The sequence below is a fragment of the Streptomyces sp. CB02058 genome (genome assembly GCF_001905505.1).
Classification (GTDB): domain Bacteria; phylum Actinomycetota; class Actinomycetes; order Streptomycetales; family Streptomycetaceae; genus Streptomyces.
On sequence record NZ_LIPG01000008.1, the window covers coordinates 57,672 to 171,204 of the forward strand.

Consider the following 113,533-nt stretch of genomic DNA (forward strand, 5'->3'; position numbering starts at 1 on the left):
CGTGGTGGGGCTCGCGCCAGACCGTGGACTCCCAGGCCAGCATCAGCAGCCGGTCCCTGCCGAGGATCTGCTCGTCGGGGGTCAGGAGCTGTCCGTCGAGCTCCGTGCCCGACATGTCGTGGTAGGTGTACAGGAGGTCGAGCTTCCGGCCTATCTTCTTCTCGAACGCGTACACCGCGTCCTTCAGCGAGCCGTTCTCCGCGTATGGCACATAGGCGCCCCACCAGGCTCCGCACGGTGGGACCAGGGTCTTCGTCGGGGCGCACGTACCGCCGGGAACCGGGCCGGTGGCGGCGTCGGCGGGGAGCTCGCCTGCGGAGGGCACCCGCCCGTCCGCCTCCTCGGACGACGGGGTGCCGAACCAGGCGAGCAGGCCCGTCAGCAGGGCGGCGACGACCACCAGGGCGAGCACCCGAGCCGTACGCGTGCGCGGGGTGCGGTGGCGGGTCACCGGCGCCTCACGGGTGTCGGCCCGGTCCGCTCGACGGCACCCCGGGTGGCGGCGGGCAGCGGAAGCCCGGGGAGGGCGGCGGCGAGGGTGGTGAGCGCGGCGAGCACCACCAGGAACGACGTTCCCGAGAAGCGCTCCACGAGGAAGAGCGCGGTGGCCGCGAGGACGCCCAGGGAGAGCCCGAGCGGCGCGGCGAGCGCCGCCGCTTCGAGGCGGGCCCCCGGCCTGAGCGGGCCCTGCTGCGGATACAGCAGGGCGAGCCCGGGGCCGAAGCAGACGAAGAGGAGCACGGGTGCCCAGCGCAGGGGCGCTCCTCCCGGCAGCGCGGTCGCGGCGAGCGCCACCCACCCGGAGAGCGCCAGGGCGGCTCTGGTCCGGATCTGCCTGGCGGGGAACGCCGGTTGCCGGTTCTGGGACACGTCGCTGCCTTCCTGTTCCGGGTTCTGCCGTTCGGTCGGGCCTCAGGGGCTGTCGTAGCGGAGCACCACGCCGTGTCCGGTGCGCTCGACGACGCGGAACAGCGGAGAGGCGGTGAGGTCCCTGGTCAGCCGTGCGAAGCCGCCGGGGGGCAGCAGCCCTTCTCCGGCGGTGTAGATGTCCTGGGTGGGCGTGAGGATGACGTAGGCCGTGGTGCCGGCCGGCAGCCTGGACGACAGATAGCCCGCCGGGTCCTCGAGCATCTCGGTGTTCTCGGGCAGCTCCTGCTCGGCGAAGAACCAGTGTTCGAGCTGGTCGTAGCGGTGCAGCGCCTGCGGGAAGGAGCCCGTGGTGGCCAGGATCAGCGATCCTTCCGGGGCGCTGTCGAGGGTCCGGGTGACGAGCGCGGTCTCCGCGGGCGGGGTGTAGTTCATCCGCTCCTTGCCGTAGTAGGACGGCATGAAGCCCGCCGCCAGCGCGATCAGCGCCACCGGGAGCCCGATCGCGCAGGCCCTGCGCACGGCGGGACGCACCCGGTGCGCCCCGAGTCCCCCGGCCGCGGGCACGAGCGCGGCGGCGGCGAAGAACGCGGCGCCGGGCAGCGCGAACAGATAGACCCGGAAGAGCATTTCTCCGCCGTAGTCGTTGACGGCGAACAGGGGTACGGGGGCGAGCGAGGCCAGCAGCAGCGGCAGGGAGCTGTGCACCAGGCGGCGGCGCAGCAGGAGGGCCGTTCCTGCGAGTGCGGCGAGGGCCAGCACCATGAGGATGTTCGCCCGTCCCGCGAGCTCGGGTCCCGCCCCGGTGAGCTCGCCCGCGTATCCCGCGCGGGAGTTCTGGGTGAGCCGGCCGAGCGAGTCGCGCAGGGTGCCCAGGGTCTCCATGAACAGCGGGCGGCCCATGGTGAGGTCCCATGCCAGCATGAGCAGCACGGCCACGGCGAGGAGCCCGGGGTTGCGGTAGCGGCGGGTGAGGCAGAGGGCGAGCAGGGTGACGCAGAGCATCACCGGGGTCAGCTGGTGCACCGCGTTCACGGCGAGGATCAGCGGGGCGAGGACCACCACGCACACCGCACGCTGCCGGGTGCCGGTGGGCGGCGGGACCGCCGCCGCGGCCGGGTCGAGATACGCGCGCGAGCGCAGCCTCCCCGCCGAACCGGGCCGCACGAAGTGCCGTACGGCCACGGTGAGTACGGCGAGATGGAGGAGGAAGGCGAGGCCCTGCGGGGCGAGGTAGTCCTGCCCCACCCAGTTGGCGAGCTGGAAGATCCAGACGGCGGTCCAGACGAGGCGCCAGTCCTCGCTGAAGGTGCGGTAGAGGAGGACCAGGACGGGCATCATCAGCAGGCCGAGGACGATGGGTGCCCAGTTCAGGAAGGCGGCGGCGCTCTCGGCACCGAAGGCGCGGACGAGACCTGCGTTGAGCGTGAAGAAGCCGGGCCACTGGTCGTACGCCGACATGTTGCCGGACAGGCCCTCGCCCGGGCGCAGTTCGCCGTTGGCCAGCAGATGGTTGATCACGGCGTCGTGCTTGGAGGCCCAGGGGTAGCGCTCGGAGTCGTAGAGCACGGCGGGGACGCCCTTGAGGGCCATCAGCAGACCGGCGCAGTGGAGCGCGGGCCACCACGGGGCCGTGCCCGCGCGGCGGAGGCCGACCAGGAAGCCGAAGGTCAGGACGAGCAGGGAGAGGTAGTAGGTGAGGGGCAGCCGGTCCAGGAGGCCGTACTCCCCCATCGAGCGGAAACCGATGTGCGGCAGCGAGAGGGTCCAGAGCCCGGCTGCCAGGAGTAACGGCAGCCAGGACAGCAGCGACTGGAGCCCCGGAGCACCGGGAAGGCCGCGGGCCGCCTTCCCGGGTGCGGCGCCCGGCGGCCGGCCGGGGGGCGGCACCGGCCCGGCGCTCCCTCCGGCGTCCCCCTTGACCGGCACGGGCACATGCTGTGGCACGGTGCGACTCCCCCCACGGATGTGGTCGCGGCCGTCACGCCGCTGTCCCCTTAAGCGAAGTATAGGAATGTGCTTCGGCTTTGTGGCGCTCTCGCCGGTTTCTCCGTGCTGCCGCGACGCACCGGATCAGCCCGCGAACTCCGGACCCCGCACCGCGGCCCGGGCCCTGCGGTACCACCGCCACCCCACGGTCGGAGGGGCGTCGGGGAACGGGGCCACCCGGGCGCCCCGGCCCGCCATCCAGCGCTCGACGTCCCGCACGGTGTGGCTCCGGCGCAGGATCAGCCGTGCGATCCGGAACGGCTCGTCCCCGGCGGAGCTCAGCGCGTGCCGGACGGCCACCGCGCTCTCGTAACCGGCGGCCCGTGCGGCACGGCGCACGCGCGGGCTGTTGTAGCCGTGCGGATAGGCGAGATGGGTCACCTCGTGGCCCAGCACGTCCTCCAACGCCACTCTGGAGTCGGTGAGTTCGGCCCGGAGTGCCGGGCCGGACAAGGTGTCCAGCTGGGCGTGGGTGACGGTGTGGGCGCCCACCTCCATGCCGTACTGCTCCAGCAGCGGGGCCTGCCGGAGGCTCATCATCGGCGCGGGCGGCAGAAGGCTGCCGCCCGCCCGGGTCAGCGCCCCGGTGGTCAGATAGGCGGTGGCGGGCATCGAACGCCCGGCGAGCGCCTCCGCCGTCGCACCCGGCAGATCGGCGAAGCCGTCGTCGAAGGTGAGGACGACGGGGCGCTCCGGCAGCGGCTCGCGTCCCACGAGATGGGCGACGAGGGCGCTGAGCGGGACGGGCGTACGGCCGCCCGCGGCGATCGCGTCCAGCTGGGCGGCGAACGACCGTGGCGTGACGGTGAACTCGGCGATCCAGTCCGGCGGATCGTCCATCACGGCGTGGTAGAGCAGCACCGGAATCCGGGATGCCGCCCCCGGCCCTCCGGGCCTGCCGGGTCCGAAGGGGCTTCCGGACGCGTCCGGTCCGCGCGGGCTCATCTCCCCTCCCCCGGACGTGCCGCGCCGCGGAGGGCCAGCCGGGCGCGTACGTATCCGAGGGGGCCGTACAGCAGTCCGCGCCGCTCAAGACGGGACAGATGCCGGGGCCACGGGTAGGTGTACGCACCGTGCGCACCGGGAACACCCGCGCGCCCGCCCGCGCCGTCGGCCCGTGGCGCCGTCATCGCCCGGGCATGGGCGAGGCCGCGGGGCAGCCGGGCCAGGAGGGGCGGCAGCAGTGCCGGCCTGCGGACCAGGAGCGCGGTGAGGCAGGCGGTGAGCCCGGCGCCGTAGCCGTACGCCTGCCCGCACAGGTCGCCCCAGCGCTCCCGGTGGTGGTGCCAGACGATCGCGTCCGGGGTGTAGAGCAGCGGATGGCCCTCGGCGAGCAGCCGCACGAAGGCGTAGAGGTCGTCGCCGCCCCTCGCGGGGGTTCCGGTGCCGGTGGCCGGGTCGAAGCCGCCGACCGCCCTCAGCGGACCCGCCCGGAAGGCCATGTTGGCTCCGGAGCCGAAGCGTCCGGCGGTGAAGGGGAAGAGCGGCTCGTCGGCAGGCGGGTGCGCGGGGTCGTACCGGCGCGCGGCGAACCCCTTGGCGAAACCGCCGTGGCTCTCCAGCAGGATCTGCGCCGGGGTGCTGAGCCTGGCGGGCAGGATCAGCCCCGTGACACAGGCCAGCCCGGGGTCCTCGCCGAAGGGCAGAGTGAGGGCGCTGAGCCAGTGCGGGTCGGCGATGACGTCGTCGTCGGTGAAGGCGAGGACGTCGGCCCCGGCGACGGCGACCCCCCTGTTGTGCGCGGCGGCCAGCCCCGGCACCGGCTCCCGCACGTAGCGCACGCCCCGCCCCGCGTACGCCGACGAGACGAGATCGCGGGTGGCGGTGGTGGCCGGGGCGTTGTCGACGACCACGACGTCGAAGTCCGGGTGGTCCTGCGCGAGCAGCGAATCGAGGGCGCGGGCGAGCTGCTCGGGGCGCTCGCGGGTCGCCACGACGACCGTGGCGCGGGGGATGTCCCCTCGTCGGGCGTCCGCGCCCCGTGCGTCCCCGGTCGGCCCGTCCCCGGCAGGCTCACCGGGCGGCGCCAGCTCGTCCGCGGCCTGCCTGGCCAGGACGGAGGCCGGGTCCTCGCCCTTGCGGACCCGCCCGACGACCGTGCCGACCGGCCGCCCCCGCAGCCGCACGAGGGCGAAGACCCGCAGGTCGTCGCCGTCCCTCGGGGCGTCCTCCAGGGGCGGGCCGCCGGGTGCGGGGGCGATCCGCACACCCGAGCCGTCCCGCGCGTCGAGCTCCAGCTCGGCCACGGCCAGTCCCACGAGCCGGCCGATGCCGGGTAACCGCGCTGCGCTGTCGGCCTGTTCGTTCCCGTACGGCATCCGGTCCCCCCGGTCGCGACGCTATGGACGTTTCGGTTCGCGCAGCCGGCCGGCCCGTTCGAGGCCGCGCTGCGCCAGGCCCGCGAGCCGGGGCCGTTTCGTCACGAAGCCGTGCGCGCGACGGGACGGCTCGCGGCCGAGCCACTGGAGGGCGGCCCCCGCGCCCGGCCTGACCGACGCGCCCTCGTACACCGTCAGCTCACCGGTCTTCAGGGCGTCCTTGTACTCGGCGGCCCCGCGCCCCATGTCGAGCATCCCGATGCCGTCGTCCGCCGCCGCCCGGGCCATCCGCAGATGGAGGACGAGCCCCGGGGAGTACTTCGCGAACTCCGGGTCGTAGGCCGGGAACCAGCACGAGAGCACCGTCCGCGAACGGAGCCCGAAGTGGGCCGCCACGGGGCGGTCACCGGCGTACAGGACGGAGAGCAGGCCCGAGCAGCCCGGCGCCCTGGTGTGGAAGAGGAACTCCACGAGGTCGCGGATCCACTGCTTGGCGAAGCGGTCGCGGCGGCCGGTCCTGCGGTACTGCGCGGACTTCCACTCCATCAGCGTCCGAAGCGCCGCGGGGTCGCGCTCGTCGAGGACGAACCGGACCCCGCCCTTGTCCCGGCCGAGCCTGCGCTCCTTGGCCAGGGTGGTCCTGAGGAACTTCGGCGACTGCGCGCGCAGCACCTTCTCGTAGCTCTCGTACCCCTCGCCGACATCGATGACGTACGAGGCGTACGAGCGGGCCGCGTCCGGCTCGAAGAGGACCTGCCCCTCCTCCAGGTTGTCGAACTCCCATGCGGAGAGGCCGCAGGCCCGCAGCAGTTCCTTGGCGTCCGGCCGAAGTCCGGGGCGCAGCACCGCGCCCTGGAGGTCGGACACGCCCAGGCCGATCGCCCGGCCCTGCCCCAGCCGTCCCCGCTCGAAGGGGAGGAATCCGCCCGTCCCCCCGGCGCCGTCACCGATCACGGCCACCCTCGCGTGCGGCCGGACACGGCCGACGGCGAGGGTGAATTCCGGTTCCATGAACGGATGGGCGGGTGCTCCGGACTTCGCCCGCAGCTCCCGCCAGGTCTCGATGTCCCCCGCGCCCAGATCTCCGGGCCTGACCACACGTGTGCGCCGACTGCTCATCAGACCCCCCGGTCCTGCCCCCCTGAGCCACGCTGCGCAGAACGGTACCGGGCGCGGTCACTCCGCGGTAGACAGCCGCGACATCTTGTGACCGACCGGTGAAAATCGGGTCCGCCGCCCGCGGTGCGTCACACGACCCGCTCCCCGCTCCGCCACACGGCCCTGACCAGCGGCACTCCCGGCCGGTAGGCGAGATGGACATGGCTGGGGGCGTCGAGGAGCACGAGGTCGGCGCGGGCCCCCGGGACGATGCGGCCGATGTCCGTGCGGCGGAGCGCGGCGGCGCCTCCGGCGGTGGCCGACCAGACCGCCTCGTCGGGGGTCATGCCCATGTCCCGTACGGCGAGGGCGATGCAGAACGGCATGGAGGAGGTGAACGAGGAACCGGGGTTGCAGTCCGTCGACAGGGCGACGGTCGCGCCCGCGCCGAGGATGCGGCGGGCGTCCGGCCATGCGGCGCGGGTGGAGAACTCGGCGCCGGGGAGGAGGGTGGCGACGGTGCTGCCCTGGCCGAGCGCTTCGAGGTCGGCGTCGTCGAGGTGGGTGCAGTGGTCGGCGGAGGCCGCGCCGAGCTCGACGGCAAGCCGGACACCAGGGCCGTGGCCGAGCTGGTTGGCGTGGACGCGGGGGTGCAGGCCCCTGGCCAGGCCCGCGGTGAGAACCGTGCGCGCCTGGTCCTCGTCGAAGGCGCCCCGCTCGCAGAAGACGTCGATCCAGCGGGCGTACGGGGCACAGGCGTCCAGCATCGGCCCGGTGACCAGGTCCACGTAACCGGCGGGGTCGTCGGCGTGTTCGGGGGCCACGATGTGGGCGCCGAGGAACGTGACCTCGTCGGTGTGGCGGGCGGCGATCCGCAGGGAGCGCGCCTCGTCCTCGACGGTGAGGCCGTAGCCGGACTTGGTCTCGGCGGTGGTGGTGCCCTGCCGGAGCGCCTCGGCGAGATAGCGCGCGACGTTGGCCGACAGGTCCTCGTCGGACGCCGCGCGGGTGGCGGACACGGTCGTTCGGATACCGCCCGCGGAATAAGGGCGTCCGGACATACGGGCGTTGAACTCGGCGGTGCGGTCCCCCGCGAACACGAGGTGGGAGTGGGAGTCCACGAAGCCGGGGATCACGGCCCGGCCCTCCGCGTCGACGGCGTTGTCGGTGGCGGGTGCTTTGCTGGATTCACCGGTCCAGACGACGCGGTCGCCCTCGATGACGACGGCCGCGTCCCGGATCAGTCCGAGGGGGGTTCCGTCACCGAGGGAGGGGTCGTTGGTGACCAGGTTCGCGATGTGGGTGATGGCGGTCGTCGGGGTGGTCGTCGTCGTCATCCGGGCTCGGCTTTCGTCGGGTTCGCCGCCCGGCCGGGCTGCCGGGGTCTCGGGCGGGGGGCGTTCTTCGGGGCGTACTGGGGGACTTTCTTCGGGGCGTACTGCCGGGCGGGGCCGGGGGTTTGCCCCCGGCGTGGGGGCGGTCCCGGGTGCGGTCCCTGGCGTCGAGGCCGGTCCGGGGGCAGTCCCCGGCGTGGGGGCCGTTCCGGGGGCGGCCCCCGGCCGGGAGGCCGTTCCAGGGCCGACGCCCGGCCGGGAGGCCGTTCCGGGGCCGGTCCCGAGCCGTCGGGCCGGGCAGCCGTCCGGCCGGGGCACGGGGCGGGTGTTCAGCCGTGCAGGGCGGCGATGGCGGAGGCCAGCGCTCCCGGCACGTCCTCGATCCGGGCGTGCCGTCCGTCCCGGACGATGTGCCGTCCCGCCACCACGGTGTGCCGCACATCCGCCGCGGAGGCCGCGAATACCGCCGCTTCCGCGGCGAGTCTCGGCACCGGCCCCGCCGTCCTGACGGAGTCCAGCGCGACGGTGGTCAGGTCGGCCGGCGCGCCCGGTTCGAGCACGCCCGCGTCGGGGCGGCCGAGCGCGGCGTGCCCCTCGGCGGAGGCGGCCCTCAGCAGCGCGGCGGCGGTCCAGTGCCCCCGCACATGGCTGCGCAGGCGTTCGTTGAGCTCCATCGCCCGGGCCTCCTCGAAGAGGTCGATCACGGCGTGGCTGTCGCTGCCCAGCGAGAGCGGGGAGCCCGCGCCCTGGAGCGCGGTGGCGGGCCCGATGCCGTCGGCGAGGTCGCGTTCGGTGGTGGGGCACATGCAGGTGCCCGTCCGGGAGCTGCCCAGCAGCTCGATGTCCTCGGCGGTGAGGTGGGTGTTGTGGATGCCGGTGGTGTAGGGCCCGAGGACACCGTGGTCGGCGAGGAGCCGGGCCGGGGTGCGGCCGTGGGCGGCGAGGCAGGCGTCGTTCTCCGCCGTCTGCTCGGAGAGATGGACGTGGAGCGGGGCCGCCCGCTCCCGTGCCCACTCCGCGACGGTGGAGAGCTGCCCGGCCGGCACGGCGCGCACGGAGTGGATCGCGGCGCCGATCAGGGCCTGGTCGCCGTCGCCCTTGAGGAGGGAGGCACGCTCGGCCCAGGCGTCGGCGGTGGTGTCGGAGAAGCGGAGCTGGTGCCGGTTCGGCTTCTCGCCGAATCCGGCGGCGAGATAGGCGGTGTCGAGCAGGGTGATACGGATGCCCGCCTCGGCGGCGGCCGCGATCAGCGCCTCGCCCATGGCGTTCGGATCGTCGTAGGGCGTTCCGCCGGGCGCGTGGTGGAGGTAGTGGAACTCACCCACGGCGGTGATGCCCGCGAGCGCCATCTCGGCGTACGTCGCGCGGGCCAGGTCGTAGTAGGTGTCGGGGGTGAGCCGGGCCGCCGTGCGGTACATCGTCTCGCGCCAGGTCCAGAAGGTGCCGGAGCCCACCTGGACGGTGGAGCGCAGGGCCCGGTGGAAGGCGTGCGAGTGGGTGTTGGCCAGCCCCGGGACGGTCAGGCCGCGCAGCGTGGTGGCACCGGGCGGCGGAGCGTCGATGCCCGTACGCACACCGGCGATACGCCCTCCGGCCACGTCCAGCAGGACCCCCGGCTCGACATGGGTGCCGAGCCAGGCGTGGGACATCCAGTACGTCGCGGTGACCGGTGTGCCCGTCGGTTGCGTTGTCAGCTGCACGCGAGACCTTCCAGTACGTCGGCGAGTGCCCCCACCCCGGCCACGCAGTCGTCCTCCGAGGCGTGCTCGGCGGGTGAGTGCGAGATCCCGGTGGGGTTCCGTACGAACAGCATGGCGGTCGGCACGGAAGCGGACAAAATACCCGCGTCGTGTCCCGCCCCCGTGCCGAGCACGGGCACGGTCCGCCCCGCGCCGTCCGGACCGCGCAGCCCCAGCAGCCGGCACATCTCGTCCCGCAGCGCGTGCTGGAACTCCACGACCGGCGTGAACGACTCGCGTACGACGGCGAGATCGATCCCGGCCCGCTCGGCGTGCTCCCGCGCGGCCCGCTCGACACCGGTGACGACGGCGTCGAGGGTGGCCTGGTCGGCGGCGCGCGAGTCGAGCCAGCCCCGCACGAGGGAGGGGATCGCGTTGACGCCGTTCGGCTCCACCGAGATCTTGCCGAAGGTCGCGAGGCCGCCGGCGAGCTCCGCCTCGCGACGGGCGGCGAGCACCGTCTCGGCGTAGGTGAGCATCGGGTCGCGCCGGTCGGCGAGCCGTGTGGTGCCCGCGTGGTTGGCCTCGCCCCGGAAGTCGAACCGCCAGCGGCCGTGCGGCCAGATGGCCGAGGCGACGCCCACCGGGTCACCGCTCAGGTCGAGTGCGCGCCCCTGCTCCACGTGGAGCTCGACGAACGCGCCGATCCGGGCGAGGCGTTCGGGGTCGGGTCCGATGGCGTCGGGGTCGTGGCCGGCCGCCTCCATCGCCTGCGGCAGCGAGACGCCGTCCCCGTCGCGGAGCCGGTGCGCGTCCTCGGTGGTCAGCTGTCCGGCGGCGAGCCGGGACCCGACACAGGCGAGCCCGAAGCGGGCGCCCTCCTCGTCACCGAAGTTGACGATGGCGAAGGGCCTGGTGAACACCGCTCCCCTGCGGCGGAGTTCGTCCAGGGCGGCGAAGGAGGACACCACGCCGAGGGGCCCGTCGAAGGCGCCGCCGTCGGGCACGGAGTCGAGATGGGAGCCGGTGACCACGGCGTCCCCGGCGAGCGGGTCTCCGAGCCAGGCCCACTGGTTGCCGTTGCGGTCGGTCTCGGTGACGAGGCCGCGCGCCTCGGCCTGCGCCCGGAACCACAGGCGGCATTCGGCGTCCGCCCCGGTCCAGGCGTAGCGGCGGTAGCCACCGGAGGCGTCGCTGCGGCCGATGGGCAGCAGCGAGCGCCACATGGCGTGGAAGGTGGCGCTCACGCGGTGCCGTCCTCCCGCATCGGGATGCGCACGCCGCGCTCCTGCGCCACCGACTCCGCGATGTCGTAGCCCGCGTCCACGTGCCGGATCACGCCCATGCCGGGGTCGTTGGTGAGGACGCGGCGGATCTTCTCGCCGGCCAGCTTCGTGCCGTCGGCGACCGAGACCTGGCCCGCGTGGAGGGAGCGGCCCATGCCGACGCCGCCGCCGTGGTGGATGGAGACCCAGGAGGCACCCGAGGCGACGTTCACCATGGCGTTCAGGAGCGGCCAGTCGGCGATCGCGTCGGAGCCGTCGAGCATGGCCTCCGTCTCGCGGTAGGGGGAGGCCACCGAACCGCAGTCCAGGTGGTCACGGCCGATCGCGAGGGGCGCGGCGAGGGTGCCGTTGCCGACCATGTCGTTGAACATGTCGCCCGCCTTGTCGCGCTCGCCCTGGCCGAGCCAGCAGATCCGGGCGGGGAGCCCCTGGAAGCGGACGCGCTCCCCGGCCATCCTGATCCAGCGGTGCAGGGACTCGTTCTCAGGGAAGAGCTCCAGCAGCGCCTTGTCCGTCTTGTGGATGTCCGAGGCCTCCCCGGACAGCGCGGCCCACCGGAAGGGCCCCTTGCCCTCGCAGAACAGCGGCCGGATGTAGGCGGGCACGAACCCGGGGAAGTCGAACGCCCGGGTGTATCCGGCGAGTTGCGCCTCGCCCCGGATCGAGTTGCCGTAGTCGAAGACCTCGGCCCCCGCGTCCATGAAGCCGACCATGGCCTCGACGTGCGCGGCCATCGACTCCCGGGCGCGCCGGGTGAAGTCGGCGGGCTTCTCGGCGGCGTACGACGCCATGTCGTCGAAGTCGACGCCGACGGGCAGGTAGGCGAGCGGGTCGTGCGCGCTGGTCTGGTCGGTGACGATGTCCACCGGCGCCCCCTCGGCGAGCATCCGGGGCAGGAGCTCCGCCGCGTTGCCGAGCAGGCCGATGGAGAGCGGGCGCCGTGCGTCGCGGGCCTCGACGGCCAGCTGGAGCGCGTGCTCCAGGGAGTCGGCCCGTACGTCGAGGAAGCGGTGCTCGATCCGGCGCTCGATGGCGCGCGGGTCGACGTCGACGCAGATCGCGACACCGTCGTTCATCGTGACCGCCAGCGGCTGGGCGCCGCCCATGCCGCCGAGCCCGGCCGTCAGCGTGATGGTCCCGGCGAGCGTCCCGCCGAACCGCTTGGCCGCGACGGCGGCGAACGTCTCGTACGTGCCCTGGAGGATGCCCTGCGTCCCGATGTAGATCCAGGAGCCCGCGGTCATCTGCCCGTACATGGTGAGGCCGAGGGCCTCCAGACGGCGGAACTCCTCCCAGTTGGCCCAGTCGCCCACCAGGTTGGAGTTGGCGATCAGGACGCGCGGTGCCCATTCGTGGGTCTGCATGACGCCCACGGGGCGCCCGGACTGGACGAGCATCGTCTCGTCCTGCTTGAGCGTCCGCAGCGTACGGACCATGGCGTCGAAGGACCGCCAGTCCCGGGCCGCCTTGCCCGTGCCGCCGTAGACGACGAGCTTGTCGGGGTGTTCGGCGACCTCGGGGTCCAGGTTGTTCTGCAGCATGCGGAGGGCGGCTTCCTGCTGCCATCCCAGGGCGCTCAGTTCCGTACCGCGCGGTGCCCGTACGGGGCGGGGTCCTGACATGGGGATGCCTCCTCGCGAATGTGACGCTTCCATTCACATCCTGTCTACCTGAATACTTCTAGTCAACAGGTGCGGCACGCGCCTCCTCCGGGCAGACGTCCTGCCATCACACCCCCCGAGGAGGACCGGTGCCTTCGACGCAGACCACGACCTCGGCGGATGAGCCCGCGCTCAAGCGGGTCATCGGCCCCAAGCTCCTCATCCTGTTCGTCGTCGGAGACATCCTCGGCACCGGCATCTACGCCACGACCGGAAAGGTCGCGGGCAAGGTCGGCGGGGCCCTCTGGCTGCCCTTCCTGATCGGCTTCGTGGTGGCGCTCCTGACCGCGGCGTCCTACGTCGAGCTCGTCGGCAAGTACCCCAGGGCCGCCGGCGCCGCGCTCTACACCCAGAAGGCGTTCAAGGTCCCGTTCCTGACGTTCGTGGTCGCCTTCATGGTCATGTGCTCGGGCCTGTCGTCCGCGAGCGCCGCGGCCCGCGCGTTCAGCGGCGACTACCTCGGCGAGTTCACGGACGTGCTGCCGCCGACACTCGTCGCGATCCTCTTCATCCTCGCCCTCGCGGCGCTCAACCTGCGCGGGGTCTCCGAATCGGTGAAGGCCAACGTCGTCCTGACGATCGTCGAGCTCAGCGGCCTCCTGGTGATCCTCACGATCGGCGCGTACGCGGTCCTCTCGGGCGACGGACAGCCGTCCAGGCTCACCGATCTGGACACGGGCGGGACGGGCTACGCACTGCTCACCGGCATCCTCGGCGCGACCGCGCTCGGCTTCTTCGCCTTCGTCGGCTTCGAGGACTCGGTGAACATGGCCGAGGAGACCCGCGACCCGGCCAGGACCTTCCCGCGTGCCATCTTCGTCGGCGTCGCGGTGACGGGCACGATCTACGTCCTGGTCGCCCTGGTCTCCTCGCTCCTGGTCGACCACCGCACCCTGGAGACGTCCAGCGGGCCGCTGCTCGAAGTGGTGAAGGCGGGCGGCATCGACTTCCCGCCCAGGCTCTTCGCGCTGATCGCCCTGTTCGCGGTCACCAACTCCGCGCTGATCAACATCATGATGGCCTCGCGCCTCTGCTACGGCATGGCCAACGAACGCATCCTGCCCCCCACGATGGGCCGCGTCCTCGCCCGCCGCCGCACCCCCTGGGTGGGCATCGTCTTCGTGACCGCGCTCGCCGTCGGGCTGGTCTCCACCGGCGAGATCGAGGGCCTCGGCGACACCACGTCCTTCCTGCTCCTCTGCGTCTTCGCCGTGGTCAACATCGCCGTGCTCGTGCTGCGCAAGGACCGGGTGGAGCACCGGCACTTCCGTGCGCCGACGGCGCTGCCCGTGCTGGGGGCGGTCACCTCCCTGATCCTGGCGAGCCCGCTCGCCGACCGGGCCGCGGACGTCTACATCCGCGCCGGAATCCTCCTGCTGATCGGAATCGGTCTCTGGGCGGTCAACAAGGCGGTGATGTCGGCCCGGGAGAAGGCCGAGAAGGCCTGAGAACGAGCACGGAACGACCCGTTCGCCGTGGAGGAACGACAGCCGGTAGGACGGATTCCGACCGGCCGCGACGCGTCCACCTGCCGTCCTTTACAGCGGCGAGCGCATGTACCAATGGAAAATGCCAGAACTCCCACCAGGACCGCACACGTTGCGTAGCCTCTCCACTACATCCGTACGCCACGTCGGGAGGGGAATCCGCGGTGCCCGGAATCGACGAGTGCCTCATCGAAGTCATGAGGCTGCCCGGTGCCCGAGGTGCCGCGGTGGTCGACTGGACCAGCGGTCTCGCGCTCGGCACCATCGGTGAGTCGCCCAACGGCGACCACGAGGCGACGGCCGCCGAGACGGCGGAGGTGGCGAGGATGGCCGCCGAACAGCCCGTCTTCGCACAGGCGGAGGGGCATGCGAGCGCGTCCGGCCCGCCCGCCCCCGCCGTCGAGGACGTCATCGTCACCACCGCCCCCGGCTACCACATCCTCCGTTTCGTGGAGACCGCCTTCGACAGCAGCGTCTTCCTCCACCTGTGGCTGGACCGCGCGGAGGGCAATCTGGCCCTCGCCCGCATACGGCTCGGCGAGATAGCGGAGCGGCTGGTCCTGGCATGAGGGCCACCGGCGCCGCCGGAGCGGACCTCTCCGAACGGGCCGCACCGTCTCCGATGCTCCAGCGGCTGGCGGCCGAGCGCGCGACCGGGGCGCTGATGCGGGACCGCGGCACCCTCTACCTCGCCGACGGCCAGGTCGTCCACGCCGAGAGCCCCGCCACCCCCGGCATCGACGTCCTGCTCACCACCGGCGGGGCCCTGCGCTCCGAGGGCTGGTGGGACGCGGTCGCCCAGGCGGGCGCGGGACAGCGGGTCGGCCGCTATCTCGTGGACAGCGGCCGGGTCCCCGGCGGCGCCCTGGAGCTCTGCCATCTGGGCGCGCTGTACGACGCGGCCTTCTTCGCCCTGGCCCCCACGAACACCCCGGCCCGCTTCCGCTACGGGGTCTCCCACTGGATCGGCCCCGTCCGCCCGGTGCCCGTGCACGCCGTGCAGCGCGAGACGCTCCGGCGCCGCGAACTCCTGGACCGCATCTGGCCGGACGCGCTCACCGACAGCGCCCCGCTCGTCCCCACCGCGCGCCCCGTCGACGCCCCCGTCCCCCCGCGCCAGCGACGCGTCCTGGCCCTGGTCGACGGCGAGCGCACGGCCACGGACATCGCCACGGAACTGGGCCGCTCGGCCTTCCACATCCTCGTCGATCTACGCCGGCTCGCCGCCGCCGGACTGGTCGAAGCGGTCCGCCCGGCCACAGCCGGGTCCGTATCGGAGCCCGGCCGCATCCCGCTGCCCGAGGTCACGAACGACCCCGACGTCGCCCTGTTGCGCCGGCTCAGAGACGCATTGGAGGCCCTGTGATACGCGCGCTCAGACAGCGTGCCGGGAGGAGACAGCTGATGGTGCCCGAGGCCGAGGTGCAGGACGTCCTCGACGAGCTCCAGCGGTTACGCGCCCGCGTACCCCTCCTGACCGGCGCGCTGGCCGCCAGCACCGACGGCCTGATCGTCGCCCAGGACACCCCTGGCATAGAGGCCGAGGGCGTCGCCGCCCTGACGGCCGCGGCACTCGGCGTCTCGATCCGGATGACCGACGCCACCGGACGCGGCGGCTTCCGCGAACTCCTGATCCGCGGCGAGAACGGCTACATCGCCACCTACGCCGCGGGCTCCTCCGCCGTCCTGACCCTGCTCGCCGAGGACCGCATCAACGTCGGCCGCCTCCATCTGGAAGGCCGCAGGGCCGGCGCGCGCATCGGCGAAGTGGTCGACGCCGCACAGGAACACACCGACCGGCCGGCACCTCCCTCGCGACCGCAGCAGACCGGGGGCCTGCCCCGCCGCACCACCACACCCGATCTCACGTGACACCCGTACGCCAGAAACGGACCGGCCAACGGGCCGGCCAGGGAAAGGAATCGAGCACTATGGCCAACACCGAAGCGTCACTGAAGGAAGCGATGTCGTCGATCGAGGGCACCCTCGGTGTCGCTCTCGTCGACTACACGAGCGGCATGGCCCTGGGCACCCTCGGCGGCGGCAAGGAGTTCAACCTGGAGGTCGCGGCGGCCGGCAACACGGACGTCGTGCGCGCCAAGCTCCGCACCATGGAGCACCTGGGGATCAAGGACGAGATCGAGGACATCCTGATCACGCTGGGCACCCAGTTCCACCTGATCCGGCTGCTCAAGACCCGTGGAAGCAACGGCCTGTTCCTCTACCTCGTGCTGGACGGCGGCAGGGCCAATCTCGCGATGGCCCGCCACCAGCTGCGGAAGATCGAGGCGTCCCTGGAGGTCTGACCCCCCGTCCTCACCGGCGGCGACGCCGCGCCCCTCCGGGTGCGGCGTCCCCCGCCATGGGCCCGGTCGTCCGGTAGCCCTTCACCCGGCTGCCCGCGGGCCGCCCGCGCTCCACCCAGTCGGTGCGCACCCAGTACAGGACGTCCTCCCGCCGCTCCCGCTGTCCGATCCGTACGGACTTCAGCCAGAGCCCGGCGCCCGCACCGGCCAGCAGGAGCCCCCCGGCCCCCGGCAGCACGGCAGCGCTCGCCACCGCCACGAGGAACGCCCCGGCGAGCGGCCAGCGGTATCCGCGCCGCCAGTTCCGCACGGTCACGTCCCGGTCCTGGAGGAAGTCGCTCCGCCCCGCCCGGGTGGCCCCCCTGGCGAGCTCCGCGTACCTCCCCGTACGCGAGAACGCCACGACGGCCAGGGCCACCAGGAACAGCGCGGCACCGGCCGTCAGCCCGATCCGCCGCCCGGTCAGTCCCGGTACGAACGCCCCGACGGCCGCCGCGAGCAGCCCCGGCCACCACAGCGGCGAGGCCCCGGCCCGTACGATCACGGCCACCCTCGCCAACGACTGCGCTCCGCGCCCCACGTCCGTACCCCTCTCCCGCAGCTCCCTGTGCACCTTCTGGGCGCGGAGATTAACGGGCACAGATGAGCGACGTCTGAGAATCGGCGGAAGCGGGCCCGTCACTCGACGAACAGCCCCCGCGCCGCGGCCCTCGCGTCGAACTCCTCCAGCCGTGCCTGCGCGTCGGGCAGCCCGTCGCACATGGCCTCCAGCAGCACCCGCCCCAGCAGCATCGGCGCGCACGCGGTGTCGAAGGCCAGCCCGGTCCCCACCGCGGCCGGGATCAGCAGATCGCTGTGGGCGGCCACCGGGGCGAACGCGGAGTCGGCCACGGTCACGACGGTCAGTCCCTGCGCCCGCGCGTACGCCAGCGCGTCCACGGCCTCACGCGGATACCGCGGCAGCGCGAAGCACAGCAGCACGCTCGCGCCCGCGCTCCGCGCGGCGTCGATCCGGTCGTGCAGCATGCTGCCGCCCTCGTCGAGCACCCGCACATCGGGGTGCACCTTGGCGGCGAAGTAGCCGAACCCCCTGGCCTGCGAGGACGCGGCCCTCAGCCCGAGCACGAGCAGCGGCCCGGACGCGGCGAGCAGCCGCCCCGCGCGCTCCACCGGGGCCGGGTCGGCGAGCAGCTCGGACAGCTGCCGCAGGTTCTCGATCTCGGCCCGCACCGCCTGCTGGTACTCGTTGAAGGACTCCTCCGTCCCCGTGCCGCTCTCCGCTCCGGCCGGTGCGACCTCCCTCAGGTGCTTGCGCAGGGCCGGATAGCCGTCGAACCCGAGCGCCACGGCGAAGCGGGTGACGGACGGCTGGCTGACCCCTGCCAGCTCGGCCAGCTCCACACTCGACAGGAACGGGGCGTCCGCGGCCCGTCGCACCATGGAGTGCGCGATCCGCCGCTGGGTGGGCGTGAGCCGCTGCCCCTCGAAGAGCCGCTGCAACCGCGCAGCCGGGCTGCTCCCGCTCATGCTGTCCCCTCCAGAAACTCCGCCGCGCCGGTCCGGCACCCGAGAAATCCATTCAGCCAGCAAGCAGTCTGCATGTCCATATACAGACCGGTCGCCTGCACGTCCACGGTCCCGGCCGGGCCGCCGTGCCGGCGGCTCGCATTGCGGGACCGCTCTCCCCTGCCGACCCTTGGAGCATGATCCCAGCCAATACGAGAGGGCCCGGCGGCATCGTCGTCCGCTACGGGGACGACGACGCCGCACATGTGCTGAGCGTCTACGCCGATCTGCGCTGCCCCTACTGCAAACGCATGGAGCTGGACCTCGGGGCCGTGATGGAGCGGGCCGCCGACGAGGGCCGTTTCGCGGTGGACCACCATTTCGGCACGTTCATCGACGACAACGCGGGCGGCAGCGGGTCCCTGGAGGCGCTGGCGGCGCTGGGAGCCGCGGTGGACGTGGGCCAGAAGCCGTTCATGCACTATCTGCGGGCCCTGTACGCCGATCAGCCCAGCGAGGACGTCGACGCCTTCGCCGACCGGGACAACCTGCTGCGGCTGGCCGGCGAGGTCGAGGCGCTGCGCTCCGACTCCTTCCGGCAGAAGGTCATGGAGCGCACCTATCTGCCCTGGGCGGCGCAGGTGTCGGCGGCGTTCGCGACGAGCGGTGTCCGGTCCACCCCGACGGTACTGATCGACAGCACCCCGGTCGCCGTCATCAACAGCCTGGGTTACGCCGTCACGCCCGAGGCGTTCCTCGCCGAGGTCACTCCCCCCTGACGCCGGGCCCCTCCGTCGCCGGGGCCCCGTGACGGCGGCGCACCGCGTCAGAACACGACGCGAGCCGCCAGCAGCGCCGCCCCGGCCTCGGGGTCCCCCTCCAGCTCCAGGCGCCCTCGCGTCGGCCGGCCGGACAGGTGCCGGGCGAAGTCGACCGCGTCCGCGCGGAGGGTGGCGGCCGGGGCGGCGATGCCCAGCAGGTAGTGCCCGCCCGCCGGACCGCGGAGGTCCAGTTCCGCCGAGGGCCCCGTCCAGGAGAGGGCCAGGTCCAGCACCACCTGGCTCACGATCTCCCGGTCGTGCCCGTCGAGGACCGGTTCGGCGCCCGTGGCGTCCCCCAGGTCCACCCGGTGCATCCAGGTGTCGCGGACCAGCAGGACGTTGCCGAGGTAGTCCATCGAGTCGTCGGGCAGTGCCCTCGCCTCCGGGTAGAGCAGGCTGAGGCGGACCTTGCGGCGGGCAGGGGCGGGCATGCGGCGCAGGGCGATGAGTCCCTGCGGTGCGAAGTGCGCGAGGGCGCCGATCAGTTCGGGCCCGGGGACGGCCTTGCGGTCCTCGATCTGGACCTCGTTGTGCCCGTCGAGCGGGCCGAGCCCCGGATGGGTCCGCGCCGCCTGCCGGACACGGCGCACGGCGACCCAGGGACGCGGCAGCTCCTCGAACTGGCCGACGGTGTGGGCGAGCATGTCCCGGACCGTCCAGCCGTCGCAGACCGTGGGGCGCCGCCAGTCCTCGTCGGAGAGCTCGCGGAAGGTGGACAGGGTCGCCCGCAGCTCCGCCTCGTTGACCCTGCGGGCCCGCGTCCCCGTCGTACGGGGGATGGTGCGGGCGGACGACGTCGTGGTGGCCATGGGACGCCTCCCGTCTCCGGCATCAACGCTACGCCGAGGGGGCACGGGGCGCCCTGCCCGAAGGAGGGCGCAAACCGGGGGGCTAACCCCACTGACCCGGGGACGTCGGCTTCGTAACGTACTGGGTATGGAAGCCCGTGACCCTGAGCTCAAGCGAGAGCTCGACGCCACCCTCCAGGCCCGTGCCGAGCTGGGGCCCGAATACGAGGCCGCGCTCATCGACTCGTTCCTGGAGAAGGTCGAGCAGCGGCTCGACGGAACGGTCGACCGGCGGATGCGACGCGGTCTCGCCGAGCAGCAGATGGCCGCCGCACGGGGCGCCGCACGGCAGACGAGGCCGTTCGGGGTCTTCGCCGAGCGCTACGGCTTCGGGATCGTGTCGCTGGTGCTGGCGATCCCGCTGTCCGCCATCGGCGTCGCGAACGCCGGGATCGAGGGGCTCGTCGTGGCCTGGCTGGGAATCTTCGGGGTGAACGCCGTTCACGCCGCCCGCACGTGGCACTGGGCCCGGGCAGGGAAGCGGTATCCGTCCGACTGGGAGGACTGAGGAACCCGGCGGCGCGAGCGACAGGGGCCGCGTGCCCGCGGGCACGAATAATCGCGGGGACCGCCGCACCCCCGGTTGCCCAGGGGGCGGGACGACGGCGGTCCCCGCGAGGGACGCGGTCCCGGGTCAGGGCCGGGTGTCGCGTCCGGGCGACGGTGGAGGTCCGGGAGCCGCTCCGTAGTCCGTGTCGCCGTATGTGGTGCCGGCGGGTTTCCCTGCCGACACCCATTACTCTGCCGGAGCCGTGTTAAGCCGGTGCTGCGCGTACGTGTCGCGCTCGTACCGATTTCGCGAACCCCGGAAACCTGCCCGCTACGGCTTGGGCGCGGAGCCCTTCGCGAGGAAGGCCAGCAGGTCCTGCCTGCTCACGACACCCGTCGGCTTGCCCTCGACGAGGACGATCGCCGCATCGGCACCGTCCGCACCACTGAGCACGGCCATCAGGTCCTCGACGGGCTCACCGGAGCCGACCTGCGGCAGCGGCGCCGACATGTGCTTCTCCAGCGGGTCGGAGAGCGTGGCCCGCTGGGTGAACAGCGCGTCAAGGAGCTGGCGCTCCACGACGGAGCCGATGACCTCGGCGGCCATCACGTCCGGGTGACCCGCGCCGGGCTTCACGATCGGCATCTGGGAGACGCCGTACTCCCGGAGCACGTCGATGGCCTCGCCGACCGTCTCCTCCGGGTGCATGTGGACGAGCGAGGGCAGCGGGCCGTCCTTGAAGTCGAGCACCGCGCCGACCCTGGCCGAGGGGCCGGTGTCCTCCAGGAAGCCGTAGTCGGCCATCCACTCGTCGTTGAAGATCTTGCTCATGTAACCGCGGCCGCTGTCCGGCAGCAGGACGACCACCACGTCATCGGGACCCAGGCGCTCGGCGACCTCCAGGGCCGCGACGACCGCCATGCCGCAGGAGCCGCCGACGAGCAGCCCCTCCTCCTTGGCGAGACGGCGGGTCATCTGGAAGGAGTCCTTGTCGGAGACCGCGACGATCTCGTCCGTGACCGTGCGGTCGTAGGCGCTCGGCCAGAAGTCCTCGCCGACGCCCTCCACGAGATACGGCCGTCCCGAACCGCCGGAGTAGACGGAGCCCTCCGGGTCCGCGCCGACGACCTGCACCCGGTTGTCGCTGATCTCCTTGAGATAGCGGCCCGTGCCGGTGATCGTGCCGCCGGTGCCGACGCCCGCGACGAAGTGGGTGATCCGCCCGTCCGTCTGCTCCCAGAGCTCCGGGCCGGTGGTCTCGTAGTGCGAGCGCGGGTTGTTCGGGTTGGAGTACTGGTCGGGCTTCCAGGCTCCCGGGGTCTCACGGACCAGCCGGTCGGAGACGTTGTAGTAGGAGTCCGGGTGCTCGGGATCGACGGCCGTCGGGCAGACCACGACCTCGGCGCCGTACGCGCGCAGGACGTTGATCTTGTCCGTGGACACCTTGTCGGGGCAGACGAAGACGCACTTGTAGCCCTTCTGCTGGGCGACGATGGCCAGGCCGACTCCCGTGTTGCCACTGGTCGGCTCGACGATCGTGCCGCCGGGCTTCAGCTCGCCGCTCTGCTCGGCAGCCTCGATCATGCGCAGCGCGATGCGGTCCTTCACCGACCCGCCGGGGTTGAAGTACTCGACCTTGGCCAGGACCGTCGCCTGAATGCCTGCCGACACATTGCGCAGCCTCACCAGCGGGGTGTTGCCGACAAGACTGATCATCGAATCGTGGAATTGCACCGTGTACTCCGGGATCTCCGAGATGGTCCGCCAAGAGTATGCGTACGGGCACGAGATTGGACGAAGCGATTGAGCTACGCCCTTGGCGGGGCAGGTAGTGCTGTGTACGGCTGTACGGCACGGAGGAGGTGGACCGGACTGTGTCGAGAGCGAGGGTGGCACGGCGGATCGCGGCGGGTGCGGCTTACGGGGGCGGCAGCGTAGGGCTGATCGGAGCGGCGACCGTCGGCCTGGTGCTGGCCGAGGTGCAGTTGGCGAAACGGCAGGTGGGCGGCGGAAAGGCGCCGGTCCCGCCGAGCGCCGACGGGCGTTACGGGGTGGCCTTCGCCGGCCCCTCCGATCCGCTGCGCTTCGTGATGCTGGGCGACTCGACGGCGGCGGGCCAGGGGGTGCGCAGGGCCGGCCAGACCCCGGGCGCCCTGCTGGCGTCCGGGCTGGCGGCGGTGGCCGAGCGGCCGGTGGATCTGCGGAACGTGGCGCTGCCGGGCGCCCGGTCGGACGACCTGGACCGCCAGGTGTCGCTGGTGCTGGCCGACCCTTCGGGGGTGCCGGACGTCTGCGCGATCATGATCGGTGCGAACGACGTGACCCACCGGATGCCCGCCACGCAGTCGGTGCGCTGTCTGAGCACGGCCGTGCGACGGCTGCGCACGGCCGGCGCGGAAGTGGTGGTGGGGACCTGCCCCGACCTGGGCACGATCGAGCCGGTCTACCAGCCGTTGCGCTGGCTGGCCCGGCGGGTGAGCCGGCAGCTGGCGGCGGCGCAGACGATCGGCGCGGTGGAGCAGGGCGGTCGGACGGTCTCGCTGGGTGACCTGCTCGGCCCGGAGTTCGAGGCGAATCCCCGCGAGCTCTTCGGCCCGGACAACTACCACCCCTCGGCCGAGGGGTACGCGACCGCCTCGATGGCGATGCTGCCGACGCTCTGCGCCGCACTCGGACTGTGGCCGGAATCCGACCATCTGGACAGCTCGCGGCGCGAGGGCATGCTGCCGGTGGCCAAGGCGGCGTCCAGGGCCGCGCGCGAGGCGGGCACCGAGGTCACGGGGGCCAGGGCTCCCTGGGCCCTGCTCAAGCACCGCAGGCGCCGGCGCCTCCCGGCCCACACGGAGCCGGTGCCGCACGAGAACAAGGACAAGGACACGGGTGCCGGCACGAGCACGGGGCCGGACCCGGGCGCGGGCCCGGTCAAGGAGAGCGGCACGGAACCGGGCACCGCCCCGGGCAGGAACGGCCGGCCGATGCCGGGCCGCGGCTCGGGAGCGACCTGGCGCCGGGCCTGAGCACCGCCCGGCCGGGAACATTGCGGGCGACTGAGCGGTTGCTTAGAAAAGAGGTCCGCATCACATCGTCTGTTGGGTGACCTCAGCTATACGTCCGGGTAACTTCCAAGGCAGCCCAGCCTTCCTGCCTTCCAGCCCTCATGGAGCCGCGTGATGCCCGAAGCCGTGATCGTCTCTGCTGCCCGTTCGCCGATCGGCCGGGCCTTCAAGGGGTCCCTCAAGGACCTGCGCGCGGACGACCTGACCGCGACCATCATTCAGACCGCGCTGGCCAAGGTCCCCGAGCTGGACCCGAAGGACATCGACGACCTGATGCTCGGCTGCGGCCTCCCCGGCGGCGAGCAGGGCAACAACCTGGGCCGCATCATCGCCGTGCAGATGGGGATGGACCACCTCCCCGGATGTACGGTCACCCGCTACTGCTCCTCCTCGCTGCAGACCAGCCGTATGGCGCTGCACGCCATCAAGGCGGGCGAGGGGGACGTCTTCATCTCCGCCGGCGTCGAGATGGTGTCCCGCTTCGCGAAGGGCAACTCCGACAGCCTGCCGGACACCCGCAACCCGTTCTTCGCCGAGGCCGAGGCCCGCACCGCGGCCCGCGCCGAGCAGACCGGCACCAGCTGGAGCGACCCGCGCGAGGAGGGCCTGGTCCCCGACGCGTACATCGCGATGGGCCAGACCGCCGAGAACCTGGCCCGGATCAAGGGCGTCACCCGCCAGGACATGGACGAGTTCGGCGTCCGGTCGCAGAACCTCGCCGAGGAAGCCATCAAGAACGGCTTCTGGGAGCGCGAGATCACCCCCGTGACGACGCCGGACGGCACGGTCGTCTCGAAGGACGACGGCCCGCGCGCGGGCGTCACCCTGGAGGGCGTGCAGGGCCTGAAGCCGGTGTTCCGCCCCGACGGACTCGTCACCGCGGCCAACTGCTGCCCGCTCAACGACGGCGCCGCCGCCCTCGTGATCATGTCCGACACCAAGGCCCGCGAGCTGGGCCTGACCCCGCTGGCCCGCATCGTCTCCACGGGCGTCTCCGGCCTCTCCCCCGAGATCATGGGCTACGGCCCGGTCGAGGCCAGCAAGCAGGCGCTCACGCGCGCCGGGCTGACCATCGGCGACATCGACCTCGCCGAGATCAACGAGGCCTTCGCCGCCCAGGTCATCCCCTCCTACCGGGACCTCGGCCTGCCGCTGGACAAGGTCAACGTCAACGGCGGCGCGATCGCCGTCGGCCACCCCTTCGGCATGACCGGCGCGCGCATCACCGGCACGCTGATCAACAGCCTGCAGTTCCACGACAAGCAGTTCGGTCTGGAGACCATGTGCGTGGGCGGCGGACAGGGCATGGCCATGGTGATCGAGCGCCTGAGCTGAGCCCTCGTACAGCCGTCGCGGACCCTAGGGCGGTTTCCGGCCAGGTTCCGCACTCCCGCGCCGGGGACCGCTTGAACCCGGCCGAGCCGCGATCGTGACCGAATCTCCCCCAGGATGTGATCTGCGTCCCGGGGGAGAGTCGTTTCTGCAGGTCACACCCGTCACAGGGATAAACACAGAGCCCAAAGACCTGTCCAATTCGTGACGTAATGCACTGACAGGACGCACCAGTACAGGACAAGCTGATGTAGGAAGTCGGGGGTGTCGATTGAAACCGGGAGTATGTCAGTGAGCGCCATGCCGTTTGCCCTGTTGCTGACCACCGCCGCTGCCACGGCTGTCGGCGCCGCCGCTCTGCACGCTGCTCACGGGCTGCGCAAGCAGGTCAGCGCCCTGCGCACGGAGCTGGCGGAGGGCCGGACCCTCCGCGCGACCGTCCCCGAACAGCAGGACCGCAGCTCCACCACGCCCGTCGAGGAGATACGCGCGGCGGTCGCCGAAGCACTCGCCGAGGAGCGGGAGCGGGAGCTCGCCGAGGCTCGCGCCTTCTGGGCCGCCCAGGAAGCCCGCGACGCCGCCGACGCCCCGTCCCTGCTGGGCGGGCTCGGCGATGACGCCCCGTTCTTCATGCCCCGCCAGAGCGATTTCGCGGGCCTGGAGGCGATGGACCTCGAAGCGGGCGACGCCCTCGACGAACTGGTCGAGCTGGCCGAACTCACCGACCTGCCCGAGGTCGCCGAGTACGCGGAGTTCGCCGAGGACTCCCCGGAGCTGGCCGCGGCCCGTCGCCGCCACCCCTCGCACCCGGACTTCGTCCCCGTGCAGACACCGGTCGTCACCGACCATGAGCGTACCGTGAACCGCCTGGAGCGGCTCGCCGACACCGGTACGGAGCTCACGGACGTGCGGCCCGGCCCGCTCGGGACGCTCGACGTGTACGTCTTCGCCGACGGCACGACGCTCTGTATGACCCCCGGCCACCGGGAGACCGCCGAGCGTCTCGCCGAGTCGCTGCGCTCCGGCCAGCAGCCGGTACTGCTGGGCGGTTCCGGCGTCTCCGGTGCCTACGCGCTGACCTTCTCGTGCGGCGACGAGAACGTCTACATCCTCGCCGACCGCGTCATCGCCTCGTTCTAGCGCGGCCCGGGTGCGAACGCACGCGCCGCCGCCTCCTCGACACACCGCACGGCCTCGTCCAGCTCCTGGGACGAGGCCGTTTCCAGTGCCACGGCCAGATCCCGGCCCGCGACGGCCAGCTGGTCACCGACCGCGAACATCCCCGCGTCCGGCATCACCCGCGGCTCCCGTCCGGGCGACTCGGCGCGCTGGGCACGGGCGGACAGCTCCCTGGCCGCGGCCAGGGCCTCCGCGGCCGTGCCGCGCTGGAGCCGGCTCTGCGGGGCGCTGCGCACCCGGTCGGCGAATCGGTCCACGGCGGTGATCAGAGGGGTCGTATCGAGCACGCCGTGACCCTACGCGCCCCCGCAGGACGGTTGCCAACGCGCCCCGGGGTCACCCTTCCCGCAACGACGGAACGGCCCGCAGGCGAACCTGCGGGCCGTTCCGTCGTCGTCCACCTACAGGGGTCAGTCGTCCCCGTTGAGGATGGAGAGCAGACGCAGCATCTCCAGGTAGATCCACACGAGGGTCATGGTGAGGCCGAAGGCCGCCAGCCATGCCTCCTCGCGCGGGGCGCCGTAGTTGATGCCGTCCTCGACCTGCTTGAAGTCCAGGGCGAGGAAGCACGCGCCCAGGATGATGCCGATCACGCCGAAGAGGATGCCGAGGCCGCCGCTGCGGAAGCCCAGGCCGTCACCGCCACCGAAGACGCTGAACAGCAGGTTGACCATCATCAGGAGCACGAAGCCCATGGCCGCGGCCATCACGAAGCCGTAGAAACGGCGGGTGACGCGGATCCAGCGCATCTTGTACGCGATGAGGACACCGGCGAAGACACACATGGTGCCCATGACCGCCTGCATCACCGTGCCGGGGCTGATGTAGGTGCTGACCGTGCTGGAGATCACTCCGAGGAAGACACCCTCGAAGGCCGCGTAGGCCAGGATCAGCGCGGGCGAGGCCTTGCGCTTGAAGGACTGGATGATCGCGAAGACGAACGCCACCAGGGCCGCGCCGATGGCGATGCCGTAGGACTTGCCGAGATTGGCCTCGTCGACCGGCAGCAGGGCCCAGGACAGCGCGGCGGTGAGCACCACGGTGCCCAGCGTCATCGCCGTACGCGTGACGACGTCGTCGATCGTCATCGCGCCGGAGCGCGCCGGCGCCTGCGGGGCGCCGTACTGGGTGTCCTGCTGGGCGTAGGGGTTCGTGGCGTACGGGTTGGCGGCGGCGCCCTGGGCGTACGGGTTGGCACCCGCTGCCGGGGCCCCGGCCTGCGGCGCCGCGTTGAAGCCCGCGTAGCCGTTGTCGCGGCTGAACCCCCGTCGCGAGAAGACCGGGTTGCTGCTCCTCATTTCACTCCTCCATGGCCACCGTGCGTGGCCTTGCCACAAGAGTAATGGGTAGGCAAAACAATGACCCTAGTGCCAGAGGAGGATCTTTGAGGAGTTGACGACTGAAGTACTCAGCGGCCCCCTCGGCCCGCGCCGCACCGGCGGCCCACGGCGCCGCACGGACCGGCACCCGCGCCCCTCGGGCCGCCCTCGGCTCCGGCCGGACCGGTGACTGCGTTCGGGTGCGGCCTTCTCACGCTCTGCGACGTACGCCGCGCACGGCAGCGGGGAGGCGGTGCTCCCGCCGTGCGCCCAGTGCCCGGACCGCGGGCTGCGAAGTCAGCCTTTCGTGCAGCTCAACCCGTGCAGAGTTGAGTGCCCGGAGCCGGACTCGAACCGGCACGCCCCCGAGGAGGCAGCGAGGTTTAAGCTCGCCGTGTCTGCATTCCACCACCCGGGCGTGGGCGCGCGGCTCCGCGTTGGCACAAGACCCTATCCGGGGGCGTCCCTCGAACAGCGGAACACCCGCTCGATGTTGTCTTATTTTATTGACCGTTTGAGTGTCCGTCAGACACTTCGCACCGCATCAGCACACGCCCGGACCTTCCGAGCAGGACGAACCCCGGCAAACGGGAATGACGGAAACTCGCCGCACTCGCACGGCCCATACGCCAGGGGCCCGCGCCACCGTTCGCCAGGGTTCCGCCACCTCAGGTGCGGGCGGTGTCGTTGACGCACCTCAGCACCGGGCGCGTCCCCAGTGCCTCCGGGTCCTTCAGCACCGCGCCCGTGACATGGAACACGGCGCTCTCGCCGGGCAGCAGGGTGACGAGCATGTCGTCCACCTCGGCCGCCGGGTCGAGCCGGTCGGGGAAGAGGGCGAGGTCCCTCAGGAGGGTCCGTGCCGTCACGGTCACCCGGTATCCGATACCCGACTCGTCACCCTGGGTCACGGAGACGTCGTACCGGGCGGGTGGCAGCGCGAGGCGGGTGTCCTCCTCGTAGAACTCGACCGCACGCAGCTCGCCCAGCTCCGCCACGAGCACCTCACGGGTGCTGTCTCCGGGCTCGGCGACCGCGGCCGGCAGGGGGACGCGGGAGACGTCGCGGGGCGCCGTGCTCACCGTCACCTCCTCCTGGGCCAGGACCGTGCCGTCCAGCGAGCGCCGGGTCAGCCGCAGCACGCCCTCCCAGAGGCGGGGGGAGTCGTTGACCAGGTGCAGGGCTCCGTCCCGTACGGCCATCAGGCGGTCGGCGTACACCGCGCGCAGGGCGTACCAGAGGGGCTTGCGGCGGCCGTCCCCGTCCACCGCGGCCCAGGACACGACCGGCCAGCAGTCGTTGAGCTGCCACACGATCGAGCCCATGCAGTACGGGGTGTGCGAGCGGAAGTGGCGGATGCCGAAGGCCACCGCGCGGGCCTGGTTCAGCTGGGTGAGCCAGTGCCAGTCGTCGAAGGAGGTGGGCTGCGGAAGATGGTCGCCCAGGCCGCGCAGCAGCTTGGCGTCGCCGTCCTCCGCCTTCTGGTGGTGGGCGATCAGCGGGGCGCCCAGGCCGAGCGGACCGCTGACGGCCCGGCGCAGGGTGGCGTACGCGGGCGGGCCCTGGAAGCCGAACTCGGCCACGAAGCGGTGGGCGGTGTCGGCGTAGTGGGTGTAGTCGACGCGGTTCCAGACATCCCAGAGGTGCACCGTGCCCCGGGCGGGGTCCTGCGGGGGCAGCTCCGGGGAGCCCGAGTAGGGCGAGCCCGGCCAGTAGGGACGGGTGGGATCGGTCTCGGCGCACAGGGCGGGCAGCAGCTCGTGGTAGTACGCGTGCCCCCAGGTGCGGCCCTCCAGCTTCTCCTGCCAGCCCCAGTCGGCGTGGCCCTCCAGGTTCTCGTTGTTCCCGCACCACAGCACCAGTGAGGGGTGCGGGGCGAGCCGGACGAGGTTCTCGCGCGCCTCGGCGGCCACCTCGTCGTACAGCGGCTGCTCCTCCGGATAGGCCGAGCAGGCGAACGGGAAGTCCTGCCAGACCAGCAGCCCCTTCTCGTCGGCCAGCTCGTAGAAGTCGTCGCTCTCGTAGAGGCCGCCGCCCCAGACGCGGATGAGGTTCACACCCGCCGCGACCGCCTGGTCGAAACGGTCGGAGATCCGCTGCCGGGTGACCCGCGCGGGGAAGCAGTCGTCGGGGATCCAGTTCACCCCGCGCACGAAGACGGGCTCGTCGTTCACCGAGACGCGGAACGCCTCGTGCTCCAGGGCGACGCCCCGGAAACCCGTCCTGCCGCTCCACGCCTCGTCGCCGAGGCGGACGGTGACGTCGTACAGCGGCTGCTCGCCGTGGCTGTGCGGCCACCAGCGCTCCGCGACGGGGACGGAGAGCGTGACCTCTCCGCGGGACCCTCCGGCCGGGACACTGAACACGGCCCGTTCGCCGGCCACCTCCACCGTCGCCTCCAGAGGGCCGTCGCCGGACCGTTCGACGTCGAGGGTGAGGGCCAGGCGCGGCACCCCGTCCCCGTCGAGGTCGGCGAGGACCTTCACCTCGGCGATCCTCGGGCCGCTCCAGGACTCCAGGGCGACGGGCCGCCAGATGCCCGAGGTGACCAGGGTCGGGCCCCAGTCCCAGCCGAAGTTGCATGCCATCTTGCGGATGAAGGCGTACGGCTCGGAGTAGGCGCCCGGCCGGTCGCCGAGCTTGTCGCGCAGTGCCTCGGCGTAGGCGTACGGCGCGGTGAAGCGTACGGCGAGGGTGTTGGAGCCCTCGCGCAGCAGCTCCCTGACGGGGAAGCGGTAGGCGCGGTGCTGGTTGGCGGTGCTGCCCACCTCGGTGCCGTTGAGCAGGACCGTGGCGACGGTGTCGAGGCCGTCGAAGCAGAGAGCGGCGGACTCGTGCCCGTCGTCGGACCAGTCGAAGGCGGTGCTGTACGTCCAGTCGGTGCGGCCGATCCAGCCGAGCCGGTTCTCGTTGTCGTCCAGATACGGGTCGTCGATCAGCCCGGCGGCCAGCAGGTCCGTGTGCACGCAGCCGGGGACGGCCGCGGCGACGCCGCCCGTGGGGAGCCCCACCGGTACGGGGCCGTCGGCGGTGAGCGTCCAGCCCTCGTGCAGGGGCAGGTGGCGAGAGGTCACGCGGAGGTCCTTCCGCAGTCGGGGAGTTGGGCGCAGGCGACGAAGTGGTCCGGTTCCGTCTCGTGCAGATCGGAGTCCTGTGCGCCTCCCTCGTGGTAGGCGCAGGACTCGACGGGTTCGGCGGACGTCCAGGGCTGGTTCAGCCGGGGCACCGCGGCCAGGAGCGTGCGGGTGTAGGGGTGGAGCGGGTTGCCGAAGACCTTCTGCGTATCGCCGCGTTCGACGACCCGGCCGTTCCTGAGCACCACCGTCCTCTCGGCGAGATAGGTGCCGAGGGAGAGGTCGTGGGTGATGTAGAGGACGCCGAGACCCCGCTCCTTGAGGCCCGCGAGAAGGTTGAGCACGTCGATGCGGGTGGAGGCGTCGAGCATGCTGGTGATCTCGTCGGCGACCAGGAAACGCAGGTCGAGCAGGAGCGCCCTGGCGATCAGCAGGCGCTGGAGCTGGCCGCCGCTGAGCTGGTGCGGATAGCGGCCGAGCACCTGCCCGGGGTCCAGGCGTACGTCCCGTACGGCCTTCTCCACGCGGTCGGCCCACTCCTTGTCGGAGACGCCCGGGTGGTAGGCGCGGCGGACGAGGGCGAAGACTCGGTCGGCCTTGAAGACGGGGTTGTAGCAGCTGAAGGGGTCCTGGAAGACGCCCTGGACACGGCGGTAGAAGTCCTTGCCGGGACGGACCTGTTCGCCGTCGAGGGTGAGGCTGCCGGAGCTGACCTGGGTGAGGCCGAGCACCATGCGGCCGATGGTGGACTTGCCGCTGCCGCTCTCTCCGATGAGGGAGACCAGCTCGCCCGGTGCGGCGGAGAAGGACACCCGGTCGACGGCGGTGGTGGAGCCGCCGCCGAAGGCACCGGCCCGGAAGGTCTTGGTGACACGGTCGAGGGTCAGCATCAGGCCGCCTTCCAGCATGCGACGGTGTGGCGCGGGGCTACCTCGACGACCGGGGGCTCCTCGGCACACCCGCTGTCGGCGAGCGGGCAGCGGGCGCGGAAGCGGCAGCCGGCGGGAGGGTTCAGCAGGGAGGGCGGGGAGCCCTCGATGCCGCTGAGCGGCTTGTCCTTGAAGCGGGCGCCGACCTGGGGCAGCGAGCCGATCAGCATCTTGGTGTACGGGTGGCGGGGCGCGGTGGTCAGCGTCTTCGTGGGCGCCTTCTCGGCGAGCTTGCCCGCGTACATCACCATGATCGAGTCGGCGATGTGCGAGGTCAGCCCGAGGTCGTGGGTCACGAAGATCATGCTGGTGACCAGGCCCTTGTCGCGGAGCCCGGTGAGCGCGCCCACGACGGCCTGCTGGTTGGAGACGTCCAGCGCCGACGTGACCTCGTCGGCGATGAGCACGGACGGGTCGAGCAGCGTGGAGATCACCATGACGGCGCGCTGCTTCATGCCCCCGGACAGCTCGATGGGATAGCGCTCCAGGACCTCGGGTTCGAGGCCGACCAGCGCGAGCCTGCGGTGCAGTTCGTCCGTGTCCACGGTGACACCGCGCGAGGCGAGGAGCTCGCGGATCATGCGGCCGATGCGCCGGGTCGGGTTGAGCGCGCTCATCGAGTACTGGGGGACGAGCGAGATCTTGTGGAAGCGGTAGGCGTTCATGGCCCGGTCGTCGGACAGCGGCAGTTCGTCGCCGTCCAGGGTCACGGTGCCGCCCACGTGCCGCATCCGCCCGTCGAGACGGATGAGGGACTTGCCCAGGGTGGTCTTGCCGCAGCCGGACTCGCCGGCCAGGCCCAGGATCTCGCCGTCCGCCAGGTCGAAGCCGACGCCGTCCAGGGCCCGGACCTCGCCACGCAGCGTGCGGTAGTGGACCCGCAGATCGTTGACGGTCAGGGTCATGTGCTCAGGACTCCCTCAGCTTCGGGTTGAAGACCTCGTCGAGGCCCACGTTGGCGACGTAGAGCGCGCCGACGATCGCGGTGATCCCGGCGCCCGGCGGAATGAACCACCACCACATGCCGAGTTGGAGCGCGCTCCACTGCTGGGCGCTCTGGAGCATCAGGCCGAGCGAGACGCCCTCGGTCGGGCCGAGCCCGATGAAGTCCAGCGAGGAGGCGATGAGGATGGACCCGCCGAAGAGGAGGATGAACATCATGAAGAGGTACGAGCTCATGTTGGGCGCGATCTCGCGGAAGACGATCCGCCAGGTGCCGCTCCCGCTGAGCCGGGCCAGATCCACGAACTCCCGGGTGCGCAGCGAGAACGTCTGCGCGCGGATGGCCCGCGCCGCCCAGGGCCACGAGGTCAGTCCGATGAACAGGCCCTGCACGGCCACGCTGCGCACGCCCATGTAGGCGTTGATGATCAGCAGGACGGCGAGGGCGGGGATCACGAGGACGACGTTGGTGAGCATGTTGAGGATCTCGTCGGTGACTCCGCCCCGGTAGCCGGCGAGGAAGCCGACCACCATGGCGATCACGGCGGCGATGGCCCCGCCGACGACGCCCACCAGGAAGGTGGCGCGCAGCCCGTGCACGAACTGGGCGTACACGTCCTGGCCGAAGGTGGTGGTGCCCATCCAGTACGTGCCGTCGGGCGCGGCGGCCTGCGGGCCCACGTACTCGTTGGGGTTGCCGCTGTCGAGCAGCATCGGGCCGATGACGCCGACGGCGAGCAGGACGGCGACGAGGGTCACGCCGATGATCAACTTGGGGTTGCGCACCGCGTAGTGCAGCGACTCGCGGCCGGGCTTGGCGACGGGCGCGTCGGCGGACGGGGCCTCGGGTGCCGGGTCGGGCAGTGTGCTCATGACGTGCCTCCTGCCATGCCCGTACGGGTGCGGGGGTCGACGATGACGTACACGATGTCGATGAGGAAGTTGGCGATCAGTACGCCGATGACGATGAAGAGGAACGCGCCCTGGAGCAGGAAGAAGTCCTGGTTCTGGATCGCGGCCAGGATCAGTGAGCCGAGCCCCGGGTAGGCGAAGACGATCTCGGTGACGAGCGCTCCGGCGACGAGCACCCCGAGCTGGAGCGCCAGCCCGGTGACCTGGGGCAGTACGGCGTTGCGGAACGCGTAGCGGCGGATCAGCCGCTGGGGTGCGCCGAGGGCCGACAGATAGGCGGAGTAGTCCGACTCCAGCTCGTAGATGATCATGTTGCGCATGCCGATGGCCCAGCCGCCGAGCGCGACCAGGAAGAGGGAGAGGAACGGCAGCACCCAGTGGTGCAGCGCGTCCACCGCGAAGTCGGCGCTCCAGCCGGGCTGGATGTCCAGGCTGTAGCCCCCGGATATGGGGAACCAGCCGGCCTTGGCGCCCAGCGCCCAGGCGAGGATGACGGCGATCCACATGTACGGCATGGCGGTGAGCAGATACCCGGCCGGCAGCACGGTGTTGTCCAGGACCTTGCGGCGGGCGGACAGCGCACCGATCCAGTTGCCCACGAACCAGCTGAGCAGGACGGCCGGGATCATCAGCCCGAGCGTGTACGGGAGCGCGTCGAGCAGGACGTCGCCGACGGGCGTGGGGAAGACGAAGATCGAGATGCCGAAGTCGCCCTGGAGGAGTGCCCCCCAGAAGTGGAGGTACTGCTGCCACAGCGGCTCGTCGAAGCCGAACAGGTTGTTGTAGTACGTGCGCATCGCCTCGGCGGCCTCCGGCTGCGAGACCCGGGCGCGGGCGACCATGGCGGAGACCGGGTCTCCGGGCATGAAGCGCGGGATCATCCAGTTGACGGTGACGGCGACGACGAAGGTCAGTGCGTAGATGAGAAGTTTGCGGGCGAAGTAGCGGCGCAAGGGTGCTCCCCTGGTGGAGAGCCCCGCCGTGCGCACACGGTCAGGTGTGGGCGCACGGCGGGGCGGTCATGGACGGCGGCTTCCGCGCTACTTGGCGGGCTTCAGCTGGGTGAGCGTCTCGAAGCCGCCCATCTCCAGCCAGTTGCGCCACAGGGCGGGTGCCGTCTTGGGAGCACCGTCGGCGTCCGACGGCCAGTTCGTCCAGGTACCGGTGGTGGACTGCGACCAGAGGCCGTTGTACCAGAGCGGGATGATGGGCATCTCGGTCAGCTGGATGTCCTGGATCTTCGACACGGCGGCCTTCATGCCCGCGGCGTCGTCGGTCTTCACCCCGCCGAGCTCCTGCACCAGCTTCCAGGCTTCTTCGTTCTCGTACCGGCCGAAGTTGACCGTGTTCTGCTGCTTCTGGACGGGCATCTGGAACATGTAGTCGTAGTACGTCCAGGGGGTGTTCGACAGCTGGCGCTCGTTGTTGATGACGAGGTCGAAGTCGCCCTTGCCGCGCTGCTCGTTCAGGGCGTTCTGGTCGGGGAACTCGGTGCTGAGCTTGATGCCCGCCTCCTTGGCCCCGGCGGCGATGACCTTGGCGGCCTCCATCCAGTCCGTCCAGCCGGAGGGCACGGCCAGCTTCAGGCTGAGGGCGGAGCCGTCCTTGTTCTCGACGAAGCCGTCGCCGTCCTTGTCCTTGTAACCGGCGTCCGCGAGCTCCTTCTTCGCCGCGGCGGCGTCGTGCGTGAAGCCCTTCTCCGCGATGAGGGCCTTGTCCTCGTACTGCTCCCACTGCGGCAGCAGCCCGGTCGGGGAGGCCGGCTTGACGAGGTCGCCGTACACACCCTTCACGATCTTGGAGGTGTCGACGGAAGCGGCCAGCGCCCTGCGGAAGGCGGCGTCGTCCATCGGCTTCTTGGTGGTGTTGGGCACCAGCCAGGCGGTGTTGGCCGAGAGCATGTAGGGGGCCTCGTCGTAGTACGAGACGACCTTCTTGCTCTTGACCAGCGAGGAGGCTCCGGGCAGGAAGTTGTTGCTGAGGTCCAGCTGGCCCTGACCCAGCTGACCGATGACCACTTCGTTGCTCGGGTTGGAGACGTCGACGATGTAGCGGGGGGCGGGCGTCATGCTGAGCGCCTTGGTGCCCCACCAGTCGTCGCGCCGCTCCCAGACGACCCGGTCCTGGGACTTGCTCTTGAGCTTGTACGCCCCGGTGCCGACCGGCTTGTCGTTGACGCCGTTGAGGACGTCCTCGTCGGAGCGGGTGCTCCAGATGTGCTCGGGGACGACCGGCTGGCCGTAGAGGGTGTAGTCCCACTCCTGGTAGCGGGCCTCCTTGAAGGTGAAGCGGACCGTGCTGTCGTCCACCGCCTTCGCGTCGGACAGCCAGCTCCACAGCGAGTGGAAGGAGGCGGCCTCGATCTTGCCCAGGCCGTAGGAGTACGCCACGTCCTTCGCGGTCAGCGGCTTGCCGTCGGCCCAGGTGATGCCGGAGCGCAGCTTCACCTCGTACGTCTTGTCGTCGGTCCAGCTGCCCGACTCCGCGAGCCAGGGCGTCAGCTTGCCCTCGTTGGGGTCGAAGTGGAACAGCGTCTCGTAGACCAGGCCCTTGGTGCCGGTCGCGTGGTCCCAGTTGCGCAGCGGGTTGTAGTTGGCCGGAGGCCCCCACTGGGTGCCGGTGGTGTAGAGCGTCTCATTGCGCGGAAGCGAGCCGCCCTTGCCGACCGGGCCGCCGGAGCCGCCCGTCCCCGAACCGCCTCCCGTGCACGCGGTCGCGGCGAGTGTGAACACGGCGAGTGCGGTGGTGACCCGCAGCCGGGTACGCGTACCCATAGCCCCTCCTTTTCCCCCGCCGTCCCTGCCGAGCGGAGTTACTGAACCGGGTAAGTGCCGTGAAGGTATGGGGGCCCAGTAGCGGTGTCAATAGAGCGGGAGCGCTCCCATTCGAGTTTTTTCAGGGGTGTTGGAAGAGGTCTGGACCGCGCCGGGGAAGACAGAGGTCAGGGCCCTGCGGCTAAGATGCGCCCTGAACACGAACCGGTTAAGCGAGGTCGCATGTCCAAGCACCGCCCCACGATCGCCGACATCGCGCGCCGCGCCGGGGTGTCGAAGGTGGCGGTGTCGTACGCCCTCAACGACCGCCCCGGGGTCTCCCCCGCGACGCGCGCCTCCATCAAGGCCATCGCGCAGGAGATCGGCTGGCGCCCCAACAGCGCGGCCCGGGCCCTCACCCGTGCGCGGGCCGACACCGTGGGGCTCGCGCTGTCCCGGCCCGCCAGGATGCTCGGGGTCGAGCCGTTCTTCATGGAGCTGATCAGCGGCATCGAGACCGAGCTGTCGGCGCGCGGCTGCGCCCTGCTCCTCCAGGTCGTCACCGACCCCGCGCAGGAGCTGGAGATGTACCGCCGCTGGTGGGGCGAGGGCCGGGTGGACGGGGTCTTCGTCGTCGATGTCCGCTCCCCCGATCCGCGCATCGAGGGCATCACCGAGCTGGGCATGCCCGCCGTCGTGATCGGCGACCCGTCCGCGGCGGGGCCGCTCACACCCGTCTGGTCGGACGAGCGGGCGGCGCTGCGGGACACCCTGACGTATCTGGCCGCGCTCGGTCATCGCTCGATCGCCCGGGTCGCCGGGCTGCCCGAGCTGACGCACACCCAGCTGCGCGACCGCGCCCAGCGCGAGCTCAGCGCCGAACTCGGCCTCGACGAGCCGGTGGTGGTGCACACCGACTACTCCGGCGAGGAGGGCGCGCACGCCACACGGCGGCTGATCAGCTCGGCCGCGCGCCCCACCGCCGTGCTCTACGACAACGACATCATGGCCGTCGCCGGCCTCTCCGTCGCCCAGGAGATGGGACTCGACGTGCCGGGCGACCTCTCGCTGGTCGCCTGGGACGACTCCCAGCTCTCCCGCGTCGTACGGCCCCCGCTGACGGCTCTGAGCAGGGACATCCCCGCGTACGGCACCCACGCGGCCCGTACCCTCCTGGCGATGGTGGCCGACGGCACCGCCCCCGGGTTCGAGGACGCGGCGGCCCGGCTGGTGCCCCGGGGGTCCACCGCGCCCCCGCGCTGAGGTCCAGGACCGCGGGGCCTGGGCCGGCGGATCTCGGGGTCGCTCTCCTACCTCAGGACTACGCCGCCGCGCCGCGGGTGCGACTCAAGAGGGCCCCGGGAACGGGCACGGGGGCTGACGACCCGGCGCGATACGGCGGCGACGATGGTGGGGTCCCCGCGAAGCAGTCGTCCGAACCAGGAGTACCCCCGTGACCACCACCACCGTTCACCGCACCACCGCGGTCGCCGCCCGCGCCACGGAGCTGTCGAAGGTCTACGGCCAGGGGGAGACCCAGGTGGTCGCCCTGGACCGGGTGACCGTGGACTTCCCGCAGGGCGAGTTCACCGCGATCATGGGCCCCTCGGGCTCCGGCAAGTCCACGCTGATGCACTGCGTGGCCGGTCTCGACAGCTTCAGCAGCGGCTCCGTGCGCATCGGTGAGACGGAGCTCGGGACCCTGAAGGACAAGCAGCTCACCCAGCTGCGCCGGGACAAGATCGGCTTCATCTTCCAGGCCTTCAACCTGCTCCCCACGCTGACCGCGCTGGAGAACATCACCCTGCCGATGGACATCGCGGGCCGTAAGCCCGATGCCGCCTGGCTGGAGAAGGTCATCGGCATGGTGGGCCTCTCGGAGCGGCTGAAGCACCGGCCCACCGAGCTCTCCGGCGGCCAGCAGCAGCGCGTGGCGGTCGCCCGCGCCCTGGCCTCCCAGCCCGAGATCATCTTCGGCGACGAGCCGACCGGGAACCTCGACTCCCGCTCCGGCGCCGAGGTCCTCGGCTTCCTGCGCAACTCGGTGCGCGAGCTCGGCCAGACCGTGGTGATGGTGACCCACGACCCGGTGGCCGCGTCCTACGCGGACCGGGTGATCTTCCTGGCGGACGGGGCCGTCGTCGACGAGATGACGCAGCCCACCGCGGACAAGGTGCTGGACCGGATGAAGGCGTTCGACGCGAAGGGCCGCACCAGCTGACCCGGCGGCTTCCGCCCCTGCCCTCCGTACCCCGAACTCCCCCCAGGAATTGACGACATGTTCCGTACCGCCGTGCGCAATGTGCTTGCGCACAAGGCCAGGCTGCTGATGACCGTGCTCGCCGTGATGCTCGGCGTCGCCTTCGTCTCGGGCACCCTGGTCTTCACCGACACCCTCGGCAACGCCTTCCGCAACCAGTCCGCGAAGAACTACGACAAGGTCGCCGTCGCCGTCACGACCTGGGCCGAGCGCGGCGACGAGGAGACCGCCGCCGTCGACGAGGAGACGCTCGGGAAGATCCGGGACCTCGACGGCGTGGCGGAGGCCACCGGGCGGGTCTCCGGCTTCGCGGGCGTCGCCGACCCGGACGGCAAGCTCATCGGCAACGGCTGGTCCAACACCGGCTCCAACTTCGCCCCCGGCGCCGGCGGCAAGGACGCGCAGTACACGTTCACCGAGGGCACCGGGCCGGTGAAGGACGGCGAGATCGCGCTCGACAAGGAGACCGCGAGCAAGGGCGAGTACCGCGTGGGGGCCCCGGTCCGGGTCGCCACGAACGGCCCGGTGAAGGAGTACACCCTCTCCGGCGTCTTCACCACCGAGGACGGTGCCGTGAACGCGGGCGGCAGCCTCGTCCTCTTCGACACCGACGTGGCCCAGCGGCTCTACCTGCGGCCCGGCGAGTTCAAGGACGTCAGCGTCGTCGCGGAGCCCGGCGCGTCGGACACCGCGCTGCTGGCCGCGGTGAAGCCCCTCCTCCCCAAGGACGCCGAGGCCAAGACGGGCGCGGCCCTCGCGGACGAGGAGGCCGAGATGACCGAGTCCGGCCTCAAGAGCCTGAACACGATGCTGCTCGCCTTCGCAGCCATCGCGCTCTTCGTCGGTGTGTTCCTGATCGCCAACACGTTCACCATGCTCATCGCCCAGCGCACCAAGGAACTCGCCCTGATGCGCGCCGTCGGCGCCTCCCGCCGGCAGGTCAAGCGGGCCATCCTGCTGGAGGCCGGTGTCGTCGGCGTGGTCGCGTCGGTGGCCGGCTTCGCGCTCGGCGTCGGCCTCGCCACCGGACTGCGCTCCGCCATGGGCATGTTCGGCGGGAAGATCCCGGCCGGACCGCTGGTCGTCTCCCCCGTCTCGGTCGCCTCGGCGTTCGCCGTCGGTGTGCTGATCACCGTGTTCGCCGCCTGGCTGCCCGCCCGCCGCGCCGCCAAGATCCCGCCGGTGGCGGCGATGAGCAGCGTGCACGCCGTGGCCACCACCAAGTCCCTCGTCGTACGGAACTCGATCGGCGGGGTCCTCACCCTGCTCGGGTCCGCCGCGATCATCGGCGGTGCCGCCCAGGGCGACGAGAACGGCCGCTGGCTCATCGGCGGAGGGGCGTTCCTGGCCCTGATCGGTGTCATCGTGCTCATCCCGCTGCTCTCGCGGCCGGTGATCGCCCTCTTCCGCCCGCTGCTGCGCACGGCGTTCGGGGTCTCCGGCAAGCTGGCGGCGCAGAACGCGGTCCGTAATCCGCGGCGTACCGGAGCCACCGCCTCCGCCCTGGCGATCGGTCTCACCCTGGTCACCGGCATCTCGGTGCTCGGAGTCACGCTGGGCCAGGCCATCGACAAGATGACGACGGACAACATCCGGGCCGACTACATGGTCTCGATGGCCAGCGGGGAGCCGCTCGACGAGACGGCCCTCACCGCCCTGCGCAAGGCCGACGGCGTCGCCGCGGCCTCCCCCCAGCGGTCGGTCTGGCTGACCGTCGGCAAGGAGGAGGGCGTCTCGGCCTCCGGAGTCACCCCGGGTGACGTCGAGAAGGTCTTCGCCCTGAAGACGGTCTCCGGTTCGCTCTCCTCCCTGAAGGACGGCGAGATCGCCGTCGACCGCAAGACCGCGAAGTCGCACGGCTGGAAGACCGGCGACAGCGTCCCCGTGACGTACCAGGACGAGAAGAAGGAGACCCTGAAGGTCGGCGCGCTCTACGAGGGCAACGAGTTCCTCTCCCCCGTCCTGATCTCCGAGGACCTCGTCGACCCGCACGAGACCCTGTCGGACATCCGTGAGGTCTGGCTGACCATGGACGGCGGCCAGAGCGAAGCCAACGAGCAGGCCGTCGTGGACGCGCTCGGCGACAACCCCGCGATGAGCGTCATGGACCGCCAGGGCATCCGGGACATGTTCGGCGGGTTCATCAACACGGCGCTGAACATCATGTACGGGCTGCTGGCGATGGCCCTGGTCATCGCGGTCCTCGGCGTCGTCAACACGCTCGCCATGTCGGTCTACGAACGCCAGCAGGAGATCGGCATGCTGCGCGCCATCGGCCTGGACCGGCGCAGGGTCAAGCGCATGATCCGGCTGGAGGCCGTCGTCATCTCGCTCTTCGGGGCAGTGATCGGTGTGGGCCTCGGCACGTTCCTCGGCTGGGCCATCGGGAAGAGCCTGTCCTCCTCGATCCCGGGCTACGCCCTGGTCATCCCGTGGGACCGGCTCGCCGTCTTCCTCGTCCTCGCGGGCCTGGTGGGCGTCCTGGCCTCCCTCTGGCCGGCCCGCAGCGGCGCGAAGCTGAACATGCTGACCGCGATCAAGACGGAGTAGCCCCTCCGGCTCCGTACGGGAAGGGCCGGTACCCGCGGGTACCGGCCCTTCCGTGTGTGCGGAGCAGCCGTCAGCCCCCGGCCGACGCCGTCCAGTCACGGGCCCGCAGCGGCATGTCCGCGGCGCCGCCCTCCCGTGGACGCACCACGAGGATCTGGTTGACGCCGATCTTGTTGTGCTCGAAGGAGAGCGCGGAGGCCGCCATGTAGAGCCGCCACACCCTGGCGCGTCCGGGCGAGGTGGCCCGTACGGCCTCCTTCCAGTTGTTCTCCAGGTTGGTCACCCACTGGCGGAGGGTCAGCGCGTAGTGCTCACGGATCGCCTCGACGTCACGGGCCTCGAAGCCGGCCTCCTCCAGGGTGGCGACGGTGCGGCCGACCGGGGCCAGTTCGCCGTCGGGGAAGACGTAGGCGTCGATGAAGTCGTCGATGCGGTAGGCGGTCTCGTCCTTCTCGGGGCGGCGGGCGATCTGGTGGTTGAGCAGACGGCCGCCGGGCTTGAGGAGTGCGTAGAGGTCGTCGGCGTACTCACGGAAGCGGACCGAGCCGACGTGCTCGGCCATGCCGATCGACGAGACGGCGTCGTACGGGCCGTCCCTGACGTCCCGGTAGTCCTGGACCCGGATCTCGATCCGGTCGGTGAGGCCCTCCTCGGCGATGCGCTTACGGGCGAAGGCGGCCTGTTCGGTGGAGAGGGTCACACCGGTGACCCGGGCGCCGTACTCGCGGGCCGCGTGGATGGCCATGGAGCCCCAGCCGCAGCCGACGTCCAGGAGCCGGTCGCCCTCCTTCAGGGCGAGCTTGCGGCAGACGAGGTCGAGCTTGTCCCGCTGGGCCTCTTCGAGGGTCCGGCCGTCCTGCCAGTAGGCGCACGAGTAGACCATGGACGGGCCGAGGACCATGGCGTAGAAGTCGTTGCCCACGTCGTAGTGGTGGCTGATGGCCGCCTTGTCGCGGCGCTTGGTGTGCAGCGCGCCGGTGCGGCGTCTGACCTCCTCCGCGGGCGGGGCCGGCGGCGGCCAGGGCCCGGCCAGCTGGACGAGGCCGCGGGCGAAGGCCCGGACCTTCGGGTCGCGGACGGGATGGACGGTGTCCTTGGCGTCGGCGCCGCGTTCCCAGAGCAGCGAGGCCAGGGAGTCCAGGACGGCGTACAGATCACCGTCCACGTCGATCTCGCCGGCCACCCAGGCGCGGGCCAGGCCCAGTTCGCCCGGCTTCCAGAGCAGGCGCCGCAGGGCGCGGCGGTGGCGCAGGACGAGGACGGGGGCACCCGGCGGCCCGGATTCGCTGCCGTCCCACGCCCTGATCCGGACGGGCAGGGGCTCCCCCAGCAACTCTTCGGCAAGAGCGGTCAGCCGCGATGCGGCGTCGGCCATGGTGCACACCTCCGTGGTGGTGTTTCCGAACGTGCCTAAATTCGCATATACGCACCCGAACCGGGCCGCGACACCTCGGGGCCGCGGCGAGGTACACCAGCCTCAACGCAACCCGGCCGCGATGCCATCCCCCGGCCGGGCAACGGAAGGGCAAAATACCTGCACCACCCATCTAGTTGACGGCGCGCAGGCACGCCGAAGGGGCCGTCCGCACCACGGATGGCGGACGGCCCCTTCGATGACGTACGAGCGCTAGGAGGCCTTGGCCTTCTCGCCCTCGGTCTTGCTCTTGTCGCCGTCGGCCTTGGCCGCGACGGGCGCGGGGCTCGGCTTGGCGGCCTCGTAGAACTCCTCGCGCGGAGTCTCCATGGCGCCGAGCGAGACGACCTCGCGCTTCAGGAACATCGCCAGGGTCCAGTCGGCGAAGATCCGGATCTTACGGTTCCAGGTCGGCATGGCCATGCCGTGGTAGCCGCGGTGCATGTACCAGGCGAGACGGCCCTTGACCTTGATCTTCACCTTGCCCATGACGATCATCGCGACGCCCTTGTGCAGGCCGAGTCCGGCGACCGCACCCTTGTTGGCGTGGCTGTACTCCTTCTGCGGGAAGCCCCGCATGCCGGAGATGACGTTGTCACCGAGGACCTTGGCCTGACGCAGCGCGTGCTGGGCGTTCGGCGGGCACCAGGCGTTCGGGTTGCCCGCGCGGCGGCCGACCATGTCCGGGACCTGGGCGTTGTCGCCCGCGGCCCAGATGTAGTCGGTGCCCTGCACCTGGAGCTTCTCGGAGGTGTCCACGTGGCCTCGGGGGCCGAGCGGGAGACCGAAGCGGGCCAGGGCCGGGTTCGGCTTCACGCCGGCCGTCCACACGATCGTGCTGGAGTCGACCTCGAGGCCGTTCTTCAGCACCACGTGACCGTCGACGCAGGAGTCCATGGACGTCGAGAGGTAGACCTCGACACCACGGCTCTCCAGGTGCTCCTTGCCGTACGCGCCCAGCTTCGGGCCGACCTCGGGAAGGATCTTGTCGGCGGCGTCGACCAGGATGAAGCGCATGTCCTCGCGCTTCACGCTGGTGTAGTACTTGGCCGCGTCGCGGGCCATGTCCTCGACCTCGCCGATGGTCTCCGCGCCGGCGAAGCCGCCGCCCACGAAGACGAACGTCAGCGCCTTGCGGCGGACGTCCTCATCGGTCGTCGAGTCGGCCTTGTCCAGCTGCTCGAGGACGTGGTTGCGCAGGCCGATGGACTCCTCGATGCCCTTCATGCCGATGCCCTGTTCGGCGAGGCCGGGGATCGGGAAGGTGCGGGAGACCGCGCCCATCGCGATGACCAGGTAGTCGAAGGGCAGCTCGTAGGCCTCGCCGACGAGCGGCGCGACCGTGGCGACCTTGCGGTCCTGATCGATGGTCGTGACACGGCCGGTGAGAACCTCGGCCTTGGGCAGCACGCGTCGCAGCGGGACGACGACATGCCGAGGCGAGATGCTGCCGGCAGCAGCTTCGGGGAGGAAGGGCTGGTACGTCATGTACGAGCGAGGGTCGACGACCGTGACGGTCGCCTCCCCGTACCGCATCTTCTTCAGAATGCGACGAGCTGCGTACAGGCCTACGTACCCACCGCCTACAACGAGGATCCTGGGACGCTCCGTGGTGCTCATGCCATCGAGTATCCACCCCTCCCGGGGGGCATGCTCGTGAGCCCCTTCACAAGGTATGCGCGACCCTCTGCTACACTTCGCCGCCCACGTGACCCAGGTCATGGCTTCCACGGGGAACCACGAGGTCCTGGCGAACGTTGTTCACCGCTTGTGAGCTGGCCCTTGGGGCGGCGGACGGGATGAACCAGCCGCCCGGGACACACCCCGGCCACACCACCGAAACGTCCCCGCACCACCGCGACACGGCCTCGGACAGGACCCTCGCGGCCCCCCGGAGGCAGAACTTCCCCCAGAGGGACCGAATTCCTTGTGAAGAAGTTCACGAACTTCGTGGCGGCGCTCCGCGAAAGGCCCCTCCGGACGGGTCCGGAGGGGCCTTCTCGAGCTCAAAGGTGCAGGCGGGAATGCGTATGAGCAGCTTCTCACCGCGCCCGCGGGAGCACTGTGATCACGCGGCGGACCAGGCGATCCCGTCCAGGATGTCGTGTTCGCTGACGACGACCTCGGCGGCCCCGCTGCGCTCCATCACCGCGAGCAGGACGAGCGCGCCCGAGGCGATCACATCGACCCGGCCGGGATGCATCGCGGGGATCGCGGCGCGCTCCTCGTGCGTCGAGGCGAGCAGCCGCGCGGTGATCTCCCGGACCCGCTCCACGGAGACCCTGGAGTGGTGGATCGCCGCGGAGTCGTACTCCTCCAGCCCGAGCTCGATCGCAGCGATCGTCGTGACCGTCCCCGCCAGTCCCACCAGCGTCGCCGCGGAGGCGAGCGGCACGGTCTCGGCGGCGAGATCCAGGGCGGCGTCGATGTCCGCGCGGATCGCCGCGATCCGGTCGGGCGTCGGCGGGTCCACCACGGCGCCGTCCTGGACGAGATGACGCTCGGTCATGCGCACGCAGCCGATGTCCACCGACCGGGCGGCCTGCACCTGGTCGTCGCCCACGACGAACTCCGTGGAGCCGCCGCCGATGTCCACGACGAGATAGGGCTTCTCCAGGTGGTCGCTGCCCGCCAGCTCCTTGGTGGCGCCGTCGAAGGACAGCTGCGCCTCCTGGTCACCGGTGACGACCTCGGGCTCGACGCCCAGGATGTCCAGCACGCCCTGGACGAACACGGCGCTGTTCTCCGCGTCCCGGGAGGCGGAGGTGGCGACGAAACGGATCCGCTCGGCGCCGAGGTCCTTGATCACGGCCGCGTAGTCGCGGCACGCGTCGAAGGTGCGCTCCAGCGCCTCCGGGGCCAGCCGGCCGGTCCGGTCGACACCCTGGCCGAGCCGGACGATCCGCATCCGGCGGTCCAGCTCGGTGAACCGCCCGGTGACGGGGTCCGCGTCCGCGACGAGCAGGCGGATGGAGTTGGTACCGCAGTCGATGGCGGCAACGCGGGTCATGGGGCTCCTGTGGTTGTACGGGGACCGCGCGGGGTCAGGACGCGTCGGCTTCGCCGCACGGCGTGACGCAGGGGCCCTTGGCCCACCACTCCGGCAGCATCGCGATGGCCTCGTCGCCCAGCGGGTTCACTCCGGGGCCGGCGGCCAGGGAATGGCCGACCAGGACGTGCAGGCACTTCACCCGGTCCGGCATGCCGCCGGCGCTCGGGAAGCCCTCCAGGACCTCGATGGCGTCGCGGCGCGCGATGTAGTCCTCGTGCGCGGCCCGGTAGGCGGCGGCCAGCTCCGGGTCGGTGGCGAGGCGCTCGGTCATCTCCTTCATGACCCCGTTGGCCTCCAGCGTGCCGATCGCGGACGCGGCGCGCGGGCACGTCAGGTAGTACGTCGTCGGGAACGGCGTGCCGTCCTCCAGACGGGGCTGCGTCTCGACCACGTCCGGGTTGCCGCAGGGGCAGCGGTGCGCGATGGCGCGCAGACCGCGCGGCGGGCGGCCGAGCTGGAGCTCGAACGCGGCGATGTCCGCGGCGGTGGGCGTGGTGGATTCGGTCTGCGGAGGGGGCGTGTCCATGCCTGCCTTGAATGTCATCGGTCGGACTGTATGAATCGGTGCGGGAAGGGGGCACGGTACCGCGACGGGGTCACTCCCGGTCCGCGGTGTCGACGCCGTCCCAGAGGTTCGAGTGCCAGGGCCGCCCCGTCTCCCCCGGCTCACCGCGGCGCACCTCGGCCGCGTCCGGGTCGACCACCGTATAACCGGTCTCGCCGGGCAGCACGTAGTGCAGGTGCTCGCGCGCGAGACGGCGGATGTAGGCGTCGTCCTTGAGCCGCGCCTTCTCGTCCCGCAGCTCCTCGGTCCGCGCCCGCGCGTCCTGCGAGAGCCTCTCCTGCTCGGCGATCTGGTCGCGCTGGGAGATGTACTGCCGCATGGGATAGGCGAGCGCCACCACCAGGGAGCAGACGATGAGCGCCAGGAAGGCCGCCCGCCCGGTGAGCCGGGAGCGGCGGGCCTGACGGCGGTTCTGGGACCGGTAGACGCGGGCCGCCGTCTGCTCGCCGAGCAGCCGCAGCCTGGTCGCGGTGGAGAACCGGTCGCGGTCCTTCCCGGCCATGTCTCACGCTCCCCGTTACGCACGTCCGTCCCCGCACACGGTACGGGACCGAGTGCGGGGACGGACGGAGGCTGGTGCCCGGACTCGGGCCGTCAGCCCTCGAAGCGGAACCGCGGGAACGCCGAACGCCCGGCGTAGACCGCGGCGTCGTCGAGGATCTCCTCGATGCGCAGCAGCTGGTTGTACTTGGCGACGCGGTCCGAGCGGGCCGGGGCGCCGGTCTTGATCTGGCCGCAGTTCACGGCGACGGCGAGGTCGGCGATGGTGACGTCCTCGGTCTCACCGGAACGGTGCGACATCATGCACTTGAAGCCGTTGCGCTGGGCCAGCTCGACGGCGTCCAGGGTCTCGGTCAGCGAACCGATCTGGTTGACCTTGACGAGCAGGGCGTTGGCCGAGCCCTCCTCGATGCCGCGGGCGAGGCGCTCGGGGTTGGTGACGAACAGGTCGTCACCGACGATCTGCACCTTGGAGCCGAGCTTGTCGGTGATGACCTTCCAGCCGGCCCAGTCGTCCTCGTACAGCGGGTCCTCGATGGAGACCAGCGGGTACGCGGAGACGAGCTCCTCGTAGTACTCGGTCATCTCGGCGGCCGAGCGGGACTTGCCCTCGAACTCGTAGACGCCGTCCTTGTAGAACTCGGACGCGGCGACGTCGAGCGCGAGCGCGATGTCGCGGCCGGGGACGTAACCGGCCTCCTTGATGGCCTCGAGGATGAGGTCGAGGGCGGCGCGGTTGGACTCGAGGTTGGGGGCGAAGCCCCCCTCGTCACCGAGGCCGGTGGACAGGCCCTTGGTCTTCAGGACCTTCTTCAGCGTGTGGTAGATCTCCGCACCCCAGCGCAGGGCCTCGGAGAAGGACTCGGCGCCGATCGGCGCGATCATGAACTCCTGGATGTCCACGTTGGAGTCGGCGTGCGAGCCGCCGTTCAGGATGTTCATCATCGGAACGGGCAGCAGGTGCGCGTTCGGGCCGCCGAGGTAGCGGAACAGCGGGAGGTCGGACGCCTCGGACGCGGCGTGCGCCACGGCCAGCGAGACGCCGAGGATGGCGTTGGCGCCGAGGGAGCCCTTGTTCTCGGTGGCGTCCAGGTCGAACATCGCCTGGTCGATGAGGCGCTGCTCGGTGGCGTCGTAGCCGACGAGCTCCGGGCCGATCTGCTCGATCACGGCGAGGACGGCCTTCTCGACGCCCTTGCCCTGGTAACGGTTGGGGTCACCGTCGCGAAGCTCAATGGCCTCGAACGCGCCGGTGGAGGCGCCGGACGGAACAGCAGCACGTCCCGTGCTGCCGTCGTCGAGGCCAACCTCGACCTCGACCGTGGGGTTGCCCCGGGAGTCGAGGATTTCCCTGGCTACGACGACGTCGATGGACGGCACGAGGCATCTCCTTCTGGGATCTGACACTGGTTGGGCAGGGTCACTGTGGCCTTGCGGCACGAGCCTAACCGGCTCGGCCCGCTCCGTCGGCCGTCCGCCCGTCCCCTGGGACGAAAAAGGACCCAAGGGCCCGCATTACGGGCAAAGCTCCAGAATTTTACTGGCAAGTAACTACAACAGTTGAACGGTCGCGCCCGCCGGCAGCCCTCGACGGCTCCATTCCGCGGAGCGCCGAAGCGCCTCCGGTTCCGGACACGGCCCCGGCCCGGCGCGCGGGGGGTGGGCGCACCGGGCCGGGCCGCCGGGGCAGGAGGAAGACCCCGGGCTGCTTCCGACTACTTCAGGTGGAGCTGCTGACCCGGGAAGATCAGGTCGGCGTCGTCGACGATGTCGTCGTTGAGCTTGAAGAGCTTCTCCCAGCCGCCCTTGACCTTCTTGGCGTCGGCGATCTTGCTGAGGGTGTCGCCGGCCTTGACCTTGTACTCGCCGTCGCCCTTCTGGACCTTCTCGCCGGTCGGGGTCGTGACGGTCTTCCCGGCCTTCGGCTCCGCGCGCTTCTCGCTGCGGTTGGCGGGCTGCTCGGCCGTGCGCTCGGGCTCGGTCTTCGTCTCGGCCGCCTTGGCACCGGAGCCGGTGTCGACACCCGGGTCCACGCCGTCGTTCGTCAGGCCGCCGGCACCGGCACAGGCCCAGGCGCCCGGGCCCTGGAGGTCGAGGAGCTTCTCGGCGGTGGCTATCTGCTGGCCCTTGGTGGCCAGGTCGGCGCGCGCGGCGTACTGCGTACCGCCGGCGGCGGCCCAGCTGGACTGCGAGAACTGGAGCCCGCCGTAGTAGCCGTTGCCGGTGTTGATGGACCAGTTGCCACCGGACTCGCACTGCGCGACGGCGTCCCAGGTGGCGACGGAGGCGGCAGAGGCGTTGGTCGCGCCCATCAGCGGCACGGCGACGGCGGCGCCGGCGACACCCGCCAGGGTGGCGACACGGACGGCCTTGGACGGGCGGCGGTGCTTGCCCTTGCTGGAAAGCAGCATGGTTCTCCTCACCGACGCCTACGAGGTGAGCTGTCGGGTTCGGGCCTGTGAGTTGCCCGGTCACCCGCACTCGCGGACGACTTCACCCCGAGCCGTGTCCGCGCCCGTCTTCCGACGGCCGGGTCCGGCGCTTACCTGGGTCCCCCGCTCCTGCCTACGGCGCTTTACGCGTCGGTTCCCTTCGTCCGACGGCAGGATTCGGCGTGACGGTCGAAGGTGCCCGCGGTGCGAGCGGCTCCGACCGTAGACACACGCAACCCCCACATTCAAAGATGGACATAACGGTCAATCAACATGAACCGGAATGGCGCGGTGAGCCGTTTGCGCAGGTCGGAGCCAATATGGACGGACCGGACAGGCGGAGCGCGGCAATTGAAGCAAAGAGACCCATGTCTCACTTACGCATAAGTGGACATAGGCCTCTGAACTACCCCTGATTTCGGGGTGTTTTCCCGCTTTGGATCAGTTGTGGATCAACCGCCGGATCAGTTGCCGGCCGCGGCCTCCGCCCGGGCGTCGGCAGCGTCCGCCGCGACGTCGAGGACGAGGTTCTGGCCGGGGAGGATCAGGTCCGGGTCGGAGCCCAGCTCGCTCTTGTTGGCCTCGTAGAGCGCGGGCCAGCCACCGGGGAGCTCCTGCGCGTCGGCGATCGCCCAGAGGTTGTCGCCCGCGCGGACGGTGTAGGTGCCGTCAGCGCCCTGGCGCGCGTCGGAGTCGCCCCGCGAGGCGTGGCGGCCGGACTCGCGTCCGCTCCCCACCTCCGAGCCGGTGCTCGCGCTCGCCTCGGGGGCGGGCGTGCCGCGGTGCTTTCCGCCCTTGGCGGCGTCACCCTTCGACGCGCCGGACACCTCCGACGCCTCGGACGACGGGGTGGCGGACGGCGACGCCTCGGCACTCGCGGAGGTGTCGGCTTCGTCACTCTTGTCCGTCTTGGCGCCGGACTTGCCGTTGGACTTGTCCGACTTCTCCGCACCGTCGGCCTCGTCGGAGGCCTCGGCGGAGGGAGTGTCGGACGCGGTCGCGGTGTCCGAGGGCTCGGCGGAGGGCTCGCCGCCCGGGTCGACACCCGGCAGTGTCCCGTCCAGGGCGAGCCCGGAGATCACGGCGCAGCTCGGCCACGCCTGCGGCCCCTTGTCGTCCAGCACCTTCTCGGCGACGGCTATCTGCTGCGAGCGGCTGGCGAGGTCCGCCCTGGGGGCGTAGTCCTTGCCGCCGTAGGCCGACCACGTCTCCTGCGAGAACTGCAGTCCGCCGTAGTAGCCATTGCCGAGGTCGGCACTCCACATGCCGCCGCTCTCGCACTCCGCGACCCGGTCCCAGGTCGTGGCGTCTGCGGCCTGTGCGCCGCCCGCGCCGAGGAGCGGGATGGCGATGGCCGATCCCGTGACGCCTGCGGCGACGACGATGGCGGGTGCCTGGCGAGGGCGACGGTGTCTGCCGGTCGCGGAGCCCATGGGATTGCCTTCCGTGTGACTGACATGTGACGGGTGAGTCGAACGGTGAACCTAGCCCTACTCGAACGTGTGTCACAAGTCGATGCAGCGGAGATCACGTGAAAGTCACAGAGTTGACAGGCTGTCACTTTTTTCGGCCGGGCGCCCCGGTTCGAACTCGACGGGAAGCGTGCGCAGTCCACGCATGATGAGCCCGCCCCGCCAGCGCAAATCGGCAGGTTCCGCAGCGAGCCGCAGGTCGGGGAGGCGTCGCAGCAGCGTCGCCAGAGCCACCTGACCCTCCAGACGGGCCAGCGGAGCACCCAGGCAGTAGTGGATGCCGTGCCCGTATCCGAGGTGCTGATTGTCACTCCGAGCGAGATCCAGGGTGTCCGCATCCTGGAATCTGGCCGGATCCCGATCCGCGGCGGCCAGAACCACGAGCACGGGGTCCCCCGCCGCGATCTCCTGGCCCCCCAGCGTCACGGGCTCGGTGGCGTACCGCCAGGTCGCGAGCTCCACCGGCCCGTCGTAGCGCAGCAGCTCCTCGATGCCCGTGGCGAGCAGCTCCGTCTCCCCCGCTTCGAGGGAGCGCTCCAGGCGCTCGCGCTGGTCCGGGTTGCGCAGCAGCGCGTACGTGCCGTTGCCGATGAGGTTCACGGTGGTCTCGAAGCCGGCGAAAAGGAGGATGAAGGCCATCGCCGCGGCCTCGTTCTCGCTGAGGTGCTCTCCGTGGTCGCTCGCCCGGATCAGCCCGGAGATCAGGTCGTCGCCGGGATTCTCCCTCTTGCGGTGGATGAGTTCGGCGAGATATCCGCGCATCTTCTTGACCGATCTGGCCACCCCGCCGCGCGGACCGCCGCCGTGGCGGATCATCATGCCCGCCCAGTCGCGGAAGTCGTCCTGGTCCTCGCGCGGCACCCCGAGCAGGTCGCAGATCGCGTAGATGGGCAGCGGGAAGGCGAAGTCATGGATGAGGTCCGCCTTCCCCTCCTCGATGAACGAGTCGATGAGGTGGTCCGTCAGCTCCTGCACGCGCGGCGCGAACTCCGCGACCCGGCGCGGGGTGAACGCCTTGGACACGAGCCGGCGCAGCCGGGTGTGGTCCGGGGGGTCGATGTTCAGCAGATGCGTCATCAGCTCCGCCTTGCGCTCCCCCGGGATGCCCGTCTTCCCCTTGGCGTTCGCCGACCCCGCGTGGTGCGCCGGGTTCTTGGAGAGCCGGGTGTCGGCGAGTGCCTGCCTGGCGTCCGCGTACCGGGTCACCAGCCAGGCCTCGACCCCGCTGGGCAGCGCCGTGCGGTGCACGGGGCTGTGCTCGCGGAGCCAGGCGTAGGCGGGATACGGATCGGAGGCGAACTCCCAGGTGAAGAGTTCGGGTGCTGCGTCGGGCGCGGAGGCCGTCCCGGGGCTGTCGTTCACCCCTCGACGCTATCCGGAGCGGTCCCGCCGCCGTCCGGGGCGTCCCCGGCACCCTCCCGGGCGGTGCCGAGCCCTTCCGCCGCCCGGATCGCGTCCCGGTAGGCGCGGGCGGCGGCCCGCAGGGCGGCCTCCGGGTCCGTGCCGTCCTGCTCGGCGCGCACGGCCAGGGCGAGCAGCCGGTAGCCGACGCCGTCCCCCTCGGGGAGCGCGGCGTCGATCCCCGCCGTACGGGCCCTGCTGCCGAGCTTGGCCGCGAGCGCCAGACCGGGCTGCCCGAGCGGCACCCCGTCGGTGACCGAGGCGCGCTGCTTCTCGATCGCCTTCGTACGCAGCCAGTGCGCGTGGACGTCCTCCGGTGTCTCGGCGGTCTCGTCGCCGAACACATGGGGGTGACGGTGGATCAGCTTGTCGACGATCGTGGCCGCGACGTCGTCGACGCCGAACGGCTCCTCGGGGTCCTCCTGCGCGATACGGGCGTGGAAGACGACCTGGAGGAGCACGTCGCCGAGCTCCTCGCGCAGCTCCTCGCGGTCACCGTCCTCGATGGCCTCGACGAGTTCGTACGCCTCCTCGATGGCGTACTTCGCGAGGCCCTCGTGCGTCTTCTGCGAGGTCCACGGGCATTCCAGCCGGATCCGGTCCATGACCTGGACCAGATCCAGGAGGCGTGCGCCGGGCAGGTCGTACGAACCGGGCAGCAGCTCCAGGTCCGGCATCCGCACCCGGCCGGAACCGCCGAGCCTGGCCAGTCCGTCGGTGAGCGGCTGATTGCCCTCGCCGCCCACCAGCACCACCACGGTCCGGCCGCCCGCGCAGTCGTCCACCAGCTCGTCCGCGGAGGGCACGGCCTGCTCGACGGCGACGCCCGCCTCCCGCAGATACGGCAGCTGCGGGTGCTCGGCCTCCGCGCACACCACCCGGTCGGCGGCGTGCAGCGTCTGCCAGGCGGGCCAGGACAGGAGTCCCGGCGCGACACGGTGGCTGGCGGTGAGCAGGACGATACGGCCGGGATCTTCAGCGTTCACACCCCGAACCTACCCCCGGCCCCTCGGGGTCAGGCGCCTGCCTCGGGCTCCTGCGCCTGGAAGGTGGTGACCTGCTTGATCCAGGGGGACTCGTAGGTGCTGAGCTGGACCTTCGCGTCGTCCCAGCTGCCGTAGCGCGGATTGACGTCGATGTGCAGCGACTTCGACGCCTCGGTGAGCGCCTTCCCGACGGCCTGCTGGCCGGCCGGGGTCTGCAGGTCGGCGCCGAGCGCCTGCGCCAGCTTCGGGAGCTGGACCTCCTTGCGCAGGTCCGCCTCGATCTGGCCGGGGGCGACCCAGCGCTGCTCCAGCATCACCGTCCGCAGCCCCTGGGCGCCACCGGACTGCTGGGCCGCCGCCGCCTCGATCTGCTGGATCTCCTTGCGGCTGACGCTGACCCCGGCGTCCTCGGCGGCCCGGTCCAGGACCCGGCCGAAGATCAGGCTGTGCAGCTTGGCGCGGTTCAGCTGTCCTGACTTCTTCACCAGTTCGTCGGACTGCGCCGAGGCCTGCTGGGCGGTGCGCACGTCCGCCGCCTGCGCCTGGACCGTGGCCACGTCGATCCGGTCGCCGCCGACCACGGCCGCGGCACCGGGATGGGCCTCGCTGCCGCAGGCCGTCAGGAGCGGGGCCGCGAGGAGTGCGGCGGCGGAAAGGGCGAGCGCGGTGCGACGACGGCGGTGCAAAGGAGCCTCCCGGGGAGAGTTTGTGCATCAGTGCACAAAGCCTTGCGGTGATCGATGTTAGGCAGTGGACGTGATTCGGGCCACTGCTTCGACCAACGATTTCCGGACCCGTGGGTGTGGGGTCGGAACCGAAAACCCCTCGGCTCGCCCTTTTCGGCCGGCCCGCGGCTCACACCGAGCCGCGGACGTCCTGATGGTGGGCCAGCTGCCTGCGCAGCTCCGTGGGGAGCGGGTGATGGGGGCCGTACGCCCGCTCCGTGTCGTACAGGAGCGCCTGCAACTGGGCGCGGCCCGCCGCGTGGTCGCCTGCCCCGAGCAGCAGATGGCCGATCCGGTGGCGGATGTCGAAGGCCCTGCCGGGGCCCCCGGAGTGGGCGTAGCCGTTCTCGTAGTAGGGGAGGACCGCGCGGTACTCGGCGAGCGCCGCGGCGGCCTCGCCGAGCTGCTCCAGGCACTGCGCGGCGTCGTAACGGAACTGCAGGGTCTGGGAGTCGGCCGGGCCGGCCTCCGCCGCGCGGTCGTCGGCGAGGCGGCGGAGCTCGGGGAGGGCGCGGCGGTACTGGCCGTCGTCCATGAGCGTGGCGGCGTACTGCTTGCGCAGGATACGGACGACGGGCGAGTGCTCGCCGTGCTCCGCCGCGGCGGCCGGAAGGATGCCCCCGAGGATGTCGACGGCCTGGGTGATGCGGCCCTCACCGAGCAGCCGCTTCACGTCGTCGACGGCCTGCGCCACGTTCGGACGGGCGGGCGGCTCGTGCGGCGCCGCGGGCATCTGCTGGGCGGGGACGACCGGCACGGGCGCCGGGGTGGCGGCGCGGTCGGGCCAGGGCGCGTGCGGGCGGAGGAAGGGGCGGGTCGGGTCGAGCGGCCCGGACGGGGAGCCCCCGGAGGGCAGCAGGGGCCGCAGGGACTCGTAGACCTCCTGGGCGGAGGCGGGCCGGTGCTGGGGGTCCTTGGAGAGCAGCCGCAGGACGAGCACTTCGAGCGCCTCGGGGACCTCGGGCCTGAGGTGGCGGACCGGCAGGGGCGGCTCGTAGAGATGGCGGTGCAGGACGCCCAGGGCCGTGGAACCGGCGAACGGCACGTCACCGCTGAGGAGTTCGTGCATGAGCACCCCCAGGGCGTACAGGTCGGTGTACGGGCCGACGGCGCCGCCCATCGCCTGCTCGGGCGCCATGTAGGCCGGGGAGCCGATCGGTGAACCCGTGTGCGTGAGACGGGTGGTGTCGGTGTCCATGACGGAGGCGATGCCCAGGTCGAGCACGGTGACCGTGCCGTCGGGCTTGACCATCGCGTTGCGCGGCTTGAGGTCGCGGTGGACGATCGGCACCGCGTGCACGGCGGAGAGCACCGCGCAGAGCTGGGCGGCGATGGCGACGGCCCAGGGCCACGGGTAGGGGTCGTGCTCGGCGAGATGGTCGGCGAGGTCCGCGCCCTCGACGTACTGCATGACGAGATAGAGGTCCTCGCCGTCGCTCCCCGCGTCGTGCACCGTGACCAGACCGGGGTGGTCGACCTGTGCGGTGACCCGGCACTCCCGGACGAACCTGCGGCGCAGATCGTCGGCGGCCTCGCTGCCGGAGGGGCCCGCGACCCGGTCCGGGCGCAGGAGCTTCACCGCGACCCTGCGGTCCAGGCGCTGGTCGTACGCCGTCCAGACCTGGCCCATGCCGCCCTGGCCGAGAATGGTCGCCAGCTCGTAACGCCCGGCGATGACACGCCCGTTCACCGGCCGTCGCCCTCCTTGCGGAGGTAGTCGCTCAGCTCGTCGAGCTCGGCGCGCACCTGGTCCAGGCGCTGGGGCGCCTGGGGCCTGGGGGTGTCGGCCGGGGGCGTGGGGGCGGGCTGCTGCTGCCCGGGCGCCGGAACGGTCTGCTGGCCGGGCGCGGGCGGGTAACCGTAGGACGGGGCGGCCGACGTGGGCTGGACGGGCACGGTCTGCTGCCCGTATCCCGGCACGGGCGCGCCCGGGTGCGGGGCGCCGTATCCGTACGGCACCACCTGCGGGACGCCGTACGGGCCGAAGTGGCGGATCTCCGTGTACAGGTAATAGGTGATCGTGCCGGCGAAGAGCACCAGCATCCAGGTGAGAGTGATGAGCGCCTGCGCGTCGGACATCACCTCCTCCTCGTCCGGCAACGACCCGAGGTAGGCGATGAGTCCGACGTTCAGCGCGATCACCAGGCCGAACAGCCACCAGTCGCGCTTCCTGCGGGTGACGATCGCCAGGCGCAGCATCGCCGCCCAGGAGAGGAGCCCGCAGCTCAGCAGGGTGAGCGCGACGAAGACCACGCGCAGCGTGACCAGCGTGGCCGAGGACGGACGACGCTTCGGCTGCTGCTCCGGCGGATAGCCGTAGCCGTGCATGTGCTGCTCCCGGAGGGCGTGTGTCGGACGTGTGCAGTGAGCGTATACACCGACACGGACAACCGGTCCCGGGTTGTGCACAACCGTTGTGGTTCACATCACGGTTGTGCACCCCGGTGGCGTCGACGGTCGCCCCGCCCGTCACCTCACTCCGGGGCGACCGTGCCCTCCGTGAGCCCGTCGTACATCCCCTGGACCAGCTGTCCGCCCAGTCTCCCGGCCGTGCGCAGTGCGTCCTCGAAGGCGGCGAGGGCGCTGAACCGCTCTCCGTACCGCTGCTGTTCGTCCAGCGGCAGGCGCGGCACCTGGAGGCGTCTGGCGTCGAGCCGGGCAGCGGTGGAGGCGTAGCTGCTGGCCTGCCGGTTGTTGGCGGTGGCGCGCAGGAAGCCGGCGAGGAACCAGGGGTCGAGCGCGGCCGGATCGGGGCGCAGCAGCTGGAGGTTGCGGCCGAGCGCGGCTCCGGCGGTGGCCTGGTCGACGACCCTGGCCATAGAGCCGCCGCCCAGCACGGGCACGACGACGTCACCCTCCTCCAGGAGGAGCGGCTCGGCGTCGGGCGAGGCCGTGTGCGCGGGGCCGGCCGCCGCTCCGCTCGGTGCCGTACCGGTCGCCGCCGCACCGCTCGGTGCCGTACCGGCGAGGACGTCGTGCTCGGTGAGGACCCGCGCGGTGCCGCCGGATGCGCCGGTGCCTGTACGCAGGTGGAGCGCTCCGGCGCGCGCCAGTTCACCGACGGTGGTGAAGGGCCGCCGGGCCGGCTCCCCGGGCACGGCGGGCGGCGGGGTGAGCCGGGAGGTCAGCTTGAGGGTGTCGTCCAGGCGCTGCCGTACGCGGACCAGTTCGGCCGCGCCGCCGCCGGCGGCCCGGGGCGGGAGATGGCGGGCGGGGGCCAGGTCCACGTCGTCGTCGAGGAGTTCGATGACGGGGACCGCCCGGCTGGTCCCGGGGTGTTCCTCGACGGGCTCCCGGCGCCCGGGGGCGTCGAAGGGGGTCCAGGCGTCGAGCACGGCGGCGCGCACGGCGGGCCAGTCCAGCCGGTCGCGGCCCGTGGGAGCCCCCGCGGGCTCGGACTCCGCCGTGTCGACGACGAGGAGTTCGGGGGCGGGGGGCTGCTCGGAGCCCGGCTTGCGGAGCACCCAGATGTGCAGCGGAATGCCGTACGGGGGCGCGGCGCCCGCCGGGAGCGCGATGACGGCGCGCAGCGCGCCCCGGCGGAGCAGATCGGCTCGGATGCGGCGGCCCGACCGGCGGGACGCGGCGGCCGGGGGCATCAGCACGACGGCGGTGCCGCCCTCGCGGAGATGGGCCAGGGCGTGCTGCACCCAGGCCAGTTCGGATTCGGTGCGGGCGGGGAAGCCGTACTCCCAGCGCGGGTCGTAGGCCAGCTCGTCGTGGCCCCAGTTGCGCTCGTTGAACGGGGGGTGGCAGAGCACCGCGTCCACGGTGAGCCGGGGGAAGGCGTCGGCGCGCAGGGTGTCGCCGGTCCGCACCGCGAGCGCCTCCCCGCTCCCGCCCGCGTGCAAGGCGAGCCGGAGCGCGGTGAGCGCCGCCAGGTCGGGGTCGGTCTCCTGGGCGTACAGCGCGGTGGGACGGCCGACGGCGCGCAGCAGGGCGCCGGTTCCGGCGGCGGGGTCGAGGACCGTGCGCGAGGGGTGCTTGCCGCTCTGCCGGGCGCTCCTCGGCGGCTCCGCGAGGTCGGCCATCAGTTCGGCGAGGCCGGGGGGCGTGAGTGTGTACTGCCGCGGATTGGCGTCGAGCTGGCGGCCGAAGAGGAAGTCGAAGGCCTGCCGGGCCCCGCTCTCCGCGGCGAGTTCGGCGACGGCGCGCAGCAGCGGGACGGACGGCAGGAGCTCCCGCTCGGTGGGCGTGGGCACCGCCCGGCCCTCCCCGAAGCGGTCGGCGAGCACCTGGTCCAGCGCGCCGGGCAGCACTCCCGCCATCCGGGCGTCGGAGACGGCGGTGATCTCCAGCCAGGCGGTGGGCCTGTCCCTGACCAGCAGCAGGGCGCATCCCGCGTGGACGAGCGCGGTGACGGCGCCGCCGGGGTGACCCGTCAGCTGCTGCCACACCCGCTCCCGCAGCGGGACCTCGGCGAGCTTGCCCTGGTCGCGCAGCCACCGCTCGACCTCGGGGAGCGCGAAGGAGGGGCTGGCCTCCGTGCCGCCGACCGGTTTCGGGAAGTCGGCGTGCCGGCGGCGCCAGTTGCTGACGGCGGCACGGCCGACGCCCGCGAGCCGGGCGATCCCGGCGGCGGTCACCTCTGTCGAGTTCTCCGGCACTGGCCTGTCTCCCGTTCCGCGCGCATGGGTGTCGCCTGCTGTGTGGGTGAGCATACCGATCTCACCCCACCCATCGGTTCACAGCACGTTCAACTCGACATCCCCGTGAACAGTGTTGACTTGGTTCACAGCAACTGGTCTCATTGACTCATCGCACACCAGAAGGTGATGCGGATCCGCTCACACTTCCCGTTCTTCCTCGAAGGGCACACCCATGTCCCAGTACACGCAGCCGCAGCCCCAGCAGCCGTACGCCCCGGCGCAGACGCCCGGCACCCGACCCGCCCGCAACGGCCTCGGCATCGCCGCGCTCGTCCTCGGCATCATCGGCACCGTCTCGGGGCTGGTCCCCTTCTTCTTCTGGCTCGCGGGCATCCTGGGCCTCATCGCCCTGATCCTGGGACTCTCGGCACGGGGGCGCGTGAAGCGCGGTGAGGCCACCAACAAGGGCGTGGCCACGTTCGGCGCGGTCCTCGGCCTCGTGGCGCTGGTCCTGTCGGTGGTCGGAGCCGTCCTCACGTTCAAGGCCGTGGACGACGTGGTGAACGACATCAACAAGTCGGCCACCTCCAGTGCGGCAGCGAAGCCGGCGGACGCCGGGGACGACACGGCGAAGGACGAGGCCAAGGGCGAGAGCCTCGCCGAAGGGGACACGGCTGTCTACGACGACGACCTGGAGGTCACCGTCAACGCCCCCGCCGCGTACACCGCCGACGAGTTCGCCATCGGCCACACCAAGGGCAACAGCGCCTACAAGGTGACGGTCGTCATCGAGAACAAGGGCAAGGAGAAGTTCGACGCGACGCTCACGACCGTGGACGCCCGCGCCGGGGAGGACGGCGTGAACGCCGAGCAGATCTTCGACGCCAAGGTCGGCGAAGGCTTCAGCGGCACGGTGCTGCCGGGCAAGAAGGTCACGGCGACGTACGCCTTCGACGCCCCGGCCGACGCGAAGAACCTGACCGTCGAGGTCTCCCCCGGCTTCGAGTGGGACGCCCAGCAGTGGGACCTGAAGCTCTGAGCACCGGCCCGCGCCCCGACGAAGGCCCACCCCGTGAGACGCCCCTCCAGCAGTCACCGGAGGGGCGTCCTGGGGCGTTCGGGCCCCACACACCGCCTCAGGGCCTCAGGGTGCCCCTCTGAGAGCCCACATCCCTCAGGTCCGGTGCCGCACCCAGACGTTCGGCTCGACGTACACCGCGTACCCGTGGGCGGGCGAACAGTGCACCGGCACCAGCGCGCCCGGGACCTCCACCGGCCCCTCCGCGTCGAACGGCAGCCCGGTCCAGGCACGCCACCGCTCCAGCGACCCGCTCACCGTCATCGACACCGGGGCCACCGCCTCGATCACCCCGCCCGCCCGCACATGGACCCGCAGCCAGGGGTCGGCGGGCAGGCCGTCCTCGGGGCGGGTCCGCCGGGCGTACTCCTCCATCGGCACCGCGGCCTCGGCGTGCTTGGCGCTGGGCCGGACCGGGGCGACGAGTTCCCTGAAGCCGAGGCGCCGGGTGTTCTCCCGCATCGCGGCAACCATCCGCCCGGAGATGCCCTGCCCGAGACTCCCGGTCGCGACCGTGATCTCGATCGCGCTGACGGTGTCCGGTGCGCGCCCGTGCCTCAGGTCGGAGAAGGCCCACAACAGCACCTGGTCCCAGCCGCCTTCGGGCAGCTTCCCGTCACGCCCCGGCGCTTCGAGTGCGAACGGCACGCTGTAGCCCCGGGCCACCACGTCCCCCTCGCGGCCGGTGGCGACGAGCACGAACTCGGGGAACTCGGCCGCGATGCGCGGGAAGTTCGCCCAGCCGACCAGGTCCTCCAGGACGAACTCGGGCCAGGTGTCGGGCATCTCCTCCAGCGCACCTGCGAGTTCGGGCCGTTCGGCGAGCGTGGTGATCTTGACATCCATGCGGCCACGGTAGAGAGGCCCCGAGCCGCCGCCAACCGGTTAAGGCAGGAGGCACTCTCGGGTGCGGGCGCCCGGCCACCGCCCCGGCCGCCCGCTCACACGTAGCTGCCGACGATGAGCACACCCGTGGGCACGAGGGTCAGCAGCACCCCGGACGGCCAGTACACGCGCGGGTTCAGAGCGGCCCTGCGCCCCACCGGCTCGTTGACCATCCACCAGATGATCCCGAAGGCGGCCCACACCGGGACGATGATGACCAGCCAGAGCATCATGCCGTCGTTCTCCGTCGGCTCACGGCTGGTCCAGCCGACGTCCGCGAGCGGGCCGTTCGTCAGGAAGTACCACGCCAGCCACACGGGAATCACGCCCGGAACGCCGAGCAGAAGATTCGCCCCCACGGCCGTCAGCCGCCATTTCCACATGCCCGAAGTATCCACACCCCGCCGCTCCCACCGCCCCTCCGGCGGCGCACGGCCGACGCGCCCTCCCGGCCTCCCCGGCCCTGCGCCTACGCTGATGCCTCGTGACCCGTCTCCGCGCAACACCCTCGTCCCGGCGCCCCGCAGGGCGCCCCGCCCGGCTCCTCCCCTCCGGCCCGGCCGCCGGCTGCGCCGTGGTGGCGCTCGGGGTGCTGCTGACGGGCTGCACCGGTACCGAATTCCCCGAGGGCGGCGGTCTTCCGGGCGGCGGGGTCTCCTCGGCCGCGCCGGACGGCCACGGGACGAGCCCCCTGGACGATCCCGACGGCACGAAGCCGGGCCTGGCGGCGGTCTCCTCGGAGAAGGACGAGGCGGCGGGCCGCGATCTGATCTCCGGGCTGTCGACGAAGGGCCGCGGGCCGAAGACGGGTTACGAGCGGGACAAGTTCGGCTACGCGTGGATGGACACGGCGGACGGCATCCCGCTGGCCAGGAACGGCTGCGACACCCGCAACGACCTCCTGAAGCGCGACGGCCAGGACCTCGAGTTCCGTTCCGGATCCGACTGCGTCGTCGTCTCGATGACCCTGCACGACCCGTACACCGGCAAGGACATCGACTGGAAGAAGGCCGAGGCCTCGGCCGTACAGATAGACCATGTGGTGCCGCTGTCGTACGCCTGGCAGATGGGCGCCGCCCGCTGGTCCGAGAGCAAACGCAAGCAGCTCGCGAACGACCCGCTCAACCTCATCCCGGTCGACGGGCCCGCCAACGGCTCCAAGAGCGACTCCGGCCCGGCCTCCTGGCTGCCGCCGGACAAGAAGATCCGCTGCTCGTACGCGGTGCGGTTCGCGCAGGTCTCCCTGAAGTACGAGATGTCCGTGACCTCGGCGGACAAGGAGATGATGCTGGAGCAGTGCGGCGGCTGACCCGGCACCCCTCGCACCCCCGGGCCGTCACCCCGGGCCCGCCACCCGGGGTCCCTCACCCGACGCCACCTTGACCAGGCGTCCGTAACCCGGGGCCCTTCACCCGACGCCCGCGTGGCCAGGCGCCCGCCCCCCAAGACCCGTGACCCGGCACGCGCCCGCGCACCCGCACCCGCGCCCGCGCACCCGCACCCGCACCCGCACCCGCACCCGCACCCGCACCCGCACCCAGGGTCAGCCCGCCGCGCCCCGGGCTCACACCTTGCCGATGCCCAGCGTCGTCTCGGACGGCAGCAGTCCCGAGCCGATCACCTCCACCCAGATCGGCCCCAGCAGCTCCACGAGCCGGTCCCGCTCCCCGGAGCCGAGCGCCGCCCAGGGGCCCGACGCGCTCTCGTCCGTGCGCCGTTCGACCTCCGCGCGCAGTGCCCGTCCGGCGGTCGTGGCCGTCCCGTCCGCCTCCAGCAGTCCCCGCGCGGCCAGCCTGCCGCGCGCCGCGTCCCACTCCTGCGCACTCCACCCCCGGCTCGCGAACACCTCCGGGCGGGCGGCGCCGATCGCGGCGAAGGAGACCAGCGACTCCACCGGGTCCAGGCCCGCCGCCACGAGTGCCGCGACATGGCCGTCCCCGCGGTGCTCCCGCAGGACCGTCGCGGCCTGCCAGAGCACCAGATGCGGGGCCTCGGGCCATGGCAGTGCCGCGTTGGCCGCGGCGAGCGGGCGGCCCCGCACATCGGCGGCGAGCGCCGCACGCCGGGCGAGGCCGGCGGCCTCGGCGAACTCCGGGCCGTGGACCCGGTCGCCGAACAGCGCGCCGTACGCCCGGCCGACGGCACGCGTCCGGGCCGCGAGCACCGCGTCCGGGGTGGCCACGGACCAGCCGGCCGGGACGTAGGACGCGGTCATCGCCGGACTGAAGCTGTGGAAGGTTTCCGTCACCCGGTCCGCCCCGACCGCGCCCAGCGGCGCCGCGCGCCAGGCGAAGTAGCCCGGCCAGCGCTCGTGGGTGGCGTACCCCAGCGCGGCAGCCTCGTCGACGGCCTCCGGCGCGTAGTAGAGGACGGCGTGCAGCGGCTCCAGCAGATGCCACATCCTGCGTACGAGCCCCAGTTCGTCGGACATGTCGGCCTCCCGCTCGGCACTTCATCTTGGCAGTGACTAGATCCCCAGGGTGGACCTCTCCCCGGTAACTTGTCAATGACTAGATTCCGCGTACCGTACGTCCCATGAGCAGTGAACGCACCTACCACCACGGCGACCTGCGGCGCGCCGTCCTCGGCGCCGCACTCGACGTCATCCGGGCCGACGGTCCCGACGCCCTGTCCCTGCGCGATCTGGCCCGCCGGGCGGGTGTCTCGCACGCCGCACCGGCCCACCACTTCAAGGACCGCACCGGCCTGCTCACCGCCGTGGCCGCCGAGGGCTACACCCTCTTCGCCGACGCCCTGACGGACGCGCCGGACCTACGGGAGCGGGGCGTGGCCTACGTGCGCTTCGCGACCGGGCACCCCGCGCACTTCCAGGTGATGTTCCGCCCCGAGCTCCACCGCGCCGACGACCCGGACCTGCTCGCCGCGAAGGAACGCGCCACCGAGGCCCTGCGCGCCGGGATCAGCGGCCTCTCCGACGCCGACCGCGGTGACGACGCCCGGCTCGCGGGCATCGCCGCCTGGTCCCTCGCCCACGGCTTCGCCACCCTCCTGCTCAGCGGCAACCTGGAAGGACCCGTCGACGGCCGGGACCCCGCCGAGGTGTTCCGCGTCCTCGCCGGGCTCCTCTTCGACAGCCCTACGAACCGAGAATCGTCGTGAGGAACTCCCCGGTCCACGACAGGAGTTCGCGGCCCACCACCGGCTTCCCGCCGATCCGGCCCGCCGTCGGCCTCGGCACCAGGATCTGACGCGTGGCCGGCTTGAAGATCGTCTTCGGGTGCAGCCGCTTCAGCCGCAGCTCCTGCGACTCGCGCAGCTCCACCGGCGCGAAGCGGACGTTCGGTCCCTGGAGCACGATCTCGCCCACCCCGCAGGCCCTCGCCAGCATCCGCAGACCGGCCACCAGCAGGAGGTTCTCCACCGGCTCCGGCAGCTTGCCGTAGCGGTCGGTGAGCTCCTCGCGCACCGCCCTGATGTCCTCCTCCGAGTTCGCGGAGGCGATCGCGCGGTACGCCTGGAGGCGCAGCCGCTCCCCCGGGGCGTAGTCGTGCGGGACGTGCGCGTCGACCGGGAGCTCGATCTTGACCTCCAGCGGCGGCTCCTCCTCGGCCCCGCCGTCCACCGCCGCCCGGTAGTCCGCCACCGCCTCGCCGACCATCCGGATGTACAGGTCGAAGCCGACCCCCGCGATGTGGCCGGACTGCTCACCGCCGAGCAGATTTCCGGCGCCGCGGATCTCCAGGTCCTTCATCGCCACGTACATGCCCGCACCCATCTCGGTGTGCTGGGCGATCGTCGCGAGGCGCTCGTGCGCGGTCTCGGTGAGCGGCTTCTCCGGCGGATACAGGAAGTAGGAGTAGCCCCGGTCACGGCCGCGGCCGACACGGCCGCGCAGCTGGTGCAGCTGCGAGAGGCCGAAGTTGTCGCCGCGCTCCACGATCAGCGTGTTGGCGTTGGAGATGTCGATGCCGGACTCGACGATCGTCGTCGAGACCAGCACGTCGAACCGCTTCTCCCAGAAGTCGACGACGACCTGCTCCAGCTGGCTCTCGCCCATCTGCCCGTGCGCCGTGGCGATCCGCGCCTCGGGCACGATCTCGCGCAGCCGCGCGGCGGCCCGGTCGATGGACTCCACCCGGTTGTGGATGTAGAACACCTGCCCCTCACGCAGGAGTTCACGACGCACGGCCGCGCCGATCTGCTTCTCCTCGTACGGGCCGACGAAGGTCAGGACCGGGTGGCGCTCCTCCGGGGGCGTCGTGATCGTCGACATCTCGCGGATGCCGGTCACGGCCATCTCGAGCGTACGGGGGATGGGGGTCGCCGACATCGTGAGCACGTCCACGTTGGCCCGGAGCTTCTTCAGCTGCTCCTTGTGCTCGACACCGAAGCGCTGCTCCTCGTCGACGATGACCAGGCCCAGGTCCTTGAACTTCGTCTCCGACGAGAACAGCCGGTGCGTGCCGATGACCAGGTCGACCGAGCCGTCCTTGAGCCCCTCCAGCGTCGCCTTCGACTCGGTGTCCGACTGGAAGCGGCTCAGTGCCCGTACGTTGACGGGGAACTGGGCGTACCGCTCGGTGAACGTGCCGAAGTGCTGCTGGACCAGCAGCGTCGTGGGCACCAGGACCGCGACCTGCTTGCCGTCCTGGACCGCCTTGAAGGCCGCCCGCACCGCGATCTCCGTCTTGCCGTAACCGACGTCGCCGCAGATCAGCCGGTCCATCGGGACGGACTTCTCCATGTCCTCCTTGACCTCGGCGATCGTGGACAGCTGGTCGGGCGTCTCCGCGTACGGGAAGGCGTCCTCCAGCTCGCGCTGCCACGGGGTGTCCGGGCCGAAGGCGTGGCCGGGGGCCGCCATCCGCGCCGAGTACAGCTTGATCAGGTCGGCGGCGATCTCCTTGACCGCCTTCTTCGCCCGCTGCTTCGTCTTCGTCCAGTCGGCGCCGCCGAGCCGGTGCAGGGTCGGTGCCTCCCCGCCGACGTACTTGGTGACCTGCTCCAGCTGGTCGGTGGGGATGTACAGGCGGTCGCCCGGCTGGCCGCGCTTGGCGGGGGCGTACTCGACGAGGAGGTACTCGCGGGTCGCGCCCTGCACCGTGCGCTGCACCATCTCGATGTAGCGGCCGACACCGTGCTGCTCGTGCACGATGTAGTCGTCCGCCTGGAGGGTCAGCGGGTCGATCGACTTGCGGCGGCGGGCCGGCATCCGGCCCAGGTCCTTGCTGGCCGTGCGCTGCCCGGTCAGGTCCGTCTCGGTCAGCACCGCCAGCTTCAGGGCCGCGTCGACGAAGCCGTGGTCGATCGCCCCGCACGAGACATGGACGAGCGACGGCGCGAGATCGGCCAGGTCCGGGTCGAGGCGGGCCGCGATGCCCTCGCCGCCGAGCACCTCCACGGTGCGCGACGCGGGCCCCTGCCCCTCGGTGACGTACACCGTGCGCCAGCCCTCGGCCAGCCATCCCTTGGTGTCCGCGAGCGCCCGGGCGGTGTCGCCCCTGTACGCCTCCGGGGCCCGCATCCCGAGCTTCAGGGTGTCGTCGTCCAGCTCGTCGTCCGCGGCGAACGGCGAGACCGACCACCACAGCATGCCCAGCTCACGGGCCCGGTCCCGGACATCGGCGATGCCCCACAGGGAGGCCGCGCCGACATCGATCGGGGCCTGGCCGCCGCCCGCCGTGGCCGCCCAGGACGCCTGGAGGAACTCCTGGCTGGTCGCGACGAGGTCCGCGGCCCTGGTGCGCACCCGCTCGGGGTCGCAGACCACCGCCATCGAGCCCTGCGGCAGGACGTCGAGCAGCAGCTCCATCTCGTCGACGAGGACCGGGGCGAGCGACTCCATGCCCTCGACCGCGATGCCCTCTGCGATCTTCCCGAGCAGTTCGCCCAGCTCGGGGTGTTCCTCCGCGAGGGCCGCCGCCCTCGACCGCACGTCCTCGGTGAGCAGCAGCTCACGGCAGGGCGGGGCCCACAGTCCGTGCTCGGCGACCTCCAGGGAGCGCTGGTCGGCGATCTTGAAGTAACGGATCTCCTCGACGTCGTCGCCCCAGAACTCCACCCGCAGGGGGTGCTCCTCGGTCGGCGGGAAGACGTCCAGGATGCCGCCGCGCACGGCGAACTCGCCCCGCTTCTCGACCAGTTCCACACGGGCGTACGCCGCCGCCGCGAGGGCGTCCACGACCTCGCCCAGATCCGCGCTCTGCCCGCTGCTCAGCGCCACGGGCTCCAGGTCGCCGAGCCCCTTGACCTGCGGCTGGAGCACGGAGCGCACGGGCGCGACGACCACCCGGACCGGACCGGTCTCCGGGTCGTCCTCCCGGGGGTGCGCGAGCCTGCGCAGCACCGCGAGACGGCGTCCCACGGTGTCCGAGCGGGGCGAGAGCCGCTCGTGGGGCAGCGTCTCCCAGGAGGGGAACTCCGCCACGGTGTCCGGGGGCAGCAGGGTCCGCAGCGCGGCCGCCAGGTCCTCGGCCTCACGGCCGGTCGCGGTGACGGCGAGCACCGTACGCCCGGCGTCCCGGGCCAGCGCCGCCACGGCGAAGGGACGCGCGGCGGGCGGGCCCACCAGGTCGACATGGGGCCGGTGGCCGTCGGAGGCGGCCTTCACCGCTTCGGAGAGCGCCGGGTCGGTGACGACGACGTCCAGCAGACCGTGCAGGCTCATGAAGGTTCCGTCCGGTGTGGCGAGTGAGCAACGCGAAGGGCCCGACACGTGGCACGGGCCGGGGGCTCCCAGCGTACGACGCCGGTGTGTCACTCGCGCGAGGGAACGCCGTTGTCCGTACGGGGGCGGCGGGGCTAGCCTTAGTCCGGTAGCTAGTCCACTTCTGGCCCGAGCGAGGCGTCATGGAAGCAGCCCGGCAGTACAACGTGCACGAGGCCAAGACCCACTTCTCCCGGATACTGCAACAGGTCGAGACCGGCGAGGAGGTCGTGATCAGCCGGGCGGGCGAGCCCATCGCGAAGGTCGTGCCTCTGCGGTCCAAGGTCAACCGGACCGATTACGGGGCGCTCCGGGGGCAGATCCACATCCCGGACGACTTCGACGAACTCCCGGACGACGTCGCCGAAGCCTTCGGGATGCGCGGATGAGGCTCCTGCTCGACACACACGTCGTCCTGTGGTGGCTGGACGCCTCGCCGGAACTCCCCGAGGAGATCCGGGAGCTGCTGCGCACCGAGTCCGACGTCCGTGTCAGCGCCGCGACACCGTGGGAGATCGCGATCAAGCAGGGCCTGGGAAAACTGCAGGGAACCCAGGATCTCGCCGAACGGGCCAGGGACATGCAGTTCAGGCCCTTGCCGGTCACGGCCGAGCACGGCGTCAAGGCCGGCCGCCTCCCCCCGCTCCACCACGACCCGTTCGACCGCATCCTCGTCGCCCAGGCCCAGACGGAGGGGCTGACGATCGTCACCCGCGACAAGTGGATCCCCCAGTACGACGTGCCGGTCATGCACGCCTGACCACCCCCGCACACGACGCGATCCGGCCCCGGGGCGTTTGGAGGAACGCCCCGGGGCCGGATCAGTCATCCTACGGCCGGGCCGTCACCCGTCGGTGGCGATCGCGTTCAGGACGTTCATCCGGCCGGCCCGGAAGGCCGGGACCAGTGCGGCGAACAGTCCGACGAAGGCCGAGGCGACGAACACGGTGACGATCGTCGGCCAGGGGATCTCCAGGACCTCGAGCCCTTCCAGGGCCAGCAGCTTCTGGGCCGAGGTGCCCCAGCCCATGCCCAGGCCGAGTCCGAGCAGCGCGCCGAAGAGGGCGATGACGACGGACTCCAGCCGGATCATGCGCCGCAGCTGGCGGCGGGAGAGGCCGATCGCCCGCATCAGGCCGATCTCGCGGGTCCGCTCGACCACCGACAGGGCCAGGGTGTTCACCACTCCGAGCACCGCGACGATGATCGCCAGGGCGAGCAGGCCGTACACGATGTTCAGCAGCTGGCCGATCTGGTCCTTCAGGTCCTCCTTGAAGTCGGCCTGGTTCTGGACCTTGTACTGCGGGTAGGCCGCGAGCGAGCTCTTGAGGGCGGCGTACGCCTCCTTCTCCTTGCCGTCCTCCGCCGACGCGAACATGATCATGTTCTTGGGCATGCTGTCGGCGTCGACGTACCGCTCGGCGGTGGTGACGTTGGTGTAGTTCGCGCCCCGGTCGACGTTCGTGTCGTCCGAGGTGATCGCGGCGACCTTCAGCTTCGCGGTGTCGCCGGCCTTGAAGGCGACGGTGATGTCGTCGCCGACCTCGATCCCGTGCAGGGCGGCGTAGTCCGATCCGACCGACATGGAGTCGGCGCCGTACGCCTTCGCCAGGTCACCGGCGGTGGTCTTGCGCCGCAGGTCCCGCGGGTACGTCGGGTCGGCGGCGGTGACCTGCTCGTCGGCGGTCGAGCCGTCGGGGTTGGTGAACGTCGCGGAGAGCACCCGGTAGTCCGTGACGTGCTCGATGCCGGGGACCTTCTCGATGGCCTGTGCGGCCTGCGGCACGATGAGCTGGCCGGTGTTCGACTGGACGATGAAGTCCGTGCCGACCGACTTGTCGAGCTCGTCGGTGGCCGAGGCGACCATGGACGAGCCTACGACCGACAGGCACGCCACCAGGGCGAGGCCGATCATGAGGGCCGCGGCGGTGGCTCCTGTACGCCGGGGGTTGCGCAGCGCGTTGCGCTCCGCCAGCCGCCCGACCGGGCCGAAGAGCCGCAGGACGACGGCGCCGAGCACCCGCACGACGACACCGGCGAGCAGCGGGCCGATCACGATGAAGCCGATGAGGCTGAGGACCACGCCCAGGCCGAGGTAGAGCGAACCCTCGCTCGCCTCGTCCGCCCGGGTCGCCGTCCACAGGCCCGCGGCACCGGCACCGGTGAGGACCAGGCCGAGCGCGGCCCGTACCCAGCCGGACCTGGCGTCCGCCGGGGTGCCGGCGTCGCGCAGGGCGGCCATCGGGGAGACCTTCCCGGCGCGGCGGGCCGGGACGTACGCGGCGAGGACGGTGACGACGATGCCGAGCGCCAGCCCGATCGCCGGTGTCGTCCAGGCGATGGTGAGGTCCCTGGTGGACAGCTCCATGCCCACGGCGCCCATGAGCTTCATCAGCCCGACGGCGAGCCCGATGCCCGCGCCGACGCCGAGGACCGATCCGACGACGCCCAGGAGCACCGCTTCGACCAGCACGGACCGGTTGACCTGCTTGCGGCTGGAGCCGATGGCCCGCATCAGGCCGATCTCGCGGGTGCGCTGGGCGACCAGCATCGAGAAGGTGTTGACGATCAGGAAGATGCCGACGAGGAAGGCGATCCCGGCGAAACCGAGCATCGCGTACTTCATGACGTCCAGGAAGGAGCCCATGGAGTCCTTGCCGTCCGCCGCGGCCTCCTCCTGGGTGCGCAGCTTGTACGAGGCCGTGTCGCCGAGGGCGGTGGCGACGTTCTTCTTCAGCAGGGTGTCGCTGACGCCGGGTTCGGCGGTGACGGAGATGTGGGTGAAGACACCGGGGGCGCCCAGCAGCTTCTGCTGTGCGGTGGCGGTGTCGAGGTAGACGACGGCCGCACCGGGGTTGGTCACGGTGAAGGAGGCGATACCGCTGATCCTCGACCTGATGTCACCGGTGACGGCGATCGTGCGCACCTCGTCGCCGATCTTCAGGTGGTGCTTCTCGGCGGTGTCGGCGTCGATCATCGCCTCGGTGGGGCCGCGCGGGGCGTGGCCGGAGGTGATCTCCATGGAACGCAGGTCGTTCCCGGTCCAGTTGCCCGCGATGGTCGGGGCGCCGGTGTCCGAGCCGAGGTTCTTGTCGCGGCTGTCGACGAGGGTCACGGACATGCTGGTGACCGCGCCCTCGGCCTTCTTCACACCCTCGGCGCCGGCGACCTCGGCCACGACGGACTCGGGGAGCGCCTCGGGCTTGCCGTTCTCCGGGAGGTCGTCGACGGAGGTCGCCTTCTTCGGGCTGACCGTGACATCGGCGGACGTCACCGCGAAGAGCTTGTCGAAGGTGGTGTTCATGGTGTCGGTGAAGACGAGCGTGCCGCAGACGAACGCCACCGACAGCAGGACCGCGATGGCGGAGAGCGCCATCCGCCCCTTGTGCGCGAGGAAGTTGCGCATCGAGGTCTTCCATACGGTCATGACGTCCGCCCGCGCGCGTCGAAGTCCTTCATCCGGTCCAGGACCTGCTCGGCCGTCGGGTTCTGCATCTCGTCGACGAGGGAGCCGTCCGCGAGGTAGAGCACCCGGTCCGCGTAGGAGGCGGCCACCGGGTCGTGGGTGACCATGACGATCGTCTGGCCGAGCTCGTCGACCGACCTGCGCAGGAAGGACAGCACCTCGGCCCCGGCCCGCGAGTCCAGGTTCCCGGTGGGCTCGTCACCGAAGATGATCTCCGGGCGGGCGGCGAGGGCACGGGCCACCGCCACACGCTGCTGCTGGCCGCCGGAGAGCTGGGTGGGCCGGTGCTTCAGCCGCTCGGCGAGGCCGACGGTCTCCACGACCTGCCGCAGCCAGGCGGCGTCGGGCTTGCGGCCCGCGATGTCCATCGGCAGCGTGATGTTCTCGATCGCGTTGAGCGTCGGGAGCAGGTTGAACGCCTGGAAGATGAAGCCGATGCGGTCGCGGCGCAGCTGGGTGAGCTTCTTGTCCTTCAGACCGGTGATCTCGGTGTCGGCGAGGTGGATCTGCCCCGAGGTCACGGTGTCCAGACCGGCGAGGCAGTGCATCAGCGTCGACTTGCCCGACCCGGACGGACCCATGATCGCCGTGAACTGCCCACGGGCGATGTCCACATCGACGTGGTCGAGCGCGACGACCCGGGTCTCCCCCGCCCCGTACGCCTTGACGACCTGCCGCGCCCGCGCTGCGACGGCCGTACGCCCTCCAGTGTCCCCGTGCCTGGGAATGGTTACAGCCGTTGTCACGGTAATTCTCCTATGTCGGTCGATGCGTGGACGTCTCTGCGTACGTTCCGAGTCTGGTGCGCGAGGGGGGTCCGGCGCGCTGGTGCCCAGCGCAGTCTTCACAGGGGGTTTTCCCCACCCCGCCCCCTGCGGCCGGCCACATCCCCCCGGTACAGGAACACGCTAGGGAACGGGGCCCCCGTCTCTCGTCCTCCGGCGGGAGGAACCGCCCCCGGCCCCAAGTACGGAGCTCCCCCTAAGGGTTCGGGACCGCCGGCCAGGACCTGGGTAGGGGGTCGTCCGCCCCTCGGCCACCGTCTCCCGTACGGCCGCCTGCGGTGAGACAGTGTCCTCCGGGAAATAGATGCATAGGGAAGGAACCCCTGTGGGCGGCACGGAAGGCGTCGGCGGTACGGAGAGCCAGGAAGCGGTGCCCGGGACACCACCCACCGGCACGGCACCGGACGCGGTGCGCGCCCGCCGCCGGGTCGCGGCGGCCCTGATGCTCGGCATGGGCCTCGCCGCCCTGGACGGCACGATCGTCGCGACCGCCGTCCCCCAGATCGTCGGCGACCTGGGCGGCTTCGCCGTCTTCTCCTGGCTCTTCTCCGGCTATCTGCTCGCCGTCACCGTCACCCTGCCGGTGTACGGGAAGCTCTCCGACACCTTCGGCCGCAAACCCGTCCTGGTCGCGGGCATCATCCTCTTCCTGGTCGGCTCCGTCCTGTGCGCCGCCGCCTGGAACATGGCCGCGCTCATCGCCTTCCGGGTCGTCCAGGGTCTCGGCGGCGGCGCCCTCCAGGGCACCGTGCAGACCATCGCGGCCGACCTGTACCCCCTCAAGGAGCGCCCGAAGATCCAGGCCAAGCTCTCCACGGTCTGGGCCACTTCGGCGGTGGCGGGGCCCGCGGTCGGCGGGCTGCTCGCCGCGTACGCCGACTGGCGCTGGATCTTCCTGATCAACCTGCCCGTCGGCGCGGTCGCCCTCTGGCTGGTGGTCCGCCACCTCCACGAACCGGCCCGGCCGCGCCCCGCCACCCGTCCCCGGGTCGACTGGGCGGGCGCCCTCGCGGTGTTCGCGACGGGCGCGCTGCTGCTGACCGCGCTCGTCCAGGGAGGCGTCGCCTGGCCGTGGCTCTCCGCGCCCTCGCTCGGGCTGCTGGGGGCGAGCGCCGCGGCGGCCGCCCTGACCGTCGTCATCGAGCGACGGGCCGCCGACCCCGTCATCCCCGGCTGGGTCTGGCGGCGCCGCACCATCGCCTCGGTGAACCTGGCCCTGGGCGCGATGGGGCTGCTCATGGTCGCGCCGACGGTCTTCCTGCCGACGTACGCCCAGTCCGTCCTGGGGCTGGGCCCGATCGCCGCCGGGTTCGTCCTGTCGGTGATGACGCTGAGCTGGCCCGTGGCCGCGGCCCTCTCCGACCGGGTCTACAACCGGATCGGCTTCCGCCGCACCGCGATCACCGGCATGTCCGGGGCCCTGCTCGTCCTGCTCTGCTTCCCGCTGCTGCCCTATCCGGGCGCCGCCTGGCAGCCCGCCCTGCTCATGCTGCTGCTCGGCGCGACCCTCGGCCTCTTCCAGCTTCCGCTGATCATCGGCGTCCAGTCCACGGTCGGCTGGACCGAGCGCGGCACCACCACCGCCTCCGTCCTCTTCTGCCGCCAGGTCGGACAGAGCCTGGGCGCCGCCCTCTTCGGCGCCGTGGCCAACGGCGTGCTCGCCGGCCGGCTCACCGCCGCCGCCGTCCCGGGACTGCCGGGCGACCTGGACGCCGTCTCACACGCCCTGGAGGCCCCGGCGTCCCTGTCCGCCGCCGCGACGGACCATCTGCGCCGGGCCGTCGACACCGCGGTCGACCATGTCTTCGCGGGCGCCGCGGGCGCCGCCGTACTCGCCCTGCTGGTCCTCGTCCTCCTCGCCCCGCGCCGCTTCCCGGTCCTGGACGAACACGGAGACACCTCCCGTACGCCGAAGGACTGAGGGCCGGCCCCGGGACAACTGGCGCGTTACCCACGGTAGTTCACCCATAACGCTCCCCCTCCGCCATACCCGCGAGTAACGTACGCGCTCCCGACAGCGCACCCGCGCCACCGCCTTGCAGCCCGCCCCGGGCCCGAGCCATGCAAGGAGCACCGCCATGCCGCACGACTCGCACCCCCACCCGGTGCGGCCCCACCGGCCCCCGCCACCCTCGTATCCCGGCGACTACCTCATGCCCTGGCAGAGCTCACCACCACCGCCACCGCCCGGCGAGCCCGCCACCGGCCCGCGCCCGGCCCCCGCGCCCGGACGCCACGGCGACCTGCGACGGCTGCGCGCCGCCTACCGCCTGCTGCGCCGCGTCTCCACACTCACCGCGCTCGGCTACTTCACCCTCTTCCTCGTGCTGTCCGGCTACGCCCCCGGCCTGATGACCCGCCCCGTCGGGGACAGCGGACTCACCACCGGCCTCGCCCTCGGCCTGGGCCAGCTCCCCGTCGCGCTCGCCGCCGTCGCCGTCTACGAATGGACCGCCCGCCGCACCGTCGACCCGCTCTGCGCCGGGCTCCGCGACCGGGCCGCACCCACCGGCCCACCGGCCGGCGACCGCAGAAGGGGCACGGACCGGTGAACGGCTTCGAGGAGTCCGCCCGGACGCTCTCGCTGACCGCGTTCATCGCCGTCGCCAGCATCACCCTGCTGCTCTGCGTCATGACCGGACCCGACCGCGACGACCTCGACGGCTTCTGCGCCGGCTACCGCTCGCTCTCACCCCTGCCCGGCGGCCTCGCCATCGCCGGCGACTACCTCTCCGCCGCCACCGTCCTCGGCACCACCGGAGTCATCGCCCTCACCGGCCACGACGGCCTCGTGCTCGCCCTCAGCACCGCGCTCTCACTGGTCCTGCTGATGTTCCTGCTCGCCGAACCCCTGCACCACGCGGGCCGGTTCACCATGGGCGACATGCTCACCCGGCGCACCCCCGGCCGCGCCGCCCGCATCGCGTCCTGCGCCGTCACCCTCGCCGCACTGCTGCCGCTGATGGTCGTCCAGCTCTCCGGCAGCGGCGACCTGCTCGCCTTCATGCTCGGCTTCGACGGCTCCGGCTTCCGCACCGGATCCATCATCACCCTCGGCATCCTCATGATCGGCTACGCGGCCATCGGCGGCATGCGGGGCACCGCCGTCATCCAGATCATCAAGACCCTCGCACTCCTCGGCGCGGGACTCCTCGTCTCCGCACTCGTCCTCGACCGCTTCGACTGGGACACCGCCGCACTCCTGCGCGCCGCCACCGCCGGCAGCGGCGCCGGCAGCGCCTACCTGCACTCCGGGCTCCAGTTCGGCGGCAGCGACCTCGACATGATCAGCTCCGAACTGACCGTCGTGCTCGGCGCCGCCTGCCTCCCCCACATCACCATGCGGATGACCGGCGCGAGCGACGCCCGCGCCGTCCGCCGTTCCCTCTCCTGGGCGGTCGGCGTCGTCGTCGGACTCTGCCTGCTCCTCGCCGTCATCGGCTTCGGCGCCGCGGCCCTCGTCGGACACGACCGCATCACCGCCGCCGGAGCCCAGGGCAACAGCGCGATCCTCCAGGTCACCGGAGCCGTCGCGGGCGGAGGCAAGGCCGGGGCACTCGTCGTCACCACCATGACCACGGCGATCTTCCTGACCCTGCTCGCCTCCGTCGCGGGAATGATCCTGGCCTGCGCCAACTCCCTCGCCCACGACCTCCTCGCCCACGGCCTGCGCCCCGGCAGACCCATGAACGACCGGCGCGCCACGGCCACCGCACGCGGCGCGGCGATCGGCGTGGGAGCCCTCGCCATCGCCCTCGCCGTGCCGGCCAGACACTGGAACGTCCAGGCCCTGGTGACCCTCTCGTTCTGCATCGGGGCGTCCGCCATCGCCCCGGCGCTCGTCTACAGCATGTTCTGGCGCCGCTTCACCCGCACCGGCCTGCTCTGCACCCTCATCGGCGGCACCGCCTGCGTACTCGTCCTGATCACCGGCACCAACCTGGTCTCCGGCTCCCCCGGCTCCGTCTTCCCCGACCGCGACTTCAACTGGTTCCCGCTCACCACGACCGGCCTGGTCTCCATCCCCTTCGGCTTCCTGGCCGGCTGGCTCGGCACCGTACGCGGCCGGAACACCGACCCCGCGGAACAACGCCGGCAGTACGAGGCCGCGGAACCCTGGATCCTCGCGGGAGCCCCGCCCGCCGGACGACGGTGAACCCCGCGCCTACTCCACCGGCCCCGCCACCGCACGCCCCGTCAGAGCCGCCAGCGAACTGCGTACGTGCGCCATGTGCGCCTGCACCTCCTCGCGGCCCTCCTCGTGCTCCCGCAGCACCCGCTCGGTCTCCCGCACGATCCGCTCCTCCGCCACCCGGGCCGCCGACACCAGCTCCGCCGCCCGCGCCTCCGCGTCCTCCTGGCCGTGCCTGGCCGCCTCCTCCGTGTCCGCGAGCTCCCGCCGCGCCCGCGCGAGCAGCGCCTCACCACGGGCCGTCAGCTCCGCCTCGCGCTCCGCCGCGGCGGCCTCCGCCGCGGCGAACCCGGCGTCCGCCGCCTTGCCCCGGTCGCCGTGCTCCTGCTCCTGGTGCGCCAGCACGCTCGCCGTACGCCGACGCGTCCCGTCCATCTCCGCTTCCGCGGCCCCCCGCACCTCGGCCGCCTCCCGGCGCGCGTCCTCCACCAGACCGGCGGCCGAACTCCGCGCCCCGTCCAGCACCTCGTCCGCAGCGGCGTCCGCCGCCGCCCGCGCCACGCCCGCCTGCTCACGCGCCGCCTCACGGACCTCCCGGCCCGCCGAGTCCGCGGCGTCCCGCAGCGCCTGCCCCTCCTCCTGCGCGGCGCCCAGCACCGCCTCCGCCTCGGCCTCCGCCAGCGCCAGGATCTGCCGCGCCCGCTCCCCCAGGGACTGATACGTCTGCGGAGCGAGGGACGCGACCACCTCGCCCAGCCGCGCCGACTCCTCGGCCAGCTCATCGGCCAGCGCCGTCAGCCGGGACAGCCGCTCCAGGGCCCCGTCCCGCTCGGCGGACAGCGAGGCCACCATGCGGTCCACCTGCTCAGGACGGTAACCACGCCCCCGTACACCCACGAAACCGTGCCCGGACACCGGTCCACCACTCATCCCTGAAGCCCTCTTTCCCGCTCTCCGACTCCCCGACCATGACGCAATACGTCAAGGATGCGGTAATTGGCCCGGAAGTCGGAATCGATCAGCCGCTTTCAGGACGTAAGCGTTCCGGATCACAGAACCGCACACAAAAGGCGCCTGCCCCCAAAAGGAGCAGACGCCTCTCGCACACAACCGGTCGGATCAGAGCAGCCCGTCCCACATCTGCTCCAGCAGAACCGACCACCAGCTCTCCGGCGACGCCAGCGCGGCAGGATCGACGGCCACCAGCTGAGCCTGGAAATCAACCGTCCAACGGCCCGCCTGCTCCGGATTCAGCCCGTACCGCAGCCGCCACATCCGGCCGAGCAACGCCATCGACCGCACGAACTCGGGCAGACCCGTGTTCACGAACTGCGGCGGCACCGGCGCACCACCCGGACCCGCCTCCACCGGGACGGCCACGATGTTCGCCGTCCCGTACTGCACACAGATCGCCCGGCCGAAGTCCGAACCCATCACCAGATACGAACCCGCGTCCGACGCCGGCTGAACCTGCCGCTGCGCGGCGAGCTCCGCCAGCGTCGGCACCACCGGGTGACCCGGCTGCGCCCAGAAGAACGGCCCGAAATCGGCGGGCAGACCCGCCCACACCAGCGTCTGCGCCACGACCTCGGGCACACCCTGACGGGACACCGCCCGCTGGTCGAACCGCAGCACACCAGGACCGAACGCCCCGTGCAGCTCCTCCGCCAGCGCCTCCGGCGGAACAGGCATGGCAGGCGGCATCTGCGGCAGCGGCGCCCGCACCGGAGCGGGCCGCGCGGGACCGTCGGCCACCTGGTGCAGCTCACCCTGGTGCGTCAGCAGATGCTGCATGCCCTGCTGCCGGCTCGCGTGATCCGTCCCGTACGGCGCCACACTCGTGATCCGGACCTGCGGCCAGGTCTCCCGGATCATCCGCGCGCAGTACCCACCGGGCAGCTCGCACGACTCCAGCTCCGTGTGCAGCTCGATCACCTGCTGCGGCGGCACACCCATCGCCCGCAGCTCGTGCAGCATCTGCCACTCCGGATGCGGAGTACCCGGCGCCGAACGCCGGATCAGCTGCTGCTCGCTGCCGTCGGCCGCACGGAAGCGCAGCACGGCCTGATAGCCCGGCCCGACCGTCGGCTGACCGGACGGCTGCTGCGGATAGCCGTACGCACCGGGCGGCGGCGGAGTGTGCGAACCCGGCATGCCGGGAGGCGGCGTCGCGCCGGGGCCGACCTGACCGGGACCCGCCAGCATCGTCGCGGCATGGTGCACCCCGCCCCCCGGAGGCGGCGTCGCACCCGGAGGAGGCCCGGGCGGACCGGGAGGACCGGGAGGACCCGGCGGCGTGGAACCGGGCGGAGGCGGCATAGCACCGGGAGCGCCGGGGGCACCCGGAGGACCGGGCGGGCCGGGAGGACCCGGAGGACGCGGCGCGTTCGGGCCGCCGATGCTCGCGTCGGCGAACATCGTCGCGGCCTGGTGCATCCCGCCACCCGGAGGCGGCGTCGAACCCTGCGGGGGTCCCGGCGGACCGGGAGAACCTGGAGGACCGGGAGGCTGAGGAGCACCCGGAGGAGCGGGAGGCTGAGGCGCACCCGGAGCCCCGGGAGGACCCAGCTGCGAGACGAGCTGCGTCGGGACGTACCCACCCACCGGCGCACCGGGCGCGCCCGGACCCGAAGGCGGCGGAGTCGCCCCCGGCCGCACCCCCGGCGTACCCGGCGCACCGGGCGGCGGCGGAGTCGTCGACACCGGCCCCCGCGCACCCCTGGGCGGCACGACGGCCTTGCTCGTCGCCGCATCCGAGATGTCACCAGGACCGGCAGAAGGAGCGGAAGGAGCAGGCGCGGAAGGCGCGGCCGCCCCGGGCGGCGGCGCCTGCGGGTCCAGCCCCGGAACCAGCGCCGTCGGCGGCAGCTGGCTGCCACCCGACATCAGCGCGGTGGGTGCCTCCGCGGACACCACCGGCGGCGGAGTCCCGTCGTCGTCCGAACCCGAGAGCGGAGGCGCGAACACCGTCGCGGGCAGCGCCACGCCACCCTCGTCGCCCTCCGCGTTCGTGTCCGTACCCGCCCAGGGAGTCCCCGACGCGGGCACACCGTCCGACGCCGTCGGCTCATGATCCGGCTGCCCACCGGCCGCCGGCCACGCACTCACACCCGCGTCGGAGCGAGCCGGCGCGGGAACAGAAGGAGAAGAAGGAGGAGAAGACGCCGGATCGTCGGAGGACGGCGCGTCCGCCCCCGCACGACGATCCGGAATACCCAGCTTGTCCGCCGCCTCCTGCAGCCACTCCGGCGGACTCAGCAGGAACGACGTCTGATTCAGATCGATACGCTGCGGCGGCTCCGGAGCAGGCTCCGCCACCGCGGACACCCCGTACTCCTCCTCGTACCGCCGTATCACCTCGCCCACAGGCAGCCCCGGCCACAAGGTGGCCTCACCGCTGTCACGAGCGATCACCAGCCGCTGACGGCCACCGTCCGAAACCGGACCCTCGGCCCGGTCCTCGGCCCACACCACGAAACCCAGCTCGAACTCACGGACCCGGACCTCACGGTGCTGATACGCGGGCACGTCACCGTTGACCCACTCATCCGCCCGCTCCTGCGCCTGCGCGAACGTCACCACCGCGCTCACCCCTCCACCGGGACGGCCCGCGCGAAGCCACCGTCCACCATCAGGTTCGCCACCGTCTCCAGCTCCGGCGGATTGCCCGCGAGACGCTGAAGGAAAGCATCGAAGTCCTCACCGCACGGCAGCAGCAACCGGTCCACCCGCTCCTGCACACCCCAGCCGTCCTGGTCCCGCGCGTCGTCGAAGGCGCAGAACCACACCGACCCCACACCACCGCCCCGCACCTTCACAGCCAGGATGCCGCCCTGGACGAAACCCACGCCCAGGAAGTCCTTCGTGAAGTGATCCCGCAGACACTTGTTGACGTACACCAGGTCGTTCATCGCGGCTTCCTCGCGCACCGTGAAGAACGGCTGGTCCACCAGCAGCCCCAGCTCCGCGTCCAACGCGGCACCCACCGGAGCCGAACCACCCGCGGCCTTCAGGAACGAACGGTAGGCCCCCGGAAGGCGGTACCCGAGATCCTCCTCGACCCCCAGGATCTGCTGCTCACCCACGGCGACAGCGCCCTTCGGCAGCCGGAAATGAGCAGGCCTCGTCTCCTGCAACGGCCGCGTACCCCGACGGTTCTGATCCACCGGAGTCGTCGCCAGACCACCGTGATGACGCAACAGCGCCTTCACCTCGACCGGAACCAGCTCCATCCGCCGGCCACCCGCCACGTGATGCCACGTCCAGCCGTGCGGAGTCGCCACCGCGGGAATCGTGTCCCACAGCTCATGACCACTCGCCGCGAGCGCCGCGTTCGCCGACACGTAGTCCGTCAGCCGCAGCTCGTCGATCCCGAAACCCGGAGGCGGATCAGCGATCTCCGCGGCGGCACGCGCGTACGGCGAAAGCACCGGATAGCCGTTGCCGTCCACCTGCACACCTCTGGGGTGGCGGGACGCCCGGACAGGATCCGGGAAATGCACGACCTGCCCGGCATAGGCCGCGTTCGGTGGCGCGGCTTGCTGCCCGAGCCGACCTGTCGTCATGGCGGTTGCCCCCTGCTGCGTCTGGTGTTCCGCACAGCCTATGCGGTGGCGCAACCAGGCCCCCCGCCCCCGCACTCCCACTCACCCAACGTCACCGTCGCGTGACGGACGCGCGACAACGGGGCCGCCCGCCCGCGACACGAAGACCCGTTTCACCCACCCAGCTTCCCCACCACCCTGCATATTTGGCAGGCTGTCCCCCGCAACTCGGGGGATTGCAGGGAGGGACACCAGCACCATGCGCACAGCACAAACAGTCACATCCGGAGACCCGCGACTCAGTTGGAGCACCACCGAGCCCCACCGCCCACCCCAGCTCCACCACCGCCGCGACGGCATCCTGCCCGCCGTGGCCGCAGCCCTGTCCGTACGCGGAGAAACCCTCACCTGCACCGCAGGCAAGGGCGACCAGCCCCCGGTCCTCCACCCCCTCGTACAGGACTTCCTCGACACCCTCGGCAGCAACCAGCGCGAACGCTTCACCGGCCGCTGCCCCGAAGCCATACTCCTGTCACGACAGCTCACCGCCGCCGACGACAGCCGCTCCAAACGCGCCCAGCGCAAACCCCTCACCAACGGCGAGGCCCGCCGCGCGCTCAAGCACGCCCGCCTCACCGCCCGCCGCATCCGCGAGGACGGCGACCCCCTCCACGGCAGCTACGCGCCACCCTGCCGCTCCTGCACCGAGATGCTCGCCCACTTCGGCGTGCGCCCCGTCGACCTCACCAACGGTGCGGCGACCACAGCCGAGAAGGGCTGAGCAACAGCACCATGCGTGAACGAACCGACGTACCCGCCCAGCAGGACCGCACCTCCACCACCCGCTTCCCCGTCGCCGTGGACGCCGCGCTCCGCGACGCCGGATGGCAGCCCGGACGCTGGGACATCCGCCAGGCCGAGGAGTGGGCCGACGCACTCCGCTCCCACGCGTCCCCCGCCGGACACCAGCACGCCGTGTTCCCCGCCGCCGTCGAGGCCTGGGCCGAATTCGGCGGACTCCACATCAGCTCCACCGCACCCGGCCGGCAGATCGCCACCGCCACCGTGCACATCGACCCGCTCAGCGGCCTCCACCTCGCACGCACCCTGGGCGACCTCGGACGCGCACTCGAAACAGAGGTCGCACCCCTCGGCGAAGAAGGCGACGGACAAGCCGTCCTCGCCATCGACAGCGAAGGACGCGTCTACTCCATCGACCACACCGGAGACTGGTACCTCGGCTCCGACATCGACCGCGCCCTCGAAACACTGATGACAGGCGTACAACCGGCCAGGCTCACGTCGGGCTGAGCGCACCGGGCCGAGGCAACCCCTTCCGGTGAGGACCGCACAGGCCTCGGGGAAGGCCCCCCACGCCCTCAGACCGCCGTCGCCCCGCCGTCCGGCAGCACCGCCGACACCCGGAAACCCCCCGCGTCCGTCGGCCCCGACACGAACACACCCCCGAGCCCGAGCACCCGCTCCCGCATCCCGACCAGACCGTTACCCCCGCTCGGCAGACCCGCGTCCGCCGCCGCACCGTCCGACGGACCGTTCTCCACCTGCATCGCCACCTCGGACCCCCGATGCGCGAGCCGCACCCACGTCCTCGCCCCCGCCGCATGCTTGTGGACATTCGTCAACGCTTCCTGCACCACCCGGTACGCGGTCTGCTCCACCTCCGGGGCATACGGACGCAGCTCCCCCTCCACCGACAGCTCCACCGTCATCCCCGCATCCCGGGACTGCGCCACCAGCACCTCCACCTCACGCAGACGCGGCCCGTCCTCCACCAGCACCTCCGCGACCTCCGCGGCAGCACGCCCCACCGACGCCAGCGGCACCCGGCCCGACCGCGGGGCCACCAGCGCGTCCCCGCTCCGCAGCACCCCGAGCATCTCCCGCAGCTCCGTCAGCGCCTGCCGGCCCATGTCGCCCACCAGCGCCGCGTTGCGCACCGCCTTCGCCGGATCCTTCGGAGCCACCGCCTGCAACGCCGCCGCGTGCACCACCATCAGACTCACCCGGTGCGCCACCACGTCGTGCATCTCCCGGGCGATCCGCGTCCGCTCCTCCGTACGCGCCCACTCGGCCCGCTCCTCCGCACGGTCCGCCAGCAGCGACAGCTCCCGCTCCAGCGAATCCGCGCGCTCCCGCAGGCTCTCCATCAGCCTGCGCCTGGCCCCGATGTAGAGCCCGAAGAGCACGGAGGGCGCCGTCAGCCCCAGCGACATGAAGAGGGACACCACCGGGACGTACCAGAACCCGGGCCCGAAGTCGGCGTGGGCGTCCACACTCTGCCGGAGCCGCACGTACGACACGATGAACGTGCCGACCAGCGTCATCCCCGTCAGCACGACCGTGATCCGGCGCGGGACGTCGGACGCCGCCAGGGTGTACAGCCCGACGATCCCCATCAGGAAGCCCATCTCGGCCGGCGTCGTCGCGATCGACACCAGCACCACGGCGATCGGCCACCGCCTGCGCAGCACCAGCACCGACCCCGCCGCCAGCCCGAAGAGCACCGCCAGCGGCACCGGCAGCCCGGTGTCCCCGGCGAACTCCACCCCCTCCAGCGCACACTCCAGCGCCGAAAGAAGCGCCAGTCCCACGTCCAGGGCGACACTGCGCCGCCGCTCCCACCACCAGTAGCCGCGGGTGGTCTGCCCCGCCGCTTCCTGGTCTGCCCCCGTTGCGGTCATGGCATCCAGCGTACGGGCGGGCGCATCTCTTTTTCCGGAGACTCCAAGAGCACAGAAAGTGACTGGTCAAGCCGTAAACGTAGGTAATCGCACGATCCGGTGAACCGAGCATCCTTTCGCCCCGGGACGTCCGCATTCCGGACGACGCTGTCCGTCTGACACATGCCAGTGGCAAGTACGCGGACTTCGAGGGGCTGCGGGAGAAGGCGGTCGCGCTGCGGCGAGAGGGCCTCAGCCGCCGCCAGATCCGAGACAGGCTGCACGTCGACAACAACGACATCCTGAACCGCCTCTTGGAGGGCGAGCCCGCCCCGGAGTGGACGAAGCGCCCCAACGCGAAGGACGACCTGCGAGCCAAGGCCCGGGAGCTGCGGCTCCAGGGGATGACCTACGACCAGATCCAAGTCGAGCTGGGGTGCTCCAAGGGGTCCATCTCGCTCTGGGTCCGGGACCTGCCGAAGCCGACCCGGAAACGAACACGAGAAGAAGCGTCTGCCATCGCACGACGCGGCTGGGAAGCCACCCTCCAGCGACGTGAAGCAGAACGCCAGACGACGAAGCGGGACGCAGCGGCCGAGTTCGCGACCATGACCGACCGAGAGCTGTTCGCCATCGGGGTCGCGCTCTACTGGGCAGAGGGCTCCAAATCCAAACCTCACCGACCCCAGGAGAGGGTCACGTTCATCAACAGCGACCCGGACATGATCTCGGCGTACCTCACATGGCTACGCCTCCTGGGCGTACCACCGGAACACCTCCGGTTCCACGTACACATCCACGAGACCGCCGACGTCGCGGCCGCAGAGCACTACTGGGCCGACCTCACAGGCGCCGCGCCGACCGCGTTCGGTAAGACCACGCTCAAGAAGCACTCCCCGAAGACGAACCGGAAGAACACGGGGGAGGGCTACCGGGGTTGCCTCGTGGTCCGAGTTCTGAAAAGTGCGGACCTGTACCGTCGCATCGAGGGCTCGTGGTGCGGCATAGTAGGGGCTGCACTCAAGTCCGAGGAGCGAAAACGGATATAGGTGCCAAACCATCCCGGGTCGTCTAATGGTAGGACAAATAGTTTTGGTCTATTGAATGAGGGTTCGATTCCTTCCCCGGGAGCACCTCATGCGGGCCCCGACCTCACCGGTCGGGGCCCGCGCTCGTTTCGGGCATATACGCCCCCGGTATCCTGCGGATGTCCACCACCCGAAGCCGAAGGGCACATCCGTGAGCGCCATCAGCCCGGCCGCCGTCGTCGTCCTCGCAGCGGGTGAGGGCACCCGCATGAAGTCGAAGACCCCCAAGGTCCTGCACGAGATCTCCGGGCGCTCGCTCGTCGGACATGTCGTCGCCGCCTCCCGTGAGCTCGACCCCCGGCACCTCGTCGTGGTCGTAGGCCACGCCAGCGAGCAGGTCACCGCTCACCTCTCCGCCGGGGAGACCCCCGTACGCACGGCGTACCAGGCCGAGCAGAACGGAACCGGCCACGCCGTCCGCATGGCTCTCGAGGAGCTCGGCGGGACCGTCGAGGGCACCGTGATCGTGGTCTGCGGCGACACCCCCCTGCTCTCCGGCGAGACGCTCTCCGCACTGGCCGCCACCCACGCCGCCGACGCGAACGCCGTCACCGTGCTGAGCGCCGAGGTCCCGGACTCGACCGGCTACGGCCGGATCGTCCGTGACGCGGCCACCGGTGCCGTCACCGAGATCGTCGAGCACAAGGACGCCACCGACGCCCAGCGCGCGATCCGGGAGATCAACTCCGGCGTCTTCGCCTTCGACGGCCGGCTGCTGAGCGAGGCCCTCGGCAAGGTGCGCACGGACAACAGCCAGGGCGAGGAGTACCTCACCGACGTGCTGTCGATCCTGCGTGAGGACGGGCACCGTGTGGGGGCCTCGGTGGCGGGCGACCACCGGGAGATCCTGGGCATCAACAACAGGCTCCAGCTCTCCGAGGCCCGGCGGCTGCTCAACGAGCGGCTGCTGGAGCGGGCGATGCTGGCCGGCGTGACGGTCGTGGACCCGGCGTCGACCCTGATCGACGCGACGGTGACGTACGAGCGTGACGCGATCGTGCACCCCGGTACACAGCTGCTCGGCTCGACCCACCTCGCGGAGGACTCCGAGGTCGGCCCGAACTCTCGCCTGAAGGACACCGTGGTCCACGCGGGCGCCCGGGTGGACAACACGGTCTCCGACGGCGCCGAGGTGGGCCCGGGGGCGACCGTGGGTCCGTTCGCCTATCTGCGGCCCGGGACGCGGCTCGGCGCGAAGGCGAAGGCCGGGACGTACGTCGAGATGAAGAACGCGACGATCGGCGAGGGCACGAAGGTGCCGCACCTGAGCTATGTCGGGGACGCGACGATCGGCGACCACACGAACATCGGCGCCGCGAGCGTCTTCGTGAACTACGACGGGGTGGCCAAGCACCACACCACGATCGGGTCCCACTGCCGGACCGGGTCGGACAATATGTTTGTGGCGCCTGTCACGGTGGGGGACGGCGTTTACACGGCCGCCGGTTCGGTCATCACCAAGGATGTGCCGGCAGGTTCGCTGGCCGTCGCCCGGGGCCAGCAGCGGAATATCGAGGGCTGGGTCGCCCGGAAGCGTCCCGGGAGCGCGGCGGCTCAGGCCGCTCAGGCTGCCGCACGGGAGACCGACGGCGAAAGCTGACCGGAAACAGGTGCGCCAAAGGCGGCGTACCGTGATAGATGCTCACCCATTTCGGCTGGCTCGTCGCACATCGGGACACATGCGTGCGGTGCCAGATACACGTCTGAGGAGACTGTGCTGTGACCGGGATCAAGACGACCGGCGAGAAGAAACTGATGCTCTTCTCCGGCCGCGCCCACCCCGAGCTGGCCGAGGAGGTCGCGCACCAGCTGGGTGTCGGCCTCGTGCCGACGAAGGCCTTCGATTTCGCCAACGGTGAGATCTACGTCCGCTTCCAGGAGTCCGCCCGTGGCGCCGACTGCTTCCTGATCCAGAGCCACACGGCTCCGATCAACAAGTGGATCATGGAGCAGCTGATCATGCTGGACGCGCTGAAGCGTGCGTCGGCGCGGTCGGTGACGGTGATCGTGCCGTTCTACGGTTACGCCCGTCAGGACAAGAAGCACCGTGGCCGTGAGCCGATCTCGGCCCGCCTGGTGGCGGACCTGATGAAGACGGCGGGTGCGGACCGTGTCCTCACGGTCGATCTGCACACGGACCAGATCCAGGGCTTCTTCGACGGTCCGGTGGACCACCTGTTCGCGCTGCCGATCCTGGCGGACTACGTGGGTGCGAAGGTCGACCGGTCGAAGCTGACGGTGGTCTCCCCGGACGCGGGCCGGGTGCGGGTCGCGGACCGCTGGTGCGACCGTCTGGACGCGCCGCTGGCGATCGTGCACAAGCGCCGCGACAAGGACGTGCCGAACCAGGTCAGCGTCCACGAGGTCGTCGGTAACGTCGAGGGCCGGGTGTGTGTCCTGGTCGACGACATGATCGACACGGGTGGCACGATCTGTGCCGCTGCGGACGCGCTGTTCGCGCACGGTGCCGAGGACGTCATAGTGACGGCGACGCACGGGGTGCTCTCCGGCCCCGCCGCGGACCGTCTGAAGAACTCGAAGGTGAGCGAGTTCGTGTTCACGGACACGCTGCCGACGCCGGGCGAGCTGGAGATCGACAAGATCACGGTGCTCTCGATCGCGCCGACGATCGCGCGTGCGGTGCGTGAGGTGTTCGAGGACGGTTCGGTGACGAGCCTCTTCGAGGAGCAGGGCTGATCACCTTCGGGTGACCTCCCTCCGGAGGGCGATCCCCGGACGACCGCCTGCGGGTGATCGACTTTGGGTGCGGCCTCCCCGCCGGGTAGACTCAGTGAGTTGCTCGGCGAGGGAGGCCGTTCTCATGCGTGGTCATGGGAATCGGTGGTCCGTTATCGACGCGCTCTTCGTAGCAGGCCTGTCGTGGGCCGGGTGACCATCGGTTTTTCGTCACCTTACGAGGAGTGCAGCATGGCTGAGATCAAGCTCGACGCAACGGTCCGTACGGAGTTCGGCAAGGGCGCTGCCCGTCGTACCCGTCGTGCCAACCTGGTTCCCGGTGTGGTCTACGGCCACGGTGCCGAGCCGGTTCACATCAACCTGCCGGGTCACGAGCTGCTTCTCGCGCTCCGTACGGCGAACGTCCTGATCGGTCTCGAGATCGACGGCAAGGACGCCCTGGTGATCCCGAAGGCTGTGCAGCGCAACGCCCTCAAGGGCAACATCGAGCACGTCGACCTGCTGACCGTGAAGCGCGGCGAGAAGGTCAACGTCGAGATCGCGGTGCACGCCGAGGGCGACCTGGCGCCGGGTGCCAACCTGCTGGAGTACGTGCAGAACACCCTGCTCGTCGAGGCCGAGGCCACCCACATCCCCGAGTCGGTCACGGTCTCCGTCGCCGGTCTGGACGCGGGTGACTCGATCGTCGCCAAGGACATCGAGCTGCCCAAGGGTGCCGTGCTTGCCGGTGACGAGGACGCCATCGTGCTCCAGGTCGTGGCCGCGCAGGCCGAGGAGGCCCCGGCCGAGGGCGCCGAGACCGAGGCTGCCGAGGCCTGAGCCTCGCCCCACCTGCTTGACTGACGGGGTGGCGGTTCCCTTCCGGGGTTCCGCCGCCCCGTTTCCCTGTTTCGACCTGTGTGTACGCACTGCGAGGAGACCGAGCTCTGATGTCCGACGCCACCGACCCCTGGCTGATCGTGGGCCTCGGCAATCCCGGCCCCGACTACGCGGCGAACCGGCACAATGTCGGGTTCATGGTCGCCGATCTTCTCGCGGAGCGGATCGGGGGCTCGTTCAAGCGGGCCCAGAAGGCTCAGGCGCAGGTGCTGGAGGGGCGGATCGGCCCGCCGGGGCCGTCGAGCCGCCGGGTGGTGCTGGTGAAGCCGATGTCGTACATGAATCTGTCGGGTGGTCCGGTGACGGCGTTGCGGGACTTCTACAAGGTCCCCACGGATCATGTGGTGGCGGTGCATGACGAGCTGGACATCGACTTCGGGATGCTGCGGCTGAAGCTGGGCGGCGGTGACAACGGGCACAACGGGCTGAAGTCGATGACGAAGGCGATGGGTCCGGATTATCACCGGGTGCGTTTCGGGATCGGCCGGCCGCCGGGGCGGATGCAGGTCGCGGATTTCGTGCTGAAGGATTTCTCGGGTGCGGAGCGCAAGGAGCTCGCGTATCTGGTGGACCGGGCGGCGGATGCGGTGGAGTCGTTGCTGGACGAGGGGCTGGAGCGGGCTCAGTCGGCGTACAACTCCTGACATTCCTGTCGGTAGTTGGGTGTTTTTCGGCCACAGGTTGACCGAGGGGAGCGCTCTGCCCAAGGATCGGCGTCCATGAAGCGGAGTTCCTCGCACCGGATGCTGGCTCATGGCCGTACGTTCGCCGCGGGCTGTGTCGTCCTGTTGCTGCTGGTCGCAGGTGTGTGGGCGTCGTGGGACACGGCGCACCACATAGTCCTGGCCAAGGGTCGTGAGCACGGCACGATGGTGGTGACGGAGTGCGGTGAGGACGCGTGCTCGGGGTCGTTCTCGCCCGACGCGGATGCGCAGGACCGGTCCGAGGTGAGGATCGAGCGGTCGGTGGCGGCGCAGAAGGGCGACCGTTTCCCCGTGGTGGTGAAGCCCGGCACGGGTGATGTGGTGAGGACGGGTGTGCCGGGCTTTCTGCATGCCTGGGTGCCGCTGGGCGGGGCGCTGCTGATGGCCGCGCTGATGATCGGCGGAGGGCTGCGGCTGACGCGGACGGCGTGGGGTACGGGAACGGCGGGTGCGGTCCTGTTGATGGCGACGTTCGTCGCTCTCTGACAGGTCCGCACCCGCCGTTCTTCGTCACGGGCCGGCGGTGCCGGTGTTCGTCAGCCGGTGTTGCGCAGGCCTGCGGCGACGCCGTTCACGGTGAGCAGTAGGGCGCGGGCGAGCAGCGGGTCGGGCTCCTCGCCGCGTTCGGCGGCCTGGCGCTGGCGGGCGAGCAGGGAGACCTGGAGGTAGGAGATCGGGTCCAGGTAGGCGTCGCGGATGGCGAAGGTCTGCTGGAGCACCGGGTTGGTGTCGAGGAGTTCCTTGCCGCCGGTGATCTTGAGGACTTCCTGGACGGTGAGCGCGTGCTCGGCCTCGATGACGTCGAAGACGTGCTTGAGCTCGTCGGGGACGAGGGTGTCGACGTAGTGCCTGGCGATGCGCAGGTCGGTCTTGGCCAGGGTCATCTCGACGTTGGAGAGGAAGTTCTGGAAGAAGTGCCACTGTTCGTGCATTTCTTCGAGGACGGTGTCGAGTCCGGCTTCGCGCAGGGCCTTGAGACCTGAGCCGACGCCGAACCAGCCGGGGACGATCTGGCGGGACTGGGTCCAGCCGAAGACCCACGGGATGGCGCGGAGTCCGTCGAGCGAGACGCCCGAGCCGGGGCGGCGGGAGGGCCGCGAGCCGAGGTGGAGGTCGGCGAGCTGGTCCACCGGGGTGGAGGCGAGGAAGTAGGTCGGCAGGTCGGGGTCCTCGACCAGCTTGCGGTAGGCGGCGTGGGCGGCGTCGGAGACGGTGTCCATGGCCGCGTCCCAGCGGGCGAGCGCCTCGTCGGACTGGCGGGGTGCGGTGTGGAGTGCGGAGGCCTGGAGGGTGGCGGCGACGGTCAGTTCCAGGTTCTCGCGGGCGAGGGCGGGGATGAGGTACTTGTCGGAGATGACCTCGCCCTGTTCGGTGACCTTGATCTCGCCCTCGAGGGTGCCCCAGGGCTGGGCGAGGATCGCGTCGTGCGAGGGGCCGCCGCCGCGGCCGACGGTGCCGCCGCGGCCGTGGAAGAGGCGCAGGCGTACGCCGTAGCGGTGGGCGACGTCGCGGAGGCGGCGCTGGGCGCGGTGGATCTCCCACTGGGAGGTGGTGATGCCGCCGAACTTGGAGGAGTCGGAGTAGCCGAGCATGACCTCCTGGACGTCACCGCGCAGGGACACGAGGCGTCGGTACGAGGGGTCGGCGAGCATTTCGTCGAGGATGACGTCGGCCGCGCGGAGTTCGTCGGTGGTTTCGAGGAGGGGGACGATGCCGATCTTGGCCCAGCCGGCGTGGAGGTCGATGAGTCCGGCCTCGCGGGCGAGGACGGCGGCGGCGAAGACGTCGTCGGCGCCCTGGCACATCGAGATGATGTAGGACTCGATGACTTCGGGGCCGAAGCGCTCGAAGGCCTGCTTGATGGTGTGGAAGACGCCGAGGGTCTTCTCGCCGGCGGCGTCGAGCGGGGCCGGGGTGGGGGCGAGGGGGCGGCGGGAGCGGAGTTCCTTGGCGAGGAGCTTCTGCCGGTAGTCGCGGGGCATGTCGGTGTAGCGCCAGGATTCTTCGCCGAGGCGGTCGAAGAGCTGGCCGAGCGCGTGGTGGTGGGCGTCGGCGTGTTCGCGGACGTCCATGGTGGCGAGCTGGAGGCCGAACGCGGTGAGGGTGCGGATGGTGCGGTCCATGCGGCCGTCGGCGAAGAGTCCGCCGCGGTGTTCGCGCAGGGAGGTCTGGATGAGGGCCAGGTCGGCGATGAGTTCGGCGGTGCCGAGGTAGTCGCAGCCGGGGCGGTGCGCGGTGCCGGCGGCGAGGCGCTCGCGGGTGTTGACGAGCTTCTGGCGGACGCAGGTGGCCTTGAGGCGGTAGGGCTCCTCGGCGTTCAGCCGCTTGTAGCGGGGGCTGATCTCGGGGAGGCGTTCCAGGTCGGTCTGGAGCGAGGTGAGGAGCTCGTCGGTGGCTCCGGTGTAGCGGATGGAGTTGGAGAGCAGTCCGCGCAGCTGGTCGACGAGTTCGAGGGCGTCGGTGATGCCGTGCTCGTGCTGGAGGATCAGCACGTCCCAGGTGACGGCGGGCGTCACGTTGGGGTTGCCGTCGCGGTCGCCGCCGATCCAGGTGCCGAAGGTGAGGGGGCGGGTGCCGGCGGGGAGTTCGACGCCGACGCGCTCGAGTTCGGCGGCCAGGTCCTCCAGGACGTCGCCCACGGCGTTGGCGTGGAGTTCGTCGAGGTAGTAGATGGCGTTGCGGGCTTCGTCGGCGGGCTCGGGGCGGACGACGCGGAGTTCGTCGGTCTGCCAGATGAGGTCGATGTTCTCGGCCAGGCGGATGTCCTGGCGTCGGCGGTCGGCCTCGATGACGGGGGTTTCGAGGAGCTCGGCGATGCGGCGGAGCTTGTTGAGCACCGAGCGGCGTGCGGCCTCGGTGGGGTGTGCGGTGAAGACCGGCCGGACGTTGAGGTTCTTGACCGTCTCGCGCAGGTGGTCGGGGTCGGCGTCCTTGAGGCGGTCGGCGGTGCGGGCGAGGAGTCCGCCCTCGGCGGCCCGGCGGTCGCGCATCTCGTGGGCGCGGTGGACCTGCTCGGTGACGTTGGCGAGGTGGAAGTAGGTGGAGAAGGCGCGCACGAGCTGTGCGGCGGTCTCCAGGTCCGTGTCGCCGAGGAGTTCGGCTGCTGCCTCGCCGTCCTCGCGGGTCAGGGCGCGGACGCGCTCGACGAGGTCGAGGAGGTCCTGGCCCTCCTGTCGTACGAGGGTCTCGCCCAGCAGGTCGCCGAGGCGGCGGATGTCGGCCCGCAGTTCGGTGCTGGCGGCGGGGGTCTGGTCGGCACTGCTCACAGTGTGCGGCTCCTTGCAGTGGTTGAGCACGTCTGTCAGGGGGGCCGGGGCGCTCGCGGTGCTGACGGGTCACCCCGGATATGCAGAGTGCGGACCGCGCTGTCCGACCCACCCAGGATAGGTGTCCTCGGGGCGGGCGTGCTCGTTGCCCTTGGGGGTGGTCGGTCGTGGTGTCGCGGGCCGGTTCCCCCAAGGGTTGGAGCGGCGCCGCTCTCGTGTCGCGGGCCTGGTCGCTGCCATACTTACGTTGCCGTAGGTTACGCATGCGTAGCCTACTCATTTCGTCATATTTCCTCACCCCACGGGGGACTCCCGATGCCCACCAGTCCCGATGTGATCGACGACGGCCTGCCGGCGGCGGCAGGCGGTACCTCCGCGCCCTCCGCCACGCTGGGTGGTGACAAGAAGCGTTCGGTCGAGCAGATCGCGCTGCTGCTGTTCATCGTGGTGCCGTTCGCGGCTCTGGTCGCGGCGGTGCCGCTGGCCTGGGGCCGTGGTGTCAGCTGGCTCGATCTGGGTCTGCTGGTCTTCATGTACTACTGGGGCTGCCACGGCGTGACGATCGGTTTCCACCGCTACTTCACCCATGGCTCCTTCAAGGCGAAGCGTCCGCTCCGTATCACCCTGGCCGTCGCGGGTTCGATGGCGGTGGAGGGTCCGCTGGTGCGGTGGGTGGCCGATCACCGCAAGCACCACCGGTTCTCCGACGCGGAGGGCGACCCGCATTCGCCGTGGCGGTTCGGCGAGAACCTGCCGGCGCTGGTGAAGGGCCTGTGGTGGGCCCACATCGGCTGGATGTTCAACGAGGAGCAGACCCCGCAGCAGAAGTACGCCCCGGACCTGGTCAGGGACCCGGCGATCCGTGCGATCTCGCGTCACTTCCTGAGCTTCACGATTCTGTCGCTGGCGATTCCTCCGCTGGTCGGCGGTCTGGTCACGATGTCGTGGTGGGGTGCCTTCACCGCGTTCTTCTGGGGTTCGCTGGTCCGTGTCGCGCTCCTTCACCACGTGACGTGGTCGATCAACTCGATCTGTCACGCGGTCGGCAAGCGGCCCTTCAAGTCGCGTGACCGGTCGGGGAACGTGTGGTGGCTCGCGGTCCTCTCGTGCGGCGAGTCCTGGCACAACCTGCACCACGCGGATCCGACGAGCGCGCGCCACGGGGTGATGCGGGGCCAGATCGATTCCAGTGCCCGGCTGATCCGCTGGTTCGAGAAGCTGGGCTGGGCGCACGACGTGCGGTGGCCCGATGCCTCGCGTATCGCCTCCCGGCGCAAGCCCGCGGCCGCCGACCCGGCATGATTGACGACGTGGCGACCGACGGAAGCACCAGCGGCGAGAAGAGCATGCCTGCCCCCACGCGACGGGCCCGGCGGGTCCGCATGACGGGTAAGGAGCGCCGGGAGCAACTGCTCGACATCGGCCGCACCCTGTTCGCCGACAAGGGGTTCGAGGGCACCTCGGTGGAGGAGATCGCGGCGCGCGCCGGGGTCTCCAAGCCGGTGGTGTACGAGCACTTCGGCGGCAAGGAGGGCCTGTACGCCGTGGTGGTCGACCGTGAGATGCGCCAGCTGCTGGACCTGGTGACGGGGGCGCTCACGGCGGGGCATCCGCGCGAGCTGCTGGAGCAGGCCGCTTTCGCGCTGCTCGACTACATCGAGACGTACACGGACGGTTTCCGGATCCTGGTGCGTGATTCGCCGGTCGCGCAGTCCACGGGCACCTTCGCGTCGCTGATCAGCGACATCGCGACGCAGGTCGAGGACATCCTGGGCCTGGAGTTCAAGGCCCGGGGCTTCGACCCGAAGCTGGCCCCGCTGTACGCCCAGGCACTGGTCGGGATGGTCGCGCTGACCGGCCAGTGGTGGCTGGACGTGCGGAAGCCGAAGAAGGCGGAGGTCGCCGCCCATCTGGTGAATCTGGCGTGGCACGGGCTGGAGAACCTGGAGTCGAAGCCGCGTCTGATAGGGCACCGGAAGAGCTGAGCCCGGCCGCGGTGCGCGCGTGATCACTCGTTGTGATGACGGGGTCGCGAACCGGACCTTACTGTGGTGGGGCAGGACCAGAATCCCGTCCATGGGAGGAACCATGACCGCCGAGCCGATCACCGGGCACAGCAGCCGCTGGCCGGTGCCCCCGCAGGACGGATACACCGTGGACGACCTGTTCACGCTGCCTGATCTCCCGCCGCACACGGAATTGCTCGACGGGAGCCTGGTCTTTGTGAGTCCGCAGCGCATCTTTCACAGCCGCATGATCGACCTGCTGACCTACGGGCTTCGCAGCGGTGCGCCGCGCGAGCTGAAGGTCGTCAGGGAGATGACAGTCGTCCTCGACCGGCGCAACGCGCCCGAGCCGGATCTGTGTGTCGTCCGGGCCGAGGCGGTCACCGGGCCGGAGCTGACGCGTTTCGAGGCGGCGGACGTGCTCCTCGCCGTCGAGGTGGTCTCCCCCGACTCCGAGGCCCGGGACCGTGACGCCAAGCCGCAGAAGTACGCGGCGGCGGGCATCTTGAACTTCTGGCTGGTCGAGATGGCCGGCAGCGACAAGCACCCGGTCGTGCGGGTCTACGAGCTGGACCCGGTGAACAAGACGTACGCCCTGACGGGCATCCACCACGACCGGCTCAAGGCCGGTGTTCCCTTCCCCGTCGATGTCGACATCTCGCCGGAGGCCCTCGACGCGCTCTGAGCGCTCACCCGGCGGTGCGGGCCACCGCGAAGATCCTGCGGAACGGGAACACCGTGCCGTGCGGGCCGGCCGGGTAGGCGGTGCGGAGCCGGTCGCGGTATTCGGCGAGGAAGGCGTCGCGGGCCTGGGGGTCGTCCGCGAGGGCGTCGAGGAGGGGGCGCAGGCCGGTGCCCTTGACCCAGTCGAGGACGGGGTCCTCGCCCTGGAGGAGGTGCAGATAGGTGGTCTCCCAGACGTCGACGGTGCGGCCGGGCGCGGTGAGGTGTTCCAGGTAGACGGCGGGGCTGTGCACGGCGTCACCGTGGCGCAGGAGGCCGCCGAGGCGCCCCTGCCAGCGGGGGGATCCGGCCAGTTCGCGCATGAGGGTGTGGCTGGGGGCGTCGAAGTTGCCGGGCACCTGGAAGGCGAGCGTGCCGCCGGGGGCGAGGGCGTCCAGCCAGCGCGGGAAGCGGCCGGTGTGGCCGGGGACCCACTGGAGCAGGGCGTTGGAGACGATCAGGCCGTACGTCTCCGTGGGCTCCCAGGTGCCGGCGTCGGCCTCGGCGAAGTCGAGGAGGGGTCCGGCATGGGTGCGGGCGCGCTCCAGCATCTGCGGGGAGTTGTCGTAGCCGGTGACGCGGGCCTCCGGCCAGCGGGCGGCGAGGAGGGCGGTGACGTTGCCCGCGCCGCAGCCGAGGTCGGCGATGCGGGGTGCGGGCTCATGGGGCAGAGGGCCGATCCTGGCCAGGAGGTCGTGGAAGGGGCGGGTGCGGTGGTCGGCGTGGCGGAGGTATTGGCGGGGGTCCCAGGTGGGTGCGGTCATGGGATCAGGATCACCAAGAAAATATCTTGATGTCAAGACACTTGAATTCAAGAGACTTCATGTCGAGGGACCATCTACACTGATCGACATGGAGGACGAGGTCGACCGACTGGTCGCTGCATGGCGCCGTGAGCGCCCCGACCTCGACGTGGAACCACTCGAGGTCCTGAGCCGCGTCTCCCGCCTGGCCCGGCACCTGGACCGGGCCCGCAGGATCGCCTTCGCGGAGCACCACCTGGAGCCCTGGGAGTTCGACGTCCTGACGTCCCTGCGGCGCGCGGGTGCCCCGTACCAGCTCTCCCCCGGCCAGCTCCTGACCCAGACGCTGGTCACCTCGGGCACGATGACGAACCGCATCGACCGGCTCACCAAGAAGAATCTGGTGGAGCGGCTGCCCGACCCGAGCGACCGCCGCGGTGTCCTGGTGCGGCTGACCGACCTCGGCCGCGACAAGGCCGACCAGTCGCTGGCCGGACTGCTCGACCAGGAGCGGGCCATCCTGGGCGAGCTCTCCCACCAGCAGCGGTCCGAACTGGCCGGGCTGCTACGCCAGTTGACCGCCCCGTTCGACAACATCCCCGGTTAGCGGCGCCGGGCCCACCCCGGCCCGCCTGGCCAGCGCCACGGCGGCGAGCGTCGAGTGCACGCCCAGCTTGCCCAGCACGTTCTGCATGTGGGTCCGCACGGTGTGCGGGGACAGGAAGAGCCGCTCCGCGACCGCCTTGCGGCCCAGGCCCGCCACCATGCAGCGCAGCACCTCCCGCTCGCGCGGGGTCAGCGACTCCACGAGCTGCTCGCTCTCGGTGCGGTGCTTGCGGGCCGCCGTCAGCTCCCGCAGGACCCCGGTCAGCAGGGCGGCCGGCAGATGCGTCTCGTCGCGCAGCACACCCCGTATGACCGTCAGCAGCCGCTGGAGCGAGCAGTCCTTGGCGACCCAGCCCGACGCGCCGGCCTGGAGCGCCATCGCCGCCCTGCGGGGGTCGTCCCGCTCGGCCAGCACCACCGTGCGGATGTGCGGCTGGGTCGCACGCACCCCCGTCACCAGTGAGATGCCGTCCACCGGGCCGCCCGGGCCGGGCCCGCCGTCCGGTGCGGCTCGCGGCGCGGGCACGGTGCGGACGCCGTTCGCGGCGAGGATGCCCAGCTCGGCGTCGACCAGCATCACGTCGTAACGCCGCCCCTCGGCGGACGCGCGCTCCAGACAGCGCAGCGCGGCGGGACCGCTGCCCGCCGCCGACACGTCGACGTCCGGTTCGGCCGCCAGCGCGGCGGCGAGGGACTCGGCAAAGATGCGGTGGTCGTCGACCACCAGAACCCGGATACGCGCCACAGACACCCCCATGCTGTGTGAACTCCTGGGGCGCCCCGTGAATGGCCGGCCCCGACGAGGACGGGGACCACGGCGGACACGACACCCGGAGCACTCCGGTGAACCGCAGGCCCACGGCCGCCGCCGTGTGCCGGCCGCCACCCGCCCCGGGCGTCGTATCCGACTGTCTCGTCCCCTGAAACGACACCGGCCCCCACCGGTGCTGAGCATCAGCGTACGGAAGCGGGTGGGCGCCGGAAGGCGATTCGCGGAACTGACCACCCGAGGTGTTTAGGGTGTTGTTCATGTTCCGTCTTGAGACAGAAGTAGACAAGGAACGTCGTATTCTGCTGGGCCGTCGGCTGCACGACGACAACAGGGACGGATCACCGCAGCTGCGCGCCCTGCACTCCACCCCGGCCGAGCACGAACTGCCGCTGGAGATATGGCTGCTGGACGACGAGGGCGCGCTGGCCGGCGGGCTGAGCGGGCGGACCTGGGCGCACTGGCTCCATGTGGACCTGCTCTGGGTGGACGCCCGCCACCGTGGCCTGGGCCACGGTGCGCGGCTGCTCGCCGAGGCGGAGCGCCTCGCCCGCGACGACCGGTCCTGCACCCGGTCCCGGCTGGAGACCTGGGACTTCCAGGCCCCCGGCTTCTACCGGAACCAGGGGTACGAGGTGGTCGGCGCGGTCGAGGACTATCCGCCCGGCGTCGTGGAGTTCATCTTCGTCAAGCAGCTGGAACCAGCCGCCGGCCACCGGCCGAGGGAACGGCGGGGAAGACTCCTGGGGCGGCGTAACCGGCGGAAGTGAAGGCCTCCGTCACGGCCTTGGCGACGGTGTCCGCCGCCGCCTCCTCGACCAGGACGACCGCCGAGCCGCCGAAGCCGCCCCCGGTCATTCTCGCGCCGAGCGCCCCTGCCTCGTTCGCGGCCGAGACCACGAGGTCCAGTTCGGGGCAGGAGACCCGCAGATCGTCGCGGAGCGAGACGTGCCCCTCGTTGAGCACCGGGCCCGCCGCGCGCACCTCGCCCGCGTCGAGCAGCGCGATGACCTGCTCGACCCGGCGGTTGTCGCTCACCACATGGCGGACGTAGCGCACGACGGACTCGTCCTCGTCCGACGCCCGGAGCTTGTCCAGCGCGGCCTCCAGACCCTCGTACGGAAGGTCGCGGAGGGTGCCGATGCCGAGCGCCCTGGCTCCCGCCTCGCAGCCGGCCCGGCGCTCCGCGTACGCGCCGTCGCCCAGGGCGTGCTTGACCCGGGTGTCGACGACGAGCAGCTGGAGCCCGTGCGCGGCCAGGTCGAAGGGGACCTGGCGCTGGGTGAGGTCGCGGGTGTCGAGGTGCAGGGCGTGGCCCTCGGTGCAGCACGCGGAGGCCATCTGGTCCATGACACCGCAGGGCACACCGACGAAGGCGTTCTCGGCTCGCTGGCCGAGCACCGCGATCTCCGGTGCGCTCAGGCCGAGTTCGAAGAGGTCGTTGAGCGCGAGCGCGGTGACGACCTCCAGTGCGGCCGACGAGGAGAGTCCGGCGCCCACCGGGACGGTGGAGGTGAGCTGGATGTCCGCGCCGGTGACCGGGTGCCCGGCCTCGCGCAGCGCCCAGACGACCCCGGCGGGGTAGGCGGCCCAGCCGTGGCCGGAGTGCGGGGTCAGCTCGTCGACGCGGAGGGAGACGACGCCACCCGGTACGTCGGTGGAGTGCAGCCGCAGCTGTCCGTCGGTGCGGCGGGCGACGGCCGCGCGGGCGGTGTGCGGGAGGGCGAGCGGCATGACGAAGCCGTCGTTGAAGTCGGTGTACTCACCGATCAGGTTCACTCGTCCGGGTGCTGCCCAGATCCCCTCGGGCGCGCTCCCGTAGAGCTCGGTGAAGGAGGCGGTCAGCTCGGCGTTGTCGGTCATGGTGCGGTGGGCTCCTCTCGGCGGGCGAACGTCCACGCGTCGGCGACGATGGCGGCCAGGTCGGCGCGCGACGGCTTCCAGCCGAGCCGCTCCCTGGCGGTGGCGGCGGAGGCGACGAGGACGGCCGGGTCGCCGCCGCGCCGGGGGGCCGCGGTCTCGGGGACCGGGTGGCCGGTGACCTGGCGGACGGTCTCGATGACCTCGCGTACGGAGAAGCCGTTGCCGTTGCCGAGGTTGCAGATGAGGTGCTCGCCCGCGGTGGCGTTCTCCAGGGCCAGCAGATGGGCCTCGGCGAGGTCGGCGACATGGATGTAGTCGCGTACGCAGGTGCCGTCCGGGGTCGGGTAGTCGTCGCCGTACACGGAGATCGACTCGCGCTGCCCGAGGGCGACCTGGAGGACCAGCGGGATGAGGTGCGACTCGGGGCTGTGGCGCTCGCCGCAGCTGCCGTAGGCGCCCGCGACGTTGAAGTAGCGCAGGGAGACCGCGGCCAGCCCGTGGGCGGTCGCCTCACCGGTGATCATGTGGTCCACGGCGAGCTTGGAGGCGCCGTAGGGGCTGGTGGGCGCGGTCGGGTCGGTCTCCGTGATGGGGCTGGAGACCGGCTCGCCGTAGGTCGCCGCGGTGGAGGAGAAGACCAGCGTCCGGACCCCGGCGTCGCGCATGGCGGCGAGCAGGGCGGTGGTGCCGCCGACGTTGTTGACCCAGTACTTCTCCGGGTCGACGACGGACTCGCCGACCTGGGAGTACGCCGCGAAGTGCAGCACTCCGTCGTAGGAGGCGTCCAGCCATTCGGCGGCGTCCTGGATGCGGCCCTCGATGAACTCGGCGCCCTCGGGGACGCCCTCGCGGAAGCCGGTCGACAGGTCGTCCAGGACGGTCACGGTGTGGCCGGCCTCCAGCAGATGCGCGGCGACGACACTGCCGACGTATCCCGCACCACCCGTCACCAGGTACTTCTTGCCGGTGCTGCTCATTCGCTCGCTACCTCTCGCAGTCGCTGGGCCGCGGCCTCCGGCGGCACGTCGTTGATGAAGACGCCCATGCCGGACTCGGAGCCCGCGAGGAACTTCAGCTTGCCGGAGGTCCGCCTGATGGTGAAAAGCTCCAGGTGCAGTCCGAACTCCTCGCGGCCGGGCGCCCTGAAGGGCGCCTGGTGCCAGGCCGAGATGTACGGGGTCGGCGGCTCGCCGGGGCCGAAGATCCGGTCGAATCGCCTCAAGAGTTCCAGATAGATCTGTGGGAACTCTGTGCGGGCGTCCTGGTCGAGTTCCCGCAGGTCGGGCACGCGGCGGCGCGGGTGGAGGTGGACCTCGTAGGGCCAGTGCGCGGCGTACGGGACGAAGGCGACCCAGTGCTCGCCCTCCAGGACGACGCGGTCGCCGTCGGCGAGTTCGCGGGCGACGACGTCGTCGAAGAGGTTGCGGCCGGTGTCGGCGCGGTGGCTCTCCATCGAGCGCAGCATCTGCTCGGTGCGCGGGGTGACGAAGGGGTAGCCGTAGATCTGTCCGTGCGGGTGGCCGAGGGTGACGCCGATCTCGGCGCCCCGGTTCTCGAAGCAGAAGACCTGGGCGACCTGGGGGAGCTCGGCGAGGTCGGCGGTGCGGTCGGTCCAGGCCTCCAGGACGAGTGCGGCCTGTTCCTCGGTGAGGCCGGCGAAGGACACGTCGTGGTCGGAGGTGAAGCAGACGACCTCGCAGCGGCCGGAGTCCCCGGCGAGCGAGGGGAAGCGGTTCTCGAAGACGGCGACGTCGTAGCCGGAGTCGGGGATCTCGCTGAGCCTGCCCTCCTGCGAGGGGCAGAGCGGGCACTCGTCGGCCGGCGGGTGGTAGGTGCGCCCCTGCCGGTGGGAGGCGATCGCGACGGAGTCGCCGAGCAGCGGATCGCGGCGGATCTCCGAGGACGTCGAGACGGCGTCCAGGGGCCGCCGGTCGACGGCGTCGCGGACGGTGTCGTCCGCGGAGTCGTAGTAGATCAGCTCACGGCCGTCGGCGAGGGTCGTAACCGTCTTCTTCACCAGGCTCCTCCATGTAACGCCCTCTAAACAGAACCGCACATAACAAATCACAAGCCAACACGACAGTCAATGCCGCCGATTCCTGTGAACGGACAGTGACCGTGGGCCACCAGATCCGGACATATCAACCCGTGCGATCACGATCAAACAAAGAACGTCATGAGAGCTGTTCATTTTCTGAACACAAAGGCGTAGGTTCCGACGGGTTCAGTTCGCGCAACGAAGCGAGTACCCCCCATGCACTATCTGGCCGAAGGGCTCCGGCTCCCCACGAACGGGCTCGATTACACAATTCTGGCGATCTACTTCGTCGTGGTGCTCGGCATCGGCTTCGCCGCCCGGGCCAGTGTGAAGACCAGCCTCGACTTCTTCCTCTCCGGACGGTCACTGCCCGCATGGGTGACCGGTCTGGCCTTCGTCGCGGCGAATCTCGGTGCCACCGAGATCCTCGGCATGGCGGCGACCGGAGCGCAGTACGGCGTCGCGGTCGTCCACTGGTACTGGATCGGCGCCATCCCCGCCATGGTCTTCCTCGGCCTGGTGATGATGCCGTTCTACTACCGCTCGAAGGTCCGCTCCGTGCCGGAGTTCCTGCTCCAGCGCTTCGACAAGTCGGCGCACCTGCTGAGCTCCATACTCTTCGCCTTCGCGGCGATACTCATCGCGGGCGTGAACCTCTACGCCCTGTCGATCGTCGTGGAGGCGCTGCTCGGCTGGGACCGCTGGGTCGCGATCGTCGTCGCCGGTGTGTTCGTCCTGCTCTACATCACCATCGGCGGACTCTCCTCCGCGATCTACAACGAGGTGCTGCAGTTCTTCGTCATCCTCGCCGCCCTGATACCGCTGACCCTGCTGGGCCTCAAGCGCGTCGGCGGCTGGGACGGGCTCACCGGGTCGCTGGAGCGCAGTCACGGCGAGAACTTCCTCTCCGCCTGGGGCGGGACCGGCATCGGTGACGCCAACCCGCTCGGCGCCAACTGGCTGACGATCATCCTCGGCCTCGGCTTCGTGCTCTCCTTCGGCTACTGGACCACCAACTTCGCCGAGGTCCAGCGCGCCCTGTCCGCGAAGAACCTGTCCGCCGCCCAGCGCACCCCGCTGATCGCCGCGTTCCCGAAGATCTTCATCGTCTTCGTCGTGATGATCCCCGGCCTGGTCGCGGCGGTCGTCGTGCCCAGGATCGGCACGGCGGGATCGGACCTCACGTACAACGACGCCATCCCGGTCCTGATGCGGGAGCTCCTGCCCAACGGTGTGCTCGGCATCGCGGTGACCGGTCTGCTGGCCGCGTTCATGGCGGGTATGGCCGCCAACGTGTCGTCGTTCAACACGGTGTTCACCACGGACATCTGGCAGCGGTACGTGAAGAAGGACCAGCCGGACGAGTACTACCTGCGCTTCGGCCGGCTGATCACGGCCGTGGGTGTGCTGGCCTCGATCGGCACGGCGTTCATCGCCGCCAGCTTCTCCAACATCATGACGTACCTCCAGACGCTGTTCTCGTTCTTCAACGTCCCGATGTTCGTCGTCTTCATCATCGGCATGTTCTGGAAGCGCGCCTCGATGAAGTCCGGTGTCTGGGGCCTCGTCGCGGGCACCACGGCCGCGATGGTGAACTACTTCGTCATCTACAAGCAGGGCATCATCGACATCCCGTCCGACCAGGGCGCCAACTTCGTCTCCGCCATCGTCGGATTCGTCGCGGGTGCGGTCGTCATGGTCGCCGTCACCCTCTTCACCGCCCCCAAGCCGGAGGCCGAACTGGCCGGGCTGGTCTACGGGACGGAGTCCCCGGACGCCGACGAGGCACCGGAGGAGGGCGACAGCGCCTGGTACCGCAGGCCCGCCCTGCTCGGCTGGGGCGCCATCGTCCTCGCCGCCCTCTGCTACCTGCCCTACTCACTCTGATCGGAGGCACTCACCATGTCCGACCTGCACAAGGAAGTCTCCGCACTGGAGCGCAAGTCCGCGACCGCGGCCCGGCTCTTCGACATCCGGCGGATCATCGGCGGTCTCTTCGTGGTCTACGGAGTGATCGTCACCATCGCCGGCATCAACCCGTCCGACGCCGACCTGAAGAAGGCCGAGGGCGTCCACATCAACCTCTGGACCGGCCTGGCCATGCTGGCGCTCGGGCTCTTCTTCCTCGTCTGGATGAAGCTGCGCCCGGCCCAGGTGCCCGACGAGGCCCCGGACACACCGGAGAGCTGACCCCTACGCGGGAGAGCCGACCGGCACGAGCGGGGGCCGGACCGTCACGCGTTCACGCGAGGCCGTCCGGCCCCTGCGGCGTACCCGCCGCCCTGTCCAGCAGACCGGTGCGCGCCGCGAGCGCCGCGGCCTCCAGCCGGGAGCCGACGCCGAGCTTCATCAGCACCCGCTGGACGTGGGTGCGCGCGGTGCTCGGCGCGATCCCCATCCCGGCGGCGATCAGCCGGGTGTCCTCGCCCTCGGCGACCCGCACCAGCACCTCGACCTCGCGCGGGGTGAGCATCCGCAGCAGCCGCTGCCCCTCGTCGTCCGGCTGGACCGCCGGGTGCAGGAGCTCGGCGAACGCCCCCCGCAGCAGCTGCGGGGCGACGGCGGTCTCTCCGGCGCGGGCCTTGACCATCGCCCGTTCGACGCCCTCGATGCGCTCGTCGTGGCGTACGTAGCCGGCCGCACCCGCGGCGAAGGCCGCCGCGATCCCGCGCGGGCTCGGCACCGGGCCGAGCACCACCACCGCCACCTGCGGGCGTTCCCGTCCGATCCGCACGATCGGGTCGAACACGCCGGGTTCGGCGGGCGTCGCGGTGCCGAACAGACAGACCTCGGGTGCCCTGCTGACCACCAGCTCCGCGGACCCGGACGTCGGCGCGGCAGCGGCGAGCACCCTGTGCCCGCGCAGTTTCAGTGCCGAGGCGAGTGCCTCGGCGAGCAGGCGGTGGTCATCGACCACCATGAGCCGCACGCCCATCGAAAAGCCCCCATGTGTGCAGCGCCGTACCGCTGCGTAACCCTGAACAGGCCCCCCGGCCCCTCTGACCCGGCAAGCTACACGCTTGTTCGACGCTGTGCGCCCTCTACTGGGCAGAAGCCCCCCAGAATGCCGAATTCTGCGTTATTCAGGGCTACTTGCCCGTCGGAAAACGATCGGCCCTGCCGGTCGGATGATCAACCGGCAGGGCCGTCGGAACTCCCCGCGAACGGGGTCGTGCGGGTCAGACGGTGGTGAAGGACACCACGAGATACTGCTTGTCGTCCAGCGAACTGGCGCTCTTGCTGGGCTCGCTGATCATCTTCTCGGAGATGAACAGCCGCCCCTTCTCGTAGATGAACTCGGAGTAGTCGATGGAGAAGCTGGTCTCCGCGTCACGCACCGCCTCCGTGTCCGGGTTGACCATCAGCACGGTCTCCTTGAAGGTGGCGCCGTCGATGGAGACGACCTGGCCGCCCTTGTCGTACGGGGGCTCCTTGTACGCGATGATGTTGGAGCCGTCCATGCGCAGCGGGGTCAGTGTGTAGTCGTCGCCCGCGTCCGCCCTGCCGCCGAGGAGCTTGCCGGTGGTGAGGTCGAAGGCGACGATCTCGTTGGTGTCGCCGTACTCGCCGCCGCCGTCGTGCTCCTCGGTGGGCACGTACAGCTTGTTGTTGCCGACGGCCAGGGAGTGGCACGTCTCGACCTCGGTGGAGCCGCACTCCGCCGCGTACTTGTCCGCGTCGGCGGAGATCCGGACGATGAGCTTGCCGGTGGCCGCGTCGATCGAGAAGAAGTCCGAGATGCCGCTGCCGTCACCGGCGGTGTCACCGACGTCGGCCGCGACGACGAGCGGCTTCGTGGAGACGATGCTCGCGTACTCGACACCGGCCGGCATGGCGTACGAGGAGAGCGGTGCGCCCGTGTTCGGGTCCAGCGCCTGGATGGTGAGCTGCGGTTCGTCGTAGCTGCCGCACCTGCGCACGACCGCCAGGGCCTCGCCGCCGCCGTATCCCCGGTCCGAGCAGTTGTTGGTGTCGGCCTTCGGCTTCCAGAGCTCGGCACCGTCGGTGAGCTTGAAGGCCGCGCCGCCGCTGGTGCCGCCCGCGGCGACCGTGGTGCCGCTGAGCGTGATCTCGCTGAACCTGACGGGCTCGTCGCCGCCGGTCGTCGAGGTGACCGACTTGCTCCAGGCCAGCTTGCCGGTGGCCAGGTCGAGCGCGCCGACCTGGGTGCAGGAGGGGTACTTGTTCTCCGCGGTCGGCTTGCCGTCCTCGAAGACGATGGCCGTCCTGTAGTCCTTGCTCATGTGCCGGGAGGCGGCGCAGAGCTGACCGGTCAGCGGGATCGACCAGAGCTTGGTGCCCTTGGCGAGGTCGTAACCGACGATCTCGTACACGCCGGTCTTCACGTACGCCTTGTCGGTGACCCAGGAGCCGTCGACGGTCGTGGTGTCGGTGACCTTCGGGTGCGGGAGCTGGAAGCCGACCTTGGACGCGGTGTCGGCGGGGGCCTTCTCGCTGCCGCCGCCGAGTCCTCCGCTCTCGCCGCCCTTGTTCTCGCCACCGGTGGTTCCGGCGGACGACGCCTCGTCCTTCTTCCCGCTGTCACTGCCGTTGGAGGCGTAGATGACGCCGCCGCCGACGATCAGGACCACGGCGACGACCGCGGCGACGATGATCTTCGCCTGGGTGCCGAGCTTCTTGGCGCCGCCCGGCTGCGGGGTGGCGTACTGCGGCTGCATCGGGGCCGTCGGGTAGCCGTAACCCTGCTGCGGGGGCATGCCGTGCTGTCCGGGGGGCGGTCCCTGCGGGAAGCCGTAGCCGGGCTGGGTGGGCGGCTGTCCGGGGGGCGGCGCCTGCGGGTAGCCGTACGCGGGGTTCTGCGGCGGCTGTCCGGGCGGCGGCGTCTGCGGGGTGCCGTAGCCGCCGGCGGGCGGCGGGGTCGGGGCACCGTAACCACCGGCCGGCGGGGGCGGCGGGCTGCCGTAGCCACCCGCGGGCGGGGTCGGCGGCGCGGCCGAGGGCTGCTTGCCGAGCGGGTCGGCGGGCGGCGGGGTGGGGGCGCCGAATCCGCCGGGCGGCGGGTCCTGGGGGGCGCCGAATCCGCCCTGGGGCGGTTCGTTGGGCGGCTGGCTCATGGCGTACGTACCTCTGCGGGGTCTGAGAAGAAGGGGCTGCGGTTGCCGTGCTCGGCCGTCACTTGCCGAAGGCCATCATGGTCGTCTGCTCCTTCTCCTCCTCGTCGTTGCTCGCGCTGACGCGCTCGCTGACGATGAAGGAGCGGCCGCCCGCGTAGGCGATCGTCGAGGAGAAGAAGTTCTCGATCTGCGTCGTGGAGTCCGGGTGCTGGAGCACCACCTTGGGTGCGCCTCCGGTGGGCGCGATCGTCGCGATCGCCCCGCCCTTGTCGTACGAGGGCTCCAGGTAGACCAGCACGTTGCCGCCCTCCATGCGCAGCGGCTTCATGGTGCGCTCGGCGGGGGCGGCGGCCTTCCACTTGGGCTTGCCGGTGTTGAGGTCGAAGGCGATGACCTTGTTGGTGCGGCCGGTGCCGCTGGTGTCGTCCTCGGTCATCATGTAGAAGGTGTTCGCGTCGGCGGCGAGACCGGTGCAGCCTTCGAGCTTCTGGCCGAAGATCGCGAAGTCGTGGCCGCAGTCGACGGAGAACTTGTCCTCCTTGTCACCGACCAGCTGGGAACGGAGCGTTCCGTTCTCCTTGAGCGCGAGGATCGACCACTTCTTCTCCTCGGGCTGGGTCAGCGAGACGACGAGCGGGCTCACCGAGTAGACCTTGTCGACCTCCCAGCCCCGCTTCGGCTTGTACGTCCACTTGGGCTTTCCGGTGGTCGGGTCGACCTCCTGGACCTGGTGCTGAGGGTTGTTCACGTCGTCCGTACGGCAGCTGGACGCGGCGATCAGCTTGGGCCCGCCGGCGAAGGCGAACGGCTGGCAGTTGCCCGACGGCTTGCCGAACAGCTCCTTGCCGTCGCTGACCCGGTAGGCGTTGGAGTTGCTGGTGCGGCCCACGGTCACGGTGTCCCCGCTGATCGCGAGGCCGATGTCCGAGAGCAGGTCCCAGGTGCCGTTCTTCGTGATCGACTTCTTCCAGCCGGCCTTGCCGGTGTTCAGGTCGATCATCTGGAGGTCGGCGCAGTCGGCCTTGTCCGTGGTGCCGTTCTTCACGCCGATGACGATCTTGCCGTCGGCGGTGGCCGTCGCGGGTGCCGCGCACATGTCGGCGGGCAGCGCGAGATTCCACTTCTTCTTGCCGTCGGCCACCGAATAGCCGGAGACCGAGCGGTACATGCCCTTGACCAGGGTGTCCCCGACGATCCACGGGCCGTACACGTCGGCGCCGTTGCGCGGCAGGTCGACGTCGTTCGTCGTCAGCCAGAGGACCTTGGCCTCGCCCGCCTTGCGGCCGGCGTTGAGGTCGTCCTCGGCCTCGCGACCGTCGCCCTTGCCGTCGCCCTGGTCGACGGTGGGCGAACCGGTCGGTTCGGGGGCGCCGCTGCTCGTCTTCGCGACGGGCTTCTTCGGGTCGTCCCCGCCGCTCGTGGCGAGGAAGATGCCGCCGCCCACGACGAGGAGCGCGGCGAGAGCCGCGCCGATGACGACGGCGGGCTTGCCCTTGAAGGGGCCTCCGCCGGAGCCGCCCGGGGCGGTCGGCGCGCCGGGGTACTGCTGCTGCGGATAGCCGTAACCGCCGGGCGGCTGCTGCCCGTAGGGGCCGGGCTGCTGGCCGTACGGACCGGGCTGCTGGCCGTACGGACCGGGCTGCTGCGCGTACGGACCCGACGGTGCGCCGTAGGGGCCGGGCTGCTGGGCGTACGGACCGGGGGCGGCCTGGGGCTGGCCGGGTGCCTGCGGGTAGCCGTAACCGGGCTGCGCGCCGGGTGCCTGCGGATAGCCGTAGCCCGGCTGCGTGGGCGGCGGCGTCTGAGGGGGCGTGGGCGGCATCTGCGGCGGAGCCGCCGGAGGTGTCGGCGGCTGCTGGGGCGGCTGAGGAGTGCCCTGCGGGTCCTGCGGAACCCCGGAGCCCCCCTGCGGCGGTTGCTGGCTGGGCGGCTGGGTCATCAGCACGTCCCCCTTCGTGCGGTCCGGTGCCCGGTTCGGTCTCCCCCGCGATTCCGCTGGGCTCAGAGGGCCGGATACGAGAACTCTCTGAATTCCCCCCGGAAAGGAGCGAATCGGGCATGGCTTCCGCGGCGTCAAGACAGTCGAGCGGGGCTTCTTTGTACCACCCGCACCATGGAGGGCACCGGATCGGTCCATCCCCTGTTCCCAAGGGAGAACCGGCCCGTGATGCCCTCGTTACGCGCCTGCCGGGGCCGCGGATGCGGCCTTTCGACCGACACTCCGTCAACTGCGCGCACCGGGAGTTCCTTTCACGGAATCTCCCCGGTCCGGCCCCTATTCGCCGAAGACCAGCACGGCGGTCGCCGCCATCTCCTCCTCGTCCTCGTCCGCGCTGATGCGCTGCGGAAGGAGGTAGGAACGGCCGTCCCGGTAAACGGCCTTCGGCTCGTACAGCGCGCTCTCGGTCTCGGCGGCCGACGCGGGGTGCTTCAGCACGGTCGCCGACGTCCCGGAGGACGGGTCGAGCGTGCCGATCGCGCCGCTCGTGCGGTAGTAGGCCTGCACATGGACCACGACCTTCCCCGCGTCCATGCGCAGCGGCATCATGATCTGCCCCTCGGGCGCCGGTGCCTTCCAGACCGATTTGCCGGTGGCGAGGTCGAAGGCGACGACCTTGTTGGTCAGCCTCTTCTCGGCGCCGCCGGGCAGGGGCAGGGTCGCGAGGTAGAACCTGCTCGCGTCGGCCGCGACTCCCGCGCAGCCGTCCAGGTTGCTGCCCGTCTCGACGGATTCCTCGCCGCACCGCACGGCGTACTCCTCGTCGCCGCCGGCCATCTGCGAGCGGTACTTCCCGTTGTCGTCGAGGACGAGGACGGCCCACTTCTCCGGCTGCTTGATGGAGACGACGAGCGGGCTCACGGAGTAGATGTGCGCGACGGACCAGCCGGCCTTCAGCTCGTACGTCCATTTCGGCGCTCCGGTGACCGGGTCGACCTCCTGGACCTGCTGGCGGACCGGGTCCGCGGGTTCGGCCTGGCAGCTGACGGCCGCGATCATCCGCTCTCCGCCGGTGAACGCGAAGGGCTGACAGACGCCTTCACGCTTGCCGAACAGCTCCTTGCCGTCGCTGACCCGGAAGGCGTTCGACGCGGAGTTGCGCCCGAAGGTGACGGTGTTCCCGCTGATCGACATGGCGACGTGCGAGAGGCCGTCCGTGAGGTCGGAGCGGTCGACGGTCTTCTTCCACCCGGCCTTGCCGGTGCGCAGATCGATCATCTGCAGGACCGAGCAGGACGCCTCCGACTCCGAGACGTTGTCCTCGACGCCGACGACGACCTTGCCGTCGGCGGTGGGGGCGGTGGGTGAGGCGCAGATGTCGGTGGGCAGCCGCAGGCTCCACCGCTCGGCCCCGTCGGTCACCGCGTAGCCGGTCACCTTGCGGTACATGCCCTTGGCGACGATGTCCCCGGCGAACCAGGGGCCGTGCGTCTCCTCCCCGTACTGCGGGAGGTCGACGCCGTTCTCCTGGAGCCACGCCACCTTGGCCTCGCCGGGCTTGCGGCCCGCGTTGAGCTCGGCGGCGGTCGGTCCGGCGAAGCTCTTCTCCTCCTTGGAGGTGGGCGAGGCGGTCGGCTTCTTCCCGTTCTTCCCGTCGCCGCCGGGTCCGGCGACGGGCTTCTTCGTCCCGCCCCCGTCGTCGCCGGTGGCCAGCCAGATCCCGCCCGCGGCCAGCAGCACGGCGAGCACCGCGCCGATGACCACGCCGGTCCTGCCCTTGAAGCGGCCACCGCCGCCGGGGCCGCCCGCCGCGGGGGACGGGACGGTCGGCGGCTGCGGTGGAAAGCCGTATCCGGACTGCTGCTGGGTGTACGGGCCGGACTGCTGCTGACCGTACGGGCCGGGCTGCGGCGGAGGGGTGTACGGGCCCGGCTGCTGCCCGTACGGGCCCGGCTGCTGGGTGTACGGCCCGGGCTGCTGCTGCGGCGGGTAGCCGTAGCCGGGCTGCGGCGGAGGGGTCCCCTGCGGCGGGTCGTACGGAGCCCCGAAGCCTCCCTGCGGCGGTTGCTGGCCGGGCGGCTGGGTCATCAGCACGTCCCCCTTCGTGCGAATCGCGTACGGTGCCCCGGAACGGGCAGGGGTTCTTTGTACCACCCACTCACCACCCGTCCCACGGGCACCGGCGATCACATCGGGGAGATCACGCGTCCTCGGCCAGTTCCAGCCAGCGCATCTCCAGCACATCGCGTTCCGCGACCAGTTCACGCAGTTCGGCGTCGAGCGAGGCGACCTTCTCGAAGTCCGTGGCGTTGTCGGCGATCTGCGCGTGCAGTGCCGTCTCCCTGGTCGACATCTTGTCGAGCTGCCGCTCGACCTTCTGCAGCTCCTTCTTCGCGGCACGCGCCGCCTGCGGCGAAACGGCCTCGGCGGCGGCCGGCTTGGGCGCGGAGGAGCCCGCGGCGGAGGCCGGTGTCGCCGTCTCCTCCATGCGCTGCCTGCGCTCGATGTACTCGTCGATACCGCGCGGCAGCATCCGCAGCGCCCGGTCGCCGAGGAGGGCCATCACCTTGTCCGTGGTCCGCTCGATGAAGAACCGGTCGTGGGAGATCACGATCATCGATCCGGGCCAGCCGTCGAGGAGGTCCTCCAGCTGGGTCAGGGTCTCGATGTCCAGGTCGTTGGTGGGCTCGTCGAGGAAGAGGACGTTGGGCTCGTCCATCAGCAGTCGCAGGATCTGGAGCCGCCTGCGCTCACCACCGGACAGGTCGCCGACCGGCGTCCACTGCTTCTCCTTGGCGAAGCCGAACTGCTCGCAGAGCTGCCCGGCCGTCATCTCCCGGCCCTTGCCCAGGTCGACGCGGTCGCGCACCTGCTGGACGGCTTCGAGTACGCGCAGGTTCTTGTCGAGCTCCGCGACCTCCTGGGAGAGGTAGGCGAGCTTGACCGTCTTGCCGACGACGATCTTCCCGTCGGCGGGCTGCACGTCGCCCTGGCTGCGGGAGGCCTCCGCGAGGGCCCGCAGCAGCGAGGTCTTGCCCGCGCCGTTGACGCCGACCAGGCCGATGCGGTCGCCCGGACCGAGCTGCCAGGTGAGGTGGGTGAGCAGGGTCTTGGGCCCGGCCTGGACGGTCACGTCCTCCAGGTCGAAGACGGTCTTGCCGAGGCGGGCGTTGGCGAACTTCATCAGCTCGCTGGTGTCGCGCGGGGGCGGCACATCGGCGATCAGCTCGTTGGCCGCCTCGATGCGGTAGCGCGGCTTGGACGTACGGGCGGGAGCACCGCGCCGCAGCCAGGCCAGCTCCTTGCGCATCAGGTTCTGCCGCTTGGACTCCTCGGTCGCGGCGATGCGCTCCCGCTCGGCCCGCGCGAACACGTAGTCGCTGTAGCCGCCCTCGTACTCGTGGACGGCGCCTCGCTGGACGTCCCACATGCGGGTGCAGACCTGGTCCAGGAACCACCGGTCGTGGGTGACGCAGACGAGCGCCGAGCGCCGGGTCCGCAGGTGTCCGGCGAGCCAGGAGATGCCCTCGACGTCGAGGTGGTTGGTCGGCTCGTCGAGCACGATCAGGTCCTGCTCGGCGATGAGCAGCTTCGCCAGGGCGATCCGGCGGCGCTCGCCACCGGAGAGCGGGGCGATCACGGTGTCGAGGCCGTGCTCGAAGCCGGGGAGGGCGAGACCGCCGAAGAGCCCGGTCAGCACATCGCGGATCTTGGCGCTGCCGGCCCACTCGTGGTCCTCGAGATCGCCGATCACCTCGTGCCGGATGGTGGCCTTCGGGTCCAGCGAATCGTGCTGGGTGAGGACACCGAGGCGCAGCCCGCCGTTGTGGGTGACCCGGCCGCTGTCGGCCTCCTCCAGCTTGGCCAGCATCCGGATGAGCGTCGTCTTGCCGTCGCCGTTGCGGCCGACGACGCCGATCCGGTCGCCCTCGGACACCCCGAGGGATACACCGTCGAGCAGGGCACGGGTGCCGTACACCTTGCTGACCTGCTCGACATTGACCAGATTGACGGCCATTTCACTCCTGCCTCGGGGATCCCTGCGTCGGGGACCGCTCGACGTCCCAGAGTAGTCGCCGCGCGGGGTGCGATAGCGTGCGGCGATCGATCATGGGGAGTAACCCCAGGTCGGAGCGGTTCGGAACATCTCTGGGGTGGGGACTTCATGAAGCGTCGCGCGATACGGGCACTGATTCCGGCGGTCCTGGCGACGGCGGTGCTGGCCGGCTGTTCCTCGTCCGGTGGCGGCACGGCCCCGGACGACGGCAAGAACGGCGACAGCGCGCCCGCGAAGGCCGCGGAGAGCACCGGGCCCGGGAAGGGCGTCTCGCTGGGCGGCGCCGGGTCGGCCTGCGAGCTCCCCGTGACCTTCGACGTGGCGGCGGACTGGAAGCCCGGGGCCGTGGAGGTGGACCCCGGCTCCGACCTCGCGGCACTGGGCCGGCAGGGCTCGGCCACGATGGTCTGCGAGATCGACGCCAAACCGGCCGGGAACATCGGCTACATGCGGGTCTGGCAGGGCAAGGGCGCCTCCACCACTCCGCGCGCGGCGCTGGAGGACTTCGTGGCCGGCGACCGGAACGCGTCGAAGGCCGCGTACACGGAGACCGAGGCGGGCTCGGCGCCGGCCGTCGAGGTCACGTACACGGTGAGCGGCGAACTGCTGGACGAGCCGAAGACCGAGCGCGCCTTCGCGGTCGCCACTCCCCGGGGGCCGGTCGTGGTGCACCTGGGCGGGCTGGACTCCCAGGAGCACGAGGAGATGCTCCCGGCGTACGAGCTGGCGAGGAAGACCCTGAAGCTGGGCTGAGGGGCCTCCCGCGCGCCGGACGCTCCTCCCCCGGGCCGCGGGGCCCCCGGCTCACCGCCCGGCGCGTTCGACGAGCAGCCAGCCGCCCAAGGCCATCGCCACGGCCGCCGGGGCGCTGACGTGGAAGGCGATCAGCAGCGCGGTGTGCCCTTCCAGGAGTCCCGCGTATCCGACCATCGACAGGCCCAGCACGCCGAGCAGGGCAAGGGTCACGCCGATCGCCGAGACGGCACCCGCGCCGATCGCCGCCCGGCCGGGGGCGACGCGGACGGGCCGCTCGAACGTACGGAAGGCGGCGACCAGGGCGGCGGTGAGCGCGGCGGCGGCCACGATCCGCAGCGGGACCTGTGCCCACCAGGCGCCGGTGGCCGGCTCGGGGAGCGGGACGCCGAGGCCGAGCATCGCCCCGTAGACGCCGAGCATCGCGGTGAGGTGCCAGAGGAAGGCGGTCATCGCGACGCCGTTGGCGGCCACGACGGCGCGCCAGACGCGAGGCCGGGCGACCAGCCGCGCACCGGGGGCGCGCAGCAGCTCGACCGCCCCGACCAGCCAGAGGCCGTGGCCGAGGAGGGCGAGCGTGGGCGGCGCCATGTTGCTGATCTTCTCGCCGGGCATGCCGACCATGGACAGCGGATACGGGCCGAGGGCCACCAGCGCGACGGCGGCGGCGAGCCCGGCACCGGCGAGGAGCGCGGGCCTGCGGATACGGCCGTCGGCGCGCAGGAATCCGAGCTGGTGCACCGCGAGCCAGACGAAGGCGAAGTTGAGGAACTCGACGTGGGGGACGCCCGCGGCGAAGCGCAGGAGGTCGACCGCGGCGGCGGCTCCCGCGAGCGCGGCGAACGCGCCCCAGCCGTACCGGTCGTGGAGCTTCAGCAGGGCCGGGGTGAAGGCGACCATCGCCAGATAGATCCCGATGAACCAGAGGGGCTGGGTCACCAGCCGCAGCGTCACTCCGGTCAGTCCGCCGCCACCGCCCAGGAGTTGGACGAGGAGCGCGGCGGCGCCCCACACGAGCACGAACACCATGGTCGGCCGCAGGAGCCGTTGCAGCCGGGCCCGCAGGAACGACGGGTAGACGGAGTCCGTGGAACCCTCCGGCCGCCTGCGGAGCAGGGAGCGGTAGGACAGCGCGTGGGAGAAGCCGCCGACGAAGAAGAACACCGGCATGATCTGGAGGACCCAGGTCAGCGGTTGCAGCTCCGGCACGACGGCGAGGAGGTTGCCGACCCCGTCACCGGTGACGGCGGCCATCAGCCAGTGGCCGAGGACGACCGTGCCGAGCGAGCCGACACGCAGCAGATCGATGTAGCGGTCGCGGGTGGCGGGTGTGGCCTCGGCCAGTTCCCGAACGTGTGATCCCATGCGACCACGGTCGCGCCGGGCCCCCCGGGGGCGGCAGCGCGACCGTACTCAATTCCCGTCTGAGTACCGGCCGTCGGACGACGTACCGGTGCCGGACGGCCTACCGGTGCCGGACGGCGGACTGCCGGTCGTCAGACGACGGTGGCACCCGGGGCGGGCGACACCGCGGTCCGGGCCTCGCGGCAGGTGCCGGACGCCAGCAGCGCGTCGGCCACCTTGTGCGCCGACTCCGCGTCGGACACCAGGAACGCCGTGGTCGGCCCGGAGCCGGAGACCAGGGCGGCCAGGGCCCCCGCCGCGGTGCCCGCCGCGAGGGTGTCGGCGAGCGAGGGGCGCAGGGAGAGCGCCGCCGGCTGGAGGTCGTTGCCGAGGGCGTCCGCGAGCGCGGTGGTGTCGCCGGAGCGCAGGGCGGCCAGGAGAGCGGCCGACGGGGCGGGCTCGGGGACGTCCGTCCCCGCGGTGAGCCGGTCGAACTCGCCGTAGACCGCCGGGGTGGAGAGCCCGCCGTCGGCGACGGCGAAGACCCAGTGGAAGGTGCCGCCGACGTCCAGGCGTGTCAGCTGCTCGCCCCGGCCGACGCCGAGCGCGGCCCCGCCGACGAGGCTGAACGGCACGTCGCTGCCCAGCTCGGCGCAGATCGCGAGGAGTTCGTCCTGGGAGGCACCGGTGGACCACAGGGCTTCGCAGGCCAGCAGGGCGGCGGCGCCGTCGGCGCTGCCGCCCGCCATGCCGCCCGCGACGGGGATGTCCTTGGCGATGTGGATGTGCACGTCGGGGGCGATGCCGTGCCGGGCGGCCAGCGCGATCGCGGCGCGGGCCGCGAGGTTCGTGGTGTCCAGCGGGACCTGGGCGGCGTCCGGCCCCGAGCAGGTGACGCGCAGCTCGTCGGCGGGGGTGACGGTGACCTCGTCGTACAGGCCGACGGCGAGGAAGACGTTGGCCAGGTCGTGGAAGCCGTCGGGGCGCGGGGCTCCGACGGCGAGCTGGGCGTTGACCTTGGCGGGTACGCGGACGGTGACGCTGTGGGTCATGCGGAGGGCTCCGGCTTGTTCTCGGCGATGGCGGCGAACTCCTCGACGGTCAGTGCCTCGCCGCGTGCCTGCGGCGAGATCCCCGCCGCGACGAGGGCCGCCTCGGCGGCGGGTGCCGAGCCCGCCCAGCCCGACAGGGCCGCGCGCAGCGTCTTGCGGCGCTGGGCGAAGGCGGCGTCCACGACGGCGAAGACCTCGGTCCTGCTGGCGGTCGTGCGGAGCGGCTCGGTGCGCCGGACCAGGGACACCAGACCCGAGTCGACGTTGGGCGCGGGCCAGAAGACCGTGCGGCCGATGGACCCGGCGCGCTTGACGTCGGCGTACCAGTTGGCCTTGACCGACGGGACGCCGTAGACCTTGTTGCCGGGCCGGGCGGCCAGCCGGTCGGCGACCTCCGCCTGCACCATCACGAGCGTCCGCTCGATGGTGGGGAAGCGCTCCAGCATGGTGAGCAGCACCGGCACCGCGACGTTGTACGGAAGGTTGGCGACCAGCGCGGTGGGCGCCGGGCCGGGGAGCTCCGTGACCAGCATCGCGTCGGAGTGGACCAGGGCGAAGCG

Annotated in this window: 96 protein-coding genes, 2 tRNA genes, 1 pseudogene and 1 riboswitch (2 of these 100 only partly in view); of the genes and pseudogenes, 38 read left to right on the plus strand and 61 right to left on the minus strand. The window is 71.4% G+C overall.

Annotated features, from left to right (window positions below; translation table 11 throughout):
- The 10 genes from AMK10_RS33570 to hutU form a co-directional block, all read right to left on the minus strand.
- Positions 1–325: the beginning of a glycoside hydrolase family 26 protein gene (locus AMK10_RS33570; RefSeq protein WP_382565689.1), read on the minus strand. Its footprint begins 674 nt before the window's first position; the window shows 325 of its 999 coding nt (coding positions 1–325); its start codon is at positions 323–325; its stop codon lies off the left edge, out of view.
- A gap of 122 nt (positions 326–447) precedes the next feature.
- Positions 448–870: a hypothetical protein gene (locus AMK10_RS33575; RefSeq protein WP_073753057.1), complete on the minus strand. Its 423-nt coding sequence runs from the start codon at positions 868–870 to the stop codon at positions 448–450.
- Between the two features lie 42 nt (positions 871–912).
- A complete protein-coding gene (locus AMK10_RS33580; RefSeq protein ID WP_241839759.1) occupies positions 913–2,814 on the minus strand; it encodes a hypothetical protein in 1,902 nt (633 codons plus the stop codon).
- A gap of 126 nt (positions 2,815–2,940) precedes the next feature.
- On the minus strand, positions 2,941–3,717 hold the full coding sequence (locus AMK10_RS33585; RefSeq protein ID WP_073753061.1) for a polysaccharide deacetylase family protein: 777 nt from the start codon (positions 3,715–3,717) through the stop codon (positions 2,941–2,943).
- Between the two features lie 80 nt (positions 3,718–3,797).
- A complete protein-coding gene (locus AMK10_RS33590; RefSeq protein WP_073753533.1) occupies positions 3,798–5,108 on the minus strand; it encodes a glycosyltransferase family 2 protein in 1,311 nt (436 codons plus the stop codon).
- 87 nt (positions 5,109–5,195) lie between these two features.
- Entirely contained in the window at positions 5,196–6,293 is a 1,098-nt protein-coding gene (locus tag AMK10_RS33595; protein WP_073753063.1) for a GNAT family N-acetyltransferase, read from the minus strand.
- 128 nt (positions 6,294–6,421) lie between these two features.
- The gene (gene hutI / locus AMK10_RS33600; protein ID WP_073753065.1) at positions 6,422–7,609 is read right to left on the minus strand and encodes an imidazolonepropionase; all 1,188 of its coding nucleotides are present in this window, start codon (positions 7,607–7,609) and stop codon (positions 6,422–6,424) included.
- Between the two features lie 326 nt (positions 7,610–7,935).
- Positions 7,936–9,306, minus strand: a complete 1,371-nt coding sequence (locus AMK10_RS33605; protein WP_073753067.1) for a formimidoylglutamate deiminase — start codon at positions 9,304–9,306, stop codon at positions 7,936–7,938.
- Positions 9,297–10,511 (minus strand): allantoate amidohydrolase, encoded by a 1,215-nt coding sequence (locus tag AMK10_RS33610; RefSeq protein ID WP_241839773.1) that lies wholly within the window; start codon positions 10,509–10,511, stop codon positions 9,297–9,299. Before AMK10_RS33610 ends, AMK10_RS33605 begins: the two co-directional genes overlap by 10 nt.
- Positions 10,512–10,528: 17 nt before the next feature.
- Positions 10,529–12,193, minus strand: a complete 1,665-nt coding sequence (gene hutU, locus AMK10_RS33615) for a urocanate hydratase (protein WP_073753071.1) — start codon at positions 12,191–12,193, stop codon at positions 10,529–10,531.
- A 128-nt stretch (positions 12,194–12,321) separates the two neighbouring features.
- On the opposite strand from hutU, the gene AMK10_RS33620 reads away from it, so the two are divergent.
- The 5 genes from AMK10_RS33620 to AMK10_RS33640 all read left to right on the plus strand — a co-directional run bounded on the left by AMK10_RS33620 (position 12,322) and on the right by AMK10_RS33640 (position 16,025).
- Complete coding sequence (locus tag AMK10_RS33620) at positions 12,322–13,680, plus strand: APC family permease (protein ID WP_073753073.1); 1,359 nt, start codon at positions 12,322–12,324, stop codon at positions 13,678–13,680.
- Between the two features lie 203 nt (positions 13,681–13,883).
- On the plus strand, positions 13,884–14,288 hold the full coding sequence (locus AMK10_RS33625; protein ID WP_073753075.1) for a hypothetical protein: 405 nt from the start codon (positions 13,884–13,886) through the stop codon (positions 14,286–14,288).
- Positions 14,285–15,085, plus strand: a complete 801-nt coding sequence (locus AMK10_RS33630) for a helix-turn-helix domain-containing protein (protein WP_073753077.1) — start codon at positions 14,285–14,287, stop codon at positions 15,083–15,085. The genes AMK10_RS33625 and AMK10_RS33630 overlap by 4 nt, the downstream gene beginning before the upstream one ends.
- A gap of 38 nt (positions 15,086–15,123) precedes the next feature.
- The gene (locus tag AMK10_RS33635; RefSeq protein ID WP_073753079.1) at positions 15,124–15,591 is read left to right on the plus strand and encodes a roadblock/LC7 domain-containing protein; all 468 of its coding nucleotides are present in this window, start codon (positions 15,124–15,126) and stop codon (positions 15,589–15,591) included.
- 59 nt (positions 15,592–15,650) lie between these two features.
- Positions 15,651–16,025: a hypothetical protein gene (locus tag AMK10_RS33640; RefSeq protein ID WP_073753081.1), complete on the plus strand. Its 375-nt coding sequence runs from the start codon at positions 15,651–15,653 to the stop codon at positions 16,023–16,025.
- Between the two features lie 10 nt (positions 16,026–16,035).
- On the opposite strand, the gene AMK10_RS33645 is transcribed toward AMK10_RS33640, so the two are convergent.
- Entirely contained in the window at positions 16,036–16,575 is a 540-nt protein-coding gene (locus AMK10_RS33645) for a hypothetical protein (protein ID WP_079180977.1), read from the minus strand.
- Positions 16,576–16,703: 128 nt separating this feature from the next.
- The gene (locus AMK10_RS33650; protein WP_073753084.1) at positions 16,704–17,552 is read right to left on the minus strand and encodes a MurR/RpiR family transcriptional regulator; all 849 of its coding nucleotides are present in this window, start codon (positions 17,550–17,552) and stop codon (positions 16,704–16,706) included.
- A gap of 176 nt (positions 17,553–17,728) precedes the next feature.
- On the opposite strand from AMK10_RS33650, the gene AMK10_RS33655 reads away from it, so the two are divergent.
- Positions 17,729–18,310, plus strand: a complete 582-nt coding sequence (locus AMK10_RS33655) for a thioredoxin domain-containing protein (RefSeq protein WP_073753085.1) — start codon at positions 17,729–17,731, stop codon at positions 18,308–18,310.
- A gap of 47 nt (positions 18,311–18,357) precedes the next feature.
- Here the strand turns inward: AMK10_RS33655 and AMK10_RS33660 are convergent, their stop codons facing one another.
- Complete coding sequence (locus AMK10_RS33660) at positions 18,358–19,161, minus strand: maleylpyruvate isomerase family mycothiol-dependent enzyme (protein WP_073753086.1); 804 nt, start codon at positions 19,159–19,161, stop codon at positions 18,358–18,360.
- A gap of 127 nt (positions 19,162–19,288) precedes the next feature.
- On the opposite strand from AMK10_RS33660, the gene AMK10_RS33665 reads away from it, so the two are divergent.
- Positions 19,289–19,708 (plus strand): hypothetical protein, encoded by a 420-nt coding sequence (locus AMK10_RS33665; protein ID WP_073753087.1) that lies wholly within the window; start codon positions 19,289–19,291, stop codon positions 19,706–19,708.
- Between the two features lie 312 nt (positions 19,709–20,020).
- Here the strand turns inward: AMK10_RS33665 and AMK10_RS33670 are convergent, their stop codons facing one another.
- Positions 20,021–21,424 (minus strand): cystathionine beta-synthase, encoded by a 1,404-nt coding sequence (locus AMK10_RS33670; RefSeq protein ID WP_073753088.1) that lies wholly within the window; start codon positions 21,422–21,424, stop codon positions 20,021–20,023.
- Between the two features lie 155 nt (positions 21,425–21,579).
- Here AMK10_RS33670 and AMK10_RS33675 point away from each other — a divergent pair, with 155 nt between their 5' ends.
- From AMK10_RS33675 to AMK10_RS33690, 3 genes are all read left to right on the plus strand, one after another.
- Positions 21,580–22,707: an SGNH/GDSL hydrolase family protein gene (locus AMK10_RS33675; RefSeq protein WP_241839775.1), complete on the plus strand. Its 1,128-nt coding sequence runs from the start codon at positions 21,580–21,582 to the stop codon at positions 22,705–22,707.
- Between the two features lie 153 nt (positions 22,708–22,860).
- Entirely contained in the window at positions 22,861–24,081 is a 1,221-nt protein-coding gene (locus AMK10_RS33685) for an acetyl-CoA C-acetyltransferase (RefSeq protein WP_073753089.1), read from the plus strand.
- Between the two features lie 282 nt (positions 24,082–24,363).
- Positions 24,364–25,218: a hypothetical protein gene (locus tag AMK10_RS33690; RefSeq protein WP_198959851.1), complete on the plus strand. Its 855-nt coding sequence runs from the start codon at positions 24,364–24,366 to the stop codon at positions 25,216–25,218.
- On the opposite strand, the gene AMK10_RS33695 is transcribed toward AMK10_RS33690, so the two are convergent.
- The 9 genes from AMK10_RS33695 to AMK10_RS33735 all read right to left on the minus strand — a co-directional run bounded on the left by AMK10_RS33695 (position 25,215) and on the right by AMK10_RS33735 (position 35,207).
- Entirely contained in the window at positions 25,215–25,544 is a 330-nt protein-coding gene (locus AMK10_RS33695) for a hypothetical protein (protein WP_073753091.1), read from the minus strand. The genes AMK10_RS33690 and AMK10_RS33695 overlap by 4 nt on opposite strands.
- A gap of 123 nt (positions 25,545–25,667) precedes the next feature.
- The gene (locus AMK10_RS33700; protein WP_073753092.1) at positions 25,668–26,555 is read right to left on the minus strand and encodes a Bax inhibitor-1/YccA family protein; all 888 of its coding nucleotides are present in this window, start codon (positions 26,553–26,555) and stop codon (positions 25,668–25,670) included.
- Between the two features lie 355 nt (positions 26,556–26,910).
- Positions 26,911–26,994 (minus strand) — tRNA-Leu (locus AMK10_RS33705).
- A 250-nt stretch (positions 26,995–27,244) separates the two neighbouring features.
- Positions 27,245–29,650, minus strand: a complete 2,406-nt coding sequence (locus tag AMK10_RS33710) for a glycoside hydrolase family 2 protein (RefSeq protein ID WP_073753093.1) — start codon at positions 29,648–29,650, stop codon at positions 27,245–27,247.
- Positions 29,647–30,540 (minus strand): ATP-binding cassette domain-containing protein, encoded by an 894-nt coding sequence (locus AMK10_RS33715; protein ID WP_073753536.1) that lies wholly within the window; start codon positions 30,538–30,540, stop codon positions 29,647–29,649. Before AMK10_RS33715 ends, AMK10_RS33710 begins: the two co-directional genes overlap by 4 nt.
- A complete protein-coding gene (locus AMK10_RS33720; protein WP_073753094.1) occupies positions 30,540–31,484 on the minus strand; it encodes an ABC transporter ATP-binding protein in 945 nt (314 codons plus the stop codon). Before AMK10_RS33720 ends, AMK10_RS33715 begins: the two co-directional genes overlap by 1 nt.
- Positions 31,485–31,488: 4 nt before the next feature.
- The gene (locus tag AMK10_RS33725) at positions 31,489–32,394 is read right to left on the minus strand and encodes an ABC transporter permease (RefSeq protein ID WP_073753096.1); all 906 of its coding nucleotides are present in this window, start codon (positions 32,392–32,394) and stop codon (positions 31,489–31,491) included.
- Positions 32,391–33,386: an ABC transporter permease gene (locus tag AMK10_RS33730; RefSeq protein WP_073753098.1), complete on the minus strand. Its 996-nt coding sequence runs from the start codon at positions 33,384–33,386 to the stop codon at positions 32,391–32,393. Before AMK10_RS33730 ends, AMK10_RS33725 begins: the two co-directional genes overlap by 4 nt.
- An 87-nt stretch (positions 33,387–33,473) precedes the next feature.
- Positions 33,474–35,207, minus strand: a complete 1,734-nt coding sequence (locus tag AMK10_RS33735; protein WP_073753100.1) for an ABC transporter substrate-binding protein — start codon at positions 35,205–35,207, stop codon at positions 33,474–33,476.
- Between the two features lie 222 nt (positions 35,208–35,429).
- Here AMK10_RS33735 and AMK10_RS33740 point away from each other — a divergent pair, with 222 nt between their 5' ends.
- The 3 genes from AMK10_RS33740 (at position 35,430) to AMK10_RS33750 (ending at position 39,996) form a co-directional block, all read left to right on the plus strand.
- Positions 35,430–36,449: a LacI family DNA-binding transcriptional regulator gene (locus AMK10_RS33740; RefSeq protein WP_073753102.1), complete on the plus strand. Its 1,020-nt coding sequence runs from the start codon at positions 35,430–35,432 to the stop codon at positions 36,447–36,449.
- Between the two features lie 190 nt (positions 36,450–36,639).
- A complete protein-coding gene (locus tag AMK10_RS33745) occupies positions 36,640–37,407 on the plus strand; it encodes an ABC transporter ATP-binding protein (RefSeq protein ID WP_073753104.1) in 768 nt (255 codons plus the stop codon).
- Between the two features lie 57 nt (positions 37,408–37,464).
- Positions 37,465–39,996 (plus strand): ABC transporter permease, encoded by a 2,532-nt coding sequence (locus tag AMK10_RS33750; RefSeq protein ID WP_073753106.1) that lies wholly within the window; start codon positions 37,465–37,467, stop codon positions 39,994–39,996.
- A gap of 70 nt (positions 39,997–40,066) precedes the next feature.
- Here AMK10_RS33750 and AMK10_RS33755 read toward each other — a convergent pair whose 3' ends face one another.
- The 14 genes from AMK10_RS33755 to AMK10_RS33820 form a co-directional block, all read right to left on the minus strand.
- The gene (locus tag AMK10_RS33755) at positions 40,067–41,371 is read right to left on the minus strand and encodes an SAM-dependent methyltransferase (RefSeq protein ID WP_073753108.1); all 1,305 of its coding nucleotides are present in this window, start codon (positions 41,369–41,371) and stop codon (positions 40,067–40,069) included.
- Positions 41,372–41,623: 252 nt separating this feature from the next.
- Positions 41,624–43,030: an NAD(P)/FAD-dependent oxidoreductase gene (locus AMK10_RS33760; RefSeq protein WP_073753110.1), complete on the minus strand. Its 1,407-nt coding sequence runs from the start codon at positions 43,028–43,030 to the stop codon at positions 41,624–41,626.
- A gap of 448 nt (positions 43,031–43,478) precedes the next feature.
- Positions 43,479–44,420 (minus strand): Ppx/GppA phosphatase family protein, encoded by a 942-nt coding sequence (locus AMK10_RS33765; protein ID WP_073753113.1) that lies wholly within the window; start codon positions 44,418–44,420, stop codon positions 43,479–43,481.
- Between the two features lie 34 nt (positions 44,421–44,454).
- Positions 44,455–44,988 carry a DUF501 domain-containing protein gene (locus AMK10_RS33770; protein ID WP_073753115.1) on the minus strand — a complete coding sequence of 178 codons (534 nt, stop codon included), beginning with the start codon at positions 44,986–44,988 and terminating at the stop codon, positions 44,455–44,457.
- A gap of 70 nt (positions 44,989–45,058) precedes the next feature.
- The gene (locus AMK10_RS33775) at positions 45,059–45,529 is read right to left on the minus strand and encodes an FtsB family cell division protein (protein WP_073753117.1); all 471 of its coding nucleotides are present in this window, start codon (positions 45,527–45,529) and stop codon (positions 45,059–45,061) included.
- A gap of 92 nt (positions 45,530–45,621) precedes the next feature.
- Positions 45,622–46,908, minus strand: a complete 1,287-nt coding sequence (eno, locus tag AMK10_RS33780) for a phosphopyruvate hydratase (protein ID WP_073753119.1) — start codon at positions 46,906–46,908, stop codon at positions 45,622–45,624.
- Positions 46,909–47,243: 335 nt separating this feature from the next.
- Positions 47,244–47,939 (minus strand): transglycosylase family protein, encoded by a 696-nt coding sequence (locus AMK10_RS33785; RefSeq protein ID WP_073753120.1) that lies wholly within the window; start codon positions 47,937–47,939, stop codon positions 47,244–47,246.
- Positions 47,940–48,111: riboswitch (cyclic di-AMP (ydaO/yuaA leader) on the minus strand. It lies immediately after the preceding gene.
- Positions 48,112–48,424: 313 nt separating this feature from the next.
- Positions 48,425–49,393: a LysM peptidoglycan-binding domain-containing protein gene (locus tag AMK10_RS33790; protein WP_073753121.1), complete on the minus strand. Its 969-nt coding sequence runs from the start codon at positions 49,391–49,393 to the stop codon at positions 48,425–48,427.
- 105 nt (positions 49,394–49,498) lie between these two features.
- Complete coding sequence (locus tag AMK10_RS33795; RefSeq protein ID WP_073753122.1) at positions 49,499–50,794, minus strand: cytochrome P450 family protein; 1,296 nt, start codon at positions 50,792–50,794, stop codon at positions 49,499–49,501.
- A complete protein-coding gene (locus tag AMK10_RS33800; protein WP_241839761.1) occupies positions 50,791–51,819 on the minus strand; it encodes a nucleoside triphosphate pyrophosphohydrolase in 1,029 nt (342 codons plus the stop codon). The genes AMK10_RS33795 and AMK10_RS33800 overlap by 4 nt, the downstream gene beginning before the upstream one ends.
- Before the next feature lie 29 nt (positions 51,820–51,848).
- The gene (locus AMK10_RS33805) at positions 51,849–52,505 is read right to left on the minus strand and encodes a SurA N-terminal domain-containing protein (RefSeq protein ID WP_073753123.1); all 657 of its coding nucleotides are present in this window, start codon (positions 52,503–52,505) and stop codon (positions 51,849–51,851) included.
- Positions 52,506–52,674: 169 nt separating this feature from the next.
- Positions 52,675–54,234 carry a serine/threonine-protein kinase gene (locus AMK10_RS33810; RefSeq protein WP_073753124.1) on the minus strand — a complete coding sequence of 520 codons (1,560 nt, stop codon included), beginning with the start codon at positions 54,232–54,234 and terminating at the stop codon, positions 52,675–52,677.
- Positions 54,231–54,872, minus strand: coding sequence for a hypothetical protein (locus tag AMK10_RS33815; protein WP_073753125.1), 642 nt, complete (start codon positions 54,870–54,872; stop codon positions 54,231–54,233). The genes AMK10_RS33810 and AMK10_RS33815 overlap by 4 nt, the downstream gene beginning before the upstream one ends.
- 146 nt (positions 54,873–55,018) lie before the next feature.
- Positions 55,019–57,151, minus strand: coding sequence for an N-6 DNA methylase (locus tag AMK10_RS33820; RefSeq protein WP_073753126.1), 2,133 nt, complete (start codon positions 57,149–57,151; stop codon positions 55,019–55,021).
- Between the two features lie 214 nt (positions 57,152–57,365).
- Between AMK10_RS33820 and AMK10_RS33825 the strand changes: the two genes are divergently transcribed.
- The gene (locus AMK10_RS33825; RefSeq protein WP_073753127.1) at positions 57,366–58,172 is read left to right on the plus strand and encodes a DUF4190 domain-containing protein; all 807 of its coding nucleotides are present in this window, start codon (positions 57,366–57,368) and stop codon (positions 58,170–58,172) included.
- Between the two features lie 135 nt (positions 58,173–58,307).
- Here the strand turns inward: AMK10_RS33825 and AMK10_RS33830 are convergent, their stop codons facing one another.
- Positions 58,308–59,057 (minus strand): N-acetyltransferase, encoded by a 750-nt coding sequence (locus tag AMK10_RS33830; protein ID WP_073753129.1) that lies wholly within the window; start codon positions 59,055–59,057, stop codon positions 58,308–58,310.
- Positions 59,058–59,152: 95 nt separating this feature from the next.
- The gene (locus AMK10_RS33835) at positions 59,153–59,479 is read right to left on the minus strand and encodes a hypothetical protein (protein ID WP_073753131.1); all 327 of its coding nucleotides are present in this window, start codon (positions 59,477–59,479) and stop codon (positions 59,153–59,155) included.
- A gap of 191 nt (positions 59,480–59,670) precedes the next feature.
- On the opposite strand from AMK10_RS33835, the gene AMK10_RS33840 reads away from it, so the two are divergent.
- Entirely contained in the window at positions 59,671–60,405 is a 735-nt protein-coding gene (locus AMK10_RS33840) for an HNH endonuclease family protein (RefSeq protein WP_073753133.1), read from the plus strand.
- A gap of 255 nt (positions 60,406–60,660) precedes the next feature.
- Here the strand turns inward: AMK10_RS33840 and AMK10_RS33845 are convergent, their stop codons facing one another.
- Positions 60,661–61,527 carry an SCO6745 family protein gene (locus AMK10_RS33845; RefSeq protein WP_073753135.1) on the minus strand — a complete coding sequence of 289 codons (867 nt, stop codon included), beginning with the start codon at positions 61,525–61,527 and terminating at the stop codon, positions 60,661–60,663.
- A gap of 104 nt (positions 61,528–61,631) precedes the next feature.
- On the opposite strand from AMK10_RS33845, the gene AMK10_RS33850 reads away from it, so the two are divergent.
- Positions 61,632–62,216: a TetR/AcrR family transcriptional regulator gene (locus AMK10_RS33850; protein WP_073753137.1), complete on the plus strand. Its 585-nt coding sequence runs from the start codon at positions 61,632–61,634 to the stop codon at positions 62,214–62,216.
- Here the strand turns inward: AMK10_RS33850 and mfd are convergent.
- On the minus strand, positions 62,194–65,724 hold the full coding sequence (gene mfd, locus AMK10_RS33855) for a transcription-repair coupling factor (protein ID WP_073753139.1): 3,531 nt from the start codon (positions 65,722–65,724) through the stop codon (positions 62,194–62,196). The genes AMK10_RS33850 and mfd overlap by 23 nt on opposite strands.
- A gap of 182 nt (positions 65,725–65,906) precedes the next feature.
- Here mfd and AMK10_RS33860 point away from each other — a divergent pair, with 182 nt between their 5' ends.
- A complete protein-coding gene (locus AMK10_RS33860; protein ID WP_073753141.1) occupies positions 65,907–66,152 on the plus strand; it encodes a type II toxin-antitoxin system Phd/YefM family antitoxin in 246 nt (81 codons plus the stop codon).
- Positions 66,149–66,523, plus strand: a complete 375-nt coding sequence (locus AMK10_RS33865; RefSeq protein WP_073753143.1) for a type II toxin-antitoxin system VapC family toxin — start codon at positions 66,149–66,151, stop codon at positions 66,521–66,523. Before AMK10_RS33860 ends, AMK10_RS33865 begins: the two co-directional genes overlap by 4 nt.
- Before the next feature lie 84 nt (positions 66,524–66,607).
- Here the strand turns inward: AMK10_RS33865 and AMK10_RS33870 are convergent, their stop codons facing one another.
- Together AMK10_RS33870 and AMK10_RS33875 are read right to left on the minus strand one after the other, a co-directional pair.
- The gene (locus AMK10_RS33870; protein ID WP_073753145.1) at positions 66,608–69,190 is read right to left on the minus strand and encodes an ABC transporter permease; all 2,583 of its coding nucleotides are present in this window, start codon (positions 69,188–69,190) and stop codon (positions 66,608–66,610) included.
- Positions 69,187–69,975 (minus strand): ABC transporter ATP-binding protein, encoded by a 789-nt coding sequence (locus AMK10_RS33875; RefSeq protein ID WP_073753147.1) that lies wholly within the window; start codon positions 69,973–69,975, stop codon positions 69,187–69,189. Before AMK10_RS33875 ends, AMK10_RS33870 begins: the two co-directional genes overlap by 4 nt.
- Positions 69,976–70,318: 343 nt before the next feature.
- Between AMK10_RS33875 and AMK10_RS33880 the strand changes: the two genes are divergently transcribed.
- The 3 genes from AMK10_RS33880 (at position 70,319) to AMK10_RS33890 (ending at position 74,170) form a co-directional block, all read left to right on the plus strand.
- The gene (locus AMK10_RS33880; protein ID WP_107428553.1) at positions 70,319–71,935 is read left to right on the plus strand and encodes an MFS transporter; all 1,617 of its coding nucleotides are present in this window, start codon (positions 70,319–70,321) and stop codon (positions 71,933–71,935) included.
- A 157-nt stretch (positions 71,936–72,092) separates the two neighbouring features.
- Positions 72,093–72,566, plus strand: a complete 474-nt coding sequence (locus AMK10_RS33885) for a DUF485 domain-containing protein (protein WP_073753151.1) — start codon at positions 72,093–72,095, stop codon at positions 72,564–72,566.
- On the plus strand, positions 72,563–74,170 hold the full coding sequence (locus AMK10_RS33890) for a sodium/solute symporter (protein ID WP_073753153.1): 1,608 nt from the start codon (positions 72,563–72,565) through the stop codon (positions 74,168–74,170). The genes AMK10_RS33885 and AMK10_RS33890 overlap by 4 nt, the downstream gene beginning before the upstream one ends.
- Before the next feature lie 9 nt (positions 74,171–74,179).
- Here the strand turns inward: AMK10_RS33890 and AMK10_RS33895 are convergent, their stop codons facing one another.
- The 3 genes from AMK10_RS33895 to AMK10_RS33905 form a co-directional block, all read right to left on the minus strand.
- Entirely contained in the window at positions 74,180–75,076 is an 897-nt protein-coding gene (locus AMK10_RS33895; protein WP_073753155.1) for a cellulose-binding protein, read from the minus strand.
- 189 nt (positions 75,077–75,265) lie between these two features.
- Complete coding sequence (locus tag AMK10_RS33900; protein ID WP_443333130.1) at positions 75,266–77,728, minus strand: SUKH-4 family immunity protein; 2,463 nt, start codon at positions 77,726–77,728, stop codon at positions 75,266–75,268.
- Positions 77,729–77,733: 5 nt separating this feature from the next.
- Positions 77,734–78,711: an SMI1/KNR4 family protein gene (locus tag AMK10_RS33905; RefSeq protein WP_073753159.1), complete on the minus strand. Its 978-nt coding sequence runs from the start codon at positions 78,709–78,711 to the stop codon at positions 77,734–77,736.
- A gap of 238 nt (positions 78,712–78,949) precedes the next feature.
- Here AMK10_RS33905 and AMK10_RS33910 point away from each other — a divergent pair, with 238 nt between their 5' ends.
- Both AMK10_RS33910 and AMK10_RS33915 read left to right on the plus strand, forming a co-directional pair.
- Positions 78,950–79,471, plus strand: coding sequence for a YwqJ-related putative deaminase (locus AMK10_RS33910; protein WP_073753160.1), 522 nt, complete (start codon positions 78,950–78,952; stop codon positions 79,469–79,471).
- Positions 79,472–79,482: 11 nt separating this feature from the next.
- The gene (locus AMK10_RS33915; RefSeq protein WP_073753161.1) at positions 79,483–80,001 is read left to right on the plus strand and encodes an SUKH-3 domain-containing protein; all 519 of its coding nucleotides are present in this window, start codon (positions 79,483–79,485) and stop codon (positions 79,999–80,001) included.
- A gap of 68 nt (positions 80,002–80,069) precedes the next feature.
- Here the strand turns inward: AMK10_RS33915 and AMK10_RS33920 are convergent, their stop codons facing one another.
- Entirely contained in the window at positions 80,070–81,392 is a 1,323-nt protein-coding gene (locus AMK10_RS33920; RefSeq protein ID WP_073753162.1) for a sensor histidine kinase, read from the minus strand.
- 155 nt (positions 81,393–81,547) lie between these two features.
- Here AMK10_RS33920 and AMK10_RS33925 point away from each other — a divergent pair, with 155 nt between their 5' ends.
- From AMK10_RS33925 to AMK10_RS33955, 7 genes are all read left to right on the plus strand, one after another.
- A complete protein-coding gene (locus tag AMK10_RS33925) occupies positions 81,548–82,420 on the plus strand; it encodes a hypothetical protein (RefSeq protein WP_073753163.1) in 873 nt (290 codons plus the stop codon).
- Positions 82,421–82,431: 11 nt separating this feature from the next.
- A tRNA-Gln gene (locus AMK10_RS33930) sits at positions 82,432–82,502 on the plus strand.
- Between the two features lie 108 nt (positions 82,503–82,610).
- A complete protein-coding gene (gene glmU / locus AMK10_RS33935) occupies positions 82,611–84,059 on the plus strand; it encodes a bifunctional UDP-N-acetylglucosamine diphosphorylase/glucosamine-1-phosphate N-acetyltransferase GlmU (protein ID WP_073753164.1) in 1,449 nt (482 codons plus the stop codon).
- 119 nt (positions 84,060–84,178) lie between these two features.
- The gene (locus tag AMK10_RS33940; RefSeq protein ID WP_073753165.1) at positions 84,179–85,156 is read left to right on the plus strand and encodes a ribose-phosphate diphosphokinase; all 978 of its coding nucleotides are present in this window, start codon (positions 84,179–84,181) and stop codon (positions 85,154–85,156) included.
- A gap of 231 nt (positions 85,157–85,387) precedes the next feature.
- Positions 85,388–85,975: a 50S ribosomal protein L25/general stress protein Ctc gene (locus tag AMK10_RS33945; protein WP_073753166.1), complete on the plus strand. Its 588-nt coding sequence runs from the start codon at positions 85,388–85,390 to the stop codon at positions 85,973–85,975.
- 110 nt (positions 85,976–86,085) lie between these two features.
- Positions 86,086–86,679 (plus strand): aminoacyl-tRNA hydrolase, encoded by a 594-nt coding sequence (gene pth, locus AMK10_RS33950; RefSeq protein ID WP_073753167.1) that lies wholly within the window; start codon positions 86,086–86,088, stop codon positions 86,677–86,679.
- Positions 86,680–86,754: 75 nt separating this feature from the next.
- Entirely contained in the window at positions 86,755–87,225 is a 471-nt protein-coding gene (locus tag AMK10_RS33955; RefSeq protein WP_073753168.1) for a hypothetical protein, read from the plus strand.
- 50 nt (positions 87,226–87,275) lie between these two features.
- Here AMK10_RS33955 and ppc read toward each other — a convergent pair whose 3' ends face one another.
- On the minus strand, positions 87,276–90,005 hold the full coding sequence (gene ppc, locus AMK10_RS33960) for a phosphoenolpyruvate carboxylase (protein ID WP_073753169.1): 2,730 nt from the start codon (positions 90,003–90,005) through the stop codon (positions 87,276–87,278).
- Positions 90,006–90,320: 315 nt separating this feature from the next.
- Here ppc and AMK10_RS33965 point away from each other — a divergent pair, with 315 nt between their 5' ends.
- From AMK10_RS33965 to AMK10_RS33975, 3 genes are all read left to right on the plus strand, one after another.
- Positions 90,321–91,307, plus strand: coding sequence for an acyl-CoA desaturase (locus AMK10_RS33965; protein ID WP_073753170.1), 987 nt, complete (start codon positions 90,321–90,323; stop codon positions 91,305–91,307).
- On the plus strand, positions 91,304–91,990 hold the full coding sequence (locus AMK10_RS33970) for a TetR/AcrR family transcriptional regulator (RefSeq protein ID WP_073753171.1): 687 nt from the start codon (positions 91,304–91,306) through the stop codon (positions 91,988–91,990). Before AMK10_RS33965 ends, AMK10_RS33970 begins: the two co-directional genes overlap by 4 nt.
- A gap of 103 nt (positions 91,991–92,093) precedes the next feature.
- Positions 92,094–92,696, plus strand: a complete 603-nt coding sequence (locus AMK10_RS33975) for a Uma2 family endonuclease (protein WP_073753172.1) — start codon at positions 92,094–92,096, stop codon at positions 92,694–92,696.
- A gap of 4 nt (positions 92,697–92,700) precedes the next feature.
- On the opposite strand, the gene AMK10_RS33980 is transcribed toward AMK10_RS33975, so the two are convergent.
- Complete coding sequence (locus AMK10_RS33980; RefSeq protein ID WP_073753173.1) at positions 92,701–93,498, minus strand: trans-aconitate 2-methyltransferase; 798 nt, start codon at positions 93,496–93,498, stop codon at positions 92,701–92,703.
- An 88-nt stretch (positions 93,499–93,586) separates the two neighbouring features.
- On the opposite strand from AMK10_RS33980, the gene AMK10_RS33985 reads away from it, so the two are divergent.
- Positions 93,587–94,084: a MarR family winged helix-turn-helix transcriptional regulator gene (locus AMK10_RS33985; protein ID WP_073753174.1), complete on the plus strand. Its 498-nt coding sequence runs from the start codon at positions 93,587–93,589 to the stop codon at positions 94,082–94,084.
- Here the strand turns inward: AMK10_RS33985 and AMK10_RS33990 are convergent.
- Complete coding sequence (locus AMK10_RS33990) at positions 94,043–94,840, minus strand: response regulator transcription factor (RefSeq protein ID WP_198959852.1); 798 nt, start codon at positions 94,838–94,840, stop codon at positions 94,043–94,045. The genes AMK10_RS33985 and AMK10_RS33990 overlap by 42 nt on opposite strands.
- A 272-nt stretch (positions 94,841–95,112) precedes the next feature.
- Between AMK10_RS33990 and AMK10_RS33995 the strand changes: the two are divergent.
- Positions 95,113–95,550 (plus strand): annotated as a pseudogene (locus AMK10_RS33995) (GNAT family N-acetyltransferase); the annotation flags it as partial.
- Here AMK10_RS33995 and galK read toward each other — a convergent pair.
- From galK to galT, 3 genes are read right to left on the minus strand one after another with little or no spacing between them, the layout of a single operon-like run.
- Positions 95,540–96,715 carry a galactokinase gene (gene galK / locus AMK10_RS34000; RefSeq protein ID WP_073753177.1) on the minus strand — a complete coding sequence of 392 codons (1,176 nt, stop codon included), beginning with the start codon at positions 96,713–96,715 and terminating at the stop codon, positions 95,540–95,542. The pseudogene AMK10_RS33995 and the gene galK sit on opposite strands and share 11 nt — an antisense overlap.
- Entirely contained in the window at positions 96,712–97,692 is a 981-nt protein-coding gene (gene galE, locus AMK10_RS34005) for a UDP-glucose 4-epimerase GalE (RefSeq protein ID WP_073753178.1), read from the minus strand. The genes galK and galE overlap by 4 nt, the downstream gene beginning before the upstream one ends.
- The gene (gene galT, locus AMK10_RS34010; protein WP_073753179.1) at positions 97,689–98,732 is read right to left on the minus strand and encodes a galactose-1-phosphate uridylyltransferase; all 1,044 of its coding nucleotides are present in this window, start codon (positions 98,730–98,732) and stop codon (positions 97,689–97,691) included. Before galT ends, galE begins: the two co-directional genes overlap by 4 nt.
- Positions 98,733–98,969: 237 nt before the next feature.
- Between galT and AMK10_RS34015 the strand changes: the two genes are divergently transcribed.
- Positions 98,970–100,640 (plus strand): sodium:solute symporter family protein, encoded by a 1,671-nt coding sequence (locus AMK10_RS34015; RefSeq protein WP_073753180.1) that lies wholly within the window; start codon positions 98,970–98,972, stop codon positions 100,638–100,640.
- Between the two features lie 15 nt (positions 100,641–100,655).
- Positions 100,656–100,943, plus strand: coding sequence for a hypothetical protein (locus AMK10_RS34020; protein ID WP_073753181.1), 288 nt, complete (start codon positions 100,656–100,658; stop codon positions 100,941–100,943).
- Between the two features lie 52 nt (positions 100,944–100,995).
- On the opposite strand, the gene AMK10_RS34025 is transcribed toward AMK10_RS34020, so the two are convergent.
- The 5 genes from AMK10_RS34025 to AMK10_RS34045 all read right to left on the minus strand — a co-directional run bounded on the left by AMK10_RS34025 (position 100,996) and on the right by AMK10_RS34045 (position 109,785).
- Positions 100,996–101,688: a helix-turn-helix transcriptional regulator gene (locus AMK10_RS34025; RefSeq protein ID WP_073753182.1), complete on the minus strand. Its 693-nt coding sequence runs from the start codon at positions 101,686–101,688 to the stop codon at positions 100,996–100,998.
- A gap of 244 nt (positions 101,689–101,932) precedes the next feature.
- Positions 101,933–103,828, minus strand: a complete 1,896-nt coding sequence (locus AMK10_RS34030) for an outer membrane protein assembly factor BamB family protein (protein WP_073753183.1) — start codon at positions 103,826–103,828, stop codon at positions 101,933–101,935.
- Between the two features lie 58 nt (positions 103,829–103,886).
- Positions 103,887–105,767: an outer membrane protein assembly factor BamB family protein gene (locus AMK10_RS34035; protein WP_198959853.1), complete on the minus strand. Its 1,881-nt coding sequence runs from the start codon at positions 105,765–105,767 to the stop codon at positions 103,887–103,889.
- Between the two features lie 336 nt (positions 105,768–106,103).
- A complete protein-coding gene (locus AMK10_RS34040) occupies positions 106,104–107,855 on the minus strand; it encodes an outer membrane protein assembly factor BamB family protein (protein WP_073753538.1) in 1,752 nt (583 codons plus the stop codon).
- A gap of 112 nt (positions 107,856–107,967) precedes the next feature.
- Positions 107,968–109,785, minus strand: coding sequence for an ABC-F family ATP-binding cassette domain-containing protein (locus tag AMK10_RS34045; RefSeq protein WP_073753185.1), 1,818 nt, complete (start codon positions 109,783–109,785; stop codon positions 107,968–107,970).
- 147 nt (positions 109,786–109,932) lie between these two features.
- Between AMK10_RS34045 and AMK10_RS34050 the strand changes: the two genes are divergently transcribed.
- A complete protein-coding gene (locus tag AMK10_RS34050) occupies positions 109,933–110,577 on the plus strand; it encodes a lipoprotein (protein ID WP_073753187.1) in 645 nt (214 codons plus the stop codon).
- A 51-nt stretch (positions 110,578–110,628) separates the two neighbouring features.
- On the opposite strand, the gene AMK10_RS34055 is transcribed toward AMK10_RS34050, so the two are convergent.
- The 3 genes from AMK10_RS34055 to rsmA form a co-directional block, all read right to left on the minus strand.
- Complete coding sequence (locus tag AMK10_RS34055) at positions 110,629–111,942, minus strand: acyltransferase family protein (protein ID WP_073753189.1); 1,314 nt, start codon at positions 111,940–111,942, stop codon at positions 110,629–110,631.
- Between the two features lie 131 nt (positions 111,943–112,073).
- Entirely contained in the window at positions 112,074–112,973 is a 900-nt protein-coding gene (locus tag AMK10_RS34060; protein ID WP_073753191.1) for a 4-(cytidine 5'-diphospho)-2-C-methyl-D-erythritol kinase, read from the minus strand.
- Positions 112,970–113,533 carry the 3' portion of a 16S rRNA (adenine(1518)-N(6)/adenine(1519)-N(6))-dimethyltransferase RsmA gene (gene rsmA, locus AMK10_RS34065; RefSeq protein WP_073753193.1) on the minus strand. Its footprint extends 309 nt past the window's final position, so the window shows 564 of its 873 coding nt (coding positions 310–873); its start codon lies off the right edge, out of view; the stop codon is at positions 112,970–112,972. The genes AMK10_RS34060 and rsmA overlap by 4 nt, the downstream gene beginning before the upstream one ends.

What these genes read in the sequence shown, in the direction of transcription:
- AMK10_RS33595 (WP_073753063.1), bottom strand. Translation starts at nt 6,293, where the DNA reads ATGAGCAGTCGGCGCACACGTGTGGTCAGGCCCGGAGATCTGGGCGCG.
- hutI (WP_073753065.1), bottom strand. Translation starts at nt 7,609, where the DNA reads ATGACGACGACGACCACCCCGACGACCGCCATCACCCACATCGCGAAC.
- AMK10_RS33610 (WP_241839773.1), bottom strand. Translation starts at nt 10,511, where the DNA reads ATGTGGCGCTCGCTGCTGCCCATCGGCCGCAGCGACGCCTCCGGTGGC.
- hutU (WP_073753071.1), bottom strand. Translation starts at nt 12,193, where the DNA reads ATGTCAGGACCCCGCCCCGTACGGGCACCGCGCGGTACGGAACTGAGC.
- AMK10_RS33630 (WP_073753077.1), top strand. Translation starts at nt 14,285, where the DNA reads ATGAGGGCCACCGGCGCCGCCGGAGCGGACCTCTCCGAACGGGCCGCA.
- AMK10_RS33635 (WP_073753079.1), top strand. Translation starts at nt 15,124, where the DNA reads ATGGTGCCCGAGGCCGAGGTGCAGGACGTCCTCGACGAGCTCCAGCGG.
- AMK10_RS33640 (WP_073753081.1), top strand. Translation starts at nt 15,651, where the DNA reads ATGGCCAACACCGAAGCGTCACTGAAGGAAGCGATGTCGTCGATCGAG.
- AMK10_RS33650 (WP_073753084.1), bottom strand. Translation starts at nt 17,552, where the DNA reads ATGAGCGGGAGCAGCCCGGCTGCGCGGTTGCAGCGGCTCTTCGAGGGG.
- AMK10_RS33655 (WP_073753085.1), top strand. Translation starts at nt 17,729, where the DNA reads ATGATCCCAGCCAATACGAGAGGGCCCGGCGGCATCGTCGTCCGCTAC.
- AMK10_RS33660 (WP_073753086.1), bottom strand. Translation starts at nt 19,161, where the DNA reads ATGGCCACCACGACGTCGTCCGCCCGCACCATCCCCCGTACGACGGGG.
- AMK10_RS33665 (WP_073753087.1), top strand. Translation starts at nt 19,289, where the DNA reads ATGGAAGCCCGTGACCCTGAGCTCAAGCGAGAGCTCGACGCCACCCTC.
- AMK10_RS33685 (WP_073753089.1), top strand. Translation starts at nt 22,861, where the DNA reads ATGCCCGAAGCCGTGATCGTCTCTGCTGCCCGTTCGCCGATCGGCCGG.
- AMK10_RS33690 (WP_198959851.1), top strand. Translation starts at nt 24,364, where the DNA reads ATGTCAGTGAGCGCCATGCCGTTTGCCCTGTTGCTGACCACCGCCGCT.
- AMK10_RS33700 (WP_073753092.1), bottom strand. Translation starts at nt 26,555, where the DNA reads ATGAGGAGCAGCAACCCGGTCTTCTCGCGACGGGGGTTCAGCCGCGAC.
- AMK10_RS33715 (WP_073753536.1), bottom strand. Translation starts at nt 30,540, where the DNA reads ATGCTGACCCTCGACCGTGTCACCAAGACCTTCCGGGCCGGTGCCTTC.
- AMK10_RS33720 (WP_073753094.1), bottom strand. Translation starts at nt 31,484, where the DNA reads ATGACCCTGACCGTCAACGATCTGCGGGTCCACTACCGCACGCTGCGT.
- AMK10_RS33725 (WP_073753096.1), bottom strand. Translation starts at nt 32,394, where the DNA reads ATGAGCACACTGCCCGACCCGGCACCCGAGGCCCCGTCCGCCGACGCG.
- AMK10_RS33735 (WP_073753100.1), bottom strand. Translation starts at nt 35,207, where the DNA reads ATGGGTACGCGTACCCGGCTGCGGGTCACCACCGCACTCGCCGTGTTC.
- AMK10_RS33740 (WP_073753102.1), top strand. Translation starts at nt 35,430, where the DNA reads ATGTCCAAGCACCGCCCCACGATCGCCGACATCGCGCGCCGCGCCGGG.
- AMK10_RS33750 (WP_073753106.1), top strand. Translation starts at nt 37,465, where the DNA reads ATGTTCCGTACCGCCGTGCGCAATGTGCTTGCGCACAAGGCCAGGCTG.
- AMK10_RS33755 (WP_073753108.1), bottom strand. Translation starts at nt 41,371, where the DNA reads ATGGCCGACGCCGCATCGCGGCTGACCGCTCTTGCCGAAGAGTTGCTG.
- AMK10_RS33760 (WP_073753110.1), bottom strand. Translation starts at nt 43,030, where the DNA reads ATGAGCACCACGGAGCGTCCCAGGATCCTCGTTGTAGGCGGTGGGTAC.
- AMK10_RS33765 (WP_073753113.1), bottom strand. Translation starts at nt 44,420, where the DNA reads ATGACCCGCGTTGCCGCCATCGACTGCGGTACCAACTCCATCCGCCTG.
- AMK10_RS33770 (WP_073753115.1), bottom strand. Translation starts at nt 44,988, where the DNA reads ATGGACACGCCCCCTCCGCAGACCGAATCCACCACGCCCACCGCCGCG.
- AMK10_RS33775 (WP_073753117.1), bottom strand. Translation starts at nt 45,529, where the DNA reads ATGGCCGGGAAGGACCGCGACCGGTTCTCCACCGCGACCAGGCTGCGG.
- AMK10_RS33785 (WP_073753120.1), bottom strand. Translation starts at nt 47,939, where the DNA reads ATGCTGCTTTCCAGCAAGGGCAAGCACCGCCGCCCGTCCAAGGCCGTC.
- AMK10_RS33790 (WP_073753121.1), bottom strand. Translation starts at nt 49,393, where the DNA reads ATGGGCTCCGCGACCGGCAGACACCGTCGCCCTCGCCAGGCACCCGCC.
- AMK10_RS33815 (WP_073753125.1), bottom strand. Translation starts at nt 54,872, where the DNA reads ATGCACGGCTACGGCTATCCGCCGGAGCAGCAGCCGAAGCGTCGTCCG.
- AMK10_RS33825 (WP_073753127.1), top strand. Translation starts at nt 57,366, where the DNA reads ATGTCCCAGTACACGCAGCCGCAGCCCCAGCAGCCGTACGCCCCGGCG.
- AMK10_RS33830 (WP_073753129.1), bottom strand. Translation starts at nt 59,057, where the DNA reads ATGGATGTCAAGATCACCACGCTCGCCGAACGGCCCGAACTCGCAGGT.
- AMK10_RS33835 (WP_073753131.1), bottom strand. Translation starts at nt 59,479, where the DNA reads ATGTGGAAATGGCGGCTGACGGCCGTGGGGGCGAATCTTCTGCTCGGC.
- AMK10_RS33845 (WP_073753135.1), bottom strand. Translation starts at nt 61,527, where the DNA reads ATGTCCGACGAACTGGGGCTCGTACGCAGGATGTGGCATCTGCTGGAG.
- AMK10_RS33850 (WP_073753137.1), top strand. Translation starts at nt 61,632, where the DNA reads ATGAGCAGTGAACGCACCTACCACCACGGCGACCTGCGGCGCGCCGTC.
- mfd (WP_073753139.1), bottom strand. Translation starts at nt 65,724, where the DNA reads ATGAGCCTGCACGGTCTGCTGGACGTCGTCGTCACCGACCCGGCGCTC.
- AMK10_RS33860 (WP_073753141.1), top strand. Translation starts at nt 65,907, where the DNA reads ATGGAAGCAGCCCGGCAGTACAACGTGCACGAGGCCAAGACCCACTTC.
- AMK10_RS33865 (WP_073753143.1), top strand. Translation starts at nt 66,149, where the DNA reads ATGAGGCTCCTGCTCGACACACACGTCGTCCTGTGGTGGCTGGACGCC.
- AMK10_RS33870 (WP_073753145.1), bottom strand. Translation starts at nt 69,190, where the DNA reads ATGACCGTATGGAAGACCTCGATGCGCAACTTCCTCGCGCACAAGGGG.
- AMK10_RS33880 (WP_107428553.1), top strand. Translation starts at nt 70,319, where the DNA reads ATGCATAGGGAAGGAACCCCTGTGGGCGGCACGGAAGGCGTCGGCGGT.
- AMK10_RS33885 (WP_073753151.1), top strand. Translation starts at nt 72,093, where the DNA reads ATGCCGCACGACTCGCACCCCCACCCGGTGCGGCCCCACCGGCCCCCG.
- AMK10_RS33895 (WP_073753155.1), bottom strand. Translation starts at nt 75,076, where the DNA reads ATGAGTGGTGGACCGGTGTCCGGGCACGGTTTCGTGGGTGTACGGGGG.
- AMK10_RS33905 (WP_073753159.1), bottom strand. Translation starts at nt 78,711, where the DNA reads ATGACGACAGGTCGGCTCGGGCAGCAAGCCGCGCCACCGAACGCGGCC.
- AMK10_RS33910 (WP_073753160.1), top strand. Translation starts at nt 78,950, where the DNA reads ATGCGCACAGCACAAACAGTCACATCCGGAGACCCGCGACTCAGTTGG.
- AMK10_RS33915 (WP_073753161.1), top strand. Translation starts at nt 79,483, where the DNA reads ATGCGTGAACGAACCGACGTACCCGCCCAGCAGGACCGCACCTCCACC.
- AMK10_RS33920 (WP_073753162.1), bottom strand. Translation starts at nt 81,392, where the DNA reads ATGACCGCAACGGGGGCAGACCAGGAAGCGGCGGGGCAGACCACCCGC.
- AMK10_RS33945 (WP_073753166.1), top strand. Translation starts at nt 85,388, where the DNA reads ATGGCTGAGATCAAGCTCGACGCAACGGTCCGTACGGAGTTCGGCAAG.
- pth (WP_073753167.1), top strand. Translation starts at nt 86,086, where the DNA reads ATGTCCGACGCCACCGACCCCTGGCTGATCGTGGGCCTCGGCAATCCC.
- AMK10_RS33955 (WP_073753168.1), top strand. Translation starts at nt 86,755, where the DNA reads ATGAAGCGGAGTTCCTCGCACCGGATGCTGGCTCATGGCCGTACGTTC.
- AMK10_RS33965 (WP_073753170.1), top strand. Translation starts at nt 90,321, where the DNA reads ATGCCCACCAGTCCCGATGTGATCGACGACGGCCTGCCGGCGGCGGCA.
- AMK10_RS33970 (WP_073753171.1), top strand. Translation starts at nt 91,304, where the DNA reads ATGATTGACGACGTGGCGACCGACGGAAGCACCAGCGGCGAGAAGAGC.
- AMK10_RS33975 (WP_073753172.1), top strand. Translation starts at nt 92,094, where the DNA reads ATGACCGCCGAGCCGATCACCGGGCACAGCAGCCGCTGGCCGGTGCCC.
- AMK10_RS33980 (WP_073753173.1), bottom strand. Translation starts at nt 93,498, where the DNA reads ATGACCGCACCCACCTGGGACCCCCGCCAATACCTCCGCCACGCCGAC.
- AMK10_RS33985 (WP_073753174.1), top strand. Translation starts at nt 93,587, where the DNA reads ATGGAGGACGAGGTCGACCGACTGGTCGCTGCATGGCGCCGTGAGCGC.
- AMK10_RS33990 (WP_198959852.1), bottom strand. Translation starts at nt 94,840, where the DNA reads ATGGGGGTGTCTGTGGCGCGTATCCGGGTTCTGGTGGTCGACGACCAC.
- galK (WP_073753177.1), bottom strand. Translation starts at nt 96,715, where the DNA reads ATGACCGACAACGCCGAGCTGACCGCCTCCTTCACCGAGCTCTACGGG.
- galE (WP_073753178.1), bottom strand. Translation starts at nt 97,692, where the DNA reads ATGAGCAGCACCGGCAAGAAGTACCTGGTGACGGGTGGTGCGGGATAC.
- AMK10_RS34015 (WP_073753180.1), top strand. Translation starts at nt 98,970, where the DNA reads ATGCACTATCTGGCCGAAGGGCTCCGGCTCCCCACGAACGGGCTCGAT.
- AMK10_RS34020 (WP_073753181.1), top strand. Translation starts at nt 100,656, where the DNA reads ATGTCCGACCTGCACAAGGAAGTCTCCGCACTGGAGCGCAAGTCCGCG.
- AMK10_RS34025 (WP_073753182.1), bottom strand. Translation starts at nt 101,688, where the DNA reads ATGGGCGTGCGGCTCATGGTGGTCGATGACCACCGCCTGCTCGCCGAG.
- AMK10_RS34030 (WP_073753183.1), bottom strand. Translation starts at nt 103,828, where the DNA reads ATGAGCCAGCCGCCCAACGAACCGCCCCAGGGCGGATTCGGCGCCCCC.
- AMK10_RS34035 (WP_198959853.1), bottom strand. Translation starts at nt 105,767, where the DNA reads ATGACCCAGCCGCCCAGCCAGCAACCGCCGCAGGGGGGCTCCGGGGTT.
- AMK10_RS34040 (WP_073753538.1), bottom strand. Translation starts at nt 107,855, where the DNA reads ATGACCCAGCCGCCCGGCCAGCAACCGCCGCAGGGAGGCTTCGGGGCT.
- AMK10_RS34045 (WP_073753185.1), bottom strand. Translation starts at nt 109,785, where the DNA reads ATGGCCGTCAATCTGGTCAATGTCGAGCAGGTCAGCAAGGTGTACGGC.
- AMK10_RS34050 (WP_073753187.1), top strand. Translation starts at nt 109,933, where the DNA reads ATGAAGCGTCGCGCGATACGGGCACTGATTCCGGCGGTCCTGGCGACG.
- AMK10_RS34055 (WP_073753189.1), bottom strand. Translation starts at nt 111,942, where the DNA reads ATGGGATCACACGTTCGGGAACTGGCCGAGGCCACACCCGCCACCCGC.
- AMK10_RS34060 (WP_073753191.1), bottom strand. Translation starts at nt 112,973, where the DNA reads ATGACCCACAGCGTCACCGTCCGCGTACCCGCCAAGGTCAACGCCCAG.